We start from the raw sequence: 115,343 nt of genomic DNA, 5'->3' as shown, positions 1-115,343 counted from the left end.
GCTGGGTCGCCAACGAGACGTGCGGGTCGTACGACGCGCCGAGATTCACCCCGTCGATGTCGCCGAGGAGCCGGGGCAGCGAGGCGTGTCGGGCGATCCAGTGGTCCAGCGGCCGGTCCCGGTCCGTGGCGGGCGCCCCGGGGGCGTGGCGGGCACGGACGTAGGCCGCCAGCGCGAGCCCCAGGTCGCCGCTCCAGGTGAGGGCGAGATCGGCCCGCGGGTCGGGGAACAGGGGGCCGGGTGTCTGCCGGTCGGCTCCGTCGATGCCGGCCAGCACCTGGGCGAGGTCGAGCTGTTCGAAGCCGTGCTGGACCCGCAGCAGCGCGGCGAGGCGGGCGGCGAGGGGGCCGCGCGGCGCTTGAGGGGGGCTCGCACTCCAACCGAAGGGCGGGATGTTCCGCCGGTTGTTGACCATCCGCTGCCGGTACAGGACCAGCCCGGGCTCCGCCCGCAGCTTGCGCACGGAGGTGAGGTACTCAAGGCGGGTGCGGCCCGCGGGGCGTTGGTTCTCGCCCTCCTCGGCCAGGTCGAGGAAGGCGTCGAGCGTCGCCGTCTCCAACCGCACCCGCTGCTCGGCGACCACACGCCGGGGCGTGCCGACCAGGACCCGGTAGTCGAGATGGCGAGGGGGCGGCAGATCCGTCCGCAGGTGGACGCGGGTCTCCTGCCGGAAGTAGCCGGCCGCCGTGGCGGGCAGCACCCAGGAGGTCTCCCCGGTGAGATGGCCCCGGTCCACGTCGACCGCCACCCGGAAGGCGCCGGTGCCCCGGCCGTCCACGGTCACGCGGCCGATCGTCACCAGCGTGAAGTCGGCGGACAGGGGCTCGACGAGGAGCGCGGGAAGGTCGCCGCAGGGCAGGCCTTCCCGCAGCGGCGGGTCGCCGGGGTGCGGGGCGAGCGGCTGGATCAGCACCTGGTGGATGTGGACGACGAGCCGAGGCGGCCGGGCCGGGAGCTGCCCGAGGGACGCCGCCGAGAGCCGGGCGAGCGCGGTACTCATCGCGCACCTGCGTCATCGGGCGATTCCCGCGCGCCCGGGGCGAGGCGCAGATAGCCCTCCTGGGCGCGGGCCGGGACCTCGGGCAGCAAGGCTTGCCGGCTCGCCGCCACGACGGGGTCGTCCTGCCAGGTCAGGGGTGCGGTGCGGCGGGTCCACAGCCGTTCGCCGTCCGGCGCGGGAAGGAGCGGCATACGGATGGTGGCCGGATCGACCAGGACGGGGCCCACCCGCACCGAGGGCACCAGGCGTGCCAGGTCCTCCGCGAACCAGTCGCGCAGCAGGTCCACGCTCTTGCGCGGCAGGACCCCGCAGGTGGCGTGCACCTTGGCGGCGGGGTCCATGAGCAGGGTGAGCCGCAGCGCCCGGCCGGGCAGCAGGGACAGCGCGGAGGCGTCGGCCACCGAGGGGGTGCGGACCGGCCGCGCGGCCGTGGTGCGCCGGCCGAGGGCGGCGAAGTCGCCGCGGTGCCTGCCCGAGGGGGTGGCGACCCGGGCCACATCGGCGTGGACGGGATGGATCAGGCCGTAGTCGTCGTCGACGAAGTAGGCCAGCAGGCCGTCGTCGAGACGGGTGAGCGCGCCCAGCCGCACCGGGAAGGGCCGCCCGGCCAACCAGGCCCAGGCCGCGGCGCGTTGGGCGCGGTCGGCCGGGGAGAGGGCCGGGTGGTCGTCTTCCGGTTCGATGTCCAGGACCAGCCGGGCACGGACCACCGCGATCGGCCGTCCCACGAGCTGCGCGCTGTGTTCGCTGCCGGTCGAGCCGCCCGCCCCGACCGTCGTCGCGGTCGTGTCGATGAGGCGAAGCAGCGCGTCCAGCGGGGTGTCGGAGCGCGCGGCACCGGCGGCGCGCTCCCGTCCGTCGCGGTCGATCAGCCCTTGGGCCAGGCCGAGGAGGTGGCGCAGGCGCGGCCGGCCGGCGAAGGCCGCGGCTGCCGGTGCTCCCCAGGGCGCGCGGTCGCCCGGCGGGCCCTCCCAGACGACGGCGCCGGACAGCGCGTCGTGCGCGAGTTGGCCGAGCGGCCGGCCGCCGGGCGCGAAGAACTCCACCGCCCCGTCCGCGTGGTCGGCGAGCAGCCAGCCCGCCACCGGGCTCACCGCGCCGTCCTGCTGATCGACGGCCGCCTCACGCCGGTCGTCGGCGGCGTCCAGGAGGCGGAAGGACAGCGTCGCGGGCCGGTTGATGCGCGGCGGCAGCGCCAGGACGTCCCGGGCGGGGCCGCGCAGCCCCGCCCCGACATGGGCGCGCGGGGTCGCCGGATCCAGCAGGTCGACGGTCCTGCCGTACGCGTCCACGACCCGCAGTCGCCGCAGCCGCACGAATCCGGCCCGCAGCGGATGGGGCGGCCGGGTCGGTGGCGGCGGGACGCCGGGGGTGGGCGCCATGTCGTCGGTGAAGCCCAGCATGCGCTCACGCAGCCGGTCGAAGCCCGCCGACACCAGGTCGGGTAGTCCCTCCGCGGCGGCCAGGCGGCGCAGCCGGTTCTCCAGCGCGTCGTCGACCCTGCTCTCGCCGCGCAGATCGAGACGGTCCTCCTCGGCCAGGAACCGGGCGATGTCGTCGCTCAGGGTGCGGGAGGGCGCCGAGACGAGCGAGGACCTGCCCTGGAGCACGACGGCTTTGGCCCCGGAGAATCCGGCGTGGGGGTGCGGGGCGAAGTCGAGCTCGCCCAACTCCCAGTCCCCGGCGTCCGGATGGGGGTCCCACTCGATCTCCCACTCGCACCACAGCGGCACCCAGGCCTGCCGCCACAGAGTGATCCCCACCGGCGACGCGCCCGTGCCGTCCTTGAGGGACAGATGGGTCAGCGGCGCGGCGCGGCCGGGGAAGGCCAGGGACCAGACCATCATGGCGCCTTCGGCCCGCAGCCGCCGCGCGACCTCCGCGAGCGGCAGCCCATAGGTGTCGAGCCGGCCGAGCAGCTCCGAGTAGTCCGCGTACGGGTCTTCGACCGCCGCCTCGACGAGCAGCGCGTCGGCCTCGGGCGGCAGCGAGCCGTGGTCGAGGGTGCGTGCCAGCAGGTCCCTGCCATCGATGACGCCCGCCAGACGGGTGACGGTGTCCCCGGTCAGCCGGCAGGCCAGCCGCTCGCCGGGCGTACGGGCGCGGTCGTAGCCGTGCCGCAGCGAGCGGCGCAGGCCCCGCACCACCAGCACCGGGTCCTGGGGGTGGAAGCGGCGGGGCAGCGGGCGCGGCACCGGCTCGGTGCGGCGCGGGTCGGCGGGCGGTGCCACATGCTCGGGCCGGGTCCGCAGCAGGTGCAGGTCGGCGAGGGTGTCGCGGCCCGTCGTGAAGGGGCGGACACCGGCCGCCGTGTTGCTGCGGACCTGGTCCAGGGCCGGTGTGGGCGGGGTGGTGGGCCGCAGGGCGGTGAACGGGTCCCCGGTGGCCACGCGTTCCTCGCGGCTTGCCCCGGGCCGTGCGACGAAGCTCCTGGCGTGCGTGTCCTCCTCGATCCGCGCGAGTCCGTCGGGCTCGCCCAGCGCCGTGGCGAGTCCGTGCGCGAAGGCCTGGTAGAGGATCTCGGCGTCCGGTTGCGCCAGCTCACCGGCGAGCAGCGCGGCGAGCGCCTCCGCCGAGGTCGCCCCGATCGCCAGGCGCGGCGCGCCGGGTTCGGGCCGCGGGTCCTCGGCCGTGGCGGGGTCGGCGTGCACTCCGTAGACCACTCCGTGGAAGAAGCACTGCCGCGGCCACCAGGTGCGCGGGTCGCTGGCGGGTGCCTCGGCCCCGAAGAGTGCGGCGAGGGGCGCGGAGGCGGGGGGTGCGGGCGTGGCCGAGGGGCGGCCCAGCTCCGCGGCCCCGGCGGCGGAGCGTTCGGCATCGGCCCCGGCGCGCGCGAGCCGGGCGGGGTCGACCTGCCAGCCGAGCCGGTCGAGGGCGGCGTGGAAGGCGGCGGGGGTGTCGGCGGCCGCGAGCGGGTCGAGTGCGGGGCGGGAGTACCAGCCGAGCACGACGTACGCCAGCGCGGTGCGGTGCTGTGGGGGGACTGTCGACCAGTCGTCGTGGTGGGCGAACCGTTCGGCCACGTTGTCGTAGGAGGCGGCCCAGGACGGGTCTCCGCCGCAGACGGCGGTGAGCTGCTCCGGGCGCAGCAGCGGGGTGCGATAGGCGCGGGCAGCGCCCGGCCGCCACCCGTCGAGGTCGCCGCTGCCGCCCTTCTCCGCTTCCAGGACCCACGCCCGCAGGGTGCGGGGTGTGCCCGTGCAGTGGTCGAGCCGGGCCACCACCCAGCGGTCGGGCAGGGCGGGCCACACCGGCTCCGCCCCCGGTCCGTCGGCCACGGCGTGGGTCAGGGCGTCGGGCAGCGCCCAGTGCAGATGGGCGCCGGGGGGCAGCGGTGCGGCCGGGGTGAAGGGGTCGGGCGCGTGCGGCCCGGGCGCCGAGGGGTCCCGGGACAGTCCGTCGAACAGCCGCAGCCCGACGTCGGCCCTGGTCTCCGTGACCCCTTCGTGCACGACCAGGGCCTGCACGTCGACCGGCACCAGGAGCCGGGGCCCGCGCTGCAAGCCCGCCGCCCAGGAGCGGGAGGCGGCCGAGGTCAGGCCGGTGCGCGCGGTGACCGCGAACGCGGGGTGCAGGGGGAAGGCCTGGCTCATGAGGGCTCCTCGACGGCCTCGTCCGCCGGTACTTCGAACGCCTCGGCGAGGTCGTCCAGCGAGATCGACGGGCTGAACAGCGGGCCCTCTCCGGTGCCGGAGAACTCCTGCTGACAGGGGTCTTGCACGAGTTGCAGCGCCAGGCCCGCCGAGCCGTCGGCGTCGGTGTGGCCGAGGTCGGCGTGGAGTTGGCCCACGTCGACGACCCCGGCACCGGTGGCGCGGAACAGGACGGTGGTGGTGCCCGCGGGCAGCGGCGGGCGGCGCACGACGCTGAACCCGCCGCTGTCGGGTGCCTCGACCCCGAATTGCAGCCCCTGGTGCGGTTCTTCGATCAGGACACGGGTGGGCAGGCCGTCGAAGAGCGCCAACAGCACGGCGGGCGCCAGCCGTTCGATGCGCAACGGCCGCAGCGGCTCCTTTTCGGCGAAGGCCTGGGCGCGCAGCCCCGGCCAGCCGGAGACGGCCCGGGAGCGCAGCAGGAAGCCCGTGACCGTGCCGACCGGTTCCGCGTCGTAGGACAGGCCGGGCTCGGCCGCCTTGATCCACACATTGCGTTCGGCGGCGTCCACGGCCTCGCGGATGCGGGCGTGCCGGGCCACCAGGTGGGCGCGGTCCCGCGTGGTGGAGGCGCCGGCCGAGAGCGCCCCGTCCACGGCCGCGTCCGTCCAGTTGCGGTCGAGGAAGAAGAACCGCGCGGATTCCAGCGGCAGCAGCCGTTCGTCGGTGACGAGGTAGGTGAAGGGGACCCCTTCCAGCAGGCGCAGCCGGGCCAGCCAGTCGAGGACGTCGTCCGGGGGCGGCTGTGCCGCGCTCACCTTGCCTGCGGCAGCGGTGAGCACCTGCTCGACGGCGGCCTCGGAGCGGTAGCGGATGCTCATGGGTAGAGCTCCTCCAGCGTGGTGGGCGCGTGGTGCGGGTCGAACAGCGTGGCGTCCGGGTCGAGTCCCGCCTGCCGGGCGATCGCGCGCACCCGCTCGCGCAAGGCGTCGCGGAGCGGGTCGAGGTGAGCGGGGTTCTGCCGCAGCCCGTCGAAGGACTGCTCCAGCGGCGCGGCGGGCGGTGCGGGTGTGGGGTCGGTGCTCACCGGCAGGTCCCCGAGGATGTGCCGTACGACGTCGCGGGGCAGTCCTGTGCCGGAGGCGATGAGATCGGTCGGGAAGTGCGGCAGCGCCCACACCGCGTCGGACTGCGGGACCGGAGCGCCCAGCGGCTCGCGGCCGTCGACGAGCGTGCCGATCAGGGCCAGCCCCAGCCCTTGGCCGACCGTGAGGCGGGTGAGCCCCAAGTCCCGTACTTCCGGCAGCAGGTCGAGGGCGGCGGCGGTGAGGTCGAGCGCCAGGGTCCGCCGGCGCCAGTCGCGCAGCGAGGCCAAGAAGCGCGGCGAAGACAGCGCGAGCAGCCGGCCGACCTCGTGCGCGGCGGCCAGGGAGAGGTCCTCCAGGCCGTCGGTGGCCACGGCCCGGCCTTGGTCGGCCGTCAGACAAGGGGTGCCGGCGGCGCTGCGCGGCACCTCACGCGGCGTCAGCGGCCCGCGGTACCAGGCGGCGGTCTCCTCGCCGCGCCGGGTGGTGTGCCCGATGACGGTGTGCCCGCTGGGGGCGACGGCCGGGCAGTTGTTCCGCACGGTGCCCAGCGCCCCTACGTGGAGGCCCTGCATGAGGGAGCCGAAGTCGCCGGGCTCCGGTGCGCAGTGAAACCGCCAGTGGGTCAGGACGGGGAAGCTGACGGCCGGGCCACCGGGCGCGGCCTGCGCGCCGCCGGGGCTGCCGTCCGGAGCGCCGGTGGCGGTGGGCAGTTCGGCGAGCCGGCCCTCCAGGGAGACCAGACACGCCCGGTGGGCGAGGCCGGGGCGCGGCAGCCGGGCGCAGACGACCACCGCCAGGAATCCGTCGTCGTCCCCGAGGGAGAGCTCCGAGTCGCCGAGCGACACCTCGCGCACGTGACACAGCAGTTCCAGCTCGTCGGGGCGCGGGAACAGGGCGTGGACGACGTCGCGGGTGGTGTCCAGGCGGTCGCAGGTGCCCGAGGCCGCGGTGATGCCGAGCGTGCCGTGCAGGGCGGCGGGCACCGCGGTGCTCACCGGCTGGGCGGTGACGAGACTGCCCTCGCCCTCGGTGAGCAGGACGAGCGCGAGCCACGGCCGGCGCCGCGGATCGGCCTCGACGGCCAGCCGCTCCCAGGGCAGGGTGCGGCGGCGCAGGGCGACCTGGGCGAAGCGGGTGTCGAAGGCGCCGACCGCCTCCGGCGGCGGGAACACGCTGCGCACCTCGCCGGGAGCCAGGGCGAACTGCGGTGCGGTGACCAGCGTGTGGCGTTCCACCGGGGTGATGGGGCCGCCTCGGTCGACCGTCTGCGTCATGCGCACCCGGTGCGGTCCCGCCGTCACCGGCGGGCGGGCGAAGCCGTGCAGTCGGTACTGGCCCGGGCCCAGCTCGCTCATCGCGCCCCTCCGATCCAGGTCACGGCCGACTGCCCCGGGCCTTCGCCCGCCAGATCGCCCGCGAGGGCGGTCAGGCCGTGCCCGAGGATCGCGCGCGCCACCCGCTCCACGGGCTGCGCGCTGCCCAGCACCCCGGCGGGCCGCCACGGTGGTGCGTATCCGGTCGTGACCGACACGGAGGCTCCGCCCCGTGGCGTCACCGGGTAGAGCAGCAGGCTCTGCCCGCCCTGCTCGACGGCGAGGGGCGGCGTCATCTCGCCGGCGCCGCGCGCCCGTTCGGCGCCGTCGAGCCCCAGCAGCAGCCCGTCGGTCTCCTTGACGGGTGCCGAGGCCGCCAGTACGAGGACGACGCAGCGGGTGGTGGCGGGCAGGTCGGTGGTGAGCAGGCCTTGTGGCCCCAGCAGGTCGGATCCCGTCACCAGGGCGACCCGTGCCGGACGCAGTCCGCGCTTGGCGGCGGGCACCGGAGTGCTGACCCGGGCGCCGGGCACGAGCACGGTGCCCGGCAGCACCTGCGCGCCGCATGTGGCGGGATGCCAGCCGCAGAGTCCGGGGGGCTGTGGCCGGTTCGCCGCCGGTGTCGTGCCCAGGCCGATCAGGGCCAACAGGTGGGTGCCCCGGGGGACCGGCAGTTCCGTCGTGGCCGCCACCTCGGTGTCCAGGAGGGCTCCGCCGGCCCGGTCGAGCGCCACGACCCGCACCCGCTGGTCGCCGGTGAGGGCAAGGCGCGGTCGCTCGGTGCCCACGTCGGCGGCGGCGCGGCGCAGCCGCCACACCTGGACCTGTCCCGCGCCCAGGCGCACCGTGCCGTCCACGATGTCGCGCCGTCCCGTGCGCAGCCAGGGAGCCGAACGGTCCGCGCTCAGCAGGCCGTGCAGCACCTCGCGTTCCTCGCCGCCGCGCGCGAAGCGCCGGCCGCGGTCGCGCGCGCTCACCCCGGTGGTCGCGATGCCGCCCGCGAGCGCGGGCACGGTGTGCAGCAGGGCCGCCGTGGGCAGCGCCTGCTCCCGCGCCTCGGACAGGGTGGGCGCGGCCCGGCGCGGCCACTCCCGCGTCCGCACGGTGGTGCGCCCCGCACGCGGGAGCGGGCCGGCGGGCGGGCGCAGCGAGGCCAGGAGCACCGGCGGAGCGACGTAGGGCGGCTCGGGGTCCGGCTTGGGCGGTTGTCGCCGGGGGACGAGTGGCAGCGGTGGCAGGACCGGAGCCACCAGACCTTCCGTGATCCTGGACAGCCGGGGCGGCGAGACCCGGTCGGCGGGCAGCAGCGTCAGGGCGAAACCGCTGTGCGGGCCCGGCCTGCCGCGCAGGCACCGGCTGAACGCCGCGAGCCCCGTGCCGCGCGTCAGGAACACGGCCGTCCGCTCCAGGGTGTCCGCGCCGGACTGCGCGCGCGACCACCGCACGGCCGCCTCCATGGCGGCGGACCAGGCGCCCGCCGGATCGCGGTCCTCGCTCAGCGGCAGGGGCTTTCGCCGGCCGGGTTCCACCTGGTCGGCGGAGCCGGTGGCCAGTCCGCCGCCGAGGCGGGTGACGGCGGCGAGGACCAGCCCGGTGAACGCCTCGCGCAGCCCGCCCTCGTCCAGCTCGACGTCGTCGAACGCCCGCCACACGCCGTCGGGGACGTTGCCGCGCACGGGCGTGGCCGCCAGCGCCACCGCGTCTGCGGCGGGGGCGCCGCCCGGGTCGAGGCGGACCATCTCCACCCGGTGCTCGGAGACCACGTCCAGGAGCCCCATCGGGCCCAGGTCGAGCGCGGACCCTTTGAGGACCGCGTCCCCGGCCCGGGTGCTGGCCGTGCGCGTGGTGGTGACCAGGGTGAACTCCGGGGTGAGCCGCAGCGGATGGTCGCGGCTGCCGTCGTCGGGCGGACCGCCCGGGCTGCCCGGGTCCAGGACCACGCCGCCGGCTCGTACGGTGAGCGTCATCGTCTCGCCGTGCGGGTCACCGGCGACCAGGTACTTGTCGTGGAACGCGGCCCAGCCCAGCACCGGCGGCCTGCCGGGTGTGTCGACGGCGCCGAAGGCCACCTCGACCTTGGCCACGTCGATGTCCAGGACGGCCACCCCGCGCAGGTCCGGGCCCTGCACGAGGAGGTCCGCCGCGATCGAGAAGCCGATCGTGATCCGGATGTGGACGAACCAGATCCGGATGTCGATCTGGAGGCGGACGCTGACCGCCACGTACACGCCGACGTCGTAGAAGAAGGGGTCCCAGGAGATCAGGGCGTCCAGGCCCGCGACGAAGGACGCCTGCACGAAGCCCCCGTCGAAGGCGGCCTCCACGCGGGCGCCCGCCATGACGCAGCTGGAGGTGAGCGTGAAGTAGGACTCGCCCTTGATCGCGATGGCGTCGCTGACCCGCCAGTGGATGCCCAGGCGGGGCACGTCGGGGTAGTGGGCGGGTTTCGCGAAGCGCGGGTGGTAGCCGCCCAGGGACAGGACGAACTCGCCGGTGCGGAACCAGATCACCATGGCGAATCCGCCGCTGAGCCGGCACGAGCGGCTCAGCAGCCAGGAGTTGTCGGTCAGTTGGGCCTCGACGGACAAGACCGCCTCGCGCGAGGAGAAGCGGGCGCGCAGGGCCAGTTCGATGGAGGCGATGGGTGCCCCGGGGTTGGGCAGGCCCATCCGGGACAGCCCGAGCAGGACCACCTCGACGTCCTGGTCGAAGGCCACGGCCAGCACGGCCACGGACTCCACGACGGTGAAGCTGGTGAAGCGGACCCCGGCGGCCAGCCAGAACGCCCCGCGCCGCGGCGGGAACGTCCGGGCCATCGAGTCCAGGGCCTTCATCGGCTCGCGGACCAGCTCACTGCCCGGGTCCATGGCCGCCACGAGCGGGAACTGCCCGACGTCGGTCACCTTCGCGGGGAGTTCCAGTCCGCGGTTGAGCCCGAGTCCGGCGCCGATGCCGGTGATGAAGAAGGCGGGCGGGCCGCCGATCGGCGCGGCGATCGCGGCGATCCCGAACAGGGAGGTGTAGCGCTCGGCCGAGCCGGCGACCGGATAGGTGCCGTACGCGCCGACCGCGGTGAGCCCGAAGCCCGCCGCCTCGACCTTGAGCATGCCCGCGTACTCCACGCCGCCGTCCCGTTCGCGTTTGCGCAGCCCGCCGGCCACCTTGACGCTCGGGCCGTTGTAGCTGACGGCCAGACCGGCCAGGCCCAGGCTCCAGGTCCTTGGATCGGCCGGGGTGGCCCAGGGGATGTGGAGCGCGAGGTCGTCGACGCCGACGGCGAGACCGCCCAGCGCCACACCTCCGTCGACGAGCACGCCGACCCGCTGCACCCGGTCCTCGGCGTAGGTGACGTCGAGGCCGACCTGCGCCAGGTAGATCGGACCGAGCTGCTTCTCCACCACCAGCCACCACGGGCCCGCCCCCTCGCCCGCGCTCAGCCGCAGCGTCACGGCGCCTTGGCCCTGCTTCCACAGGGCCAGCGCCGGATGGAGGCCGGGCGCGGCCGGGGTGGCGTCGCCGCCCGCGGCATCGGGTTGGAGGACCTTCGCGGCGACCGGGTTGGTGCCGCCCTGTGCGGAGCCGAGCGGGACGGCCAGGCCCTTCAGCGCGAGGCGGGCGCCGGCGTGCCGGAACCCCGTCGTGTCGTGCGCGTACGAGCCGTGCAGCTCCAGTGCCTCGATCCGCAGCCCCTGGTCGAGCAAGGGGCCTTTCGCGCCGCCCGCGGTGAACCCGAGGCCGCGCAGCCGCAGCGCGGGTGCGAACCGCGGCTCGGGACCCGGCAGGGTGTCCGGCAGGCTGCCGAGCCACAGCTCCACGTGCGGGGTGCCCGCACCGGCGGCCGCCGGCCGTGCGGAGTTGGCGGCGGGCGGCTCCCAGGTGGCGTCCGCCGAGAGCGCGATGGCGACCTCCCCCAACTCCAGCAGGGGATAGGGCGTTTGCACGAGTTCGAGGCCCAGCCCGTACCGGCTTCGCCCTTGCCCCTCGGCGGTCCTCAGGAGCCGCAGCCGCACCGGCCCGAGCTGAGGCGTCACCGCCAGCAGGAACCCCGCCAGCGCGCTCAGTACCCGGGGGGTCGGCACGTCGAGAAACCCGTCGGCCAGCCGCCAGGGCGCATCAAGGGGACTGCCGGTGCCGGTCAGGACCTGCGCGGCGTGCAGGATCTCCCCCACCGTGTCCGTGTCGTCGTCACCCACCCGCGTCCTGAGCAGCTCGGCGACCGGGGCCGGAGTGAGCGCCAGATCGGCGGCCAGGGGGACGACGATGCGGCGCATCAACTTGGGTACGGCCGCCGCGACATCGCCGGAGTCGTCGTCGCCTCGCCGGTGCAGGAGCAGCGGGCGGCCCGGCAGCCGCACGACCAGCGCCTCGCGGTCCGCCGCTCCGGCCGGATCGAGCCACAGGCCCGCTTCGACCCGGGCGTCGGCACCGCTCAGGGCCAGGCGCATGAACGGCATGAGGTCGACCGGGCCCGGCAGGAGGGCGTCGGGATCGACGACGGACCACGCCACCTGGCAGGGGCCCAGCCCGGCCGTCGTGGCCGCGAACGACACGGCCACGTCCGTACCGGGCACGGGATGCAGAGCGGCCGCGGTGACGGTCAGGCGCGGTGCGCCGCCGGGCGCCGCGTCGACGTCGACGGTGAGGCGGCCACCGGGGCTGCGCCACAAAACGGGCGGCTGCGCGGCTGGATCTCCGAGCAGGGCGCGTGCGAGCTGCTTCAAGGCGCCCGTCACCGCGGCCGGTTGCCGCCGGAAGCGCGCGCCCAGCTCCTCGGCGGGAGCGGACGCGAACAGTGTCAACTGGTCGATCGAGGCCGACCCGTCGTCTGCGGTCAGTTCCAGCGCCGACAGGAGCGCGGCGAGCGCCGCGCCGATGCGAGCCAGCCGCTGATCGCCCGGATCGCCGGGCCCGGCCAGATCCCGCAGCGCGTCCAGGAGCATCGGCAGCGCGTAGCGGGCCGCCTGTTCACCGAGCTGCGTGAGCGCGCCGAGCCCTGGCGTCAGCGGGTACAGCGGGATGTCGATCCTGGGTGCCCCGGCCCGCGGCGTGAGCAGGGCGGACACCCGCACCTCGGGCCCGGCTCCCACCTCCAGGCCGACGGCGAGCCCGCCGGGCCCGGACCGCTCGGCGGACCATGTCAGCCCGGCGGTGACCACGGGCCCCGGCCGCACCCGCCAGCGCACCGCGGACTTGAGGGCGGAGGGCCCGTCCCCGCCGCCGCCCAGCCGCACGGTGAACTCCAGGTCCGCGCCGTCCTCGACGACCTCCAGGGCGCCACGCCCGGGCAACGGCAGGGTGTTCAACCCGCCCGGTATGCCCATCAGTTGGGCCACGGCATCCAGCAGCCGGGCCACCCGCCCCGGCGCGAGCCGGAAGGGCTCGCCCACCGCACGGTCGGCGCCCAGAACCTCCGAGAGCTGCCGCACCGGTGCGACGAGGAGAGGAAGGGGCGAGCGGATCGACGCCGGGGCCTGGGGGCGCCGCGGATCGGGCTCCAAAAGGCCGAGCAGCTGAAGCAGCGGGTCGAGGACGATGCCGCTGGTACGCAGGGACTGAAGGCCCCAGCGCACGACCTCACCGCCGGTGGTCAGCATCAGCAGCCGGGCGAGCGCCGGCAGGTCGGGTTCCGGGAGAAGGGCGGCCTCGGCGGCTGCGGAGCGCAGCTTCACGGTGAGGACCGGGGTGTGCCGGGGAGCGGCGACGAGGGTGCCGTGCAGGGTGGCGGTGCCGAAGAGCGGCAGCCCGCGTTCCGGCGTCCCGACGGAGAGCAGGCCATCGGGGCCGATGTCGGCGACGAGACCACCGGGAAGGAGCGGCGGTGCGCCGCCGTCCGGCAGTCCGGTAAGGCGCCGCAGCGCGCCGAGCACCACGGGATCCGACCACAGATTCCGCGCCGCTCCCGCGGGATCGGCGACCAGGCGCTCCAGGGCGTCCGGCCGGATCTCCACCCGCTCGCCGGCCGTCAGGACGGCCACGTCGGCGTGGACGAGGAGGTCCACCAGAGCGCGGACGGGCCCGGCGGACGGGCGTGGCGACAGCTGGTCCGCCAACAGTCCCAGCAGTCGACGGGCCGCTGCGTCCAGCGTGCCCGGGGTGATGGCCAGCGGGCCGTACAGTACGCCGTCGAGCGCCGCGTCATGGAGCACGGCCGACACCGAGGAGTCCGCGAGGCGCGGTCCGACGGCGAGCAGCAGTTCCGCGCCCCGCAGCCTGGGGGGTGGCCCCGCTGGTGACCCGAGCTGCGGTGCTCCCTCGACGAGCCAGCCGCCGGGCCGCCGCAGCGTCAGCCGCACCCGAAGCCGGGGCGTGGTCCGCACCGCTTCGTCCCGGGCGGCCGACAGCGCCAAGCGGCCCGCGTCCAGGCGCAGTTCACTGGCGCAGGCGAGGCCTGAGGCGGTGGCCGTCTCGGTGCGCAAGCTCAGGCCGACGCCGAGATGAGTGGCGCGGGCACGGCTGCGCGCGGCCCCGCCGCCGGGCAACCGGCGACGCACCTGCGCGGCCACCTCGGCGACGAGGGCGGTGAGCGCGCCGTGCAGGTCGTCGCGGGTGAACTGCGTGACAACGTTCAACAGGGGAGCGGGCGCCTGCGAGGGCAGCGCCAGCGGCGTGAAGGCCGACACCGGAAACGGCACGGAACGCCGGCCTACGGGCGCGTCACCGCTCACGGCCGCCCAGGTGGCCAGCACTTCGGTCAGCGGCGCCGCACCGGCAGGGATCCCCGCGGGCAACAGGCCCACCAGCGACTGCACCAGCCGGAAGGCGTCGCGTACACCCGGCTGTTCCAGTTTGTCGACGGGGGCGGGCCGTGCGGTGTCGGACAGCGCCCCGCCCAGCGTGACGAGGTGCGCGAGGCCGCCTTCCGCCCAGATCCGGGCGGCGGCCCGGGCCGCCAAGGAGTGCGCCACCAGCACGAGGGGAGCCCCGGCCAGGCGCCGGAGTTCGGCCACGGCGCGGCGCAAGCGCGCCGTTGCCTCCTGCGTCGGTGAAAGCAGCACGAACCACGGGCCGTGCGCGGCCACCGCCCCGAGATCGAAGGACTCGGCGGCCAGGCCGGGTGTCCGCAGATCGATCAGACGCAGCCCGGGCGCCGCCGGCTGGCCGGGCCACGGCCGTACGCCGGGCAGATCGGTGGAGACGTACACCGTGCGGGAGGGGTCCGCGGCGGGCAGGTGGTCGGTCAGCTTGTACGTCTCCGGGGCGTGGAGATGGCCGTGCGGCACCGCGGTGGGGGCGAGCGTCGCGCCGGGGATCACCTGTGCGGAGGCGGGCAGCAGTCCGTCGCTGCCCGCGGCGTGCTCCAGGAGTGACTCCAGGTTGGCCGTGAACTCCGTGCGCCCGTCCAGGAGGTCGGCCAGGGAGCTGTCGAAGCGGGCGGCGCCTGCCAGGACCGCCATCAGCCGGTCGATGCCGGGCAGGGGAGCCGTGCCCTCCAGCGCCGCGTTCAGATCGGCGGGGACGAGCTCGTCAAGCACGCCGCCCAGACCCTGGAGACCGGGCCCGTCCGGATCGAGCCAGAGGAGGAGTTCGGGCCCCAGGGCTGCCGCCGAGGCCGCTTCGCGGGGGCCTGAGGGTGTGGCGCGCACCGAAGCCGGTTGGTTCCGGGCGGTGCCGAGCGGCAGCCGCCAGGGCCGGTCGTGCGTGCCGTCGCCCGCGACCGCCACGTCCCGTACTGGGTCCGGCCCGCCCCGGGCCAGCAGCTCACGCGCCAACGCCATGGCGCCCAGACTGCGATCGGTCGCGCCACCGCCCGCCAGAATCTCCCCGAGCCAGGACCGCAGCGCCGCCACCGGATCGGCGATCAGATCCGCGGGCGGCAGCGGCGGCCAGTCGGCGAGCAGCTCGCCCACGTCGAGCCCCGAGTCCTCCTCGCCGGGCACCCGCAGCCGCCCTGATGCGGGCAGCCACCCCAGCAGGGCGGCGAGCAGCTGCCGCGGATCGAGACCGTCGGGCGGGGACGTACGCAGCAGGGCGAGTCCGGCCAGCCGCGTGAGCGCGGGCCACAGCGGGGATCCGGGAGCGGGCAGTGACGGCTCGACGCCGGTGGCCAGTTCGAGGGGATCGGGAAGTGCCACCTCGTCCTCGCCGACCACGACCGAGGCCCGGGACACCCGCGCCCGGGCCGCCCATCCGGCGCCCTGCCGCCATCCGCCGGCCAGCAGGAAAGAGGCCGCCTTGAGCCGCACGGGCCCCGCCTCGAACAGAAGGTCGTCGCCCCACACCAGCCGCAGCTCGGCGGTGCTCAGCGCGGCCACGGACGGCGGGTCCACCAAGGGCAGCGTCAGCCGCACGGCCTCCAGGACGGCGGACACCCGCACCGTTCCACCCGCGACGGGCAGCGCGGTCGCCTCCATCCGCACTCCGGCCATCAGCCGTGGAACGCCCCCGGCCGCGTCCTGCCACAGCAGCACCGAGATGCGGACGGGCAGCTCCGGCGCGCCCACGGGGATCACCCAGGGATCGGCGTCGCTGCCCTCACCGGGCGGGGCGGGGGCCCGCAGAAGAACGGCCACCTGCCGCGCGACGGCGCCCCAGCGGCCCGGAGCGTCGGCGAGGACCCGCCCGTGATAGCGCAGCAGCGCGATCGCCGGATCGCCGACGAGCTCGGTGAGGGGCGGCAGTTCCACCGGCCAGTCGTCGGCCGGTGCGCGCAGGGCCAGCAGGACCAGCAGCGCCGAGGCGCGCGCGGTCCCGCCGTCCTCGTCGTCGGAGAACAGCCTTTCCAGGGCGTCCGTCAGTGCGTCCACGCCCACTTGAGCGGCCGCCGCGGCCAGCGCTTCCACGCTCGACAGGTCCAGACGCGCGTACGGGTGCCCGTCCAGGACGACGTCGGACGCTTCCAGGACCAGCCGCACCGCACGCTCGGCGCCGGCCGAGAAACCGGCCGCCAGGCTGCCCACCATCACATCGGGCGGGTGGGGGAGGGCAGGGCGGCGCACCAGGGGCCCTTCGGCGCCGGACACCTCCACGTGGACGCGGACGTCGGGCAGCCAGCGCACGTGAGCCTGACCGCCCAGCCGCACGGCCAGCAGATCCGCCGCCGCGTGCACCGACGCCGCTTGCGCCAGGTCGGCTCCGGCGGTCAGCCCCAGCCGGAACTCCAGCCCGTCGTCGCCCGCCTGGGCGACGAGCCGTACACAGACCCGCACGTCGGGCAGAGGGCTGAGGCACAGCAGATAGGGCGAGGCCGTGGTGCCCGCGCCCCGCACCGCGATGTCCGGGGCGAGCCCGATCAGCTCGGCGAGCGTCTCCAGCCACGCCCGGGCCGCGGCGGGCGGCACCGGCCCGCCCGGCTTGGGCAGGAACACCGCGCGCACCCAGTCGGCGAGCACCAGCGGCCCGGAGCCGGGCAGTTCGGCCAGGGGCAGCGGCGGGATGACGGAGGTGTCCCCCAGTCCGAACAGCGTGAGCAGGTGCCACAGCCGGTCGGCGCTGTCGGGGTCGACCGCTCCCCGGGAGCGCAGCAGATGGGTCAGCAGGTCGGTGAGCAGGGAAATGAGCTCGCCCGACTCGCCGGGAAGCGACCCGTCGTCGATGTCCAGGTCACGTGGAGGCCTGCCCGGGACGCGCAGTCCCGTCAGAGCGATCCGCAGCCGCGGACGCCGGTCGGCGGATGTGGGCACGTCGGCTCCCACCCGCAGGCCGTCAAGGCCGACCTCGCTCGGCGCGGGAGGCAGGCCGAGGTTCACCGCGACCCGGATGTCGCCCTCCGCCGTGCCCAGCAGGAACCGCGCACCGGTGGGGCCGGTCCCCAGGACCGGTACGACGAGGGAGGCGGCGCACTGCACCTCGCTGACCCGCAGCGTGGCGCGGGCGGCGAGCGACAGCGCCACCGCGTCGCCGGAGGCGTCCACCACGAGGAACAGGCGACCGGCGCCGGTGTCGCTGCCCGTGGGCAGCGGGATCCAGGTCCTGCCGGGATCCGCACCCTCCGTCTCCAGGGCGGCGTTCTTCGCGTCGCCGAGCAGCTCGGTGGCGAGCTTCAGCGCGGCCGCGCGCCGTACCGGGTCGCCGAGCACGCCGGACAACTGCTGGGCGGGATCCTCGAAGAAGGCCGCGTCGATCTCCAGGCCGGCGTCCGGGCCGCCTTCCGGGTCGCCCTTGAGCACTCCGAGCGCGACGGCGAGGTGGATCAGTTCCGCGGGCAGGCTCGGGAGGGTCATCGTCGCCGCCTCGGAGAGTCGATGGCGTGCTGGGCCTGGGGTACGACGGTGAGGAGACCGGCGGAGGCGTGCACGGCCCCGGGAAGGAGCGGTCGGCAGTGCTGGTCCTCACCGGCCAGCGACGCCACGTACCGGCACACGGCGAGCAAGGCCTGCCAGCCGGCGGCCACGGCGCTCTCGCCCCAGACGTCCACCAGCAGCTCGGGCCCGCGCGCGGTGGTCTCGGCCGCCACGACCAGGCCGGCCGGCGCCTCGCGGGTGCCCACGGCCATGGGGACGACGAGCTCCACCTGTTCCGTGGCGCCGCCGGAGATCTGGTCGCACTGCGTGCGCAGTCCGACCAGGACGATGCCGTCCAGGAGCGCCGTGCGGCTTTCCTGATGGTGGACGGCCAGTTCGCTGTCCAGGGTCTGCCAGACGAACCACCCGTACCGGCTCTCGCCCCGGGCCAGCGCGGCACGGAACAGACACTGGAAGAGGACGTCCCGGATCTCCAGGGCGGGCGCGGGCCACCCGGGCGCCCACCCGCCCGCGGGCCGTGCGCCGCCCGCCTCGCCCCGCAGCCGCTCAAGGTCGTCGCGGCACTCTCCGGACAGCGGGGCCTGCTCCAGGTCGCCGTACGACCAGCTGTCCCACTCGGCCCACTGGGGGCCGGACCGGGCCGCGGCCGGCACATGAGGGAGCGTCATGACGGACCTCTCCGGAAGACCGGAAAAGGCAAGGACCGTGCCGGTGCTCCCTTGGTCCCTCTACCTCTACTAGAGGATCTTGCGGAGCCGCATACGCCAACAGACGTAAAACGCTAGGGGTGCCGGCGGCGCCGGTGTGCGCGGTGGGAGATCAGGACGCCGACGAGCGTCAGGCACAAGAGCGCCGAGACGATGACGGCACCTGCTCCTCGGCCGTCCACGACGCGCCACACCAGGACGGCGGCACTCAGGCAGAGCGCGGGCCAGCACAGCCAGGGCACCCACCGGGAACCGGGCCGGGTCCAGGCGGGCGGCTCGGACCTGTTCTTCCTCACGCTCACGGGGCACCTCCTGTCGATCCGTATGCCCCGGTGGTCCTATGGCATTCGGCCGGTGGCCAACTCCCGGGTGAGGACGTGCTCGACCAGGGTGATCGGGGTTTCCTTGCCGGACTCGCCATTGCGTACGTCGCAGAGCAGGACGGGGGTGTCCGGGTCCGGGTCGAGTGCGCGGGCCGCCGCCCGGCGGTGGTGGGGTGCCCGATCCGCTGTGAAACGACTTCAGGCGTCTGGGTGGAGACGAGGTAGGCCTCGTCTCCACCCAGACGCCTGAAGTGGGTGATGCGTGATGTAAAGGGCAGATGTCAGATGCGACCATGCGTCAGTCGCGTGATCGGTCCGCCCTGGATCTTCGCCGTACGGCGCCCGGCGGTGAAGGAGACACCGACCACGCTGACCAGACCGGCGGCGGCGCCCGCGGCGATGGCCTTGCGGTTCTTCACCAGCGTCCAGCCGGCGACCGCCGTCGAAGCGACCTTGCCGGTGGCCGACACCACGGTCTTGCTGCCGCTCTCGATGCCCGCGGCTGCCGCCTGCTTGGCGCGCTGCGTCGCGAGTCCGAGCGAATGCGCACCAGAACCGGCGGCGTCGGCCGCCTCGCCCGCGGAACCCTTCGCCTTTTCGGCGGCCTCAGCCGATTCCTGCTTCGCCTTCTGTGCGGTGGTGTTCACCTTGCTCGCTCCTGTACTCGCGGTGGACCGCCCCTTGGCGGATGTTGCCTTCGCCGTGTTCTTTGCGCCGTCGGCACTGTCCGTAGAGGTTTTTCTCTCTTCAGCCATGCACTCCGTGTTGCCGCTCAACGGCTCATGAAACTCGAAGCATTCACCTACTCTTCACCGAGAGCAGCAGGAACCCCACGGTGTGGAGAGTGTGATGACGGGTCAGGTCACCGCGGTGAGCCGTAACGAGGTGTATTCGTTCAGCAAGCCCAATCGTGAATCCATCACGCTGCTCACGGGACTTGGCGTGGAGGGAGACGTGCACGCGGGCACGACGATCCGCCACCAGTTCCGTATGACCTACGAGCCGGATCTGCCCAATCTGCGCCAGGTGCACCTGATGCACGAAGAACTCTTCGACGAGCTGGCGGTCAAGGGCTTCCAGGTCGCCGCGGGCCAGCTCGGCGAGAACGTCACCACCCGCGGGGTGGACTTGTTGGGCTTGCCCACCGGGGCCCTGCTCCATGTCGGGGAGCAGGCGGTGCTCGAGGTGACGGGGCTGCGCAATCCGTGTGCGAAGATCAATGGCTTTCGCGAGGGGCTGCTCGGCGAGGTCTTCGTCCTCGATCCCGGGTCCGGCGAGTTCACCTTCAAGAGCGGTGTCATGGCCGTGGTCCACCGCGGAGGGGCCGTCCGCCCCGGCGACGCCATCCGGGTCGAGGCCCCGCACCTGCCCCACCGCCCGCTGGAACGTGTCTGATCCCGTTGTCCGGGCGTGCGGTCACGCCGCGCTCAGGAGCACCGGCGTCCCATCTTCGCCGACCGCCGATTGCCTCCTTTGGTGTCCCACCACTCTTCGAGCAGGCCGCGCACCAGCTGGACCAACTGGCGAAGCCGCTCAGGATCAGGGGCGGACGAGGTGAACACGTCCACGAAGGACTTGTCGCTCCACGGCAGCGTAAACACCCAGCACTCATCGGCGTGCCCTTGACGCCCGACAACGAGCCGGTAGGTCAACGTCACGCTGCGGTCCGGGTGGTGATTTACCGTCAGTTCGGTGACGTGGAACCTGGTCGTGCCGTCATCGGAGGTGTGGGAGCGCGCCAGGGCCTCCTCGGCGGGTGTGTGTGGCACCGCTTGCTCCTCCCGTCTTCGTCTTCCCTCTCTGCGAGAAGCCCAAGGTAGTCGCCGACCTCCTACGACGGTTACTCGTGGCCCGACACTCGGCTTTCGGCACTCCGCGAGACGCTCCGGCGGCCATGCCCCGGCTCGGGCGGGCGCTCTAGTCGTTCACCAGCAGAATCTTGCCGGTGTGCCCGCCCGCCTCCATCCGCCGGTGTGCCTCGGCGGCCTGGGCCAGCGGCAGCCGGTCCTCGACGATCAGCCGGACGGACCCGTTCTCGATCATCGGCCAGACCCTGTCGCGGACGGCGGCGACGATGGCGGCCTTCTGGTCCTTGGAGCGGGTGCGCAGCGTGGTGCCGTGCACGGAGAGGCGCTTGAAGACCAGGTCGGCGAGGTTGAGCTTGCCCTCAAGACCACTTTGCAGGCCGATGACGACCAGACGCCCGTCGACGGCCAACGACTTGACGTTGCGTTCGAGGTAATCGCCGCCGACGACATCGAGGATCACGTCGTAGGGCCCGTGCTCGGTGAAGTCCTCGCTGCGGTGGTCGAGTGCCACGTCGGCGCCCAACTCGCGCGCCCGCACGGCCTTGTCCGGCCCGCCCACCGTGGTGACGACACGGGCCCCGAGCGCCTTGGCGACCTGGATCGCCAGGGAGCCCACGCCCCCGAGCCCGCCGTGCACGAGGAGCGTCTCGCCTTCCTTGAGCCCTGCGGCCAGCACGAGATTGGACCAGACCGTGGCGGTCACCTCGGGCAGGCCCGCCGCCTCGATCAGGCCGATTCCGTCCGGCACGGGCAGCAGTTGGCCGACGGGGACGGCGACCTTCTGTGCGTAGCCGCCGCCGGTCAGCAGGGCGCAGACCTCGTCGCCCACCTGCCATCCGGTGACGCCCTGGCCCAGGGCGCTGACGCGGCCGGAGACTTCGAGGCCGGGGTAGGGCGAGGTGCCCGGAGGCAGCGGGTAGAGCCCCATCCGCTGCATGACGTCCGCCCGGTTCAGGGCGCTGGCCGCCACGTCGACGACTACCTCCCCGGCGGCGGGCCGAGGGTCCTCGACCTCGGTCCATTCCAGGACCTCGGGGCCACCGGGTTCCCTGATCGATACAGCCTTCATGACGCTGACGCTCCGTTCGTCGAGGTGAAGAGGGGGCAGGAGAGCCACCTCTCTGATGTATGCAGCGTATACATTAACTCATGCATGTGTACGCCGCCAACATTCAGTCGGGCAAGACGGCAGGCGCCGCCCGCGGACCGGCCGGAAGCGCACCCGGTGCGGTTGCGCATCGCGGGCGGGCATCGAAGATGGATCGGGGACAGGCCTGCAGACGAACGGCAGTCGCGGCCGCCGAGGCCGCGCGAACTGGGCGCCCGTGCGCCCGTGACAGGGAGCCGACATGACCGATCTTCCTCCTCCGATCACGCCCTACCTCGAACCCGCGGCGAAGGAGCTGTGCGAGGCCACGGATCCGCACCCGCGGATCTACGAGGTCCCGCCGGAGAAGGGCCGGGACATCCTGCTCGGCCTGCAGAGCGACCAGAGCGTGCCCCGCCCCGAGGTGGACGAGGAGTGGGTCGACGTCGACGCGGGGGAGTGGGGCACGGTCCGCACCCGGATCATCCGCCCCAAGGGAGCCACGGGCCCCCTGCCGGTGGTGTTCTACATCCACGGCGCCGGCTGGGTCTTCGGCGACGACAAGACCCACGACCGCCTCTTCCGCGAGCTCGCCGTCGGCGCCGGCGCGGCGGGCGTCTTCCCCGTCTACGACCGCGCGCCCGAGGCCAAGTACCCCACACAGGTCGAGCAGAACTACGCGGTGGGGCAGTGGGTCGTGGAACACGGCGCCGAGCACGGTCTGGACACCTCGCGCATCGCCGTCACCGGCGAGTCGGTCGGCGGGTGCATGTCCGCCGTCTTCGCGCTGATGAACAAGGAGCGCGGCGGGATCGACCTCAAGGCGCAGGTCCTGCTCTACCCGGTGACGAACGCCGACTTCGACACCCCGTCCTACCTCCAGTTCGCCGAGGGCTACTACCTGACCCGCGACGGCATGAAATGGTTCTGGGACGCCTATACGAGCGACTCCGCCCAGCGTGCGGAGGTGCATGCCTCGCCGCTCCAGGCCTCCTTGGACCAGCTGCGCGGGCTGCCCACCACCCTGGTCATCACCGACGAGGCCGACGTCCTGCGCGACGAGGGCGAGCAGTACGCCAACAAGCTGCGCGAGGCCGGCGTGGACGTGACCTCCGTCCGCGTGGCGGGCATGGTCCACGACTTCCTCCTGCTGGACAGCCTGCGCGACACCCGCGCCGCGAACGTCGCCCGCAAGCTCGCCGTCGACGCCCTGCGGACGGCCCTGCACGACGCCTGAGCCTGGCTGCGACCACTCCCTCGCGTACGCGCGCGACGGCCCGGATCCCCCTCGCCCCGTACGTGTAGGAGGGCCGGGATTCCTTCGCCGCGTACGCGGCGAAGTGCCTCCCTGAGCAGTGTTGACGGTGCATACATGGCGGGTTAGATTCATGCACCCCATGTAAGCATCGTCAACATTGGCGCAAGGGAGCTGCTGCGATGTCTTCGCACCGACAAGAAACCGACGGGCGGACACCGGGCCCGCACGAGGCGGACCGGCGGGAAACGGTCGACATCGATCTGGGCGGCCGCACGGTCACGGTCCCCCGAGGCGGCCTGTACGAGCGGTACCGGATGGACACCGACCTCGACGAGGTCGCCCGCGACCCCCGCGTCAGCGGGGTCGAGTTCTTCCGGCGGCTGCCCAAGACCAGGGTCGACTCCGCCATCGGTCCCACCCTCACCCCGAACTTCTACTACCGGATCTCGACCGCCCGGCTGACGATGCCGGCCCCCTCCCGTGCGATCCGCGCCCGGCTGCCCAAGGAGCTGGTACCGCTGGAGATCGCGCCCGGACTCGGGCTGGTCTCGGTGATGTTCTTCCGCTACGACGTGTGCGACATCGACTTCTACACGGAGGCCGCCGTCGGCATCGCCGTCAAGCCGGCCCGGCACGGCGGTCTCGGCTTCTTCGATCTCGTCACCGGCCTGAAGAACGAACACCTCGACTCCTACGTGCTGTCCCTGCCCGTGAGCACGCCGATCGCCCAGGTCCGCGGCCACGACGGCTACGGCTTCCCCAAGTGGGTCACCGCCGTGGACGTCGACATCGACGCCCGCCGGACGACCGCCCGCGTGGCCAACGACACGGGCGGCGACGACCTGACCCTCTCGGCGGCCACCCCGGCCCAGACCCGCCACCCCAGCGGCGCCCGCGTCACCTCGCTCACGTCGTACACGACGATCGACGACGCATGGCACTCCACCCTCAGCCAGACCCACGTCCTGTCGGCCGGTACGGCACGCTTCCCGCGCGGCCTCACCCTCCGGGCCGGCCAGGGCCGCATGGCCGACGACCTGCGCTCCCTCAAGCCGTTGCGGCCGGTGCGGTTCGACGTCGTGACCGAGGGCCAGCTCGCCCTGCACATGCCGGTCCCCACCTCGGTCCAGAGCCGCAGCCAGTGACAAGGAACCCCGCCATGGTCACCGACCACGCCCCGCGCCCCACCACCCGCCGCCCGGCCCTCCCCGCGTCCCTGACCCCGGCCCTGCTCGCCCGGCTGACCGGACGGATCTCGGCGGCCGCGGACGCCGAACGGGTCACCACCAGCGCCCCCTACACCGGCGTCCCACTGGCCGACCTCCCGGTCTCCACACCCGCCGACGTGCGCGACGCGTACACCCGCGCCCGCGCCGCCCAGACGAGCTGGGCCGCCCTGCCGAGCGGGGAGCGCAAGAGGATCCTGCTGCGCTTCCACGACCTCGTCCTCTTGCGCCAGGACGAGGCACTCGACCTGATGCAGGCCGAGAACGGCAAGACCCGCCGCGACGCGTTCCTCGAAGTGACCGACATCGCGATCACCGCCCGCTACTACGCGCGCAACGCCGCCCGGTACCTCAGCCCCCGGCGCCGCCGGGGCGCGATCCCCGTCCTGACCCACACGACCGAACTGCGCCACCCCAAGGGCGTGGTCACCGTCATCTCCCCGTGGAACTACCCGCTGAGCATGGCTGCCGGCGACGCGCTCCCGGCGCTCATGGCCGGCAACGCCGTCGTCCAGAAGCCCGACACCCAGACCGCGCTCACCGCGCTGTGGGCGCTCGACCTGATGCACGAGGCCGGACTGCCGGACGGCGTCTGGCAGATGGTGGTCGGCCGGGGAAGCTCCATCGGCGACACCCTGATGGACAACGCCGACTACATGATGTTCACCGGCTCCACCGCGAGCGGACGGAAGATCGCGCGCGACGCCGGCCGGCGCCTCATCGGCGCGTCCCTCGAACTCGGCGGCAAGAACCCCATGCTCGTCCTGGCCGACGCCGACGTCGAGAAGGCCGCCGCGGGCGCCGTCGCCGCCTGCTTCCCCTCGGCGGGCCAGCTCTGCGTCTCCGTCGAGCGTCTGTACGTGGCCGAGTCCGTCCATGACGCGTTCGTCGCCGCGTTCACCGCCCGCACCGCACGGCTCAAGCTCGGGGCCGCGTACGACTACGGCATCGACGTCGGCAGCCTCACCACCCCCGCCCAGCTGAAGACCGTCAGCGCCCATGTCGAGGACGCCGTCGCCAAAGGGGCCACCGTCCTCGCGGGAGGCAGAGCGCGGCCCGACCTGGGGCCGCTGTTCTACGAACCCACGATCCTCGCCGACGTCACCCCGGACATGACGCTGTACGACCAGGAGACCTTCGGCCCCGTGGTGTCCGTCCATCCCGTCCACGACGTCGAGGAGGCGATCGCGCGCGCCAACGCGACGCCCTATGGCCTCAACGCCAGCGTCTGGTCCCGCGACGGCGCCCGGGCCAGGTCCCTCGCCGCCCGCGTGCGCGCCGGAACCGTCAACGTCAACGAGGCCTTCGCCGCCGCCTGGGGCAGCATCGACGCCCCGATGGGCGGGATGGGCGACTCCGGACTGGGCCGCCGCCACGGCGCCGACGGCATCCTCAAGTACACCGAACCGCAGACCGTCGCCCACCAGCGCCTCCAGGGGTTCACGCCCCCGGCCCGCATGGCCCCCGAAACCTGGGCAGCCCTCTTGACGCGAGCGCTGAAGATCCTGAAGGCGGCCGGAGTGCGCTGAGCGCGGCCCCCGTGGCTGCGTCCCTTTGGGACGCGGCCCGGGTGAGGCGGGACCCGCCGACGACACGCCGCCGCCGGCCTCCGGGGCGATCCCGGAGGCCGGCGGCGGCATGGGCCTGCTACGCGGGCCCGCGCACCGTCTCGGCTTCCCGCGAGGCCGCAAGCCAGGCGCGGTAGCGGCGCAGCGCCCCGCGCTGCTTCCACTGTTCGGCGAGCAGGGTGTAGACGGGGTGGACGCGGGGGCGAGGGGCGCTTCCGCGGGCGACGCGGGCCATCTGATGGCGGACCCGCGCCATGCCCGCAGCCGAGGCGAGGGCCTTGTCGGACCAGGTCACCGGCGTCATCTGCCGGTGGGCCTCGCGGTGGGTCTTCCAGCGGTCGGGCAGGTCGGGGGTGACGGCGAGCGCGGTGCCCATGCCGACCACCGCCACACCGCTGTCGAGGACCCGCTCCGCGGTGGCGCGTCGGGTGATGCCGCCGGTGAGCATCAGGGGCAGAGCACTCGTGCCGACGAGATCCCTGGCCAGGTCGAGGAAGTAGGCCTCACGTGCCTGTGTCCTGGCGTCGGCGGCGCGGCCGGTCATCGCCGGGCTCTCGTAGCTTCCGCCGGAGAGTTCGACCAGGTCCACGCCGAGCGGTTCGAGCATCGCGATGACCTGGCGTGCGTCGTCGGCGTCGAAACCGCCGCGCTGGAAGTCCGCGGAGTTGAGCTTCACCGCGACCGCGAAGGACGGCGAGACGGCGGCGCGGACCGCACGGACGACGTCGAGCAGCATCCGGGCGCGGTTCTCCAGCGACCCGCCCCACTGATCGGTACGCCGGTTGACCAGGGGGGAGAGGAACTGCGACAGCAGGTATCCGTGGGCGGCGTGGATCTCGACCCCGTCGAAGCCCGCCTTCTCGGCGCGATGGGCCGTGACGGCGAACCGGGTGACGGTGGCGTCTATCTGCGCGGGGGTCATGGCCGTCGGACGGCCGAAGCGGCCGCTGTGCCGGCCCAGGTCGACGCCGATGTCGGAGGGACCCCACACCACGCCGGGCATGTCCGAAGCCACCTGCCGTCCGGGGTGGTTGATCTGCATCCAGATCGCGCCGCCGGCGGACTTGCCCGCCTTGGCCCACTCGGTGAACGGGGCCAGCGGCGCGTTCGCGTCCAGCACCACGCCGCCGGGACCCGTCAGCGCCTCGGCGTGGACCATGACGTTTCCGGTGATCAACAGTCCGGTTCCGCCGGCGGCCCAGCGCCGGTAGAGGGTCAGGAGGCGTTGATCTGGCAGCTGGCCGTCCCCCGCCATGTTCTCCTCCATCGCCGCCTTCGCGATCCGGTTGGCCAACACCTGCCCGGAGCGCAGGGGCAGCGGCGAGAACAGCTCGCTGGTCATCCCGTTTCCTCTCTGTCGTCGCAGTCACCTACGATGTGTGCAGCGTCCACATTAAGCGACAATGTAAGCACTGTGAACATAGAGAGGTGTGACCTGTGCCGCAGGCAAGCTCGTACCATCACGGCGATCTGCGCGCCGCCTGTCTGCGTGCCGCACGCGAACTCCTCGAAGCCGACGGCAGCGCCGGCCTTTCCCTGCGCGCGGTCGCCCGGCGCGCGGGAGTGTCGGCCACGGCCCCCTACCGTCACTTCGCCGACCGCGACGCGCTCGTCTCCGCGGTCGCCGCCGAGGGCTACCGCGAGCTCGCCGGACATCTGGCCGACGCTCACCCCGCGCCCTCGACGCCCGACGAACTCGCCGCGGTCGCCGTCGCCTACGTCCGGTTCGCCCTCGAACACCCGGCCCTGTTCCGGGTGATGTTCGCCGAGCCCTGTGACCCGACGAGCGAAGAGCGGGTCGCGGCCACCGAGGCCATCTCGCAGTACGTGCGCGGCATCGTCCGCACGACCTTCCCCGGCGCGGACGCGGACGCCCTGTCGACCACGGTGTGGGCCCTCGTCCACGGGCTCGCGTTCCTGCACCTCGACGGCAAGCTGGACGCCTCCACCCCCGAGGTGGTCGCAGCCCAGGTCCGCGCTGCCGTCGGTGCGCTGTTCGACGCCTCCCCGGCGCTGTCGCGGACTGCGGCCACGCCGACCGGACGGGCGACCGACTAAACGGGGCGTCCCTCCGCCCCGTACGTACCCGTGGGTCTCTCGGTCGTCCTACGTGGACCTCTTGGTCGGTCTAATCGTTCGAAGCGCCTTCGGCCGGGCGGCGCCGGGGCGACGTGGACGGCGGCTCGGGAAGCTCACCGGTGTCGATGATGTGGCGGGCCACGCCGGTGAGCAGGAGGTGGTGATGGCGGGCGTAGCGGCGCATGGCGTGGAAGGCGTCGTCCAGAGAGATGTTGCGGTGGGCGGCGAGGAATCCTTTGGCCTGCTCGATGATGATGCGGCTGTGCAGGGCGGTGTGCAGCTGTTCGTTGACGGTCTCGGTGCGCTGCAGGGTGCGGGCGTGCAGCAGGCCGATGGTGGCCGCGTCGGCGAACGCCTGTGCCATGGAGAGGTCGTCGGCGGGCAGCGGGCTGTCGGTGGCACGCAGGAGCAGCATGCTGCCGAGGGTTTCTTCGCGCAGGCGCAGGGGAACGGCGCTGGCATACGTGTATCCGGCCTCGCGCGCCATGGTGGTGAAGTCGGCCCAGGCGACGGGCGCCTTCGCGAGATTTCCTGGGGTGATGCTGGCGGAGGTGCGGTAGGCGTCCAGGGCTGGACCCTCGCGCAGCGCCAGGTCCAGCACTTTGGTCAGCGACGGGCTCGGGTCGCACGGGGCCGGGCTGTACAACTGCGGCCCGGGGTACGCCAGCAGGACCGCCACGTCCGTAATGGCGAAGATGTCGCAGCAGCGCACGGTCAGCTGCTGCAGAAAGTCGATGATGTCGAAGTCCGCCACGAGGGTGTCGGCGAGTTCGACGAAGGTGTCGGCGATTTTTCGTTCTCGGCTCATGCCTTGACTCCTCGATGCGCAGGCGCCCTCCATGGGTCCACGCCAGGCGGCTTGTTCACGACGGCAGTTCCTGTGCAAGGACCTCACGGGCGGTGTCGGTCAGGGGCCGGCCGGAGGCGTAGGCCCGCGCCCGCAACCGCACCAGCGCCTCCTCCATCGGCACTCCGAGCCGGCAGCTGAGCACCCCGGTGGCCTGGTGGACCTCGGCCCAGTGCAGGTCGACCGCGCCGGCCTTGCCCGGCTCGTTGGGCGAGACCACGGCCCCCGAGCGCCAGGCCAGCAGGCGGCTGGTCAGCGCGTCGGCCACCCGCAGCCCGTCCGCCGCCTGCGGCCCCGTCAAAAATCCCGGCTCCTTGCGATAGCCGGTCAGCCCGCCGAACCGCGCAGCCCCCGACCTAACCGGCCAGACGAACACCGCCCGCACGCCCAAGGCCCGGGCCTCGGAGGCGAACTGGGGCCAGCGCTCACCCGCTTCCAGATCCGCGACCTGGTGGGGGACTTCGGTGAAGTCCGCATCGATTCCCGGCCCCTGCCCCAGGGTGAACTGCGCGTCCTCCAGGCGTGCGCTGACGTCGTCGCTGAACCACACCAGCTCCGCCCCCCACCGCAGCGAGACCGCGATGCCCTCCAGCCCCAGCGCATGCGCGCACCGCACCGCCCACGCACGTCGCTCACCTGCATCGACGGCTTGCTCCAAACCGTCGAGCAGTTCCTCCACAGACACCCGTACCCCATCACTGAGCCGGGCGCGCCGCAGGGCGCCCCGCCCCGGAAAGACGGCCACTCTCTGTACCCGGGATGTTACAGCCCAGGGCTCGGCGAGGACCTCCCTTCGCGGGTCAAGAGTGACGACTGCCTTGACAGGGGTGGTCGTTGCTCTCAGGGGGCGGTCGGCGGCGGCATCAGCGCCCCCTGCCTGGAACGGGTCCGGACGGGCGAGGGCCGAAGACGTTCCCGTCACCGCTGGGCGCAGCTTTCCACCACTTGACGCAGCAGGCGGCCCACCTCGGAGTGCACGACGTGGTGATGACCTCCCATCGGGACGTCGTCGGACCGGAAGAGGGAAGAGGCGTCGACGTTCGTGTAGGGCCTGTCGCTCAGATCCTGCTCCTGCACTTCGTCCAAGGTGATGTTGGGGGGACCGTTGACGCCCTGGAGGCCGTCGAAGCCCAGGGCCCCCCACTTGCGGCTCATGGTGGCCAGCTCCGCCGAGTCGCCGATCATCTGGGCCGACAGCGGGTACATCACGCCCAGGTGACTGTCGAGATGGGAAAAGGTGCAGATCAACGGCCCGCTGACCAGCCGCCGCTGATCCCACAACGCGCCGTGGCCGGTGACCTGTTGGGGCAGGCTGTCGGCGAAGACGAAGTGCGACATCTCCGCCTGGAGCAGCGTCAGAGAAGAGAGCAGCGCGGAGTCCGATCCTTGCGATTCCAGGCCGCGCAGCGCGAAGCCCGCCAGGCGGCCTCCCAGCCCGTGGCCCACCAGATGGATCCGCGTGTCGGAGGCGTCCGCCAGCGCCGCCAGGCACGGGCCCAGACCCGCCTGCCCCACCACGCCCGCCCGGCGGCGCAGTACGTGCCGTACCACCTGACGGAACAGCTCATGCGCGCCGCGCCACAAGTCCGCGAAATCCTGTTGCCTGCGATCCAGTCCCACGGGCCCACCCGCGGCGACCGTGCCCGCCTTGTTCACCCGGTCGCTGAGCGCCTTGGCCGGCCGGGGCCCCGCCACCCGGATCTCGGGGAGGCTGCCCTCTTCGGACACCGGGCTGTCCGGGTCGCCGGTGCCGGGTTCGTGCCGGGCCGGCGCGCCCTGATCCTCGTCCGCGGAGGCGGCCACATCGCGCAGCGCGGACGCGAATTCGGCGCACATCGACATCGTGTCCTCGAAAAGCATCAGCGGGTCGGTCTGAGGCATCACCGCGGCTTCCATGTCCGTCGCGAATTCGGTCAGGGCATCCTGCAGCGGGATCTCCGCGACCCGGCGCAGCGCCGACCCGAGGTCGTCGAACGCCCTGTCGTGCGGGGGCTGCTTCGTCAGCAACTCGGAAATCTCGGCCAACGGGCGGGCGCTGTCGGGAAGATGCCGCGCGAGATCCTCGGCCAGCGCCGGGCTGATCCCGGGGTACACCTCGCGCTCACGCTTCATCTCGCCTTCCGCGACACCCGGAATGCCCTCGTCCCGGAAACACAGCGACGGCCACCGCACTTTCAAATAGCCCACCGAGGCTGAGGTGTCCGACCAGGCGTCGGCGAGCATTCCGGCAAACGCGGCATCGGCGGCGTCGGCTACGGCGTCATCGTTCTGGGCTCCGTGCACCAGGACGTACAGGTCCCGGATCCCGCTGTCGCGCACAGCGGCGTGCACGCGCTGTACCTCTGCTTGCTCGAACTCTGCCCGTCGGCCGAAACGCAGGGCACCGACATCGTGAAACGCATTCCGTCGAGACACAATCCACCTCCGAAAAGAGTCCGCGCACGCGGCTGTTCCATGGGGCGGAGCGGGCCTCCCGGCATGAGGCACCCCCGTCCAGGGGTGCGGCCCGCCCGGCGAAGAACTCCCCGTGCCCGCTCGGGCACGAGGCACTCCCGATGCGTCTCGGATGTACGCCGTTTCTACGCCGCTGATGCTCATGAGAAGCAGACGGTTTCCGGAGACGGATAGCCCTGCCGGATCACTCGCTCTTCCTTGCGCCTGAGGCCACTCACCCCCCGGGTCTTGATGTCCGTGCCCGTGCTCGCGGTGACCCGCCGGGGCCCAGACCGACCGACCGCGCGGTGTCCAGGCTGTCCACCTTGGACGTCGACGGTGGCTGCATCGCCGACGGGAAGCGGGAGGGGGTGTCAGCGCGGGACTCGGCCCGGCCGTGGCGTCACCGTGCGGTGAATTCGAGGATTTCCCCGGCCACGGCGGCGGGGTTCTCCTTGGCGAGCCAATGCCCCGACTTCGGGATCTCGACGGCACGTGTGACGTTGCGCAGCATCGGCGACAGGCTCGGGCGGGCGGCGGCCAGCGATCCGCTCGCCGTGAGGAGGGGGGCGGGGGTGTCCGTGGGCGCGGCGGCATTGTCGCGTTCGTCCTGGTCCAGGCTCCGGTAGAGCTCGAACCCCGCGTGCCGCACGCCCGTAGGTGCGTACGTACTCGTCGGTCTCCGCTTCGGTGAACGGCGGCCGGGCCCGCGCGCCGCCGAAGGCTGTTCCGCCGTGGGCGACGTGGGTGGAGAAGGCCGTGACGTACTCGCGCATGTCCCTGCGGTCGTCGACGAGTTGTTCGGGGATCGCCTGCTGGCTGTTGAAGGCCATGTGTCAGGAGAACGTCAGGTACCGCGCGGCGGGCAGCTGCCGCCCAGGGAGCGGACAGTCCATGTGCACATAGGAGTTGACCTGCCGGGGAACTGCGAGACGTGCTGTGCCCCGACCCCGACCCCGACCCCGGCCCCGGCCCCGAGGTCGTGTGCCACCAGGTCGAAGCTCTTGAGCCCGATGCGATCACGCAGCAGCCCGTGGACGTAACGGGCGAGCGTCTTCGTGTCGAAGCCCGCCGGACTTCCCTCGCTGTCACGGAGGCCGGGAAGATCGAGCGCCTACACGGTGTGATGCCTGGCGAGCGCGGGCATGACCTTCCGCCACTCGTGCCAGCTCTGCGGCCAGCCGTGCAGCAAGGTGTCCTAGATTCGGGCTCTGCCGTTCATTGTTATTCCATGCTCTGTTGAGAACGGGACCGGTGCCTTGCCAGGATTCGATTTCCGTTGGAGCGACGGGAGATTCTGGCAACTGGGCGGGTCGCAGCTGACTTTCTAGTGCCACCCGTCGAGGGAGACCTCCGGGTCTCCCGTGAGGTACCGGTGGAGGGCGACAGAAGTAGTGTCGACGAAATTATCGGGCACCGCGCTGGCCTCGACCCACCGGACCTGGGAGTGCTTGCGAGGTTCGCGGTTCTCAGGTTCGCCGGACCATTCCTGGGCGGCGAAGACGACCGTGAGGAAACCGTTGGGTGCTTCGATGCCCCAGGCGCCGTGGATGATGTGGGCGACTCTGAGGGACTCGGGCTTCACGGTAAGGCCGGTCTCCTCGTAGAGCTCGCGGACCGCGGTTTCCGTGATGGGTTCGCCCGGCTCGCTCTTACCGACGGGGAGGTCCCACAGGCCCTGTGCGAACTTTGCGTTCTCGCTGCGCTGGAGGAGGACGACGCGGTTGGTGGCCGTGTCGTGGACGATGACGGCGGCGACCAGCAGGGTCATTGATTCGAGCGCCGGCTTGAGGGCTTGAGAGCGATCCTCGGTTTGCTGGGCCACAGTGTTCCCTTCGTCGGACGGGTTATCGGGCATGTTAGGCGTGAGCTTCGCGGGCGCGGCGGGCCAGATCGGCGGCGCCTGGCACTTTGCGCCGCCGGTAGACCTCGAGGATGGAGCGGATCGAGGTGATCGCCTTGCGTGTGCGATCGGAGCTCATGTGTTCCATGAGAACTAGGGCTTGGGTCCAAGCGGCGACGGCTTCGTCGGCACGGGCCTGTGCGGCGAGGCTGTCGCCGAGGTCGGCGTGGGTGAGGGCGTGGACGCGCTTGTACTTCTCCGGGTCCCAGCGGGTGAGGGCGTCGCGGTGCTGCTGCTCGGTACCGATGTGATCGGCGAGGTCGGTCAGGGTGCGGGCGGTGTGGCTGGCCACGGTGCCGGCGGCCGGGCCGCTCACACGGGAGTAGCTGGGCTGGGGGCCGTCGTCGCGGAGGAGGGCGTCCTCGGCGGCGAGCAGGGCGCGCGCGGCCTGGGGGTTCTCGTTCACGGCGGCGTAGGCACTCGGTCTGCGACCCGATGAGGGCCTGGACATCGTCCGTTGCCTCAATCGCCACACTCCACTCGATCCCGCCCCTGGAGAGCTCCACACACCGCTGGAGCGCCACGCGGAGCTGGTAGAGGTATCCGACGCTGACGCCGATGCTTCGAAGGGATTCTCCGGGCTGGTCATGCACCCACCGCCTCCCTCTGATTACCGAGTGCAGCGATCATTCCGTGGCCGCGCCGCAGGTAAAACACGGACTGCCGAACTTTCCGAACAGTTACGAGTGCTGGCCAGCTGCCCGTAGTAGCCGCGCTGACCGCTACGGCAGCCCGCGAATCAGCGTGAGGCGGGTGGCTTGAGCATGTACATCTTGAGGACGCTGGCGCAGGTGCGGAGCGGCTCCTACGGAGCGAGGGCGTCGGCAACGGCTTGGGCGAGTTCGTCGATCGTCCGCACCACGCACCTGGGCGGCGTGATTCAGATCCGAGGCTCGGCGTCGCGGTCGTGATCGGCATCCGCCTGGCAGGGTGAGGGCGGAGCGCCGCCCGGTGCGGCCTACTCGTAGGCCCAGGCCCGGCCGGTCTGGCGATACTCCTCCACCGGGATCGGGTCGACGTCGGTCCTCATGCGGGCGGTGTACAGCAGGCCGTCGAGATGGTCGATCTCGTGGTGGATGAGGCGGGCGAGACCGCGCTCGTACACGGCGGTGACGGTCTCGCCGGTCAGGGCCATGGTCTCGACGGTGATCTTCAGGGGGCGGGGGACGAGGCCGCGGACGTCGAAGAAGCTCAGGCAGCCCTCGTACTGCTCGTCCAGCTCTGCGGAGCGGTCGGTGATCCGCGGGTTGAGCAGGATCACGGCGGGTGCGACGCCGGGCGGCTGGACGACGGCGGCGGCGCGGCCGATGCCGATCTGCGGGGCGGCGATGCCCATGCCCTTGGCGAAGGGGTGGACCTGGCCGATCCGTTCCATCGAGGCGAACAGTTCGTCGGTGATGTACTCGGCTTCGTCGCGCTCGGCGGGCAGGACGAAAGGGCGGGTCGGGTCGGCCAGGATGCCGGCGCCGTGCTGGACGACTCCGAGGTCTCGCATCTGCTGGCTGGGTCGCACGTCAATCACCTGAAGTCCCCTTGTTCCGTGTTGTGTTCGGGCCGTGCCCGGAACCTCCACTCAAGACGGTACCGAGCGTGGAGGGCGCCTCGTAGACCTCCTCGGTCGCCACCCATTCGTCGTCGGTGCCGCCGAGTCCCTGGCCCTTGATGAGCTTGCCGCCGATGCGGAAGCGCCGCAGTCCCCAGTAGGACTCCTGCGGCGGTCGTCGGCATCCCACCAAGAGCTCGGCGAGCTCGCTGGCTCTCATTCCACTGACGGCCGCAGTCGGCAGCAGGCAGGCCGACCGCATGCGCGCCACCAGAGGGCTCGCGTCCAACTCGCCTAGTGGCGCTGTCCAGGGGACGCTTCCCAGGGCATCGGCCATCGGGATGTGCACCGCGTCACGGCCGAACCGCGCCTCGACGCCGACCCAACGGCTACCTATGGAAGCGTGACCACGTCGACGACTGGCTCAGCATTGCCCCCGCCGTCTGGATCGACGACGACTTCACCAGCCTCGACCACGCTTGGGCGGCGGAGCGCACCGCCAAGGGAACGGCGACCATCCTCATTCAGCCCGACCCACACCTCGGTCTACAGCCCGAACACCTGACCGAGGTTGCGGCGTGGGCCTCGCAGTTGCCCTCAATCCAGGCCCCCTGATGACCGAGCAGCTGTTGGGCTCCGCCGCCGTCCGCCTCGACGGCCTGCGTGCCTGGGACGAGGATCTCGTCATCGACCTGGTCCTGTCCGACGAGCAGCGCCGCCACCGCCTGACCCTCCATCACGGCGCGTTCACCCACCGCGCCACCGATCAGGCCAAGCACCCGCACGACCTCCCCGGCCTGACCCTCACCAATTGCCAGCTTCTGGAAGTGCTGTCCTGCAAGGGCCTGGAGGGTGTCGCGACCGTGGGCGCCCCGGTCTTGCTGGTCACCCTGTTCTCGTACGTCACCGAACCGGACAAGTCCTTCGGGGTGGTCAGCCCCTAGAAGACTTGGCGTGCGCTACAGCCCGGGCACCGGTGGCCGCGGGCGCAGCCGCCCGGCTCACGGTGTCGGGTGGGACAGTTCGATGTCGAGGGCGTCGGTGCCCGGGCCCGTCACGCGCAACGCGGTGGCGACCGGGGGGTAACCGCTGGCGATGACGGAGTACTCGCCGGCGTCCAGGTCCGTGAAGGCGTATGCCCCGTCCGAGCCGGTGGTGGCCGTCGCGGCGACGTTGCCGGCCGCGTCGACGAGCGTGACGCGGGCGTCCGGCACCAGGCGTAGATCGGCGGAGCGCACCGCGCCCTGGAGCAGGGCGCCCGCGGCGAGCGCGATCTCCACGCGGCCGGGCTCGCCGTGGCTGACCGTGACGGGCACGGCGGCCGGCCGGTGCCCCTCGGCCTTGACGGCGACGGTGTACTCACCGGCGGGCAACTCCGCGAAGGTGAATTCCCCGTCCCCGCCGGTCGGTCCGGTGCCGAGCACATCACCGCGCACATCGGTCACGATGACCATCGCGGCGGCGACCGGCAGGCCGTCGGCGCCGGTGACGCTCCCGCTCAGGCCGCGCGGACCGGAGAGCAGGATGTCGTACGCGAGCGGCTCCTCGCCGACGGTCACGGTGGCCGCCTGCGGCTGGTGCCCGTCGGCTGCGGCGATCAGGACGTAGGTGCCCGGGCCGGGTGCCGGCAGGTCGTAGCCTCCGTCGGTGCGGGCCATGGTGCGGCCCAGTTGACGTCCCGTCAGGGAGATCAGGGTGACGGTGGCGTGGGCGCCGCCGGTGGAGGTGCGGATGCGCCCGTGGAGGGTGGGGCCGCCGTGTACGGGCGCTCGCGGGGCTTCCGGGGCGTGGCCGGCGGGCGCCTCGTGGGCCTCTGAGGCCGGGGAGGACGCGGACGCCGGGGGCGTGTCCCGCTTGGCAGCCGTTGTCGGAGCCGCGGCCGGAGCCGGGGCTTGCTGCGGGCGGCGGAAGCCGATCAGGGTGGCCGTGGCGATCAGGGCCACCAGCATGCCGGCCGCGCCGATGGTCATGCAGACGTGGACGGCGTCGGTGAAGCTCGCGCCGATCGCGCCGAGCGCGGGTCCGGTCGCCTCGGGGGAGAGCCCGAGGTGTCCCGCTGCCCCCACGCCGCCCTGCGCGAGGGCCTCGCCCACCCGCTGCTGGTCGGCGGCGGCCAGCCCGGACTCCGCGAGGTGCCCGGGCAGCGCGGAGGTGAGCCGGCTGGTGAGAACGGCGCCGAGCACGGCGGGCCCGAGCGCGCCGCCGAGCTGGCGCAGGGTGTTGTTGCCCGCACCCGCCATGCCCGCCAGGTGGTGCGGGACACTGCCGACGGCGACCGCGCTGATCGGCGTCATCACGAAGCCCATGCCGAAGCCGAACAGGGCGAGCGGCCCGGCCATCGCGCCGAACCCGGAGTCGGTCTCAAGACCCGTCAGCCACAGCATGGCGCCGCCGGTGCCGAGCAGGCCGACGGACAGGAGGACGCCGGGTGCCACCTTGCCCATCAGCCGGCCGACGAGCGGGCCGGTGACGATGGAAACGCCGTTGAAGACCAGCATCCGCCAGGCGATGTCGAGGACCGAGAGCTGCTGGACGCTGCCGAAGAACAGGCTCAGCGTGAAGACGGAACCGATCATCCCGAACATGACGATGGCGTTGACGACGCCGGCGCCGGTGAAGGGACGTACCGCGAAGAGCTTGAGGGAGAGCATCGGCGACGGGGAGCGCAGTTCGGCGACGATGAAGGCGATGAGGCCGAGCGCGGCGGCGGCGAACGCGACGATGACCTTCGTCTGGGCCCAGCCGTGCACCCCGCCGCCCTCGATCACGCCGTAGATCAGGCCGACGATGAACACGATCGCGGCGATCTGGCCGGGGACGTCGATGGCACGGCCGTGCGCGGACCGTGAGTCCTCCAGCATCCGTACGGCGACCAGGCCGGTGACGGCGGTGATGACGGCCGCGGGCAGGAAGATCCAGCGCCAGGTGGTGTGCTCCAGGATGACGCCGCTGATCAGCGGGCCCAGGGCCATGCCGATGCTCAGGGAGGCGGCCCAGGCGGCGATGGCCTTGGCGCGGGCCCGGAAGTCCGGGTAGGCGTGGCTGATCAGGGCGAGCGTGGAGGAGGCCAGTGCCGCGGCTCCCGCGCCGGCCACGGCCTGGCCCACCCAGACCTGCTCGACGCTGTGGGCGGTCAGCGAGGTCACGGAACCGGCGGCGAACAGCAGCATGCCCGCGAGGTAGGCCTTCTTGCGGCCGTACAGGTCGCCGATCAGGCCGAAGGTGAGGATGAGCGCGGCCATCGGCAGGATGAAGGCGTCGGAGACCCACTGCAGGTCGGACGTGGAGGCGCCCAGGCCTTGCTGGATGCGGGAAAGGGACACCGAGACGCTGCCGATGGGCACGTACGCGGCGAACATCCCGAGGCACGCCAGCACGGTGGTCAGCGCCGGGCGCGCGACGGCACGGTGGTGGGGGGTGGATATCGCGGACATGGTGAGACGGCCCTCCTGATCGAACGCGCCGGTCAAGTTATCAGTTGCCTGTCAAAGTCCCAAATGGCTGAGAGTGAGGGCGGGCGCGCGGGAGTAACGGCCGGGCTGCGGACACGGCTGAGGAAAGGGGGTCGGGACGTGGCCCGGCCGGCGCGGGAGGGTGCGCCCCGCACGGGCGCGGGAACTGGACGATCACCGGGCCCGGCGCGGCAGTGGAGACGGACCCCGGAGCGCGGACGGGACGGGGCGGGTCCCCGTGCGAAGGCGTTCTACGTCGTGAGCCCGGGCGCGAGGCCGCTCGCGGGCCCGGCCGAGCCCGCTCGCGAGCCCAGGCGCCGGGTCGACGAGCCGACGCTCTGACGCGCCGACGCCCCGCGAAGGACTCTCAGCCGGTCTTCGGCGGATCGGGCCACATGCGGGCCACGGGTGAGTCGGGGCCGTCGAGGGCGATGGCGATGCGGCGCATGCCGAGCGTCAGACGGTCCAGTTCCTCGGGCCCGCCGACCACTTCGCAGAGCCGCTCCACCACCGCTTCGACGAGCTTGCGCCCCTGGGCCATGCCCAGCAGCCCGGTCTCGGTCGGCTCCACCAGCACCACCCGCTTGTGCACGGGGTGCGGATGCCGCTCGATCCAGCCGAGCTGCTCCAGATGCGCCAGCGCCGCCGTCACGCTCTGCGGCGTGATGTTCTGCCCCCGGGCCAGGTCCGCCCCGGAGAGCGGACCGTGCTGGTCGAGCGTCATCACGAGGCCGAGCTGCGTCATCGTGACGCCCAGGGAGCGAAGCTGCTCGTTCAGCGCCCGGTGCACGGAGTTGTTCGCCCGCCACATCGAGTGGCTGAACGTCTGGTTCCACGGCTTCTCGGAGGTGGTCCCCTCCGGGCGACGGCTCGGCATCTTCAACTCCCTGCGGGCAAACGGCCCTCATCCTAACGGTGGGAGGGACGGTCCCGGCCCGGCCGCGATCCGGGCGGGTCCTAGCGGGGGGTGACGGAGCCGTCGTAGACGTTGCCGGGTGTGGCGACCGCCGTGATGGCCCGGGCGAGGACGGTGGAGGGCTCCTGGCCCTTGCTCGTGATGTCCGTGTTGATCATGATCACGAGGGTGGCCTTCTTCGCGGGCAGGTAGATCGTCACGGTCTCGTACCCCGGGATGGAGCCGTTGTGCCCGATCCATCCGTTGGTCTTGAAGATGCCCAGACCGTAACTGAGGCCGGGGATGCCGGTCGGCAGCGTCGTGAGCCGCTGTACCTGGATCTTGGGGCTCAGCAGCTCCCCGGTGGCCACGACCTTCGCCCAGCGGTGCAGGTCGTGCAGGTCCGAGATCATCGCGCCGGCCGCCCAGGCCCAGCTGGGGTTCCAGTGCGTCGCGTCGTCGGCGACCTCACCGCTGAGCGTCTGGTCGGTGTAGCCGCGCGGGTGCGGGTGGGGGAATGCGTTGCCGTGCGGGAAGAGCGTGCGCTCCAAGTGCGCGGGGCGCAGCACCCGGTGGTGGATGAAGTCGGCCAGCCGGTGCCCGCTCACCTTCTCGATCACCAGGCCGAGCAGGACGAGATTGGAGTTGGAGTACTGGAACTTCTTGCCGGGCGCGGAGGTGTTCTTGTGCTTGAAGCCGTAGGCGAGGGACTGCCGCGGGGTGAAGGTGCGCTGCGGATCGCTCAGCAGGTCGCGGACGAAGCCGGGGTCGGCGGTGTAGGGGAACAAGCCGCTGCGCATCTCCGCGAGATGACGCAACGTGATCTTCTTGCCCTTGGGGACGCCCTTGACGTACGCGGAGATCGGATCGTCAAGACCGATGCGGCCGTCCTGCACCAGCTTGAGCAGCGCGGTGACGGTGAAGGTCTTGGTCTCGCTGCCGATGCGGACGAAGGAGTCGACGGACATCGGTTCGCCGGTGTGGGTGTCGGCCACGCCCTTGGCCCGGACGTAGCATCCCTTGCCCGGCATCCACAGCCCGACGACGACGCCGGGGATCCCGGCCTTCGGGGCGACGTCGTCGATGGTCTTGTCCAGCCGGGCGGTGAGCTTGCGCCCGAGACCGTCCGCCGCGCACTCGTCATGGCGGGGGTGGGCGCTGCCGGTCATGTCCACGGCGGCGGCGGGAGCGGCTGCGGCAGGCGCCCACACGGCCAGGGCGAGCAGCGCGGCGCACAGCAGCCGGCGGGAGGGGGAAGGTCTCATGCGGGATACCTCATCCAGTCGGGGGACGGCCGGGATCGGCCGGGGAAGGCCGGGGAAGGCCGGGGGAAGGCCGGGGGGAGGCCGGGGGGAGGCCGGGGCCGGTCGGCAAGAAGACGACCACCGCAACCCCCGCCACCTCCTCCGCCACCGACCCACGCCGAGGAATCCACTCGTTCGCCACCCCACAAACGGCCCGGACAGCCCTCGTGGCCGAGCCTGTCGTGCGCACCGTGGCCAGGACCTGGTGGTGTTGGATGGCCGCCTGCGGTGACGTCCGATGACAGAGGGGAACGAGCGGTATGGCCATGGTGGGCGGCGTGGGTGCGCGCGGCACGCAGCACTGTGAGACGACGGCTTTGGGTGTGTTGTTGCGGCATGAGGGGCTCGACTTGTCCGAGCCCATGTTGTTCGGGCTCGGCTCCGGGCTGTCCTTCGTCTACTGGGACAGCAAGGCCATGGGTTTTCCGTTCCTGGGAGGGCGGGTGAAGCCGTTCGAGCTCACCAGGAACCTCGCCGCCGTACTGGGGCTCGAGCTGGCGGTCGAGGAGACCACCTCCGCGCGCAAGGCGTGGCAGAACGTGACGGCACCCATCGACGCCGGTCGGCCCGTCGGCCTTCAGCTCGACAGCTACCACCTGGACCACTTCACCACCAAGGTGCACTTCGGCGGGCACGTCGTGGCCATGTACGGCTACGACGAGCAGAACGCCTACCTGGTGGACACCGACCAGCAGGGCGGCGCCGTCACGACCAGCCTCGACGGCCTCGCCAGAGCCAGGGCCGAGCGCGGCCCCATGACCGCCAGGCACCGCTCCTTCACCCTCACCGTGCCCGGCGGCCCGAGGCCGTCGCAGGACCAGATCGTCACCGCGATCACGACCTGTGCCCACGCCTTCCTCACTCCGCCCATCGCGAACCTCGGTCACCGGGGCATCGAGAAGACCGCCCAGCAGGTGCCCAAGTGGTTGCAGCGCAGTGACGATCCACGGGAGGATCTGCCACGGGCCGCCCTCCTGATGGAGCGCGCCGGCACCGGTGGCGCCCTGTTCCGCAATCTCTACCGGGACTTCCTCGCCGAGTGCGCCCAGGTGATCGACAGCGGTCATCTGCGTACGGGCCACGGCCTGTACGCCGAGGCGGCCACCCTCTGGTCCCAGGTGGCCGCTCTCATCGCGGCGGCAGGCGCATCCGGCGACGCGACGAACCTCGCACAGGCCGGCGTCCTCCTCCACGACCTCGCGCGCGTCGAACGCGAAGCGATGCAGGCACTGAGGATGTTGTAGCTGCTGGAGGGCTCGGTCCGGAGTGTTGTCGGGTCGTCCCGCGTTGTCTGTCCGCACGGCCGGTGCCCGGCATCCGCGGTCAGCGATCGCGTGTGAGGGCCGCGGCCAGTTGGGTGCGGGAGCGGATGCCGAGCTTGCGGTAGATGCGGCTCAGCACGGTTTCCACGGTCTTGACCGAGATGAACATCTGCTGGGCGGCTTCCTGGTTCGTGGCGCCGGTGCACACGAGTTCGGCCAGCCGTAGCTCGTGTTCGGTCAGACGCCGGGTGGCCGGCGCCTCTGAGTCGCCGCCGGGCGCGGCGGCATGACCTGCCAGGTGGGCCAGGTGGTCGTTCGCGAGCGTCGACCAGGGCCGTGCTTCGGCGTCGTCGAAGAGCGTACGGGCCCGTTCCCACGCGGTGCGCGCGGCGGCGGCACGTCTGCGGCGGCGTTCGACCCGGCCGCGCAGCAACTGGGTGCGGCCCTCCTCGACCGGAAGGCCGAGCCCGGCGAAGGCGTGCGCCGCGTCCGCCAGGAGTTCCGCCGCCTCTTCGACGGCGTCGGCGCCGTCGAGGTAGCGGCACAGGCCCCGGGCCCGGGTCAGCGCGGCACGCAGAGCGGCGTGCGCGGGATGCGGCCCCACCCGCTCCTGCATGTGTTCCAGCAGGTCGCGGGCCTCGTCCGTACGCCCGCAGAGCGCGTACGCCTCCACCGCGTCCCCCTGCCAGCGCAGTACGGACGGATCGGCCGTCCCGGTGCGCGACTCCAACTCCGCGACCTGCGCCAGGGTCGCGGCGGCCTTCTCGACGCGACCGGTGTGCAAGAGCGCGGCACCCAGGGCCCACAGTGCGCGCGTGGTGTGCAGCGCGTCCTGCTCTTCGCGCGAGGCGCGCACGCCATGAGCCGCGCAGCGCAGCGCCTGGGCGAAACTGCCGCCGCCGGCCTCGGCCATGGCGGCCGTGTACCAAGCGGGGCCGGGCGACAGACCCGCTGCCGCCGTGAGGTCGACGGCGCGGGCCGACCAGTGCAGCGCCTGGCCGCACGCACCACGCCCCGCCTCGACCTCGGCGAGGCTGCGCCACAGGTCCACCAAGTCCTCCGGCTCACCGCACTCCTGGGCCGCGGGCAGCAGGTTCAGCAGGAGGGCGCGCGCTTCGGGCAGGCGGGCGTCGAACACCGCGTGGCGGGCGGCGAGGTACTGCGGGCTGTTGCGGATTCCCAGCCGCGCAGGCGGCACGGCCAGCGACAACGCCCGCTCCAGGGTGTCCGTGGCGGTGTCGAGGCGGCCCAGGACGCGCTGCATCCGCGCGGTCATCGTCAGTGCGGCCGCCTCCAGAGGGACATCGCGAGCCGTTTCGGCCAGCCCGGTGGCGGCCTGCGCGTGGCGCAGGGCACGGGCGCCGTCCTCGCCGGAGAGGTTCGCCTGCACCGCGGCACGCAGCTCCACGGCGGCAAGCAGCGCCGGATCCTCGGCGGCGGTCCTGCGGGCGGTGGCGAGCAACGGGCGCGTACCGGCGGTGTCCTGGCCGTGCGCGTCCACGACGGACAGCAGGGCGTGCACCTGCTGCTCCGGAGTGCCGTGCTCCGCCACGATCCGGTCCGCCGCCAGACGCGACAGCGCGGCAGAGCCACCGGCCGCCGCCTCCTGCGCGGCTTCGGCGAGCCGGTCGAGACGCAACTGGTGCCGGTCGGCGGGAGTGAGCCGGGCGGCGAGGAACAACAGCTCGGCCGCGCGCAGGCGTTCGCCGGCCGCGCTGGCCACGCCCGCCGCGTGCGCGGTGTCTTCGGCGACGGCCGGGTCCGGCCACTCCTGGGCGAGAGCGGTGTGCAGGGCACGGGCTACGGGTCCACGGCAGTAGGCGGCCAAGGCGCGGTGGATCGCGCTCCGCCGCTCCCGGGACACCGTGGCGGCCGCGGCATCGGCCAGCGCCGGCGCGGCAAAGCGGTGGGGGAGAGGCACACCGGCCGGGAGAAGCCGCGTGGCACCGTCCGTGGTGACCAGCCCGGCGTCCAGCGCATGGGCGAGGTGGTCCTCGGCGCCACGGCACCCGCTCTGCCGCAGCAGGTCGGCGTCACACCCGCCCGCGAGCGCCGCGACCTGAAGCGTGGCGCGGACGTCGGCGGGGACGGTGGCGAGCCAGGCGGCGGCGAGGTCGCGCACCTGCCGTGGTGGCTCGGGCGGCCCGGTACGCCCTTGCGTCGCGCCGGCCTTTGTGGCGCCGCAGTGGGCGCCCAACCAGGCATCGAGCAGACCTCGGTGGCCGCCGCAGTACCGGTGCACGGGCGCGGCCCACCGAGCGGGCAACCCGCGGCGCGCGCACGCGGCCGCCGTCTCGGCGAGGTCGGATGCGGGTACGTCCAGCACCGCCGGATGCCCGCCGAGAAGCGCGGCCGCGGCCGCGGGATGGCCACTGGTGCGTTCGGCTGCCACCGCGGCAAGCCGGTCGGGGGCGAAGGTACGGATGGCATAGCCGATGAGGTCCGCGCTGGCGGGGTCCAGCCACTGCGCGCCGTCGATCACGAGCAGGACCGGAGGCCCTTCGGCGAGCAGCCGCGTCAGGGCCAGCCGCAGCCGCAGGGGATCGTCGGCGGGACCTGTGGGCAAGGCGGCGAGCCACGCGGGGTCCTCCGCGAGGGCGGTCGTTCCGACGGCTGATGATGCCGCTGCGGCCTGTGCGGCCTGTGCGGCCTTGGCGGTCACGGCGGTCACGGCGGTCTCCGCGATCCGCATGCTCTCTACGGTCCGCGTGCATTCCACGGTCACGGCCGTCTCCCCGGTTACGGCGGCCTCCGCGGGCACGGCGGTCTCCGCGGCGTTCGCGGGTCCCGCAGGCAGGAGAACGGCGGCCCCGCGCTCCGGGACCGCAGGAAACTCCGCGTACTCCGCAGCGCGGGCAGCAGCTCCAGAACGAGTACCAGCGACCCCCGCACCACCGGCGCCATGGCCGACCCCTCGCACACCGCAACGCACCGCGTCACCGTCCCCCGGCGTCCGCACCGCGCTGAGCAGCTGAACCAGCGCGCCATAGCGAACCCCGGCATCACCTTCCTGCGCACGCACCCGCAGACAGCGCCGCGCCACTCCGGCGCCCTTTACCGCTGACGCCTGCACGCTTGGCGCCTGCTGGGCCAACGCGTCCAGCAGGGTGCTCTTGCCCGCACCCCACGGACCACTGACCGCCAGCCGCCCGTGGCGTTCGAGCAGCGCGGCGGCGTCGCGTACCACGGCGGCCCAGCCGTCCTCCGCCGGATCCGCCTGGCCGTCCGCACCCGTTCGTCCTCGCACAGCGGGCACCGTAAGCGCCCGCCGACCTCGCCACAACGCCTGAGCGCACCCCGCGTACCGGACGAGGGATTTCCCTGACACGCCCCTCACCCCGGAGGACCTGCGGTGCCGGCCCCCGCTGCCTCGGGGGTCTGGGGACGCGCACGACGGGGGCCTTCCCGGATACCGCCCACGCCCCGTCGCCAGCACGCTGTGGCCCGTCCGGGGCGGCAAACCCACCGGTCTCCCCACACCCCCCGCCCCGGACAACACCACGCATCGCTGCTGATGCCCGTCCCCGGCACACCCCCCGAAAGGACGCCCCCATGCGACACCGCTCTCAACGCCCCCTTCTCACCGGCCTCTTGGCCGCCGCCGCCCTCACCGGGCTGGCGGCCCTGCCGACCCTGCCCGCCCACGCGGACACCCCGGCCGATCCGTCCCCGGAGACGACGGCCGAACCGCGACTGCCGGAAGGACTCCGCGCCGCCCTGGCGCGCGACCTCGGGGTGAGCCGCGCGGGCGTGACCGAGCGCCTCGCCGACGAAAGGCGTGCCCAGCGCGTGGCCACGGCGGTCCGCGCCACGGTCGGCGACCGGGCCACCTCCCTCTGGTTCGACGCGGCCGACGGCCGCCTCCATGCCGCCGTCACCACACCCCGGGCCGCCGAAACCGCGCGGAAGGCAGGAGCGGTCGCCCACGAAGCACGCGCTACGAGCGCTGAGTTGGAGGCGGCGGCGCGGAAGGCCGGCGCGTGGAGCCGAGGGGTGCCCGGCGTGCGCTCGTGGGGGCCCGACGCCCGCGCCGGACACGTCGAAGTGGTCGTCGACCCGGAGGCGTCGACCGGGGCCACCAAAACCCTGCGGGCCAAGCTCGCCTCCCTCGGCGGTCTCATACGGGTCGTCGAGTCCCGCGACGTGCCCCGTCAGCAGGGCGGCACCGTGGTGGGCGGCGAGAAGTGGACGCCCGGCAGCGAGTCACCCTGCTCGATCGGCTTCCCCGTGACCCGCACCAGCGGTGCCGCCAAGGCGTTCCTCACCGCCGGGCACTGCACGAACGACGTCAGTCAGCCCGCGTACGGCAAGGACGGCACGCGCGTCGGCACCTCGAACAAGAACGGCACCGGGTCGGTCAACGCCCGCGAGGGCGACATGGGCATCGTCGACGTCGACCAGACGGGCTGGACGCTCGCGCCCACCGTGGCGGGCTGGGGTCAGGGCGACGTCACCGTGACGGGCTCCGCAGACGCGGTCGTCGGGACCGCCGTGTGCCACTCGGGCCAGACGACCGGATACCGGTGCGGTGAGGTCACCAAGGTCAACCAGAGCGTCGACTACGGCAACGTCGTGATCGACGGACTGTCCTACTCCAGCGCCTGCTCGGCAGGCGGCGACTCGGGCGGCAGCTACGTCACCCCGGCCGGGGGCCGGGCCGTCGGTCTGCACTCCGGTGGCGGCAGCGCGACGTGCAGCGGCGGAAGCGGCGAGAAGTACACGATCTTCCAGCCGGTCAACGAAGCGCTCACCAAGTTCGGCGCGCAGCTGGTGACATCGGACCCGCAGCCCGGTGCGGTGACGGTGGCGGCGGTCTCCGCGCAGACCACCGCCACCGGCAGCCGGGTGGAGCTGGGCAACAGCGCCGAGGGCGGCACGGCCCCCTACACGTGGGCCGCCACCGGCTTGCCCGCGGGCCTGTCCATCGACGCGTCCACCGGCACCATCACGGGCAGCCCGACGGCCGCAGGCACCCACCAGGTGACGCTCACCGCGACGGACGCCGCCGGAAAGAAGGGATCCACGTCCTTCACGTGGACCGTGACGGCCCCCGGCACCGGCGCGCCCAAGCTCGCCGATCCCGGCAGTCAGAACGGTTACGTGGGCAAGCCGCTGAGCGTGCCGCTCAAGGCCACCGGCGGCACGGCCCCGTACACCTTCTCCGCGACGAACCTCCCGGCCGGGCTGACCGTCAATTCGAGCACGGGCGTGATCGCGGGCACCCCCACGAGCTGGGGATTTCGCAACGCGACGCTGAGCGTCACGGACGCGACGGGCAAGAAGACCTCCGTCACCGTGACCTTCACGATCTGGTCCTGACCCGATGAACCGCCGCCCCGGCCGCATCACCCGGGGCGGCGGCCGTCCTTGGAGGTTCGTGGCAGGGCTGGTTCCTCATCCGGGTGAGAGAGCGCGTGCCGCGGCGTGGCGGCCGGGCCGGCCGTGCACGCTACGAAGGCCGGCAGCCTGCCCCTGCGAACGGAGTCCCGTGCGTCCCTGCCCCTCCCACACCACGATCGGCGTCCGCTCCAGCCCGGGCTGGGCCGAGCATCGCGTGCGCGGTGTGCGCCGCTTCCGGGCCGGGCCCCGTGGTGCGTTGGTGTGCGCCACGTTGCTGGCAGTGTCCCTGGTCGGTGCTCCTGCCTCGGCGGCCCAGGCGGCGGCGCCCGCCACGTGCATGAACGGGCAGCGGGACTCGCGGGGACGCTCCTCCGTCGACAGCGGCGAGATCGCGTGGGAGGAGGCGAGCCGGTTCGACGACGCGCGTGGTCACGCGCACAAGGTGTGGTCCCGGGCGGGCCTCGATCGGGTGAAGTTTCCCGCGGACGACGCCGCCCGCATCGCCGACCTGGAATGGTCGGACGTCGCCACGACACGGCCACCGTGGAAGGGCGTTCTGGGGCGCTGGAAGGGGATGCGGGGAACCGACTCCCTGAAACTCAACAAGGCCTACCTGGGAACCGGAAAGCGCTACGGAGACACCGCATCCCGGCGCATGATCGCCGCCCACGAGCTGGGTCACGCGCTGGGGTTCTGCCACAAGAACCCCGCCGCCTACCGCTCGTTGATGGCTCCGAACAGCTTCGACATGCCGTCCAACGGTGCCCCCACGTCGCGCGACCGCAAGAACTACCACGCACTGTGGGGCTGAAAGGCAGACCAATGATCTCTTGTCGCCGGGGACTGGCGCTCGCCGCGGCCGGACTGACGGTGGTGGGCGGTACCTTCTGGGGCGTCTACCGGCTCACTGACGGAGCGCGGACCTCCACTGCGGGCGAGGCGGTGACGCTGTACGACGTGCGGGATGCCCGGCAGGTCGCCGGCACCGCGGACGACGTCTTCGCCGGCGAGATCGTGGACCGTGCCGGAGAGCGCGACATCGCGGGCATCTTCTCCGACCTGTACGAAGTGCGCGTCGACCGCAGCTTCAAGGGCGACCTGGCCGGCACGGTCACCGTCAGCCACGAGCAGGGTGCCGTGCCGCTGATCGCGGGGGAGTCCTACGTGTTCGCCACGGGACGCGTGCCGGACACGCGAACGCACGCCGTCCTGCTGGAAACCAGCCCGACCCCGTTCACCAGCCTCACCGCCCCGATCGGACCCGCCGCCGCGGGCATCACGACAGCGGGCCGGACGGTGGCCGAGTACTGGTCCTGGGCCGTGGACCACGAGATGGACGTCACCTCCGACGCGGCGACGAGCGGGGACGCGCCCGCGAGACGGGCGTGATGACCTGGGGTCGGCAGCAGCACACCCCTTCTCGACGCCTGGGACATCGTGGGCGGACACGTCGAAACTGAGGAGTCCCTGATGGGGGCTCTCGCCCGCGAAGTCGAGGAAGAGACAGGCTGGCGTCTGCGCCGCGTGCACCGACTGCTGGGCGTCACCTCTTGGACCGGCGATGACGGCAGCGGGCTGCGCCATGAAGCCGACTACCTGGTAGATGTCGAAGGAGATCTCAGCAATCCCGCACTCGAGTGGACCAAGCACACCGCCTACGACTGGTTCGGCCCCGGGAACCTTCACCTGCTGAAGGAAAACTGCTCGCCGACGCAATTCCTGATCCACGACCTGATCGCCAAGGTCGTGGCCCACTAGGCGCTGTTTCTCGGATCATGTGCGGAGCCAGATGATGAGTGCTGCGAGGGTGACAGTGCCGAGGTAGATGTAAGCCCGTTTCTCGTAGCGGGTGGCGACCGCTCGGAAGCCTTTCAGGCGGTTGATGGCACGTTCGACGGTGTTGCGTTTTTTGTACTGCTCGCCGTCGAAGCCGGTGGGCCGACCGCCGCGGGAGCCGCGGTTGAGCCGGTGTCTGAGCTGGTCCCGCCGCTCGGGAATGGTGTGGGCGATCCCGCGTCGTCGCAGGTAGCGGCGGTTGCTGCGGGACGTGTAAGCCTTGTCGGCCAGGACATGGTCGGGGCGGGAGCGTGGTCGTCCGACCCCGATGCGTGGAACGGCTATCTGCCGCAGAACCGGCTCGAGTTGCGGGCCGTCACCATAGTGGCCCGGAGTCAGCAGGAGCGCGAGGGGCCGACAGTGTCCGTCGGCGGCGAGATGGATTTTGGTGGTCAGTCCGCCGCGGGAGCGTCCCAGGCACTCGCCGAGGCGACCACCTCCTCCAGCCGGACGGCCAGTCTCCGCAGAACCGGATCGGTCTGCTTCGTCGCTGCGCGGGCCCCCTTTTGAGGAACCTTGGGCGGTGGCGCTTTGCGGGCGCCGGCGGCGTGCTGGTGGGCCCGCACTGCGGTGGAGTCCACCGACACGTCCCAGTCGACCCGGCCCGCCGAATCCTCGGCGGCCTGGATCTTCGACAGCAGCATCTTCCAGGTGCCGTCCGCTGACCAGCGGCGATGACGCTTATAGACGGTCTCCCAGGGCCCGAAACGCTCGGGCAGGTCCCGCCACTGCACGCCCGTCCGCACTCGGTACAACACCCCGTTGATCACCCGACGGTGGTCGCTCCACCGGCCTCCACGCGTCCCGCCCCGCGGCAGAAACGACTCCAGCCGATCCCACTCCGCATTCGTTAAATCCCCACGACCCATGACTCCAGACTGACCACAACAACCCTGTCATGTCAGGAGATCCGAGAAACAGCGCCTAGTACTCCAGCCGGACTTCGCTGTCTGACCTGTGGCGTTGGCCGGGCGGCTGGAGTGTAGCGGGCCGGACCATGGTCAGGGACGGTCTCACGGGGGCCGCCCCTCGAACGTGCGACCCCGCCGCCGGTAATGGCAGCGTCGGGGGCACGGTCTTCTTGTGATGACCGAGCGTGCTGCCGCGCAGTGGGGCCGGGAACTCGACGACCTTCTGATCACCGTCGGCCGTCGTTTCGGCCGGGTGGAGCTGCGGCGCCGGATGCGTGACTACGTCCGCGGGCTGCTCGCCCCGGTCGCCCGGAAGAACAGCTGGCAGCTGGCCGAGCAGGCCGGCCATGCCACCCCCGACGGTCTGCAGCACCTGCTGGCCGGCGCGAAGTGGCAGCCCGACGACGTCCGCGATGACCTGCAGCAATATGTCGCCGACCAGCTCGGCGAGGACGACGGTGTCCTCGTCATCGACGACACCGGCTTCATCAAAAAGGGCACCACCTCTGCCGGGGTGCAGCGTCAGTACTCCGGCACCGCCGGCCGCACCGAGAATTGCCAGATCGGTGTGTTCGCCGCCTACGCCTCCCGCGCGGACGGGTGCTGGTGGACCGGGAGTTGTACCTCCCCAAGTCCTGGACCGAGGACCAGGAACGCTGCCACGCGGCCAAGATCCCCGATGGCCGGGGGTTCGCCACGAAGGGGCAACTGGCGCGGCACATAGTACTGAGGGCCCTGGCCTCATCCCTGCCCATCACTGGGTCACTGCGGATTCCGCTTACGGGCAGGAAGACCGCTTCCGCCGGCTGCTGGAACAGTCCGGCGTCGGCTACGTGCTGGCCGTGCCCAAGTCCCAGTTCGCCGTCGGCTGCCCGCGCATCGACCACCTGTTCGCGCAGGCCCCGGCCGAGGCATGGCAGAAGCTCTCCTGCGGCGAAGGGGCGAAGGGACCGCGCATCTACCACTGGGCCGCCGTGCGGCTGCCGGCCGTCGAAGAGTTCGACTACCAGGGCGACGTCCCGTTCCGGATGCGGTGGGCGCTGGCCCGCCGCAGCCTGTCCCGCCCGGATGACATCGCCTACTACCTCGCCTACAGCCCCCTGCAGGTCACCGTCCAGGAACTGGTGCGGATCGCCGGGGCGCGGTGGGCCATCGAGGAGTGTTTCCAGGCGGCGAAGAACGAATGCGGGCTGGACCAGTACGAAGTCCGCCGTTACGTGGGCTGGTACCGGCACATCACGCTGGCCATGCTCGCCCACGCCTTCCTGGCCGTCACCGCCCACCGGGCAAGCGAAAAGGGGGCGCCACCGGTGAAAGCGCCGGGGCCATCGCGCTCACAGTGGCGGAGGTTCGGCGACTCCTGGCAGCTTGTTGTCCCCGGCCCCCGCACCTGCGCGGACAGCGAGGCAGACACCACGCGATGAACTGGTCCAACTGGCGCCGACGGCGCCAGGCAGTCGCCCGACGCTGCCATTACCGGCGGCGGGGTCGCACGTTCGAGGGGCGGCCCCCGTGAGACCGTCCCTGACCATGGTCCGGCCCGCTACACTCCAGCCGCCCGGCCAACGCCACAGGTCAGACAGCGAAGTCCTGCTGGAGTACTAGAGGACATGACGCCAGCGGGGCCCGGACTGCTCATCAGCTGCCGTGTCGATGCCTTGTGCCCGCGGTGAGCCTGGACGAGCAAGGGCAGGTCCTCAGTGGGGGCGCTTGGCCATGATGACGACAGCTGGTCCGCTCTGCTCGTCGGCGGGGAGCCGCAGCTCGGCGACGGGGCGTAGTCCGGCCTGCTCGATCAGGGCCACGAGGTGCTCCGGCTGCCATTTGTGTGTCGTCCAGTGAACGGGCACGCCTCCGTAGGCCTCGGTGCGCACCGCGTCTTCGTCGCCCACATGCGTCGCGGTGATGAAGTGTCCGCCCGGCTTCAGGGCGCGCGCGTACCGGGAGAGGACCTGAGGCAGCACTTCACGGGGCAGGTTGAACAGTGACCACCACCCGAGTACGCCGCCGAGGGATGCTTCACCGAGGTCGAGGTCGGTGTGCGAGGCGACGCCGAAGCGACAGTGCGGGTAGAGGCGCCACGCGTTCTCGATCATGCGGGGTGAGAGATCGACTCCGGATACGTCGAGTCCGCGTTCGGTGAGGTAGGCGGTGACCGTGCCCGGTCCGCAGCCGGCGTCGAGAACGGGCCCGAGGCCGCCCACACTGTCGGCGAAGGCGTCGATGGACGCCTTGAGCCACGGATGGCTCCGGATGTCGCCGACGCCCGTGGTCATCACCATGTGCACGTAGTTGTCGGCAACCCTGTCATAGGACTCGCGCACCACGTCGAGATCGGACGGTCGGTCAACATGATGTGCAGGCATCAGGCAACCATAGGGGCGCGCGGAAACTTTGACAGCACCGCGATCCGGTCACCGGGGCGGGGTTTGGCGGGATGGAGAGGATCGGTCATCCGGTGATCGCAGAAGGCGATGGCCCGACGCCCCAGGGGTTGTTCCGGCTCGTGGCGGCGTGATCGTGTCCAGACTTTTCCGATCTGAACTACCTTCGGTACTGGAAGTACCGTACGATTTCTCGTACATGGTACGACTGGAGCCTGCCGAAAAAGTGTGCGTCCGTGACAGTCTCTAGCCAGTTGTCTGTCGTCCGCGGGCGGGCAAGGAGGAACGACCGAATCCGAACGCGGAATGTCCAACGGGGTGTCTAGGAACGACCTATTCCGTTTTTGGAATGTCCAACGGGGTGTTGTCTCACGATTGATTACGTGACGTTGAATGGCTCCGAGCGTCGGCCTGACCAGCCCGCTCTCCTGGAGTCAGCCGTGCGGGAGGCCACAGGGCCCCACGCGGCGACTGATCCCGCTCGTCTTGGCGCGCCGCCCGGTGGGCGCGATCCGGAGCGTGGCGCGGGCACAAGTCGGAGCACCGCAGGCCTGACTACCATCCGCTGCACTCACTGTGTGAGGAGTTCCCCCATGCAAGCGTTAGGTGTACTCGTCGTCGATCACCATCCCGTGGTCAGGTACGCGCTCTCGTCCCTGCTCGACGCGAGAGTGGCGTGGACCGCGGAGGCCGCCACGAGCGACGAGGCATGGAGCGCCGTCAAAACCACCTGCCCCGGCGTCGTCGTACTCGAACTGGAACTGGACGGAGCGACCAGCGGTGCCGATCTGTGCCAACGGGTGAAGGCGATGGAGGACGCGCCCCGGGTCGTCGTCTTCACCGCAGACACCTCGCCCGGGGCCGTCGTGTCCGCCATATCGGCGGGGGCCGACAGCTTCCTGCACAAGAGCGTGGGCAGCTCGGAACTCGTGGACGCGGTGGTGCGCACCTACAACGGCCAACGGATGTGGATACTGGGCCAGAACGAACGCGAACACATAGACGTCCGCAGCGTCACCGCCGACGGGCTGCCCGCCATCACCCGCAGGGAAGAGCAGGTCCTGAGCCTCGTACTGCGCCGCTACACCAACGAGGAGATCGCCAGCGAACTCTCCCTCGCCTCCCAGACGATAAAGAATCAAGTCAGCAGCGCCCTGCGGAAACTGGGCGTCAGCGGACGCCGTGAACTGTTCCGCAAATACTCCTCCCAGGCCGGCGTGACCACCGGAGCCAGGGGTTGACCCCTCCGGCCGCCGCCCGTGCATGTCACCGCGGCCCGCCCGGAGGACCCTGGACGAACGCCCGCGCACCCGCCCGCGCGCCCGGAGAGTCGAGGATCCCGGCCAGCAGCTCGCGGTGGGACCGGTATTCGTCGGCCAGCTCCCCGTCGCGGACCTGAGCGAGGATGCCCTTGCTCGCGAGGACGGCGTGCTCCGCGTGAGAGGCGATCTTCTCCCCGAGCTCGCAGGCGGCCGCCACCGCCGTCCCCGGCGCCACGACGCGGTTGACCAGACCCAGTGCCAAGGCGCGCGGAGCATCGATCGGTTCGCCGGTCAAAGCCATCTCCATCGCCACGGCCGGCGCGATCGCGCGCGGCAGCCGCAGCAGTCCGCCGGCCGCGGCCACCAGGCCGCGGCGCACCTCGGGCAGCCCGAAGGTCGCGTCGTCCGCCGCCACGACCATGTCGCAGGCCAGCACCATCTCGAAGCCGCCGCCGACCGCCGCGCCCTCCACGGCGGCGATCAGCGGTTTGTCCGGCGGCCGTTCCGTCAGGCCGCCGAAGCCGTGACCCGGCAGCGAGGCGCGCTCCCCGCGGGCGAAGGCCCCGAGGTCCATGCCGGAGCAGAATGCCGGCGGCGTGCCGGTCAGGACACCGACCCGCAGCTCCGCACGGGCATCCAGCTCCGTGAAGGCGGCGGCCAGCCGTTCGGCCATGGCACGGGTCAGCGCGTTGCGGACGCGCGGCCGGTTGAGTCGGATCACGAGCACGGGCCCGCGGCGCTCGACGAGCACATCGGTGCTGCTCCGGCCGTCCGCGTCGGCCGAACGGTCCTGCCTTAACTCTCCGGTCATGGCTTCTGTCCACCCTGGATCGGCGCACTCTACGGGCTCGGGCCCATCAGCGTAGTGAGGACCGCACCGGCCACCTACGCCCCGGAAGTACTCGTCCTGTGCCCGTTTGAGTACCCCCAATGCCTGTACGGGCAGGCGCGGGCACGCGTGCAATCGCTGTCAGGGAGGGGAGTCGCCCGCCCGGCGGTACCGAAGAGAAAGAGGTGTGCCATGGACGCGCTGACGGAGGCCGTGCTGGCCGATGCGCCGGTCAGGGAGTGGGAGGGCCTGGCGCCGCCCCGCACCTACGTGGCGGCGCACCTGCGGGCCGCGGACGCGGACCGCTTCACCCCCGGAGAGGAACGCGACGTCCGCACCACCCTGCACGTCGACACCGTGCCGATGCCCGAACTGGCCCCGGACGAGGTGCTGGTGGCGGTGATGGCCAGCTCCATCAACTACAACACCGTCTGGTCGGCGACGTTCGAGCCGGTGTCCACCTTCTCGTTCCTGCGACGCCTCGGCCGCCAGGGCGGATACGCCCGCCGCCACGACCAGCCCTACCACGTCCTGGGATCGGACGCGGCCGGAGTCGTGGTGCGTGCGGGGGCCGGGGTGCGCCGCTGGGCGGCCGGCGACCACGTCGTCGTCAGCTGTGTCCAGGTCGACGACCAGGAACCGGCCACGCACGCCGACGGCATGCTGGGCGCCGAGCAGCGCATCTGGGGCTACGAGACGAACTTCGGGGGCCTGGCCCACTACGCCGTGGTGCGCGCCAGCCAACTCCTGCCCAAGCCGACCCACTTGACCTGGGAGGAAGCCGCGTCCGTCCTGCTCACCGCGGCGACGTCGTACCGGATGCTGGTCAGCGACAAGGGCGCGCGCATCAAGCAGGGCGACATCGTGCTGATCTGGGGCGCCGCGGGCGGACTGGGCGCCTATGCCCTGCAGATGGTGAAGAACGCCGGAGGGATCGCCGTGGGCGTGGTGGGCTCGCCGCGCAAGGCCGAGGCGCTGCGCCGGCTCGGCTGCGACGTCGTCATCAACCGCGCCGACCTCGGCCTGGGCACCCGCTCGGACCTCACGCCGGAGCAGACCATCGAGCTGGGCAAACGGCTGGGGCGGGCCATCAGGGACGAGCTGGGCGAGGATCCGCACGTCGTCTTCGACTATGTCGGCAAAGCGACCTTCGGCCTGTCCGTCTTCGTCGTTCGGCGCGGCGGCACCGTGGTGACCTGCGGTTCGAGCACCGGCTACGACCACCGGTTCGACAACCGCTACCTGTGGATGAACCTCAAGCGCATCGTGGGCAGCCACGCGGCCAACTTGCAGGAGCAGTGGGAGTGCAACCGCCTCTTCCAGCTGGGCCGGCTCACCCCCGTGCTGTCCGACGTCTACCCTCTGGAGCGGGTCGGGGAGGCCGCCGCCCTGGTCCAGCGCAACGAACACCTCGGCAAGATCGGTGTGCTGTGCCTGGCGCCCAAGCCGGGCCTGGGCGTCACCGACCCCGAACGACGCCTGGCCCTCGACCCGGAGGGCCGCAACCCCTTCGCCGCCGAGCGGCGCACGCCCGCCTGAGCGCCACGCGGTGCAGGGGAGCGCACCCGGTGCGCTCCCCTGCACCGCGCGAGGCCGGGAGCGGCTGGTGGGCCGCTCCCGGCCTCGGTCACGTCCGGCGCCGGACGCTCACTGCTTGCGGTAGACGGACACCGCGTCCCTGCTGTCGTAGTGGAAGGGCTCCTTGCGCCAGCCTCCCCAGCGGTCCTCCAGCTCCAGGCCGCCCAGCCGGGCCATCAGGTCCTGCTCCGAGGGCCACACGAAGCGCATCGTCGCCGCGATGATGCGGTTGCCCTTCTCGCTCATGATCACGTCCGTGCGCTTGACCATCTGCGTCGTGGGGTCGACGTGGTTCATCTCGAACCAGGCCAGCCGCGGATGCCCGGCAAGCCGGCCGGAGATACGGAACGGCTCGGTCATCCCGTAGTCGTTCTGCCGGCCGCGCTGGTAGTTGGTCATGTCCGGCACGATGTTCTGCACGACGAGCCGCCCGCCGGGCTTGAGCCGCTTGGCGCTGTTGGCCAGGCAGCGCGCCTGCTCGTCCTGGTCGGGCAGGACGAACAGCGTGGCGAGCGCGATGAAGATGACGTCGTAGTCCTCCTGGACGTCGACATCGGCGAAGTTGCCCTCGAAGACCTCGATCTGGTCCCCGCCCGGCTTCTCCTTGAGCTTGGCCAGCATCTTCGGGGACGCGTCGACGCCGGCCACCCGTACGCCGCGCTGCGCCAGCGGCAGCGCCACGCGCCCCGTCCCGATGCCCAGCTCCAGGGCGGTGCCGCCCTTGGCGAGGCCCGCGAGGAAGTCCGCGGCCTCCTCGGCGTCGTCCCGGCTGTCGTCCGGGGTCCAGCTGTCCCAGATGTCGGCGTAGCGGTCCCACTCCTCCGCCGCCTCTTCCTGCCACTGCTTGCTGGTCTTGCGATCGGTGTGCGCACTGGACATGTCGTCATTCACCTTCCGTCAGGTGGAGAAGATCGCGGTGCCGTTCCGTGGTGCTGGTGGTCATCCCATGGCCTTGGCGAAGCCGGACTCGGGCAGCCGGCCCGACTTCACGTCGCTCAGCGCGCCGTCGAGCGCGCCGGCGATCTCCGCCACGTCGTCCTCGGTGATGACCAGCGGCGGCATGAGCATGAGATTGGGTACGACGCGCAGGCTGGAGCTGAGCACCCCGCGGCTCTCCAGGGCCATGCGCAGCTGGTTGACCTTGCCCGGGGACCACGCGGGGCCGCCGGGCTCGCCGAACTCCAGGCCGCAGAACAGGCCCAGGGCGCGGAAGGCCCGCAGCTCGGGGTGCTGGGCCTGGAGCTTGCCCAGGGCGGACAGGAGGTCCGTCTCGCGCCGGCGCACGTTCTCCAGGACGCCGTCCTCGGTGAGCGCCCCGATCACCGCGAGCGCCGCCGCCGCGGCCACCGCGTGACCGTCGTTGGTCGAGCCGACGCTGAGCGCGGTGTCGCCCGTGGTGCGCTCGTGCAGCTGCTCGTAGAGCCGGTCGTGGATGGCGACGGCCGACATCGGCACGTATCCCGAGGTGATGCCCTTGCCCAGGGTGATGATGTCGGGGGTGACGTCGGGCAGTTGGCCGGCGCGGGTGAAGTCGCCGACGCGGCCCATGCCGGTGACGACCTCGTCGAAGACCAGGTGGATGTCGTGCTCGCGGCAGAACCGGCCCAGGGAGCCGAGGTACTCGGGGGACAGGATGTGCCCGCCCTCGCCGACCACGGGTTCCACGATCACCGCGGTCACCCGCTCGGGACCGAACTCGGTGATCAGCCGTTCCATGTCGCTGACGCCCGCTGTCGCGCCCGCCGAGAACGGGCCCGGCGCGTGGTGCACCTCGGGGAGCATGGGGCCGGTCTGGTGGTGCAGGTAGGGCACTCCGGTCACCATGCCGGCGCCCGGCCCCTGCCCGTGGAAGCCGTCCCACATGGCGAACACGGCCATGCGCTCGGGCTGTCCGGCCCGCAGCCGCAGGAAGCGCGACAGTTGCAGGGCCATCTCCACGGCCTGGGCGCCGTTGCTGGCGAACCGTACGTGGTTGATGCCCTCGGGCAGATGGGTGACCAGGGCCTCGGCGCAGTCCACGGTGACCTGCGCGGGGCGTCCGTAGCCATAGCTGTTGGCGAACGGCAGCCGGTCCACCTGCTGCTTGATGGCTTCCTTGACACGGGTGTTGCCGTAGCCGAGCGTCACGTTCCACAGCCCGGAGCGGCCGTCCAGGTACCAGCGTCCACCGGAGTCACGGACGCGCACGCCGTCGCTCTCGGCGAGCAGGTCGTCGCGGGACAGCGCCTTGAGGTACGGGCGCGGCACGCCGCTGTTCCACAGGGCGTAGTCAGCGGGGTCAATCACGATAGGTCCCTTTCTCTACTCTGCTGGATGTGTGCTGGGTGTGTGCTGGGTGTGTGCTGGTCGGGGGCTGAAGGCGCGCGCCGGCCGGGGCCGGGGCCGGGGATCAGGCCGGGCCGAGCTCCAGCAGCCGGGCCGCGTTGCCGTACAGCCAGCGGTCCGTGAGCTCGTCGCCGAGGCCCAAAGCGGCCACCTGCCGGGCGAGTGCGGCGACCGGATCGGCGTTGACCCAGGTCGCCGAGCCGAACAGGACCCGGTCGCGCAGCGCGGTGGTGCCGTACAGGAGCAGGGACTCCCAGCCCGATCCGGGGCGGGCCATCCACTGCGGCCGGTGGGAGGAGATGTCGAGGTAGACGTGGCGGTGCCGCTGGGCTATGGAGATCAGTTCAAGGACCCAGGGCCAGGCGGCGTGCCCCGCGACGATCGGCAGTCCCGGGTGGCGCAGGGCGATCCAGTCGACGTTGCGCGGATGGCACAACTCGGCCGCGTGCCGCGCGAAGTGGTGCCCGGTGTGCAGCCACAACGACATGCCCAGCTCTTGCGCCCTGCGGTAGACCGGGTCGTAGGCGGGATCGCGCGGGTCGACGCCCTGCCAGAACGGGGTCACCGCGAAGCCGCGCATGCCGAGCCGATGGCACCGCTCCAGCTCGGCGACGGCCCGGCCGGGATCGGTCAGATCGATGCCCGCCCAGGCCTGGAGCCGCTCGGGCGCCTTGGCGGCGACGGCGGCGACCCGGCTGTTGACGTCGTCGCCGTCGGCGGTGGCGCCGCCGCAGCTCATCAGGATCTGGTGGACGACGCCGTTGTCGTCCATGGTCTTCACCAGGGTGTCGGCGTCCACGCGGTCGGGCCGGCCGGACACCAGGAGGTCGACGGCGCCGTCTTGGTCCCCGGCGTCGAGACGGGCCCGGAAGTCCGGGTAGGGGGCGCCGAAGACCGCGGTGGCGTGACGGCCGAAGGCCCGCAGGTAGGTGGGTGCCACCGCGCCGAGCCCGCGGAAGTACGTCCGCCAGCATTCGCGGTCCAGGGCCAGCGCGCAGACGTCGACGACGCGGTGCGCGGGGGCGGCCGGCTCAGCCGATGCGGTCACGGCCGACCTCGATCCCGGCGGCCACGCGGTCCCAGGTGTCGGGGGTGACGCCCTGGGCGCGCAGCGTCTCCTTGCGGACCTTGCCGGTGTCCGTGACGGGGAGTTCGGACACGACCCGCAGATAGCGCGGCACCATGAAGTGCGCCATGCGCGGGCGCAGGTAGCCGATGAACTCCTCCGGTGCGAAACGGGCCCCGGGCCGCAGCACGAGGGCGGCGAGTATCTCGTCCTCGGCGAAGTCGCTGGGCACCGCGACGGCGGCGGCCAGCGCCACGGCGGGATGGCTGAGCAACTCGCCCTCCACCTCCGCCGAGGACACGTTCTCGCCCCGGCGCCGGATGGCGTCCTTGATGCGGTCCACGAAGAAGTAGTCGCCGCCGGGCTCGCGCACCACGGCGTCCCCGGTGTGGAACCAGCCGTGCCGCCACGCCGCCGCGGTGGCCTCCGGCATGGCGTGATAGCCGTGGAACAGCGACCACGGCCGGTCGGCGCGCAGCACCAGCTCGCCCGCCGTGCCGTCCGGTACGTCGATGCCGTGGGCATCGACCACCCGGCACTGCACCCCGGGCCGCGGCCGCCCGCAGCTGCCCGTGCGCCGCGGGTTGAGCGAGGACACCAGCGGCGCCGACGTCTCGGACATGTTGAACCCGGTGTAGACGTCCACGCCGAAGCGTCGGCCGAACTCCAGGGCCTGGCGCGTCAGCGGTATCACGCACGCGGCCCGCAGCGGGTGCCGGTCCTCGTCGGGCCGGGGGGCCAGGCCGAGCAGGAAGTCGACCATGGCGCCCAGCAGGGTGCACATGGTCACCCCGTGGCGGCGCACCACGTCCCAGAACTCGCTGGTGCGGAAGTCCTCGGTGACGACGATCGAGCCCCCGAACAGGAGCATGCAGTAGGCGACTTCGGTGCCGCCGCCGTGGCACAGCGGCAGGTTGAGCAGATACCGGTCGTCCTCGCCGATGTCGTCCTCGAGGAGCGCGGTCACCGTCGAGTAGTGGTGGACGTAGGAGACCAGGACGCCCTTGGAGGGTCCGGTGGTACCCGAGGTGTAGATCACCGCCATGGTGTCCCAGGGCGCGACCGGCCGCTCGGGCGGCACAAAGTCCTGCGGCCGGCCCCGCAGCGCCGCGGGGCCGTGCACGCGCGGGGCGCCGGGCAGGGCGTCGGGCCACGGGTCGTCCGGTCCGCCGCCGAGGACCACGACCTCCTGCAGACGGCTGCCGCCCAGGTGCTGGAGCCGCTCGACGAGCAGCGCGTGCGCCACCAGGACGCGGGCCCCGGAGTTGTCCAGGACGTGCCCCAACAGCGCGCCCCGGTAGGCGGTGTTGACCGGAACGTGGACGGCGCCCAGCAGATTGACCCCGTACCAGACACGCAGCGCGTCCCGGCCGTTGGGCAGCCAGCACAGCACGGTGTCGCCCTGCCGCACGCCCAGCCGGAACAGGGCGTCGGCGGTGGCCCGGGCGTCGTCGTGGGCCTGCCCGTACGTCCAGGTGGTGCCGTCGTCGAAGACGGCGTAGACCCGGTCGGGGTGGGCCCGGGCGCGGGCGGCGAGCAGCGCACCGGTGACGCAGTGCGCGGCGTCCGGCACGCGGGCGTCGCCCGGCGCGAGGATCTCGACCAGGGGGGCGGTCGCCGTGTCGTCATCGGTCGTGTCGCGGTCCGCGGCGGCGGGGGCCGGGGAGGTGGCGGGGCCGCTCATTCGGGGATCCCGGGCACGTCGACCATGTGACCGCCGGCGGCGTCGTAGTGGCGCAGCGTCCGCAGGTACTGCTCCCAGTTGGTCAGGGTCTGGGCGTTGCGGCTGACGGGGCGTACCGGGATCAGCGGGCCGATGCTGACGGCCGGCGGGCGGGTGAGGGCCCACAGCACGACGTCGGCGATGTCGGAGGGGTCCAGCAGGTCCGTGGCGCCCACGCCCAGCGACTCGGGGTCCTGGGCCAGGTCCGTGCGCACCCAGCCGGGCAGTACGGCGATGGCGCGCACGCCCAAGTGCCGGTTCTCCAGGTCCACCTGGGCGGTGAGGGCGTTCAGGGCGCGCTTGGTGATGGAGTAGGGGGCCGACCAGTCGGCCTGCAGCAGGCTGCCCTCCGAGCTGATGTTGACGATCCAGCCGTGGCCGCGCTCGCGCATGCCGGGCAGCACCGAACGGGCCAGCAGGAAGGGGACGTCCAGGTTGAGGTGGAAGGCCTGCCGCCAGTGGCGGGGGTTGGTGTCGTGGATGGGGCCGGTGCGGGCCAGGGCGGCGTTGTTCACCAGGATGTCGATGGGGCCAAGGGCCCGCTCGGCGGCGGCCACCGTCTCCTTGGGCGCGCCGTCGGCCGCCAGGTCGGCGATGAGCGTGACGGCGGGCACCTCGTGTGCGGCCACGTCGCGCTCGACGGCGGCCAGCTGGTCCTTGCGACGGGCCACCAGGGCCACGGAGGCGCCGGCGGCCGCCAGCGCGCGGGCGATGCTCGCCCCGATGCCGGACGAGGCGCCGGCGACCAGCGCCACCTCGCCCTTGAGGGGCCTGTCCTCGCTCACCTGGGGTCCCCTTCCGGTACGGCGGGGCGGGGGCGTGGCTCGCAGGGCGTCACGGCCGGGTTCCTTCCTCTAGGGGGTGCTGGGGTGGGGCCAGGTGCGGCAGCCCGGCCAGGCAGTGGCCGCCGCCGTCGACGCGCAGCCGGGTGCCGGTGAGACCGGCCGCGGCGGGGCTGATGAGGTAGCAGACGAGCGCGGCGACCTCGGTCGCCTCGCTCATCCGGCCGGTGGGCACGAGCCGGTTGGTGGCCTCCAGGAACGCGGGGTTGGTGACGTCGGTCATCGGGGTGCGGACGAAACCCGGCAGCACGCTGTTGGCGCGCACCTTGTGGCGGGCCGCCGAGGTGGCGAAGTGGGTGGTGAACTGTGCGGTCGCCGCCTTGCTCAGGCCGTAGCTGGCCAGGTTGGCCACCGGCGCGCTCACCGCGGCGAGCGAGGAGACGACGGCCACCGACCCGCCCCGGCCGGCCGCCGCCCAGTGCTTGAGCAGCGCGTCACACATGCCCGCGTACGACAACGAGTTCAGGGCGAGCAGCGTATGGCGGTTGGCGGCGTTGTCGCCGGTGGCGTCGAAGCTGACGGCGCCCGCGCCGTAGGCGAGCGCGTCGATGCCCGCGGTGCGTTCCCAGGCCTCGTGCACGAGGCCCGCGGCCCGGGCCGGGTCGGACAGGTCGGCGGTCAGCACCCAGGCCCTGCGGCCCAGTTCGCGGACCTGGGCGGCGAGCTTTTCCAGCTCCGGGCGGCGGCGCGCGGCCAGGACGACGTCGGCGCCGCGCGCCGCGCACTCCCGGGCGATGCTCGCTCCGATGCCGCTGCTGGCGCCGGTGACCAGGACCACGCGTCCGGTCAGCCGGAACGGGTCGGCCACCGCGGTGGTCTCTGCTGCGCCTCCGGGCGCCTCCGGGCGCGGTGGGCGGGCCGCGGGCATGGGCACGATGCTCGCGTCGAGTCCGCCGTCCAGCGGCAGCGTCTCGCCCGCGACGTTGCCGAAGCCGCGGGAGACCAGCAGGCGCAGCGCCGCCGCCAGTTCGGCCGGCGCGACCGGACGGCGGATGACCAGGTGGCGCAGCAGCTCGCCCGCCGCCGCGTCGGTCAGCTCGTGGCCCAGGAACGGGGTGTAGCCCACGCGGACGGTGTTGGCGAGCACGCCCCGGCTCGCGCAGTACTTGGCCAGGTGCTGCCACCAGGCGTGGTCGGCGGCCCGCTGGGCGGCGGCCTCGGGCCGCGCGTCGGCGTGGACGTGCGGGCCCGCGTCGGTGACCAGGACGGCGCGGCCCTGGCCGCGCCGGGCCATGGCCCGCAGGACCCGCTCCACCTGGGCGCGGCGCATCGGCGGCGCGGGGCGGGCCCCCAGGGCTTCGTTGCCGAGGGCCATGACGCAGTACACGTCCGGGGCCTGGGGCGGGTCGGTGTCGGTGTCCGTGTCGGTGGCGGGGGTGACGTGGAAGCCGTGGCGCTGCCACAGCTCGGCGATCGCCCGCGTGGGGGCGGTGCCGGGCGGGGACTCCAGCAGGACGCGGCGGCCGACGGGCGCCAGCGACTCCGTCTCCAGCAGCGCGCCGGCCCCGGGCCGGGTGGGCTCAGTCATCGGCACCTCCCAGCAGAATGGCGCTGGCCACCGAGCCGATCGTGTAGTTGAGACTCAGGGCCAGGTCGATGCGCGCGGCGCGCCCCGTGGTGCCGGGCACCGGGTCGAAGGTGCACACGTCGGCGGGCTTTTCGCAGTTGGCGGTCGGGGCGATGTGGCCGTGGCCCATCATCTGGAGCGTCGCCGCCACGCCGATGACTCCCAGGGGCGCCCCGCTGTGGCCGAAGACGGCCTCCTGGACGGTGACGGGCAGCCGGGCCGCCCGCTCACCGAAGATCGCGGGCATGATGTTGCCTTCCATGAGGTTGAACGCCCGGTCGCCGGTCGCGGCGCCGTTGACGTAGTCGATCTCGTCGGGCGACGCGATCCCCGCCATGCAGGAGCGCGCGGCGCGCACCGCCCCGGTGCCCGCGATGTCCAGGGCGAGGTTGGGTTGGGCGTTGCGGGTGGTGGTCTGGCCCAGGAGACGTCCGTAGCTCCGGGCGCCCCTGCGTTGCGCGTGCTCGCGGCTCTCCAGGATCAGCGTGGCGGCGCCGTTGCCGTAGTTGAGGCCGGCGGCCCGCTGGTCGTAGGGGCGCATGGGCTCGTCGACGAGGGTGGCGGTCTGCGGTTCGGTGCCGGTCACCGACCGCGCCTCGAGCTCCGCGTACTGGCGCAGCCTGCTCTCGCGCCAGTAGTCCGCGCCGGTGACCACCGCCACGTCCGTCTCGCCCGCCGTGATCATGCGGGCGGCGTTGCCGAGCAGGACGGAGGACGAGGCGCACCCGCAGGAGAGCGTGTAGCTGGGGCCGGTGGCGCCGACCAGGCCCGCCTGGGTGGTCTCCACGTCCGACATCACCGCGTTGAGGACGTTGCGAAACAGCACCGAGCGTGCCTCGCGCGGGCTGATGGTGCGGGTGTCGGCCAGGAGCACCGGCAGATAGGTGTCCACGATGGCGTCGGCGGTGGCGTTGCGGCCCGCGAGCACGGCGGCCTCGCTCAGCGCGCCCGCACGCCAGTCGAGCCCGGCGTCCTCGCAGGCCTCCAGGAGAGCGAGCAGCCCGTACAGATGGATGTCGGAGTACTTCTCGACGAAGCGGGGCGGGATCTCCGGCAGCCGGTCGGCGACGGCGGCCGGGTCGAGGGGGACGGTGCCGAAATAGGTGCCGTCATCCTGCGCCAGGAAGGAGTCGCCGTGTGCGACGGCGCTCCAGAACTGCTCGGGTGTGGCCGTCGGCGCCGTGCGCCCCGGCAGGCAAAAGCCCATGCCGGTGACGAGTGCGTCCCGGGGGCCCGTGGTCGTGGTCACCGCATCGGCCCTTCTCAGATCCGGTACAGGAGGCTGCCCCAGCACCAGACGCCGCCGCCGATGGAGGGGGAGAGCACCAGGTCGCCGGGCTTGACGACGCCGCGCTCGCGCAGTTCCGAGACGGTGGTGGGGATGGAGGCGCTGGAGACGTTGCCGCGGAAGGCGAGGTTGGTCAGGACGCGCGCCGGGTCCGCCCCCAGGTCGTGCTGGATACCCTTGGCCAGCGGCTCGGTCCCCGAGTGGGGGATGAGCCAGTCGATGTCAGAGATGGTCAGCTTGTTGCGGCCGAGGATCTCCTCCACGGTGGCGCCGATGTGGGCCAGGGCGACGTCGTTGAGGTCCGGGTGGCTCTTGACCCACCCCTTGTCGCCGCTGGCCGCCGACATGGCGGCGAGGCTGCCGTCGGTGTGGAACACGGAGTCGATGAGGCCGGGGGAGGCGCCGGGGGTGGCTTCCAGGACGCAGGCGCCGGCGCCGTCCGAGACGAGCATCGAGCCCTTGGAGCCCGGCCGCACCCGCCGCGTGACCCGCTCGGTGGTGGCCACCAGGGCCTTGCGGTAGCCGGTCGGGGAGGTCAGGAAGGAGGCCGCGGTGTGCACCGCCTGGATGAACCCGGCGCACGAGCCGCACACTTCGAAGGCCATGGAGCCCTTCATGCCGAGTTCCGCCGCGGTGAGCGCGCCGACCTCGTGGACGTAGTTGCGGTCCGTCCAGTGGCTGACGATCACCACGTCGATGTCGTCCGCGTCGACCCCGGCCTGCTCCAGCGCCTGCCGGGAGGCCTGCGCGGCCATGAACACGGGGGTCTCTTCGTCGGTGGCCCGGTAGTGGGTGTGGACGCCGACCCCGCCGATGACCCGGTCCTCCACGTGGCTCGTCGTGGCGTCCTCGACGCCCTGGTTGTGTATTTCCTCCGAGCCGAAATAGTGACCGAATCCGGTGAAACGTATTCCAGCGTCTTCCCAGATGCCGTGCTGGCCTGTGGTCATGGACGAAAAACTAGTGGCGCCGGCATTCGGCTGCATCTGGCCTCCAGTACTCGATGATTCATGCCGCGGGTACTCGAAGTACCCCGCGAAAAGCCGCTGTTCATCCGTCGGACGGCGTCACGGAACCCAGCCGGGCGGACCGCCGCCGTCGACCCGAATGACCGATCCGGTGACATAGGGGTTTTCCGCGGCGAAGCACACCGCGTCGGCGATCTCCTCTTCGGCGCCCCAGCGGCCCAGCGGGACAAAGCGTTTGAGCCCGTCCATATAGCGGGCGTGGCGGGGAAAGGCCGTGCTCTTCTCGCGCAGCGCCTCGCCGTCCATGACGCCCGGTGCGACGGCGGCCACCCTGATCCCGTAGGGGCCCAGCTCATAGGACCAGGTCCGGGTCAGCGCCTCCACGCCCGCCTTGGCGGCGGTGTACGCGGACTGCCCGTAGGCGCCCGCGGCCAGGCCGGAGGAGACGTTGACGATGGCGCCGGGCACGCCGTGGCGCACCATGCTGGCGGCGGCCTCGCGCCCGACGAGGAAGACCCCCGTCAGGCACAGCCGCAGCGTCTGCTCCCAGTCGTCGAGCGGATGGGTCAGCAGCTCACCGGCGCTGTCCTCGCGCGGTGTGCGCAGCAGCAGGCGGGAGAGGTTGCGGCCGGCGTTGTTCACGCACAGGTGCAGCGGCTCCTCGCGGGTCAGGTCGGCGAACACCTCGCGCACCGAGTCCTCCGACGTGACGTCGGCCCGCACCGCGCGCAGGTCCAGGCCCTCGGCCGCGGCCATGGCCCGCACCTTCTCCAGGCGTCCGGGGTCGAGGCCGAGGACCGTGGTGCGCCATCCGCGCTCCGCCAGCATCCGGGCGACGGCCAGGCCAAGGCCCCGGGTTCCCCCGGTCACCAGCGCGTTCCTGGAATCGGACAAGACCGTTCACCTCTCGCTCTCGATCGGCGGATGGGCCGCGGCGGTACGGCGGATCACCGGTACCGGAAAACCATGGCGCCCCAGCTGAGGCCGCGCCCGATGCTGACGCCCAGCAGGAGTTCGCCGGGTTTCACGGTGCCGTCGGCGACGTATTCGGAAAGCGCGCTGGGCATTCCCACACTCGACGTGTTGCCCCGGCGCGGCAGATTCAGGAGCATTCGCTCGCGCGGAATGCCGAGGCGGTCCGCCATCGGGTACAGGAGATTGGTGTTGGCCTGATGGGGAATGCACCAGGAGATTTGTTCCGGTGTCAGGCCGTTGCGTTTGAGGACCGTCTCGCCCGCGTCGACGAGCATGTCGGGAGTGGCCTCGGAGAGCACCCCGCCGCGCATCACCATCTTGTCGTTGTCGTCGATGTCGAAGGCGTCGTAGTAGCGGCCGTCGGCGCGCAGGACGACGTCGATCATGCCGCTGTGGGTGGGCAGTCCGTCGGCGCCGCCGCCCGAGGACGCGCCGCGCCGCCACACCGCGGCCGCCGCGCCCGCGCCGAACAGCGCGGAGTTCTTGAACCCGAAGTTGAGGATGGCGTGCGGGCTCTCCGCGCACACGACGAGGGCGGTGCGGGCGCCGGTGGTGGCCAGCAGCCCGCGGGCCACCACGCTCGCGTACAGGAAGCCGGCACAGGCCACCGCGGTCACGTCGAAGCAGAACGCGTCGCGGGCGCCCAACTGGCGTTGCAGGGGCAGCGAGATGTCCATGTAGTTGTTGCCGAGGGAGGAGGGGTTGGCGCGCGGCCGGGCGGTCGCGCTGGTGCCGACGATGACGTCCACGTCGGAGATGTCCAGGCCCGCGTCGTCCAGTGCGCGCCGGGCCGCCTTGACGCCCATCTCGGCGAACCGTTCCTCGGGGCCGGCCCAGTGGCGGCTCTGCACGCCGGTGTTGGTGCGGATCCAGGCGTCGTCCACGTCGAGGTCGGGCAGGCGGGCGAAGTGGTCGTTGGTGACCGGCTCGCCCGGGAAGTAGTGGCCGACACCGCTGAGCACGACCGGCAGGCCACCGCCTGCGGGCGGTGACTGGGTTTCGGACATGGGGGTCCTTTCCTCGGCTTCCCGTCGTTGTGCGCTGTCTGTGCGTCTGTGTCTGTGTCTGTCGGGCGCGTCACAGCTGGTAGAGCAGGGCGCCGGAGAACCAGCCCGCGCCGGCCGCGGGCGACAGGATCACGTCGCCCTTGCGCAGCTCGCCGGACTCGGTGTACTCGGACAGGGCGCTGGGGATCGTGGCGCTGGTCGTCTGGCCGCGGGTGCGCAGGTTGGTCAGGACCCGTTCGGGGGCGACGCCGATGCGCCGTACCAGCTCCTCGCTGATGCGCGTCGAGCCCGGATGCGGCACCACCCGGTCCACGTCGGCGATGGTCATGCCGTTGCGCCGCAGCACCAGGTCGGTGGCCTCGCCCGCGGTCGCGGCGGCCACCTGGGCGATGGTGGGCAGGCTCACCGTCCAGCCCTGGCTGCCGCGGGCCTTGGAGACGCCCGCGTGCTCGCCGTAGCTGAGCACGACGGAGTCCCGCAGCCGGGAGTCGTCGGGGGAACCCACCTCCAGGACCGCCGCGCCGGCTCCGTCGCCGCCCACGTAGGAGCCGCGCCTTCCGGGCTTGAGCCGTTGGGAGAACTGGTCGGAGCAGACCACCAGGGCGCGCCGCCACTGGTGGCTGGTCAGCATCGCCGCGGCCGTCTGCACGGAGTGCACGAAGCCGACGCAGGCGGCGCACACGTCGAAGGCCAAGGCCCGCCCGGCGCCCAGCCGCATCGCGATCCGGGGCGCGTCCTCGGGCGCGTAGCGGCGCTGCGACCAGGAGGAGAAGACCACCAGGTCGAGGTCGCCGGCCTCCAGGCCCGCGTTGCGCAGCGCGTGCCGTCCGGCCTCGACGGCCATGTACGGCACGCTTTCGGTGGCGTCGGACAGATGCCGCCGCTCCACGCCCAGGTCCGGGCCGAGGACGGCAGCCTCCATCTCCGGCGCCTCGGGCAGGTCGGCCGGGATCTCCTCGCAGTGCCGCGGGAAGTAGTGGCCGAAGCCCCGGAAGGACAGGCCGCGGCCCACCCAGATTCCACCGCTCACACCGTGCTCCTCACCTGTCGGGGTCCTGGGAACCTGTCGGGGTCCTGCGGATCGCGTCACCGGTAGAAGCCCTGCGGATCGAGACCGCGCAGCCAGGCGATCTCCGCCGCGGTGACCTCGGGTTCCGCGGTGCAGCCGGTGCTGCTCACCGGCCAGCGGGTCAGCGTCGCCACGGCCTCCTGGGGGGAGGCCGGGCCGTCGTCGAGCGGCAGCCAGGTGGCCAGGCGGAAGGGCCCTCGGGTGTCCTGCTCGCGCCGGAAGCGCCCGAAGTGGCTGACCACTTCGCGGACGCGGGCGCCGGGGCTGGTGACGTAGGCGACCCGTTCGACGAACTTGCGCGGTGATGCCGTGGACAGCACCAGGCAGTCGGTGCCCGTCGCGATGTCGTTGGCGCCGCCGGAGCCGGTCAGCCAGCGTCCGTCGGCCAGCAGGCTGGTGTTGACGTTGCCGTCCGCGTCGACCTCACCGGCGGCCAGGACGCCCAGGCAGCGCGCGTTCGCCGACACCATGCCGCCGAGGATCTCGGGGATGCCCGCGAGCTGCTGGGAGCGCGTGGCGTGCAGCTGGCTGAAGAGGAACACGTCGCCGGGCTCGGGGTCCATGCCGTAGAAGCCGAGTTCGGCGCAGACCGGGACTCGCACGCCTTGTTCGCGCAGCAGCGCGGCGGCCAGCCAGGCGGCCAGGTGTGAGACGCCGATGCCCGCGAGCAGGGTGTCATAGCCGTCGTGCGTGACCCGGTCGGCGATGGCGCGGGCGCCCAGGACGATGGTCCGCTCCTGGCGCGTCACGGGCTCGGCGGCGGGTGTGCCCGCCGAGGACCGGAGCGGGGGAGCGGCGGGCTCGCGCACGGTGAGCGGGCCTGCGGCAAGGGCCAGTTCGGTCCGGCGCGCCTCGCCCAGTTTGGCCACGTACTGGGCGTGCCCGGCCGGCTCCTCCACCCACTCGCGGTACCACTCCTTGGCGCCGTCCTCGGTGGCCAGGCGCTCGACCAGCTCGGTGAGGAAGGCGTAGTCGTCGCGGTATCCCTGCACGTCGCCGCGCGCGTCGCCGGTGGCCAGTCCGCGCAGCGACTGGGGGTGCGCGCCCAGCGGCGCCTCGCACAGGGCCAGCACGCGCCGCCCGGGGATCACGACGCGCTCGGGGTGCGCGTCGGTGAAGTCGTCGGGCACGATGCGTTCCACCGAGGCGAGCACGCCCTGTTCGGCGGCGTAGGCGCCCCAGGCGCCCTCGCCGGCGGGCGGTACGAGGACGATGTTGCCGCGCCGGTCCGCGCAGGCGCCGTGCACCAGGGTGAGGTCGGGACGCAGCCGCCGTACGAGGCCGAACGGGCGCTCCTCGGCCGCCTGGCCGCTCACCCGCAGGAACTTCGGGCCCTGCGCCCGCTCGTCCGCCGGCTCCTGCCGCGCCCCTGGGCTCTCGGCGGTGAGGCCGCGCTCCAGGTCGCTGCCGATGAGCGAGGACGTCACGGCATAGGGCAGTCCGGTGGCGCCGGCCATCAGGCGCTGGGTGAAGCTGAGCAGGGACCACAGCTCGCAGGTGAAGGGGGTGTCGCGGGCCAGGTCGCGGTAGAGCGGGTTGGGGCGCGGTGTGGGGTAGGTGTCGCCCAGGAAGCAGGTGATCAGATGCTTGACCGCGCCCGACATGGTCAGCGCGTGCATGGCCGTGTGCGTGGCCGAGGTGCTGACGGTGAACCGGCCGCGGCCGGCGAACTGCCGCGCCAGCGCGTAGACCATGGCGTTGGGCCGCGCCATCGTCATGGCCAGGTGCAGATGCATGCCCGGCGTCACGTACCGGGACACCAGGGAGTCGACGTCGGGGACGACGACGGGGCGGGGCGCGGCGGGGCTGTGCGGGCTCATGGTCTCCCTCGGGGGTCGGGTCCGCGCGGGCCGGGCGCCGGTCATGCGGCGCCCAGTGCCAGCACCGAGGTCTGGCTGCCGATGGCGAAGGCCAGCGACACCGCGAGTTCGGTGCGGGTCGCGCGGGCGCCTTCGCCGACGTGGTCGTGGTCGCACTCCGGGTCGGGTACGGCGCCCGCGTAGTTGGCGGTCGAGCACAGGCACTGGTGGTGCAGGGCCAGCGACGTGGCGGCCGCGTTGATCAGGGCTGCGGCTCCCAGGAGATGGCCGTAGACCGGCTTGACGGAGCTGAGGGGCGGCCAGGCCGAGCGCGGGCGGCCCTCGTACAGGGCGCCGAGCATCCGGCTCTCCGCCACGTCGTTCTTCGGCGTGGCGGTGCCGTGCGCGCAGAACCAGTCGACGTCGCGCGCGGTGCGCCCGGCGTCCTCGAGCGCCCCGGCGACGGCGGACGCGGTGAGCTGGCCGCTCATGTCCATGCCGAAGGGGTGGGTGGCCTCGTTGAGCGCCCGGTGGGCCAGGAAGCGGGCGTAGCCGCCCGCGCCGCGTGCCCGGGCGTGGCCGGCACGCTCCAGGCACAGGGCGACGGCGCCCTCGCCGAAGGCGAAGCCCTCGCGGTCGCGGGTGTAGGGCCGGATCGCGCGGCGGGGGTCGGCCGACTCGGTCGACAGGACGCGGTCGCCCATCGCCTGGAAGGACTGGAACACCAGTGGGGTGAGGGGGAACTCGTAGCCCACCACGATCACGGCGTCGGCGCTGCCGGCGCGGATCAGGTCGGCGGCGAGCCCGATGGCGTGGTGCCCGCCCACGCAGGCGGAGCTCAGGGTGGTGACCAGGCCGCGCACGTCGCCGTAGATGGCCGACAGCGTCGCCGGGGCGCCGGGCATGCCGCGCAGCATGGCGCCGCTGTCACCGAAGTGGCCCGTGGCGTCCGCCTCTTGGTCTCCGTGGCCCTGGTGGGCCCGGCGAAGGCCGTCGTCCTCGGTCAGGGCCTGGCTGACCCACTCCAGCGGGCCGCGTGAGGACGAGGCGATGAGGGACAGGCGCCGCGGGTCGATCTCGCCGGCCCCGAGCCCCGCGTCGCGGCGGGCCTCCTCGACGGCCGACATGGTCACCAGGGCGTCGCGCGTGTAGCGGGCGGCGAACTTCTCGCTCAGGTCGGGCAAGAACTTGCGGTGGTCGAAGTCGCGCAGTTCGCCGGCCGCCTGCACCCCGGTCGTGCCCGGCACGCAGCGCGTGAGCCGGCCGAGTCGGGAATTGCCGTCGCGCACGTCCTGCCAGAATTCATTGACATGGGTCGCGCCGGGGAGCATGACGCCGATGCCGGTGACGAGTACGGAGTCCCCGTGGTCTTTCCGTGCAGCGGATTCAGCCTGTGCAGCCATGCGGGAAAGCTATCCGGCGGTCATGGGTGCGGCATCGGTCCACCGGTACCCGGGAGAATTCCCCGCTGGTACTTGAAGTACCAATTATTGATTTCAGTACCACTGATACCGGTGACGGGGAAAACGGGGTACCGAAGGCCGGTTCCGCCCGCTTGCGCCGCGCCCTAGCGTCGGCAGCCACCCCGGCACGGCACGGCGCGCCAGCCTGCGCCCGCGGCCGTCCGGCGGCCCGTCGACAGCGGCACGCACTCCAGGGAGTCTCATGGCGCATCAGCAGCAGGATCCCGGTCGCGACACACTGATCACGGGCATGGGATTCGCCCTGCCCGGCCCCGGAGGGCTGTGCGCGACCTCCGCGGAATTCCTGGACATCGTCGCCACCGGTGCCTGTCACGTGGAGAATGACGGCGTCTTCTTCGGTCAAGTGCGCACCGATATCGCGGATGTGAAGGCGCGTTATCCCGAACTTCCCACAAAGGCACTGAAGCTCTATTCACCGGTGCAGCTGCTGGGTCTGATCTCGATGGCCGAGGCGTGCGAGGACGCCGCACTGGACCGGCAGGCCGGCGCCCTGTCGCAGGCGGCGATCCTCGCGGCCCGCGACGGCGGCGACTGCTGGTCGGCGCAGTACGCCGACATCCTCAACACCGACCGCGCCCGGGCCACCAAGGACGAGATCAACGAACTGGGCACCCGCCTCGCCCTCACCGGCATCCCCATGGACGTGGCCAACGTCCAGGTGTCGGCGGTGGCCGGGACCGGACCCAACTTCACCGTCTCCAACGGCTGTACGTCCTCCGCCGTGCTCCTGGGCCTGGCACACCGGATGATCGCGAGCGGGGAGGTGGAGGTCGCGGTGGTCACCGGCGCCGACGTGTTCGGCCTGGACTTCCTGCGCCACTACGCCGGCCTGCTCGACCGGTATGCCGAACTGAGCGCCGAAGAGGGCATCACCGTCGACGCGATGGAGGACGCCGCGCTTGCCATGGGCGCCCAGATGCGGCCCTACGACAAGAGCTCCCCGGGCTCCAACATGGGCAGCGGCTCCATCACGCTGCTGGTGGAGAGCCGCGCGCACGCCGAGCGGCGCGGCGCGCGCCCCTACTCCCGGATGCTGGCGCAGAGCACCCGGCGCAGCCCGCAGCGCAGCGCCTTCGCCATCGACCGGGCGGGCACCGGCATGGTGCAGGCCTCCCGGGACGCCATGGCGGGCCGCGTCGAGGCCGCGCAGATCGACTACGTCAACGGCGGCGCCGAGGGCGACCGGGTCTTCCACGAGACGGAGTCGAACATCGTGCACAGCCTCTTCGGGGACCGGGCGAGCGCGCTGCCCGTCACCGTGCAGGAGGCCTGCTTCGGGCACAACGGCGGGCCGCTGGGCAATCTCGGCGTGGCGGCCACCTCCCTGATGATCCAGCGCGACCAGGTCTTCCCGACGGCCGGCTGCGTCGACCCGGACGATGCCTGCCGCTTCGACCCGGTGCCGGGCACCACCGCCCGGCCGCTGCGCATCGATCACGCGCTGTCCTTCAACTACACCGTCGGCATGGTCAGCAGCGCGATCCTGCTGGGGAAGGCGTGAGGTCGAAGGACATGGACAACGACACGGCACGTGCGGCCGTACTGGTGGGCGTGGCCGGCTGGGTGCCGCCCGGCACCGTCACCAACGCCGACCTGGAAGCCCGCCTGGACACCACCGACGCCTGGATCCGCAGCCGCACCGGCATCGCCCGGCGGCACACCGTCGCGCCGGGCACGGCCACCCGGGAACTGGCCGTCGAGGCCGGGCGGCTGGCCCTGAAGTCGGCGGGCCGCGACAGCGTGGACGCGGTCGTCCTGGCCACCGCGACCCCCGACCGCCTCTGCCCGGCCACCGCCCCCGAGGTCGCGGCGGCGCTGGGGCTCGGCCCGGTCGCCGCGCACGACATCTCCGCCGTGTGCGCCGGATTCCTCTACGCGCTGGCGGCCGGGGTGGGCGCGATCGCGGCGGGCTTCGCCGACCACGTCCTGGTCATCGGGGCCGAGACGTTCTCGGCCATCGTCGATCCGCAGGACCGCAACACGGCCGTCATCTTCGGCGACGCGGCCGGCGCGGTGGTGCTGCGCGCCGGGGGGTCCGAGGAGCCGGGCGCCATCGGTCCGATCCGGCTCGGCAGCGACGGCACACACAGCGACCTCATCCAGATCCCGGCCGGCGGCGCCCGCCAGCGCGCCGCCCGTACCGTGCCCGGCCCGGGCGACCACCACCTGCAGATGCAGGGCCGCAAGGTCTACCGGCACGCCAAGGAACGCATGGCGCAAGCGGCCCGCGAGGTCCTGGACCGCTCCGGCTGGACGGTCGGGGACGTCGACCGCCTGGCGACGCATCAGGCCAACGCACGCATCAGCGAGGCCGTCGCCGACGAACTGGGCGTGGCGCGCGAGCGTGTCCTGTCCAACATCGAGCAGGTCGGCAACACCTCGGCCGCGTCCCTGCCGCTGCTGCTCGCCGACTCCGCCTCTGGGGGCGCACTGCGTCCCGGTGACCGGGTGCTGCTGGCGGCGTTCGGCGCCGGGCTCGCCTGGGGAGCGGCCTCGCTGACCTGGCCGGACGTGACGGCCCTGGCCGTGCACTCGTATCGCGGCTGAGGTCGCGGCTGAGGCTCCCGCAGCAGACCTGAGACCTGAGACCTCAGGCCTCGGGCCTGATGCCTCGGGCCTCAAGGAACAGACATCAGGCCGGCGCGGGTCAACCGCCCGTGCCCGTCCCACCGACACAGTGCCCGGAGGAAACGGTGTACGAAACGGTCAAGTCCCTGCTCACCAATGAATTCAAGATCTCCGAGGATCAGATCGCCCCGGACTCCACCCTGGAGGACCTCGGTCTGGACTCCCTGGCCTCGGTCGAGTTCGCCCTCGCCCTGGAGAAGGGATTCGGCGTGGAGATCACCGACGACGAAGTGGTCGAGCTGGAGCGGCTCGACAAGATCGTCGAACTCGTCGAGCTGCGCGCGCGAGCATCCTGAGCCGTGCCCAGAGCCTTGAAGAGCGCGGCGCGCACGGGCCTGGGCACGGCCGGCGGACAGCCGGGGCCCGTCGCGGGCCCCGGCTGTCGTGCGTCGTCAGGGACGGTCCACGGCCTCGGGGTGGCCGTGGGCGGACTCCCGTGCTTCCTGCTTCACCAGGTCCACCTCGGTCTCGGGGGCGTCCCCGCCGCCCGCGGTGGCCGGGGAGATCCGCCCCGCCGAGGGCGGGATGAACAGGAAGACGGCGATCGCCACCAGGACGAGGAGGATGCCGGTGCACAGCGACGTGACCCCGAAGGCGTCGGCGAACGCGAGGTCGGCGCGCCGCTTCAACTCCTCCCCGGCGGCGCCGGGCAGGGCGCCGGCCACGCCCACGGCGTCGGCGAGGCCTTCGCGCGCGGCGTCCATGGACCGGGGGTCCACTCCGGCGACCGGATCGTCCATCTCCTTGCGGAACAGTGCGGACGCCACACTGCCCATGATCGCTACGCTGAGTCCGTTGCCCAGTTCGTAGGAGGTCTCCTCGATGCCCGCGGCGCCGCCCGCGGTGTCCGCGTCGGCCGTTGACATGATGGAGTCCGATGCGGCCGTCATGGCACAGCCCGCGCCGGCGCCGATGCCCGCCAGGGCGATGGCGAAGACCCAGTACTCGGTGTCGGGCTCGACGTTCATCAGGACGAAGAACGCGGCGCCGATCAGGCCCATGCCGATCATCATGGCGTACCGCGTCCCGTACCTCGGCACGATGACGGACATGACGGGCGCCCCGATCATGGTGGCCAGGAGCAGCGGCAGCAGCCGCAGGCCCGATTCCATCGGCGACGCGCCGCCGATGAACTGCCAGTGCTGCGTGAGCAGCAGCATTAGCCCGCCCATGCCGAACATGGCAAGGACCACGGACACCACCGCGACGGAGAACGCGCGGTTGCGGAACAGCTTCGGGTCGAAGAGCGGGTCACGGATGCGCAGCACCCGCACCACCAGGGCGGTCAGCAGCACCAGGCCGAGCACACCCGTGACGATCGTCTGTGCCTCCAGGCCCTTCGCGCCGCCGTGCTGGATCGAGTAGACGAGGGAGATCAGACCGGTGACGGACAGCAGGGCTCCGACGGTGTCCCAGCGCGGCGGATTCGGGTGCCGGGACTCCGGCACCAGGGCCAGCGCCGCGATGAGGGCGAAGACCATGATCGGTACGTTGATCAGGAAGACCGAGCCCCACCAGAAGTGCTCGATCATGACGCCGCCGACCACCGGCCCGACCGCGGCGCCGGCGGCGGACATGGTGGCCCACACGGCCAGTGCGACCGTTCGCTCTTTGCGGTCGGTGAACACGTTCCGGATGATCGAGAGCGTCGACGGCATGATGATCGCGGCGCCGATGCCGAGCAGTGCGCGCGCCGTGATCAGCATCGCGGGCCCGTCGGCCCAGGCCGCGGTGGCCGACGCGGCGCCGAAGACGATGAAGCCCAGGCACAAAAATCGCTTGCGGCCCAGGCGGTCGCCGAGTGTGCCGCAGCTGATGAGCAGGCCGGCGACGATGAGCGAGTAGACGTCGACGATCCACAGTAACTGCACCGACGAGGGCTTCAGTTCGGTGCTGAGCGTGGGCAGGGCCACGTTCAGGACCGTCAGGTCGAGGGCGACGACCAGCAGGCTCAGGGACAGGACCGCGAGGACCGCCCATCGGTTCTTGGCCCCGGGGACGGCGCCTCCGTCACCGCCCCCACCTCCTCCGCGGCCCGCGCTTTGCCCTTCGTGCACCACGCCGTCCATGACTGTCCTCCTTCGGGATTCCGCCAACAGGTCCCGTACGTCATACCAGCTATCGTACGTCGTACGAGACTGCGTTAGCATAGGGCCGTGAATGAAACTTCTGGACGAGAAACCACACCGAAAGGCCAACCCGGCTCGATCTGGCTGCGCGAGATGAAGCAGCGACCGGCGAGGCAGCCGCTGAGCCGGGAACAGATCGTGCAGGCTGCGGTGCGTCTTCTGGACGAAGGAGGTGTCCGCAACCTGCGCATGCGTCAGCTCGCGGATTCGCTGAACTCGGCGCCGATGTCCCTGTACTGGCACGTGCCGACAAAAGACGACCTGCTGGAATTGGCCATCGACGCGGTGTTCCCCGATCCGCCGCCCCGGTCGGGGGCGGGGGACTGGCGCGACGACATCAAGGCGGGCGCGGCAGATCTGTTCGAGGTGCTGCTGCGGCACTCCTGGATGATCGAGCTGATGGGTGGTCACCCCCCGGTGGGGCCCCGCGCCCTGGCGCACACCAGCGCCATCATCGAGATCCTGGAGCAGGCCCACTTCTCCCCGAGGCAGCTGGACTCCGCACTCTCGGCGATCTACTACTACACCGTGGGTGCCGCCCTGTCCGAGGCGTCCTGGCAGGCCATGGCCCGCCAGAGCGCCGAGAGCGAGGAGGACTGGGTGAACCGCCTCGGCCCCTACCTCGGCATGGCGACCCAGGACCATCCGGCGTCCCTGGCCGACTACGTCAAGCGCAGCGCTTCCAGCAGTACGGGCCAGCGGTTCCACGACGGCCTGGCGTGCATGGTGTCCGGCATGGAGCAGATGCGTTCTCAGAATTCCTGAAGCCCGACACTCCTGACGCCCCCCCGGCACCCCCCATGCTCCTGGCGTGCAAGGACGGCCCATCCGGCCGCCCGCCGCGCGTCCGCCGCAAAAGCGCCGATCCGGGTAGGGGCGTCAGCCGTCTCCGGACTGCCGGCCGAAGAGAGCCGGGCGCAAACGGTGCCGTGTCCCCTCGGTGCCGATCACGCCGCGCCGATCCGGGTCCATGGACCGTGGCGGGCGGGTCTTTGGTCACCGACGCTCGGGTCGTCCGGCGGCTGGTGGGAGCCGGTGGGTGGCGAAGACTGGGGGCCTGGCTCAACTTACGGTCCCGTAGGTTGTGGAGCGCGAGGAGCGTGGTGGGGCATGGCGATGGACGCGACGAACGGGGAACTGCCCGAGGTCATCCAGGGCGGGATGGGCGTGGGCGTCTCCGGCTGGCGGCTGGCCCGTGCCGTCAGCCGCGCGGGCCAGCTGGGGGTGGTGTCGGGCACGGCTCTCGACGCTCTCCTGGTACGCCGCCTGCAGACCGGCGACCCTGGCGGCGACGTGCGCCGCGCTCTGGCGGCCTTCCCGGTGCCGGAGTTGGCGACGGCGGTGGTGGACCGGTTCTTCGTCGAGGGCGGTGTCGAGGCGGGCCGGCGCTTTCGCGCGCAGCCGATGCTGCGGATCGAGCGCGGGGAACTGGCCGAACTGCTCACGGTGCTGGGCAACTTCGTCGAGGTGTGGCTGGCCAAGGAGGGACACCGGGCGCCGGTCGGGATCAACTACCTCGAAAAGATCCAGCTGGGCCTGGCCCCGGGCCTGTTCGGGGCGATGCTCGCGGGCGTGGACTGCGTCCTGGTGGGTGCGGGCGTGCCGGGCTATGTCCCCGAGCTGGCGCGGCGCCTGGCGCGGATGCAGCCGGTGAGCGTGCGCATCCGGTTCGAGGGGACCCAGGAGGACTACGACCATTCCTTCGACCCGGCCGTTGTGCTGGGCCGCAAGGGCCTCGGGCCACAGAAGAACTGCCGATGCGGGGGCGGGGGAGGTGGCAAGGGGAGCGGATGCGCCGGGAAGCGACCGGGGGAGAGCAAGCAGCAGAGTCGGCGGCAGGTGCAGGACGGACGGAGTGAGCGGCCGGTGCAGGACGGACGGGGTAAGCGGCACGTCCAGGACGTACAGATCGAAGTGCTGCCCCCCACCGCGCTGCCGTCCCCCTTCTCGGATTCCCCGGCCGTCCCGGCGGCGGGCGGTGCCGGAGCGCCGCGGTTGCGGCGACCGCAGGTTCTGGCCATCGTCTCGCTGCCGCTGCTGGCCTCGTACCTGGCCCGTGACGAGGCCACCACGCCCGACGGGTTCGTGATCGAGACCCATGGGGCGGGAGGCCACAGCGCCCCACCGCGCGGCGCTCTGCGACTCGACGCGGACGGCGAGCCCGTATACGGGCCGCGTGACCACCCCGACCTGGCGAAGATGGCCAAGCTCGGGATCCCGTTCTGGCTGGCGGGCGGAGCCGCCCACCCCGAACGGCTCGCGGCCGCCCGGGCCCTGGGCGCGGCCGGGGTCCAGATCGGCAGTGCCTTCGCGCTCTGCGAGGAGTCCGGCATGCGGCCCGGCCTGCGCCAGGCGCTGCGGACCCGCGCCCACGCCGGCGAGCTGACGGTGCGCAACGATCCGCTGGCCTCACCCACCGCCTTCCCCTTCAAGATCGCCGAGGTGCCGGGCACCCTGTCCGACCCCGCCGTGCGCACGGCCCGCCGCCGCGTCTGCGATTTGGGCTACCTGCGCGCCCCCTACCGCGGCGCCGACGGCACCATCGGCTACCGGTGTTCCGCCGAGCCCGAGGCCGCCTACCGCCGCAAGGGCGGCGCGGCCACCGACACCGAGGGCCGCCTGTGCCTGTGCAACGGGCTGTTGGCCACGGTCGGACTCGGCCAGCGCCACGCTCGCGGGGACGACGAGCCGCCGGTGCTGACCCTGGGTCAGGACCTCGACTTCCTGGCGGACTTGAGTTCCGAGGGAGGCCCCTACCGGGCGACCGAGGTCGTGGCGTGGATGACGGGCAGGCGGCCTGCCCCGACCGCAGGCTGACGTCGCCCCCTCCGGCCGTCGCCCGGTTCGACGGCCGCCGCGCGAGGGGGAACCCACGCTGGGGAATCCACCGATGGGGAACCCAACTGCCCCCCGCTGTGGGGTCGCTGTGCCAGAGGTCTTGACAACTCGATTGGTCTGGACCAAATATGCCCACAGCGGCGGCTCCGTCGTTCACTTTCGTCCCTCACCTCTTCTGGAGGCATTCCGTGGACCGTGTTCGTCAGGGCAGACCTGGCCTTCGCCGCAGAATCGGCGCGGCGATAGCCGTCGGTGCGGCAGCCGTACTCACCGTCACCGCTCTCGGCGCGCCCGCGCAGTCGGCGGACGTCAACGCGGCTCCTGCCGCAGCGGTCGGCGCCAAGGCGGCTGACGTGAACGTCGCCAAGAACGCCGGGTTCGAGTCGGACCTGAGCAACTGGACCTGCGCCGCCAACAGCGGCGCCGCCGTGACCTCCCCCGTGCACGGCGGCGCGAAGGCGCTCAAGGCCACCCCCTCGGGCCAGGGCACCGCCGAGTGTTCCCAGATCGTCTCGGTCAAGCCCAACTCGACGTACAAGCTGAGCAGTTGGGTGCAAGGCAGCTACATCTACCTCGGTGCCCGTGGCACCGGGACCACCGACGTGTCGACCTGGACGCCGGGCACCTCCTCCTGGCAGCAGCTCTCCACCAGCTTCACCACGGGTGCGAACACCACGTCGGTCACCGTGTACACGCACGGCTGGTACGGACAGAGCGCCTACTACGTCGATGACGTGAGCGTCCTTGGACCCGACGGAGGCGGCGGCACCGACCCGGTGGAGATCCCGGCCGTGCCCACCGGTCTCGCGGCGGGGACGACGACGTCCACCTCGGTGGACCTGTCCTGGACCCCGGTGTCCACGGCCACCGGCTACACCGTCTACCGCGACGGCGCCAAGGTGGCCTCGGTCGGCGGCTCCTCCACGACCGTCACCGGTCTCGCGGCGGACACCGCCTACAGCTTCCAGGTGAGCGCCTCCAACGCGGCGGGGGAGTCCGCGAAGTCGAGCGCGGTGTCCGCACGCACCGCCAAGGGCGGCGGCGGAGACGGCGGCACCGTGCCCAAGCACGCGCTGACCGGCTACTGGCAGAACTTCGACAACGGCGCGACCGTGCAGAAGCTGCGGGACGTGTCGTCGCAGTACGACATCATCGCCGTCTCCTTCGCCGACGCCACCGCCACGCCGGGCCAGATCACCTTCAACCTGGACCCCGCCGTCGGCTACGCCTCCACCGCCGACTTCAAGGCGGACATCGCCGCGAAGCACGCCGCGGGCAAGTCCGTGATCCTCTCCATCGGCGGAGAGAAGGGCACCATCTCGGTCAACAGCGACGCCTCCGCGACGGCCTTCGCGAACAGCGCCTACGCGCTGATGCAGGAGTACGGGTTCGACGGCGTCGACATCGACCTGGAGAACGGCCTCAACCCCACCTACATGACCAAGGCGCTGCGCCAGCTCTCCGCGAAGGCGGGCTCGAAGATGGTGCTCACCATGGCACCGCAGACCATCGACATGCAGTCCACGTCCGGCGGGTACTTCCAGACCGCGCTGAACGTGAAGGACATCCTCACGGTCGTCAACATGCAGTACTACAACAGCGGTTCGATGCTGGGCTGTGACGGCAAGGTCTACAGCCAGGGCTCGGTGGACTTCCTCACCGCGCTCGCCTGCATCCAGTTGGAGGGCGGCCTCGACCCGTCGCAGGTCGGCATCGGCGTCCCGGCGTCGACGCGCGGCGCGGGCAGCGGTTACGTGGCCCCCTCGGTCGTGAACAACGCCCTCGACTGCCTGACCCGCGGCACCGGCTGCGGCTCCTTCAAGCCGTCGAAGACCTACCCGGCGCTGCGCGGCGCCATGACGTGGTCCACCAACTGGGACGCGACGGCGGGCAACGCGTGGTCCAACGCGGTCGGCCCCAAGGTGCACAGCCTTCCGTAACGAACGGGCACCCCGGGCGGGGCGGGCGGACCCACCATGGTCCGCCCGCCCCGCCCGGGTGCGGTCTAGGACGGGCCGTCGAGCGGCCGCAGGAAGCGGCGTTCGTACCGCTTGATGCAGCGGGTGTCCCGAGCCAGCTGGAACGCCTCCTGGCACTCCGGATCGGACATGCTGTCCGTGCGGTACTGCTCGTAGGCGGCCAGGCTGGGAAACGAGAACAGGGCGTAGGCGATGTCGCTGTCGCCCTCACTCGGCAGGAAATAGCCGTGGTGCGTCCCGCCGAAACGGCCGACGAGCCGGACCCAGCGCCGACCGTACTCCTCGAAGTCCGCAAGCTTGTCGGCGTCGATCTCGTACTTCAGATGAACGGTGATCATGCCTGCATGATGCCGTGCCACGGCGCGGGACGCGGCCCTGGGCGTGCACGGCGTCGATCGGCCGACCGGACACGTGCTGGTCGACACACGCACCGGACAAGTCCTAGTCGACATACGATTCGAGCGTGCCGTCGCGGCGTACATCGAGTGTGGCGCAGTGGAAGGAGCCGCCGAAGGGCGCGTAGTGCAGCAGGTCGCACGGCACCGGCTCGAACCCCCAGCCTTCGAGTGCGCGCATCATGCCCGTGTGGTGCCGCTCCACGATCACCCGCTTCTCGTCGACCATCAGCACGTTCATGCTGAGCCACTTCCCGCACATCGAGGTGAGCTTGAGCAACCGCTCGTCGATCGGTTCGGGCTCGGGGGCGACCAGGACCTCCCATGAGCTCAGGACGTCGGGCAGATGGTGCACGTCGATGTACTCGGGATTGACCAGCACCTTGCCCGGCGCCAGCGGCAGGAACGTCGTGTCGATGTGCATCGGCATGCGACAGCGGCTCTCGATCTCGTGGATGCGATAGCCGGGGCCGAGATGACGGCGCAGCCATTCGATGCCCATACGGTTGGTGACGTTGCTCCGGGTGACGAACAGGTCGCGTCCCGCGCGCATGAAATCCGCCGCGTCGAACACCGGCTCGAACTCGGTGAGGATGTAGCGCATGGGCTCTCCGTCTGCGGGGACGGAGAAATCCTTGTCGAACAATGCGTCGGTGAGCTGGGGTTTCGGCGCCGCCGTCCAGCGTGCTCCGCGCCGGAAGTAGTCCTTGAGGATCTCGCGGTAGGAGTGGGTCTCGAAGTACCGGCACGGCCATGCCATCGGGGTCTCGATGATCTCGTCGCCGATCACGAGCATGCTGTCGCGCGGGCAGGCGTTGCAAAAGCCGTGCGACGACCAGTCGGGGGTGCCGAAACTCGCCTTGTGGTCGACCGCGTCCGGGCGTCTCACCGTGATGCCCAGTGATTCCAGGAGCCCGACGAACTGCTCGACTTCTTCCTGTGCCTTCTCCGTCAGGAATTTGGGGTACGCGAAGCCGGAGGCAAGGCCCTGCAAACGCGCCGCCCACGTCGGAATGTTGCAGGCCACGACGGGATGGTTGGAAGGGATTGTCGCACCGTCGATACGCCCGACGATGATCTCTTCGAGCGGGTCCCACTCGTTGTGCGAACTGACCGGCGAGACGCGAGGTTCCACGGCGTCGTCCGTCATGACCGTCGGCCCTCACGCCGCCCTGCACTTCGACGGGCCGCGGCCCGCGTACCGGCAGCTTGGCCGACTGCCTCCGTCGGGATTCCGGGTTTCCGGGCTACCGCCATGCGAACCGCCTCCGCTCACAAAGGTCTGTACGAAGCCGGTAACCCCCTTTACCAAGTTTACTCAAGGCGCCACGTCCCCAGCTGTCGCCGACTCCCGCCACCGTCGCGCCCCCACGAACCAGCGACCCCGGCCTCGGCCGCCCCCTGGCGGGGCGGGGACCGGCCCCGGTCGGAGGGTGTGTCAGAGCACGACGAGACGGTCCACCAGCAGGTGCACCCTCTGCTCGGTGTCCGCCGGGGGCAGTCGGCCGGCTCGGGTCAGGGTGGCCAGTCCGTGCAGGGATGCCCAGAACGTCTCGGTGAACAGCCCCGGGCCGACGCCGTCCCCGGCGACTTCGCCGAGGCTCTCCAAGAGCGCGGCGAAGGCGTCCTTGAGGGGTTCCGGAGTGTCCTCCTGCGCGTAGGGGAGGCCGCCGTCGAGCTGGAAGAGGGCGTCGTAGGTCGCCGGGTTGCGTGCGGCGAAGTCGAGATAGGCACGGGCGAGGGCGGCAACCCGGGCGCGAGGGCCGTCCGCGACGGCTGTCGCGGCCCGTATCTCCGCGGCCATCTGGGCCGCGCCCTCCAGGGCGACGGCGCCGATGATCTCGCGTTTGCCGCGGAAGTGGCTGTAGAGGACGGGCTGGCTGTACTCGATACGCTCCGCGAGCCGGCGAGTGGTGACCGCACCCCAGCCCTGCTGCTCGGCGAGTTCGCGGGCCGTCGCCACGATGAGGCGCTCGCGCTCCGCCCGTTCGCGCTCCTTGCGTTCCTGAACCGACATGCTCCGATCCTAGCACTGCTAGACAATCGAGCGGCAGTAGAGCTAGCGTTGCTTCAACACCTAGCAATGCTAGATCCAGGAGGAGTCGTCATGCTCAACGCACTCGAAGTCGTCACCACCGTGGTCGTCGGCGTGATGGTGGGGGTGGAGTTCGCCGTCGCCTTCGTCATGAACCCGATCCTCAACGCCCTTCCCGAGGACAGCAGCCAACTCGGGCACGCTCACGGGGGCCGGATGCTCGGAGCCGTGATGCCGGTCTGGTACATAGGCTCGCTCGCCCTGGTCGCGATCTGGGCCGTCGCCGGATGGCATCACGCCGGCACCGGACTCGTCGTCGCCGCGGGGGTACTGCTGATCATCAGCGTGGTCATGTCCATCGTGCTGCTCGTCCCGATCAACAACCGGAACAAGACGTGGACCCCCGACAACCGGCCCGCCGACTGGAAGCAGCAGAAGGACCGCTGGCTCCGCTACCACTACGCCCGCGTCGCCGTCATCATCGCCGCCTTCACCTTGCTGGTCGCCGCCCTCGCCTGATGGCAACACCGTCCAGAGGCGCGCTGGTTCGCCCGTATGGCTCGATGGCTTTCGCCCCGTCGGACTGAGTCCGACGGGCTTCGCCAGCGGCGAGCGGCCAGCCGACAGCCCGCTCATCAGCCGTCAGCCGCCCCGCGGCCGCACTTCTTTCACTGCCGCCCCGTAGAAGACCAGAATCCGGGTACACGGGGCGGCATGGCATCAACGACTGAACGCCGCACCCCCCTCCGGGTCCTTCGGCAGCTGCGCCGCACCCGCGGTTTCTATGCGGCAGGTGTTCTACTGTGGGCCGGTGCTGCGGCCTGGACAGGTTGGGCCCACCCCGGGAGCCGGCAGATGTGGATCTCGCTCTTCCTCGTGGCGGTATTCGCGGTCCTGCTCGGCACCGCATGCGTGTGGCTGCGCCGCCTCCAGATCGCCCCGGGTCGTCGACCGGCGGTCCCTGCCGGCTCTCGAGGGGCCGTTGCTCCAGGTCATGTGAATACCTAGACATCGGGCGCGCTCGTCGCTGCTGGGAGGGGTCTGCGCCGTCGAGTATCGGTGGCCCGAGGCGGCCCACGGCCGGCGACCGGCTCCTGAACCGCCGCGATCACGCCGAGACGAACGGCTGCGTCAGCTGACGAACGGCTCCGTCAGATGCGGTGTGGCCAGGTGGAGCGTAGTGGCGGTTTCGCGGCGGAGCATGCGTTCCCGCGAATGCCTGGCGACCTCCGGGTCGGCCTCGTGCGCGTAGGCGAGGTCGGGGTGGAGCAGCTGGAGCGCGTGCACCAAGAGGTCGCCGGTGACGAGCGCCAACTCGCGCCCGTCGGCGACCAGTACGCTCTGATGTCCCGGCGTGTGCCCGGGTGTGGCGACTGCCCGCCCGGCGCGCAGCGGCGTGTCCCCGTCGAGGAGCCGGAGTTGGCCGGCGGCGGCGAGCGGGTCGGTGAGGCACTGGCGAAGCTGTGGGTTGAGCGTGTCGATGGCGTCGAACTCGGCCCGCTGGAGCAGGTATTCGGCGTTGGGGAAATAAGGACGGCGGTCGCCGGCCGCGCCGCCGCTCGAAGCGGCGCCGTCTGCTGGACCACCCGCCGTCACCGACACCGACGGCACGGCCGCTTCGGTCACGACCGCCCACCCGACATGGTCGGTGTGCAGATGGGTGAGGACCACGGTGTCGACGTCGGCCGGGTCGATGCCCGCGGCGGCGAGCGAATGGGGCAGCACGCCGGGCACGGGTGCCCACGAGCGGGCAGGTCCGTCCGCCGGACCGATCCCGGCGTCCACGACGGTGAGGCCCTGCTCGCCGCGGATCGCATACGCGCGGAACTGGAGCCGCCAGCGGCCTTCCGCGTCGACCGCACCGGGGTCGTAGCGGTCGACCTCGTCCCACTGCGCGGCCGTGGCCTCGGGAAAGGCTTCCGCCCGCGGGGCGAAGAACGGGCCCTCACCGTCGGCGAGGGCGATGATCTCGGTCGAGCCGATCCGGAGGCGGGGCACGCTGAGCGACATGACGGCGATCCTGCCATGCGGCTCACGCGAGCGGGAGATCACCGAGATCACCCCAGGTCGTGACGGTCTCGATGCGGACCGAGCGATCTCCCAGACGAAACAGCGTTCAGCGGCTACGGAGTTGCCGCCCCTGCCACTGCCAATGCCCCTGCCCGCTGTGCGCCGTCCGCGGACAAGCCGTCGGACCGGCGGAGGCTCAGCAGGCCTGTCAGTGGCCGGTGGCAGGATCAGCGGCATGGCTTTCGTACGTACTACTCCGCCGCGGCCCGTGGACGTGACCGCGGTCTTTCCTGAACTGGCCCCGTTGGCGCGCCCCGCGATGCGGCTGCACCCGCATCCGGGGGCGCCTTCGATCAGGGACAGCTCTGTGGGTGGACCGTTGCTGTGGCCCGCGGAGGAGCCCTGGCCGCACTGTGAAGAGGCGCACGTGGACACCGGGTTCCGCCGCCCGGTGGCGCAAGAGCGGCTCGACAGGCGAAGGCTGGCCCGGCAGCACCATGATCCCCACGGGCCTGCGTTCACACCCGGGGAAGAGGCAGCCAAAGAGCGGATCGCCGCGAAGGACAGGGAGCTCCTCGACGCGGGCTCCCCGTTGCCCGCGGACCGCCCGGTCCCCATGCTGCCCGTGGCCCAGCTGTACCTGCGCGACATACCCCTGTTGCGGCCGCCGGGGCAGGCGGATCTGCTCCAGGTCCTTTGGTGCCCCTATGAGCACGAGCCGGACTACAAGCCCGCGACTGCACTGTTCTGGCGATCAGCCGCCGAGGTCGTCGACGTCCTCGTCACACCGCCGGAACCGTACGAGGCGGACTACCCGGGCTATGTGCCCGAGCCGTGTCTCCTGGCCCCGGAAGCAATCACCGAGTACCCCAACAGCCTCGATCTGAGCCCGGAGTTGCGGCTGGCGGTGCAGGACTGGAGCCGCTGGCAGGCAGCCGACGTCGGCGTGGACAGCTCGTACGCGGAGTATCCGGAGGACTTCTACCGGGATTATCTCGGTGAGGCTCCGGGCTGGAAGGTCGGCGGCTGGCCGCCCTGGGGCCGCACCGACCCGTACCGCCGCCACTGCACTGTCTGTGAGGCGCAGATGATGCCGCTCCTGACCATCGCCTCTTTCGAGTGGGATGGTGGCGAGGGAAGCTGCTGGGCGCCGTCCGAAGACCAAGCCGCCGCTTCCGCCACGCATTACGCCGGCCAGAGCCCGGCACAACCGACGAGAGTCGAAGTGGGCAGCACGGACAACATGCAGCTATACGTCTGCCCAAAGTCCCCCAACCACCCCCACACAGACCTGATCCAATAACCCAGCAAGCGCCTCCTGCGGCACGACGTCAGCACCACGCCGACCATGCCAAGCCACCTGCCCAGGAAAGGCTTCCTGTGCAGGTGGCTTGGCGGGGGTCAGTTCGGAGCTGACGTCGGGCTGGTGGCGGTGAGGTCGTTGTCCGAGCGCATCCATACCGTGCGCTGCGAGAAAGGCATCGCCACGTCTGCCGCATCGAGTGCTTCCTTGACGCGTCGGCGCAGTTCACGCGTGACGGCCCACTGCTGGAGGGGCACGGTCTTGACCGCCACCCGGACCACGACTCCGTCCGCGTCAAGGGACTGCACGCCCCACACGGCGGGGTCCTCCAGCAGCACCGAGGCGAACCGGGAGTCCTGGCGCATGTCGTGACCGGCCTGCTCCAAGGCGCTGTAGACGGTGTCGAGGTTGGACTCATAGGCCACCGAGACGTCCAGGACGGCGCGGGCCCACTCCTGGCTGTCGTTGCGCACGCGCAGGATCTCGCCGTTACGGATGTGCCACAGGCCACCGTTGAGATCACGTACCTGGGTGAGTCGCAGTCCTACGTGCTCCACCTCGCCGATGGCTTCACCCAGGTCCACGGAGTCGCCGACGCCGTACTGGTCCTCGAGCATGATGAGCATGCCGGAGAGGTAATCCGCCACCAGGTTCTGCGCACCGAAGCCGATGGCCAAGCCCACCACGCCGGCGCTGGCCAGCAGCGGGCCCAGGGCGATCCCGATCTGGTCCAGGACCATGGCCACCGCGACGGCGGCCACGACGACGGTGACGATGCTGCTGAGCACCGAACCGACGGTACGAGCGCGCTGCTCACGCCGCTCCTTGGCCCGGCCGCGGTCGCGGTGCAGCACGGCGGGGCCGCGGCCGGTGCGGCGCGGTCCGCGCTGCTCCTCGGACGGCTGCAGGATGCGCTGCACGACACGGGTGATGGCCTTCTTGGCCAGCCCCTTCACGATCATCGCTCCCAGGATGATGAGCGCGATGCGCAGCGGAACACCTATCAGGAGATCGACGTGGTCCCCCAGCCAGTCCGGGGCTGCTATCACCTGTTCGCCGACGTGGCCGTCAGGGACGTACGACGCCGACGCGCCGGAAGATGACACGGGATTTCGCTCCACTCAGTCGAACCGAACACCTATTGCAGCGGGGACCGTAACCACGGATGCCGAATAGGGTCAAAAGGTGTGGAGAGTGTGTGTGGAGAGAGCGGTATCAGGGTGGGTAGCACGGGTAAGACGCAGGGTCCGGGGTAGACGGGCGGCGTACTGAGGGGGCCGAGGTGCGCGTGATGCGATGCCGCACCGGCGCCCCGGATCGGGGAGCGCGGACGAGCTCAGCGGGCGTGGGGGCGGTATTCGAGCAGGTCGCCGGGCTGGCAGTCGAGCACCTCGCAGATGCGGGTCAGGGTGGTGAAGCGGATGGCCCGCGCCCGGCCGTTCTTCAGGATCGAGAGGTTCACGTGGGTGACGCCCACCCGGTCCGCCAGCTCCGTCAGGGTCATGTCGCGCGCTTGGAGCAGCCGGTCGAGATGGACCGCGATGGCGTGCTCTTCGTCGGACATCAGACCGTGCCCTCCAGGTCTTCGCGCATGGTGCAGCCGATCCGCATGATCCGGGCGAACGAGAGGATGCCGATGCCGGTGAGGATGGCCATGAAGGGGACATCCCACAGAAGCAGTCCCCACAGCGCCTGCAGGCCGCTCTCGTCGCTCAAGGCGGAGACCACCACCCTCTCCACCACGGACGTGACCATCGCGGAGAGCACACTGCCGACCAGCAGCCACCATCCCAGTCCCCGCAGCCGCCCGGCGGTCTGCGCGGTGTACAGCCCCTCGCGCTCAGCACCCTTGATCAGTCGTATGACGAGCAACAACGCTCCGATCGTGAAAGCGAGGGGAACCAGCCGGGACGTGGTGTCGAGAAGGTTCAGGACCACTCCGGCGTCCTGCGTGCAGTACTTCGGATGGGCATCCAGGATGACCTCGGCCCCCGGTGCGGGCTTGAAACCCGAGCTCGATTCCGCACCGCTGTCCGCGCTTGTCGTCGCAGCCGTGTCGGTGGCGCATACGGACGCGTCGCCGATGCCGAGCACGGACACGTTGTCCGCGAAGAGCATGCCGATGACCCCCAGCGCCAAGAGCGCCACCATGAGTTTCACCAGCATCCGGGCGGTCGTCGACATCGGTTCCAGTGGATTGAGCGTCTTCGCCATCACGGCCCCCCGAGTGGTGCTCTATATCGTTTATCGATAACAACGATAAACGATATAGAGCACCACCCGAGCTGGCAACCCCCTGTCGGCGCGTGCGGAGGGCCGATGCCAGCCCCGAGGCCCCCCACGACCGCTGTGATGACCTTGGTGGTCCGCCTCCGGTATGAATCAAGCAGGCGAAGCACCACGACGAGATGAGGACGGCTCCAGCCTTCTGGCCCTCTGGAACTCCTCGCCCTCCCCAGACCTGGACGGGCGCCGGACCCACTCCAGCGGCTACTGATACTGGCCCGTGTGCACGAGGTGCTGGCGGTGGTCGTGAGCGGTGGCCGACCGGACATGCACGGATGCTGCTAGATGGTCTTCTCCGGCCGTACAGCCCATCGGCTTGCGGTGATGGCGGCGCCCAGGAAGAAGAGAACCATCCCGAACTTTTTGTCTTCCTCGGCGATGCGCTTGTCGGCCCATGCCTGGAAGCGGTCGTCGTTGGAGGAGTGGTCGCCTTGGTGGGCGAGGACGTCGTCCCAGTCGCCTTGGTAGGCGAGGAGGGGCTCCCGGTCGCCCGCGGAGGCGTTGACGGCGGCTTGGTCTGCGGTGGCGCTGTCGATACTGGCGGGAATGTAGATGACCGCGCCGATGGCGGCTATGAGGAGCCCGACGAGCGTGAGGCCGAGGCGGGTGCGGCGTCGGGCTGGGCTCATACGTACTCCTTGGCGCAGGCTGGTAGAGGTGTGACTCGCGGCCCGGCCAGATGGTTGTGGGCGCTCAGTCAGGCGCGTCGGTCAGTGCGGATGTCAGCCGCTGCCCTTGGTCAGTACTTGTTGCCGAGTGCTTCGAGATTCTTGCCGAGCGGATAGTCGGGATCCACGCCAGTGCGGTTACGGTCGCCGGTAGCGCCCGCAGGCGTCATGGCCCACGGAGCCTTGCCTTGGTACAGCGGTGTCAGGTGGCCGTCCGCTGTGCGGCTGCTGCCGTGGGCGGGCGTCAAGCCGCTGTCACGCGGCCGGAGAACATCGCTCGTGGGCGCGGCACCGGTGCCGCCGGACCAGTGCTCGTCGCTGGCGGTGGCGGTGGCTCTGGCGGAGGTGCCGGCGCTTGCGGGAGTGGCTACGAGCGCGATCGCGGCACCTGCGGCGAGCGCGGCGATGACGGCCAGGAGCGTCTTGGAACGCATGGTTTCCCCCGGTGGTGTCGAGTGCGTTTCTTGCCACGGTGCCCGGACGAGTGGGGGAGGGGGAAGGGGTGCCCAGACTCCTGCACAAGCGGGGGCCTGCGGTCAGCACGGGATCCGGTTCATGATCGCAGGGTTTCGCGACGTGACCGGCGCCAACGGCAAGATTGCAAACGGCAACACTGTTGCCCTCAAGGGGTGTTGGGGACGTCATCTCCCTGGTGCCGAGATCCCCTTGGGGGCACACTCCGCACTACCCACGACGACGGGCAGGGCCCATGATGACGACATGGCTGCCGGCGAAGACCTGCTCTGGGACGCGGACGACAAGAGCATGCAGATGGTTCCGCGGCTTTGGCGCATGGGGGTGACGGCCGGCTGCCTCGGCTTCCTGGGCCTGCTGCTGGGGACAGAATCGGACGCCACATGGGTCGTCTACGCAGGTGCTCTCTACCTACTGGGGGAGATCGCCTTCTGGGCGTGGGACCGCCGGCGTCTGGTCGAGGCGCGCATCGTCCCGAGCAACGGCAACGGCAACGGTAACGGTAACGGCGACGGCGATGGCGACGGCGGCGGCTCCGTCAGGCTCCGCCTCCGCCGCGTCGGCGGACGGGTCACCGAACACGACCCCCGTCACGTAACCCGCGTCATGCTCATTCACGACAACGTGCACGACCTGGCAAGGCTCCGCCTGAGCCTGCGCGGCAGGAAACTCCTCTTCGGGCGCCCAGGCCACCCGCCGGCGCTCACCACTTGGCGACACACGTGCCCGAAGGCCCAAGTCAGCGACAGGGCCGCGAATTGGGGCATGCCAGGAGTCCCCGACTAGCGCGCTTTGCGTGTGGCCGGAACAAGCCCCACCTGCCCCCGGACATCCCCACCGCAGGTACAACCCCCGCTCGCCTGCCGGGACTTCGAGATCTCGCGGAAGGTCTGGTTCGTTGGCGCCGCCCCTGTTAGCCTCCGCACCCACTCATCATACATTCACGCATCGCGTGTATGAATGGAGGCGCCATGCGGGGACATGTACGGGGACACATGCGGGGACAGAGGGCCGTGGTGCTGGGCGGAAGCGTGGCGGGGCTGTGCGCCGCGGGAGTGCTCGCCCGGCATTTCACCGAGGTGATCGTCCTGGAGCGGGACCGGCTGCCGCCCGGCGCGCAGCATCGGCGGGGCGTGCCGCAGAGCAAGCACCCGCACTTCTTGCTCAACTCCGGGCGCCGCGCGATCGGCGACATCTTCCCGGGGTTCGAGGAGCGGCTGATCGCCGCCGGCGGGATGCACCTGATGCCGTCGATGGACGCGGCGTACTGCGAGAGTGACGGCTGGGCCCCGCGTAAGACCGGATCGATGACGATGGTCTACAGCTCCCGGGTCCTCATCGAGCGGGTCCTGCGGGATCACGTGCGCGCGCTGTCGGCCATCGAGATCCGCGAAGGCGTGACGGTCACCGGGCTGCGTACCCGCGGAGGCGGTACCGCGCACGGGCGCGTCGAAGGAGTGGAGTACCGCAGTGGCGAGGAGTCGGTCCAGCTCTCCGCCGACCTGGTCGTCGACGCCTTGGGGCGCGGCTCGGCCGTCGCCGAGTGGCTGTGCGCGGCGGGGTGGCCGACGCCGCCGGAGAAGACCCTGGACGCCAAGGTCACCTACACCTCGCGGTGGTACGACCTGCCGCCCGCCGACCGGCGCCCGCTCTCGTGGTGGTGGAAGCACCTGGTCGTCACCCCGGTACAGGACACGCCGGGCCCTCGTGACCAACCCGAGGAGCACGCCTTCCTCAGCAACTTCTTCCCGATCGAGCAGGACCGCGCCATCGTGTGCATGGGGTCGTGGGGCATCCGCATGCCGCGCGAGATCGCCTCCTTCGAATCGGCCGTGGACCGCGTACGGGCCACGGCCTTCGGACAGGCGACGCGGGCCTGTACGCCGACCTCCGAGGTGCACCTGCCCCGTGCGACCGGCAACAAATGGCGCCGCTTCGACCTCCTTGGGCAACCCCCGCTCGGTCTGGTCTGCATCGGTGACTCGATCTGCGCGTTCAACCCCTTCTACGCCCAGGGGATGAGCTCGGCGGCCCGCTCCGCCCTCCTCCTCGCCGACCTGCTGCAAGAACGCGACGACCTGGACATCGCCTTCTTCCGTACGTTCCTGGACCGGCAGAAGAAGTCCCTCGACGTGCCGTGGATGCTGGCGATGGCCCGTGACCAGGCTTATGACTTCGCGACCGGCAGCGAGGTCGTCGCCGCCTGGCGCCGGAAGCTGGCCGCGCGGTTCAGCTGGCCGGTCTTCAACGCCATCACCGCCACGAGCCGCGAGGACGCCTACGTCGAGCGGACCTTCGCCCAGGTCTTCAACCTCGACAAGTCCCTGCGGCAGATGGCCACCGATCCGCGGTTCTGGTTCGGCATCGTGCGCTACAAGGTGCGCCAGCGGCTGGGACGCACGGTCGTACCCGGCGGTTTCGACGACCAGAAGGACCCGCCCGGCACCGACTTCAGCGACCCCACTCCTGCCGGTGCCAGGCCGCCGGCCGCGACCGGCCTCGTCGACCACTGACCATTGACCCGAGGAGCACACCATGGGCTACTCATGCGACGCAGCGGCCGAGCGCCTGGCGGAACGGCTGGGCCACTCCTGTCACCACGCCGAACCCATCGTGGACGTCCGCAACCCCTTCGGCCTCGAGAACGCCACCATGCCGTTCCTCGAACTGCTCGTCATCGGCGGCGCGGTGTTCGCTCTGATCCACGCCTGGCGCCGGTGGCGGCGCGACGGCGACCCGGTCAACATCTCGCTGTGGTTCGCCTCGATCGTCTACCTGGCGGTGATCGAGCCACCCCTCTACTTCCCGGACTGGTTCGGCCTCCAGGAGCACGTCGGGCTCATCTTCTCCCACAACGTGTTCACCGTGCAGTTCATGTACGACCGGCTGCCGCTGTACATCGTGGCCTTCTATCCGGCGCTGTCCCAGCTCGCCTACGAGGTGATCCGCGCCCTCGGCGTCTTCGTGCGGCGCGGGCCCCTGGCCGGTTCCTTGGCGGTCGCGTTCACCTGCCAGGCGTTCTACGAGATCTTCGATCAGCTCGGGCCCCAACTGCGATGGTGGGCTTGGAACACCGACAACGAGATGATCAATGCGCCCGCGCTGGCCTCCGTCCCGATGAACAGCATGTTCCTGTTCGCATCGGTCTCCTTCGGTGCGCTGACCTACCTCGTCACCCTGCTGACCGGCACGAAGAGGGGACGGGGCCCGCTCACCGGCCGTCAGATCAGCCTGCGCACCCTGGCGGCCGGCGCCCTGACCCCTCTGGCGATGGCGGTGGCGGGCCTGCCCAGCAACCTCTTTCGCGGCGGGGACCACCTCGGCATACAGCAGGCCATCCTCACCACCGAACTGGCCCTGGTATGGATCGCGGGCCTGATCCTCCTCGCGGACGCATGGCGCGCGGCGTCGCGGGCCGACCAACCCCCGGTACCGTCACCGCAGTTCGCGCGGATCTATCCGGCGCTGTATCTCGGCGTCCACATGGTCCTGTGGCTGATCGCCCTGCCGGCCTACTTCGCGGCGGACGACGGCATCACCGAGCAGGGCACCCCGGTCGGCAGCCTCTGGTACGCCGCCCTGTGCGCCCTCGCCGCGGCCGGGCTCATCGCGGCCGTGCTGCGCGCGACCACGTCCAAAAAGATCCGTGAGCCTGTGCGATCCTAGGGCCATGGGGCACCACGGCTGGGGAGGCAGACCTCCCGCATCGGACGCGGAGGCCCGCCAGCGCATCGTTGACGCGACCGCTCGCTGCATCGACCGACATGGCGTGACGAAGACGACCCTGTCCGACGTCGCCGGCGAACTCGGCGTCACCCGCCAGACGGTCTACCGCCACTTCGGGCGCATCAGCGACATCATCGGCGAAGTGGCGGCCCAGGGCGCCGAGTCGTTCGTCGACTCGATGATCGCGCATCTTCAGGGCATCACCGACCCGGCCGAAGCCGTGGTCGAAGGGATGGTCTTTTGCGTACGGACCATCCCCGCCGAGCCCCGCCTGAGCCTGCTGCTGCAATTCGAGGACACCACCGCCTTCGGCCGCGGCACCACCACCGAAGAGACCATCGCCTACGGCGCGAAGATGCTGCGGCGCTTTCCCGTCGACTGGACCACCGCCGGCATCGAGCAAGAAGACCTCCCGGGCCTCGCCGAGATCATCATGCGCCTGTTGGCGTCCCTGCTGCAGCACCCCGGCCAGCCGCCGCACGACGAAGAAGGGCTGCGCACCTTCCTCACCCGCTGGCTGGCCCCGGCCCTTCGCCAGCCCCCGCAGGCCGGCACTCGGATCACGCCTGCTTGAGGATGTCCGTCGCCGACTGCGTGCGCGGGAGCGGCTTCTGAGTCGGACCTGATCTGCCCGTAGGCGGGCTGGCGGGCCCACGTCCCATCGGTGCCCCTCTGGCCCTCGATGGCGTCATCCACCTTTCCTCGACGCCGACTGCATCAGTCCTGAGGCGTAAACCCGTGGGCTGACGCGACCGCGGGAGGTTGGTCGGCGGGCCGATGCCGCAGGGCAGAGCCACGTGACAGCGTCGCTCATGTGCCCAAGCACCATGCACCGCGGCACGACTGACGACCCGTCAACAGGGAGGCCCCATGACCACTCAGCCGTTCACCACAGGAAAGGACATGACAGGAAGAGGCATGGCAGGAGAGGGCGTGAGAGGAAAGGGCGTGACAGAAAAGGGCATGACGCGCCGCAGCCTGATGGGAGCCGCCCTGGCCGCCGGGGCCGCGCTGCCGCTCGCCGCCGTGGCCGGCCCCGCATGGGCCGCCCCGGTCGCGGATGTCCCCGCCGCGAGACGGCTGATCCTGCCCGCGCCCACCGGTCCGCACCCGGTGGGCACGGTCCCGCTGCGCCTGGTCGACCGATCACGTCCGGACGCGATTGCGGGCCCCGGGCACTTCCGCGAGGTGATGGCCACGGTCTGGTATCCCGCCCGGGACGTGCGGCGCTACCCCGTGGCGCCCTGGATGCCGACCGGCGCCTTTCGTGTGTTCGTGGCCGACGCGGGGCTGAGCGAGCTGGCTTCCATGGGGCCGCTCACGGCCGGCCGCGTGGGCGCGCCGGTGCGGCGAACCGTGCGGGGGCTGCCCGTCGTCGTGTTCTCGCACGGTGCGCACAGCCACCAGGGCGACCACACGATCATGGTCCAGGAACTCGCCAGCCACGGATACGCGGTGGTGACGGTGGCGCACCAGTACGACACGTACACCGAGTTCCCCGACGGCCGCATCGCTGTTCCGCTTGACGATGCCCAAGCGCCGACGATGCCCGGAGACTTCGCCGCTGACCTGCGCTTCGTCGTCGACTGTGTCGAGCGGCTCGCCGCCGGGCGCAATCCCGATGCCGACCGCAAGGAACTGCCGGCGGGGCTGCTCGGCTCCCTCGACGCACGGCGCGTGGGAGCGTTCGGCTGGTCGAAGGGCGGGACGGCGACCGCCTGCGCCATGCTCGCCGACGAGCGCATCCGGGCCGGGCTGAGCCTGGACGGCCCGATGCAGATGAACCCGCCTCTGGCCGGTGACCTGGACCGGCCGTTCATGCTGATGTCGGCCGAGTTCACGCGGGCCACGGATCCCGCGGTCGCCGCCTTCTGGTCGCTCCTGCGGGGCTGGCGGCTGAACCTTCGGGCGCAGGGCGCCGCCCACGTCTCGTACGGCGACAACGAGGCGCTGTTCCCGCAGGTGGCGAAGGTGTTGGGGTGGAGCGATTCCCAGCTCCAGGACGTGATCGGCACGCTCGATCCCGATCAGGCGGTGAGGATCCAGCAGGCCTATCCGCTCGCCTTCTTCAACCAGCACCTGCGCCACCGCCGGGAACACCTCCTCGATGGCCCGTCCCCGGCTTTCCCAGCGGTGACCTTCCTCCCGTGAACAACCCCGGGGCCTGGCACGTGCCGTTCGACGGCAGTCACCGCCCCGGGAGTTCCCTTGGACCGGGAGAACGCGCAAGAGAGGGACGCTTCACCCTTGAGGGGGGCGCTCCCCGGCACGCGAGGCGCCCGCCGCTGTGTAACCCCTGCGCCGGTCTGGTGTCCGGGTGGCTCCGCGGACGACGATGCTGTCATGACGATCGACAGCTCGTGGTTGCGGATCGAGAACTGGTTGTGTGAGTACGCGCCGGCCGCCTGCGCCTCTTTGCCGCCTGCCACGGACTCTGATGCGGTACGCGCGGCGGAACGCCGTTGCGGGTTCGCGTTTCCTGCGGACTTGGTGGCGTTGCTGTGCCGCCATGACGGCTCAGGGCAGTGCCTGCTGCCCGGCAACTACCGGCTGTCCGGAGCAGATGAGATCGCGGACGACTATCTGGCGTGGATCGGGTCAGGGCGGCGGGACGTGCCCGATGGACTGCGTTATTGGCGTTCCTCCTGGTTGCCTCTGGCCGGAGATGGCGCTGGGGGTTCCCTTTTTTTGGAGGTGGCACCAGGTGACCGGCACGGTCACATCGGTACGCATGCCCACGGTGACGGGGCACGGTTCGACGACAGGCCCCACTACACGTCGCTGCAAGCCCTGCTCAGTTGGGCCGCGCAGGCCCTGTCCGACGGTTCTGCAACGGATGTCCTGGACTACGTGCTCATCATGGACGAACAGGGGCTTCCGTACTGGGAGGACGCGGATGCCGAACACGACGGCGTCACAGTGGTCTGGGACATGGCCGCCTTGGAGAACCGCTACGGAGAGCTCTGACCTCTCGCGAGCCGTGAACACGGGGAGTACCCCGATATTGCCTCCAACTGCGGTCGGGCTCTGGCATTTCACCGACCACGGCACAGCCATCAGGCGACCGTGTGCCGTCGCGTGCCCATGGCCGTCACGGAGCCGGGGGGCGGCCTGGCCCGGCGCGGATCCTTGCCCCGCGGGCTGATCGCGGGCGAGAGCGGGTTCCCTGTCTGTCAGATGTCGAGAGAGCCGAGATGGCGGCGGAGGACGGCGCGGGCTGCTGCGGTTGTTTCCCCGTGTGTCTGCCGGGCTGCTTGGTAGTCGGGGGTGGGGACGCCGGCGCCGGCGGCCAGGACCTCGCGGATGGTGCGCAGCGAGGCGTACGACGCGTCGATGGCGGCCGCCACCTCGTCGGTCGCCGTGAGGATCAGCCGTTCCCGTGCTTCGTCACAGCCCGATGCCTGGTACACCTGCCGGATCCTGGCGGCCCGCGCCTGAGGGCTGGGGTGCTCCTCGTCGGCGGCCAGGCGCATCGCTTCGTGTGCCCGGCGGAAGGACACCAGGCATTCCGCGTACAAGTTCCGGTGGTCCTGCAACCTGTTGTCGCGCAGGGTGCGCCGCCAGCGCATGTGCTCGCCGGCCAAGGTGGCGCCCACCCCGAGCACGGCCCCCAGTCCCGTCCCGATCAGACTCGACCACTCCACGCAGGCCGATATTGCCATGCGAGGCGAGGGCATAGAAGGCCGTCGGCCCTCTTCGTTTCGCGAGGTCTCGCCGGAACTTGCAGGTTCTCGCAGGTGGCTCGGTGGTCGGTCAGGGGAGGTGAGGGAGGGGGCGTCGGGCGACCTCGTGGGCGTCGTCCGGCGGGACGCCCAGCATGCGCAGGACCATCTCGGCAAGGCTCACCGCGGCGTCGTCGCCGTCCACGTCGGGGCGGGCGAATCTCAGTTCCATGAGGGACAGCAGGGTGCCGCCCAGGGCCGACAGGGCGACCGTGGGGTCGACGGCGGTGAAGCGGCCGGAGGCCATGCCCACCTCGACGTCCCGCAGGGCCCGCCGGGCCAGGCCGTTGTCCGAGTGGATGTGGCCAAGACCCCGGCGGCGCAGCACCTGCATCAGCTCCGGGTGTGACTGGGCCATGCGCGCACTGAGCCGGAAGCCCGTCGCGACGAGCTCCGCGGGGTCCTCGATGTCGGCCAGGCGCTCGTCGAAGGTCTGGCCGAACTCCTCCAGCGCGTCTTGCACCGCCGCCTCGAACAGCTCCGTCTTCGACGCGAAGTGGTTGTAGAAGGAGCCGAAGCCGACGTCGGCGCGCTCGGCGATCGCCTGGATGCTGACGCCGGTGTCCCCGGTCTCGGCGAGGATCTGCCGGGCCGCGCGGACGAGCGCCGCACGCGTCTCGGCGCGACGCCGCTCGAATCGGTTGCTGGGCGGGGCTGACGTAGGCATACGCGGAGTCTAGTCGTGCGGGCGATGAGGATCGCAGTCCTGATGAATCCATCAGATCTTTGCGTCGGTGTCTTGACGATGTAAATCTCAGACTTGATGATTCCATCATCATGCTGATGCCGTTTGGAGGGCGCCATGTCCGAAACCCGCGTCAACGCGCCCGGAAGCCCGGACGCCAGGACGGCCCACCAGGACCTCCACAGCGCCCAGGGCGCCCTGCGCGGCGAACACCCCGGGCGCTCCCGCAACCCGGTGATCAAGGTGGCCGACCTGGCCTGGCTGGAGTTCGAGAAGCCCGATCTGGAGCGGGCCGAAGTCTTCGCCCGGGACTTCGGCTTCGGCATCGCCGCCCGGAGCGAAAGCGCGCTGTGGCTGCGCGGAACCTTCGCCGGCTCGCCGTGCATGGTGATCCGGCGCGGCCGGACCTCCCGTTTCATCGGCCCGGCCTTCCGCGCCGCCGAGCGCGCCGACCTGGACCGGCTGGCCCGCGCCACGGGCACGTCGGTACGCGAGGCGGACGTGCCCGGCGGCGGCACGGCGGTCGACCTGCTCGACCCCTCCGGCTTCCCGGTCCGGGTGGTGCACTGCGCGCAAGAACTGCCCGCGCTACCCGACCAGCAGCCGCTGCTGCTCAACTTCGGGACCACCCACCCCCGTACGAACGCCCCCCAGCGCCCGCCGCGTGAGCCCTCCCGCATCCAGCGTCTGGGCCATGTGGTCCTGGAGACACGGGTGTTCGGCCGGGCCCTGGACTGGTACCTGGACACCCTCGGGATGATCGTGTCCGACTTCCTGTTCCTGGACGGCCAGCGCGGCCGGGGCCCGACGATGGCGTTCCTCCGCTGCGACCAGGGCAGCCGGGCCGTCGACCACCACACGCTGGCCATGCACCTGGGCCCGGGCAACGGCTACGTCCACTCCGCCTACCAGGTGACCGACCTCGACTCGATCGCCGCCGGCGGGGAGTACCTGGCCGAGCGCGGCTACCGGCGCAGCTGGGGAATCGGCCGTCACATCCAGGGCAGCCAGCTCTTCGACTACTGGCGCGACCCCGACCACCTCATGCTGGAGCACTTCGCCGACGGCGACCTGTTCTCCTGCGATCTGGAGCCCGGCTGGGCCCCCATGTCGACCACCGGCCTCGCCCAGTGGGGGCCTCCCGCCACCCGGGACTTCCTCGGCGCAAGTCCCTCCCCGCAGCGGCTGCGGGACGTCATCGAAGCCCTGCGCGGCGACAACGAGATGGATCCGGCACGCCTGCTGGGCCTGCTCAAGGCCGCCAACTCCTGACCCCTGTCTCGCACGCCCACCCCCTCACAAAGGCACTGACATGAGCACGAACGTCCTGCGCACCGCCGACGGCTGGTGGGTCCTTGACGGCGAGCGCGCCGTCCCCATCGCCACCGAGGCCATCACCACCGCCGAGCTGATCGCCGACCGGGCAGCCGTGGGCGAGGCCGCCCTCTCCGGGGAGGCGGGCATACCCGTCACCGAGCTGACCGCACTCTCGCCGGTCACCACCCCCTGCCGGGTGGTCGCCCAGATGGTCAACTACCGCAGCCATGCCCGCGACTCCGGCTTCACCGGCGACATCCCGCCCGCCTTCTTCCGCAAGGCGTCCGGCTCGGTGAGCGGCCCCGCCGAGGCGATCGTCCGCCCGGCGCACGTGAAGCTCCTCGACTACGAGATCGAACTCGGGCTCGTCATGGGCGCACCCCTGCCCATCGGCACCGTGGTCGAGGAGCGCGACCTGCCCTCGTACGTCGCCGGAGTGGTGCTCACCAACGACGTCAGCGCCCGTGACGTCCAGCTGACCAAGACGCAGTTCTACGAGAGCAAGTCGTACCCGACCTTCACGCCGACCGGCCCCTGCCTGGCGCTGCTGGAGCCCGAGGACTTCACCCATCTCCTCGATCTGCGGCTCAAGCTGTCGGTCAACGGCGAGCTGCGTCAGGACCGCACCCTCGCCGACATGATCGTCCGCCCGGCGCAGGCGCTGACCTTGCTGGCCCGCTTCCAGACCCTCGACCCCGGCGACCTGCTGCTCACCGGGACCCCCGGCGGCACGGCCCTGAAGGCCCCGCCCAAGGCGGTCGAGAAACTCGGCGCGCTGCTGCCGCCCGCCCTGAAGTGGAAGACGTTCTTCAAGAGCCAGGCCCGTAACTCCCGATACCTGCACACCGGCGACCTGATCACGGCGACGATCGCGACCGCGGACGGGCGGATCGACCTCGGCGAACAGCGCACGCCCGTCACGGACGCGAAGTAGCAGAGGAACTGAGATGAGCCGCACATGAACGCCGACCAGGCCACGCCCCGGAACACCGCGCCCGGACCGCCACCGGCAGACCCGGCGCCCGTCGTCATCATCGGCGCCGGGCCGGTGGGCGTGACCACCGCCCTCCTCCTGGCCCGGCGCGGCATCCGCACCCTCGTCCTGGAACGCCACCGGGACATCTACCCCCTCCCGCGCGCCGTCGCCACCGACGACGAGGTACGCCGCATCCTCCAGGCCGCAGGCGTGGGCGAGGAGTTCGCCGCGCTCGCCCGCCCCGCCAACGGACTGCGCCTGCTGGACGCCCGCCACCGGGTCATGGCCGAGTTCCGGCGCTCCGAGCACGGCCGGCACGGCTACCCGCAGACCAGCATGTTCGACCAGCCCGAGCTGGAACGCCTGCTGCGCGAGGCCCTCGCACGCCGCCCGGAGTGCCGGCTGCGGGCCGGCGTCGAGGTCACCGGCGTCGACCCGGAGCCGGGCGGCCCCGTACGCGTGACCTACCGCGACGACGACGGTGAGCACCAGCTGCGGGCCGAGGCGGTCCTCGGCTGCGACGGCGCGGGCAGTCTCACCCGCGACGCCATCGGCGCCACCTGGCAAGACCTGCACTTCGAGGAACGCTGGACCGTCATCGACGTGCGCACGCAAGCCCCCGTCCGCTCTTGGGACGGCGTCGACCAGGTCTGCGACCCGCACCGGCCGGCGACGTTCATGCGGGTCGGAGAGGACCGCTACCGCTGGGAGTTCCGGCTGCACGACCGCCGGGCCCCGGTCCGCGAGCTGATCGCCCCCTGGCTGCCGCCCTCGTACGACGGGAAGGTCGACGTCGTACGAGAGACGCAGTACACCTTCCGGGCGCGGATCGCCGACCGGTGGCGCCGCGGACGGGTCTTCCTCCTGGGCGACGCCGCCCACCTCACCCCGCCGTTCATCGGGCAAGGACTGTGCTCGGGCCTGCGCGACGCCCACAACCTCACCTGGAAGCTCGCCCGAGTCCTCCAACAGGGCGGCGACGAGCGGCTCCTGGACACCTACGAGAGCGAGCGCAAACCGCACACCCGGCATCTCATCCGACTCGCCGTCGCCACGGGCTGGGCCATGACCGGCGGCCAGGACGGCGCCGCCGCGCTGCGCCGAAGACTGCTGGCCGCCGCCTGCCGCGTACCCGGTCTGGCCGCGGCGGCGGGCCCAGACCTCAGCCCACCCCTGAGCGCCGGCCCTCTCGTGCGGCGCGGCACCCGCAAGAGCCTTGTGGGCACGCACTGCCCTCAACCATGGGTAGGACGAGACGGCCGACGCACCCGCCTCGACGAGGTCCTCGGCGACACCTTCACCGTCCTGACCGCCACCGACCCCTGGCCTTCACTCAGCGCCCTGACTCACGGGCTCGGCGCCCCGGCGATCCCCGTCACGGACCTCGGTGACGACGGCACCCTCTCCGGTTGGCTGCGCGCCGGCCGTGCGGACGCCGTCCTGCTGCGCCCCGACCGCGTCGTCATGGACGTCGTCCCCGCCGGGGCACACACCTTCACGAACACCGCCGCTTGGGCCCCTCTCCTGCACACCACGCGCCACCCCAGCCCTGCCCGCTGCACGGCCACGGGTCGGGAAGGCCTCGGCTAGGTTGATCGCATGGCGCGGGAGCGTTCGGTTTCTGGGGGACGGGGCACCGGTAGGTGCATCCGCGTTGTCCGGGCGTGGGTTGATGGCTGGTGGGAGGGGTGGCGGTGGCGATGCGGGTGATTCCGTTGACCGGCGGGCCGGTGGAGTTGCGCGGCGCGCTGGACGTGGACACCACGTCGACAGGGGTGATGCCGCGTCGCTTGCCCGCCTGGACCAGGGAGCAATACCAGGATCCGTCGGTGGAGGGGGTGAGCGTGATGCCGTCGGGTGTGCGGCTGGTGTTCCGCACCGATGCCCGGGAGCTGGAGCTGGAGGTGCTCACCTTCACGGGACAGCTCGACACCGACCCTGAGCCCCGCCCGACCGGGGTCCTGGAACTGCTCGTGGACGGCACGCTGGTGGAGCGTCGGCAGACGCCGGTGGGCCACGTGATGCGGATGACGGGCCCGGGCGGCGTACAGCGTCTGATACCGGGGGAGCCGGGGACGGTACGGTTCACCGGCCTGCCGGCCGGCATGAAGGACGTGGAGCTGTGGCTGCCGCAGCAGACTCCCACGGAGCTGGTGGCCCTGCGCGCCGACGGTGAGGTGTTGCCGCCGCGTGCGGACGGCCGGCGCCGCTGGGTGCACCACGGCAGTTCCATCAGCCACTGCCTGGAGGCTGACGGCCCGACCGGTACGTGGCCGGCGGTGGCCGCCGCCCTCGGTGGGGTGGAGGTGGTCAATCTCAGCCTGGCGGGCAACGCGCTGCTGGACCCCTACGTCGCCCGGACCATCCGTGACCTGCCCGCCGATCTGATCAGTCTGAAAGTGGGCATCAACATCGTCAGCCTCGCCGTCTTCCGGCTGCGGACGTTCGGCCCGGCGGTGCACGGCTTCTTGGACACGATCAGGGACGGGCACCCGGACACCCCGCTGCTGGTCGTGTCCCCGGTCAGCTGTCCGGCACTGGAACAGACCCCTGGGCCGACCAAGTTGAGCCCGGACGGGAAGATCGTGGCCACGGGGGACCCGGCCGAGGTGGCCATGGGCGCGTTGACGCTGGAGGTGGTGCGAGACGAGCTCGCTCGGATCGTACGGGCCCGGCAGGCACGCGATGCCAACCTGCACTATCTCGACGGCCGCGACATGCTCGGCCCGGACGAGACTGAGGACCTGGCCGACGGTCTGCACCCCAACGCCCCCGCCTACCGGCGGATGGGCAAGCGCTTCGCGGCCCACGCCTTCGCAGACGAGGGCCCTTTCCGCTGAACGAGGCGCCCTCGGCGCAATTCTGCCGTGCCCTGCGTCTTCTCTGCGGCGAGCCTCCGGGGCTCTCGCAGACGTTCAACCGTCATGTGAGAGCCCCGGGGTCGTCAGGCGGCAGGCAGACTTACCGTCCCGTAGATCGGGTAGTGATCGGACTTCCCGGCATCGGGGGTGACAGTGCACGACGTGAACTGCGCGGAGTCCGGCGCGAAAATGTAGTCGATCTTGATCTTTCGGCCATCGAGCGGCTTCGTCACCTCGCCGTTCCTCGGGCTCCCGGGCAGGCTCCCTTCGTCACACTCACGGTGCGCCGCGTAGGTGTCGGTCAAGACCGTGTTGGGGCCGTCGGATGCGGTGTAGTCCGGCGGCACGGAGTTGAAGTCACCGCCGAAAACGACCCGGTAACCCTTTTTCTCATAGGCCGCCACGATGGTCTCCATCTCCTTCGCCTGCTTGGTGCGCTCGTACCCGAGCGGGTCGCCGAAGCTGGCCCCGCCCGCGCTGAAGTGGGCATTGCACACCATGACGGCCCGTGAAGGCAGAGCAGCACAAAGGGCCGAACGCTCCTCGAACTCCGAGGTGTCCGGCGAGGGGAGGGCGTGACTCTCGTACCAAGTGTTCTCGTCCGGCACCGCGATGGCCACGCCGTAAGCTCCCCGGTCCGCGTTGTCGGGTGCGGGTCCCATGGCGCACTGTTTTTGGACCGTGGGACCACCTTTCTGGTGGTGGAGGGGAGCGAACCGCACATCCCATCCGCGCCCGGTGCCACCTTCTGCTACAGGTTTTTCGAGCATCCACTCGACGCGCTTGGCGTGCTTCTCGCAGAACTCCTGGAAGAAGATGACATCAGGATCCTTGAGCCGACTCTCGATCTGCTCGGTGAGTTCGGCGTAACCGGCGCGTTCATCGCTCCATCCGCAAGCGGTGTTGTTGTTCGCGCACACGTTCCACGACATCACGTCGAGAGTCGAGGCGGCCGCTGCGCCGGGATTCGGCAGCGGGCCGGCGCCGGCACGGGCGACGGGTTCCAGGACGAACTTCTCCCAGGAGCCGACCGAGCCGGCCCGCGCCCGCAGCAGGCCGTCGCCGGTTTCGCTCAGGTCGGCCGACACGTACTTCGGTGTGGCCGTCGCGTCGTCCGTCTCGCTCACCTTCAACGCAAGGACCCTTGACCCCGCAGGTGATCCCGCCGGCGCTCCGGTGGCGTAGAACACCGGAGTGAACTGCTGCCACTGCCCGAGCCCGGCGCCCCGAGCCCGGAGCATCCCCTTCTGCTCCCCGCCGTAATTGAACTCCGCCGTCAGGAAGAATCCGGTGATCTCCGATCTGAAGCCGATCGTCTGCGCTTTCTGATTGGTGTGCAGCGTGAGCCGCTCCCAGGAGCCGACCGAATCGGCGCGGGCCTGCAGCCGCCACTGCAACTGCGTATCAGTTTCGTTGAGCGCGACGGAGACGTACTTCCCGCTCTGCAGCGACTTCAGGGCCCACTTCTGACCGGCCGATTTAGCGATCGCCTCGGCGTCCTGTGAGACCTCTGCCGCGCCTGCCGATGGCGCGGCAAACACTTGTACTCCGACTAGTACGGCACAAAATGCCGCGAGCAGTCGCAAAAATCGACGCATTCAACCTCTCCCCTATGTGAACACGCGTGCCTATGGCTGGAGCACTCTAAGTGATCGGCTGCCGCCGATGGATGCGAGGTCAGCAGGGAGCGCTCTGCAGGGCGAAGTTGCCCGTCCGGCGTGTGGTGGTGGGGAAGGGCCCCGGCTCCCGGGTCTGCCTGCGGCCTGGTTCGCTCTGTTTCCGGCCGCCGGAGCGGGGCGGTTGTGGCCGCGAATGATGGTCTCTAGGGGTATCTCTCGCTGTTGCGGGTCAAGACCCAGACGTAGTACCAGGGGCTGTCGCGCAGTGTCCGCGGGCTGTTGTCGGCGGCGCTTTGGACGATGCCCCAGATGCCACCCGCTCCGGCGGCCCCGAGGGCGGTGACGGCCGTCTGGAAGGCCGGCCCGTACACGGCGACCAGGCTTGCCCCGATGGTGCCGAGCACGGCGCCCGACACGGCGACGGCCCGCTTGCGCCGCACGGCTGCCATCTGGGACCGCATCCCCCGCACCTCGTCCTCGATGCGGTGTGCGATTTTGATCATCTCGCGTTCGGAGTCGACGGCGTTCAGCGCGGTGTCGATGCCCAGGAGTTCTTGACGTAGAAAGCTCTGGAACGCGGTGTAGGAGGCGAATTCCTGCACGGTGATCTCGCTGAAGTCGGCCATGGTGACGCCGTCGAGAAAGGGAAGGTCCATGGTGAGCACCGGACGGCCCACCTGGCTCTTGAGCGGGTGCGCCCGAACCGCTTCGCTCTCGCCGACGGCCCGTCCCGACTCCAGCAGAAAGTCCAGGGCGCTGGGTACGTTCGCCGAGCGTCCCGCGATGGGGGAGATGGGCTGGCTGCTGAAAGTCGTCTGCCGGGATGTGACGTAGCTGGGCAGATACCAGGCCAGCCCCGCCTTCAGCAGGGGTTCGGCACCGGTCAGCCACGCCCCCAACTCGGCGAGGTCGGGGCAGAGCATGGTGAGGAACTCATCCTCGTCGACCCACTCGGAGCTACCCGTGCCCGGACTGTGACGGGCCGAGCCGACGGGGCCAAGAGGCCGACTGTTGCTCCTGCGGGACAGTCTGCGCACGCGGTGCGCGGGGCCCAGGCGGTGGTGGGAGAGCAAGAGGGTGTCGGAGACGAGGGTGGCCCGCTTGGTGATGTGGTCGAAATTGGAGCTCTCCACGCCGATTCCGACATGGAACGGGGAGCGGGCCAGGCGCTTTTCGTCGCACAGTTCGCGGCTCCGGCGACGGAACAGGTGCTGTCCGTAGGCCAAGGCGACCTGTTCGGGGGAGGCGCGGGTCTCCCGGGGCATGCGGTCGAAGAACGACCGCATGCGTGCGGCGATCACAGGGTTGCCCGGTACCGGGCGGTTTCTCCTGAACACCAGCCACACCCTACGAGGACGGGTAGGAGCTCGGTGGTGTACCCGCTTTCCGCTTGCTCTGCCTAGGGGTCCTAGGTTAAAACTAGGGGTCCTAGTTTGAAGGAGGGGCGATGGTGCGGGCCGGATTGACGGCGCAGCTGGTGACGGTGGCGGGCGCCGAGTTGGCGGACGCGGTCGGGTTCGACCGGGTGAGCATGGCGCGGGTTGCCCAGCGGCTGGGCGTGAAGGACGCGAGCCTGTACGCCCATGTCCGCAACCTGGAGGACTTGCGGGGACGGATCGCGCTCCTGGCGGCGGACGAGAAGACGATCGGTATCGCGGAGGCGATGGCCGGCTTGTCGGGCAGGGACGCTCTGCTGGCCTACGCGAACGCCTGGCGCACTTACGCGCAGCGGCATCCGGGCCGCTACACGGCCACGCAGGCCCCGCTCCAGATCGACCCCGAGCTGGCCGCGACGGCGAACGGGCCGCGGCGCGCGGTCGAGCTGACCTACGGCCTGCTGCGCGGCTACGGACTGGCCGAGCCGGACCTGACCGACGCGGTGCGGCTGCTGCGCAGCACGTTCCACGGGTTCGTCGCCCTGGAGGCCGCGGGTGGATTCGGGCACGCACGTGCGCCGCAGGACTCCTGGACCCGCGCCCTGGACGCCCTGCACACCCTTCTCAAGCACTGGCCCCCGGCCCCGGCCCCGTCCCTTTCCCAGTCCCAGTCCCCGTCCCCAGAAGGAGCCCGACATGAGCACCCCGACCGTCGGCAGCCTGCCCGTGAACGGCGCCACCCTGCACTATGAAGTGCGCGGCCAAGGCCCGCTCGTACTGCTGATCCCCGGAGGAACGGGCGGCGCGTCCTCCCTCGACGCCCTCGCAGCCGACCTGGCCACCGAGTACACCGTGGCGACCTACGACCCGCGCGGCATGTCCCGCAGCACGCTGGAGGATCCCGAGGCCGAGCAGTACGTGGCCGAGCACGCCGATGACGCGCTGCGGATGCTGGATCTGCTCTCACCTGAGGAGCCCGCCCGGGTGTTCGGCGCCAGCTCGGGCGCGATCGTCGCCGTGCACCTGCTCACCACCTGTCCCGAACGTGTGGCGCGCGTCGTGGCGCACGAACCGCCGTTGGTGGAGGTCCTGCCGGACGCCACCGAACATCGCGCGCTCCTGACACGGGTGACGGAGACGCTGCGTACGCAGGGGCTCATGCCGGCGATGGCTGCCTTCGCCGCGGGGCTGCAAAAGGAGGGCGCTCCCTCCCTCCAGCCGCCGGCCGAGGTCAAGCTGCCGCCCCAGGCGGCGGCGCGGGCCGAGCAGACGATGGCCGACCTGCCGTACTTCATCGGGCGCATCGTGCCCAGCTTCATGTCCTACCGGCCCGACCTCCACCGGCTCCGGGCGCTGTCCGACCACCTGGTTTTGGCCTGCGGCGAGAACTCCCGCGGTGAGCTGCCTTACCGCCCGGCCGCGTTCCTGGCCGAGCACCTGGGCATCGAACTGCGGCACTTCCCCGGCGGTCACACCGGACTGACCTCCCACCCCGCCGAGTTCGGCGAACTCCTGCACAAGGCGCTGCGAGCCTGAAATCCCCACGCCGCGGCCAACGAGCCCAGCCCTTGAGCGGAATTCACCGCCCCCGCCCTCTGCTGCTGCCCACCGCCGCGTATGCGGCGCCTCTGCTGCCGCCTGTGCCCCTCTGATTGGGGCGCATCCTGCCGGGTGTTGGGGCTAGCCAGGCACTGCGGGCATGGGGCTCGGTCCGGTGGTGTCTGGGGCGGGATGGGGTGGCACTGGATAGGGTCGGTGCATGTCCAGTCCTGGAGATGTGCCGCCCGAGATGTTGGACCGGTTGCGGTCGATGGTCGGGCGGTTGCCCCAGTCGTACGAGGAACCGGCTTGGATCGGGGTGCGTTGGCGCATTCGGACGCGGACGTTCGCCCATCTCTACACCCCGGACCCGGACCGCCATCCGCTCTATGCCAGGTATGTGAGCGCAGGTCAGGAACCGGTCGTGCTGACGTTTCGGGTGCCGACCGACGATCTGCTGGGCCTGACGGCCGGCGGGTTTCCCTACCTGCGGGCCGGCTGGGGCCATAACGTGGTCGCCGCCGTGCTCGGCGAGCACACCGACTGGACCGAGCTGGCCGAACTGGTCACCGACAGCTACCGCGAGATGGCCCCGAAGTTCCTGGCCGCTCAAGTCGCTCTTCCGCCGGCGGCCAGTTGACCGACACCGGGCCCGCTCTTTCGACCGCGTCACCCCCGAGCCGGCTCCCGCCGAGATCGCAAAGAGCCCCAGCTGGACGGGGGAGACCAGCTGGGGCCGTAAGGGGTGGCCGGCGGAGGGCGGTCGCCTCGCGGCGAAGGGCTCCATGGGGCTTCAGCCGAACGATCGTCCCCATGGGCCAGAGGTGAGGCCCGGGGACCTTGTCCCCTCCGCAGCCACACTCACAAGAACGATGGGCCCTACATGAATGTTCCGGGTCGGCGGCGTCTTCGATGTGAAGTGCGGCACACGCACGGAGGTGTGGGCAGATGGACGTCCGCGGGTCGAGCTGGATACTGGTGCGGTGCTGTTGACGTGGATTGCTGAGGTGGCGGTCGAGCCGCTGGTTCTGGAGCCGACTGACCGGCGGGTGGAGTGGGAGACCAACTCCTGGTCGCTGGGAATGGCGGACGAAGACAGGGGTTCGTTGTCCGTTGCCGAGGTGGTGGCTGCCTTCGAGGGGACTGCTGCCGCCCTCCAGGAACGCATTCGCGATCTGGGTTACTCCGGGGTGGCGACGTTCTACGTGTGGCATGACAGGCAGGCAGGGCAGCTCCGGTGCTCGACTGGTTCTGTGCCCCCGGATGCGTTGCCGTTCAGCGGTGCGTATGTGTCTTGCGACGACCTCGGTCCGGTCGTCCAGGAATTCCTGGCCGAGAGCGAGCCCGGCTTCATCGCCTGGTCGGACCTGGATGACGGGCGGAACCTCCCGGAGCAGACCGCGACCGAGCCGGAGGTCAGGCCCTTCGTCGTCTGGGTCAGCAGTGTCGGAGCCCCACGCGCCCTGGGGAGCCAGGGTGGGTCCAAGAGTGATGGCCGGTGCGGCGGCCACCACCCTTGAACCCGACGGGCGACGGGCGGGTGGGTCAGGCGGCCGTTCCGTCGCCGACCACGCGGGCGAAGCCGAGTTTGTCGACGGCCTGGTAGTAGGTCCAGGCGGTGCCGTCGCAGGTGGTCTTCGTCGCACCGCTGTATCTGGCGCACACGCGTTTGAGGTCTTCGTAGAAGGCGCTGTCGATGCGGGCCTTGTTGGCGTTGAAGGTGCCCGCCTCCTTGTAGTTGCGGTAGCCGAAGTCGTGGCGGGCACAGGCCGTCTTGAAGGGGAAGCCCAGGGGGTTGTCGGGCGAGCTGGAACAGTAGTCGGTGGACCAGTTGAACTGGTACGCGCTCCAGGCCCCCTGGTTGCTGTTGGCCGACGCCCAGGTGTTGTAGCTGCTGGCGCTGGTCTGGGTCCACTGGCTGAGGACCTGCGCCTTGTCGGCGGGCACGGCGGACGCGGGGGCGGCGGCTACGCCTAATCCCAGGGCGAGGGAAGCGGTGGTCACGGCGAGGGTGGTCAGTCGAGCGCGCAAGGAGGCCTCCTGTGAGGGGGGTGACACGTTCGTCTCAACAAGCGCTTTCATGCCCACAGTTGGCGCTTCAATAAACGAGACGTCAGGATGAACTCCCGTTGACCGGACGGGAGTTATTCCGCTCCCTCCAGTCCTCGTCCCCTCTGTCACCGCCACCGCCACTGCCATCGGGTGGTCGGCTCGGGATCACGCAGTGCGGGTCGGCAGTCACCGGCCGAATGTGCGGCGTTGGGGGCGGATCGTCACCTTGCCGTGGGCCTTCTGGCCGGTCAGCTCGACCCGCAGGGTGGTGGGTGTGCCCGGGGGTGTCCGCGGGGCGCGGTGGCGGAGTTTGCAGTGCAGCAGGGTCAGGCCGTCGATGTCGACTTCGATGCCCGGCCGCGTGATCAGCGTCAGGGATTTTCCGGCCATGGCCACGTCGATCCGTAGCGTGTCCTGGGTGATCACGGCTTCGGTGAGGTCGAGTGTCACGTCACACCAAGTCACCGCGAGCTCCAGTCGCCGCGGCAGCACCCAGCGGCCCGTTCGCTTGACCGAGCCGCTGAACGCCTGCTGGATCCGGACGACATCCTTGACCTCTGCGGTCCCTGCCGCTCCTGGGGCCTCTGTCGCGGTGCCGTCAGCAGCGGCCGTACCGGCCGGCAAGTCCGCGGTGAGCGTGGCCAGTTCGTTCAAGGTCCGTGCCGACAGGGCGGTTTCGAGGCGTTCGTCGAGTTCCTCCGCGGTCAGCAGGCCGTCGCCCGCCGCGATGCGCAGCACGTCCACCACGCGGTCCCGGTCGGCGTGAGAGGCCCGCAATTCGGGCGACGGGCCGCCGCCGGAGTGCTTCCCGGTGGGTGAAGTCTCTCCCGGCATGCTTGCGTCCCTTGTCGAAGGTCTCCGCGCGACACGGGCGGCGGCGCGAGTGGAAGACCAACGTTATATCGCGCTACAGGCCCGCCTCGTCACCCTTCGGCCACGGCCGGGCGGACCGAAGCCCCGGCCCTGGCCCTCGGTCACGCGCCGGGGCGTCCCTTCGGCTCCTCGGTCGGCTCACGGTCGGCGATCAGCGCGGTCACCTCGGCCGCGGTCGGGTATACGTACAGTTCACGCAGTGACACCGGGGGCAGCCCGGCCCTGCGCAGCGCTCCGGACAGCCGTACCGCGAGCAGCGAGTTGCCGCCGAAGGCGAAGAAGTCGTCGTCCGGGCCGACGTCCTGGCCGAGAATCTCGCGCCACACCCGAAGCACCCGGTCATCCGTCGGCTGTCCGGCCTCGGCCTCGGCGGCCGGGGAGGTCCGGGCGGCCGGAGTGGCCGGCACCAGCCCGCTCACGTCGACCTTGCCGTTGACGGTCAGCGGCAGCTCGGAGAGCAGCGTGAACGTGGTCGGCACCATGTAGTCGGGCAGGTAGCGCGCTGCCCGACGCCGGATGTCCTCCACGGACACGCCGTCGTGCTTCGGCACCAGGTAGGCATCCAGGCGTACGTCGGCCGCGTCACCGGCGTCGCCGCCGAGCACGACGGTTGCCGCGGTGACGTCCTGATCCTCCAGCAGGACCGAGCGGATCTCGCCGAGTTCGATGCGGAAGCCGCGTACCTTGACCTGGCCGTCGATCCGGCCGAGGTGGTCCAGGCGCCCGTCCGGGCGCAGCCTGCCCAGGTCCCCGCTGCGGTAGACACGCTCCCCGGTGACCGGGTCGGCCACGAAGCGTTCGGCGGTCAGCTCCTTCTGGTTGAGGTAATGGTCGGCGACGCCCGCGCCACCCACGTAGATCTCGCCGGGCACCCCGAAGGGCTGCACGCGGCCCGCGGCGTCCCGTACGGACACGGACCAGCCGGGCAGCGGCCGGCCGACCGAACGGGATCCGGCGCCGACGTCCTGGGGTGTGACGGTCTGGCTGGTGACGTGCACGGTGGTCTCGGTGATGCCGAACATGTTGACCACCCGGCACCGGGTGTGGGGGTGCCCGCGGAACCAGTCCTGAAGGATCCGTACGTCAAGTGGCTCACCACCGAAGACCACCAGACGCACCGCGAGGTCGGCGGCGCTTTGCAGGTCGATCTCCTTGAGCATGGCGAACGCGGACGGGGTCTGGTTCAAGACGGTGACCCGGTGCCGCACCAGGAGGTCGTGGAACTCCTCGGGGTTCCTGGAGACGAAGTACGGCACCACGACCAGGTGCCCTCCGGTCAGCAGCGCGCCCCAGATCTCCCACACCGAGAAGTCGAACGCGCTGGAGTGGAACAGCGTCCAGGTGTCCGAAGGGCCGAGTCGCAGATCGCTGGTGGTCGCCGCGAGCAGCGCGCCGACGTTGCGGTGGGGTACCGCGACCCCCTTGGGCCGCCCGGTGGAGCCGGAGGTGTAGATCACGTAGGCGATGTCGTCCGCGCTCACGCCCGGGTCCGTGATCGGCTCACCGTGGGTGCCGGAGACCTCGCTCGGGTGCAGTACGGTCACCCCGTCGACCACGGGGAAGTCCGCCGCACGGGACAGCACCACGCGGGCGCCGGAGTCGGTCACCGTATGGATGAGCCGTTCCGCCGGATAGGTGAGGTCCATCGGGACATAGGCGGCCCCGGCCTTGAGTACCCCGAGCAGCGCGATCACCAGGTCGGCGTCACGGTCGAGGCACACACCGACCCGGCTCCCCGGCGCGATGCCGTGGGCGCGCAGCGTGCCGGCCACCGCGTCGGACCGGGCGTCCACCTCGGCATAGCTCAGGGTGCGTTCACCGTCGGACAGGGCGGGGGCGTCCGGTTGGCCCGCCGCCACCTTGCGGAACAGTTCGTGGACGGGTGCGACCACCGCGTCGCCCACGGCCGGAGTGCGCCCGGCGGCGATGATGGCGGCGGCCTCTTCGGGGTCCACCAGGTCGATGTCACCGACCGGGGTCCCTGCCGGAGCGAGTGCCAGCGCCTCGACGAGGCGGGCGATGTGCCCGGCGAACTGCCGGGCGACAACCGGGTCCAGCACCCCGGTGTCGTAGTGCAGCACACCGCTCGCGGTGCCGTCCGCGTCGTACTGCCATGCCAGCGTCACCGGGAAGACCGGCGCGAGTGCGGGTCGGTAGAGGTCACCGCGGCGGCCCGGGTACAGCAGGCACCCGACCGCCGGCATGGCGGACGGCGGCTCGCCGCCCGTGGCGCCGATGTGTGCCGCGCCGTCGAGCAGGTCGCTGACGTGTGTGGCGTCCCCGACGGGGAGCGAGACCGTCCGTGGGGTGTCGGCGGCCTCTGGACCACCGGTGATCAGTGCGAAGTCGGCGCGCTCCGTGCCGCCGTAGCGGGCCAGCGCGATGGCGGTGGCCGCCACCAGGACAGCCGGTGTCGCCTCGCCGCTGACCGCCGGGGCGGTCAGCGTGAGGGTGTCGGTCCGGCCCGCTCCGGTCGGATCGCCGAGGCCCCACGGCAGTTCGGGCGGGCCGTTGTGCCGGGGGGCGGAGGCGGCCGTCTGTGCGGGCAGGGTTACGGTCTGTGCCGGGTCGGCCAGGGCGGTGGCCAACTGGTCCAGGGCGCGTCGGTCCACGGCCCGGCGGTGTGCCACAAGGACCAGGTCGGCCGTGCCGTCCGTGTAGCCGAACACCACGGCCCGCGCGATGACCGGGGCGCCGTTGACCGCGCGGCCGGCCTCTCGGGTGCGGCGCTTGTGCGCGACACCGTCATCCGCGTCCACGTGCAGCGTCTCGTCGAACAACTGCACCGCGCGCAGCACTGGATGACGTTCCGTCAGCGTGGTCAGGTTCGCACGCACCGCCGCCGCGTCGGTCCCGGCGGGCAGCCGTCTGATGAGGCTGTGGCAGGCGCGGGCCGGGGCGGCGTCGAACTCGGCGCGGGCGAAGAGCTGACCGCTCGGGTGATCGGCCGCGGAGACCTCCGCGGCCGCTTCGTCGGAGACGGACACACGCACTCCTTTGGGTGAGGCCGGGAGAAGGGTCAGCGGGCGGTGAAGCCGGCATCCACGGGGACCACCGTTCCGGTGACCTTGAGGGAGTCGTCACCGGCGAGCCAGATCGCGGCGCCGGCGACGTCGGCCGGGTCGACCAGTGAGTCGGTGGCCACCGACTCCAGGTAGACGGCTTCCTGTTCCTCGTAGCTGATGCCGAGGGCGTCGGCGACGACCGCGGTCATCTGGCCGTCCACGGTGGGGTCGTCCCGCACCGGGCCCGGGCACAGCGCGTTGACCCGGATGTTCAGCGGTGCGTAATCCAGTGCGGCGGCCTTGGTCAGGCCGACCAGCCCGTGCTTGGAGGCGACGTATCCGGCGAAGTGCCGGTAGCCGACGAGACCGGCCGTCGAGGCGACGTTGACGATGCTGCCCGACCTCTGGGCGATCATGACCGGGGCGACCGCGGCGATCAGGTGCCAGGGCCCGGAGAGGTTGACGTCCAGTACGACCTGCCACTCCTCCTCGGTGAAGTCGTGGGTGGCTTTGCCCGAGGGCGCCCCCACACCCGCGTTGCTGATCAGGGCGTCGATGCGTCCGAAGCGGTCCACCGCGGCCGTGACGGCCGCCGTCACGGCGTTCCGCGAGCGCACGTCGGCCGGGGCGACGAGCACGGCCGCGCCGTTCTTGCGGCACAGCTGCGCGGTCTGCTCCAACTGGTCCGCGGAGCCCAGGGCGTAGGGGATTTCCGGCAGATCGCCTGCGATGTCGATGAGGACGACGTCCGCGCCTTCCTCGGCGGCCCGCACGGCGCATGCCCGGCCGATTCCCCGGGCCGCGCCCGTGATCACGACGGTTTTGTCATGCAGTCCCATGGGTGAGCCCCCTCCCGGACGTGGCGCGGCCGGCGGCGATGGTCTCGGAGATCAGCGCGAGCAACGGCACGGGGTCATCCGCCGGGTACATGTGTCCTCCTGGCATCGCGGTGAGGGAGAAGTCCGCGGTGGTCACGTCCTGCCACTTGGCCACCTCGGCGCGGGAGACGAAGGTGTCGTCGGTGGCGTACACCCCGGTCATCGGGACGTCGAGGGGGGCGCCGTCGCGCGGCCGGTAGCCCTCGTCCATCGCGTAGTCGGCCCGCAGCGTCGGTATCAGCAGCTCGCGTATCTCCGGTACGTCGAAGGCGTCGTACCGGCGCCCGGTGGTCTCCTCGACGTGCGTGAGGAACGCGTCGTCGCTCAGGTGGGACACGTCGCTGACCGGACCGGCGGACGGTGGGCGCGCCGCGCTGATGAACAGGTGCAGCACCTCGTGACGTCCGGTCTCGACGATGCGCCGAGTGAGTTCGTAGGCGAGCACCGCGCCCAGGAAGCAGTGCCCGAAGAGGGCGACGGGGCCCTCTTCGGCCGCATCGAGCGCGGCGGGGAGCAATCCGTCCGCGGCCACGTGCACGTCGCGGTAGGGCGTCGCGTCCAGTTGCCGTTCGCGGCCGGGCAGTTGGAGCGGTGTGGCCACCACCCCCGTCAGGCCCATCTTGTTCCACGGGCGGAAGAAGTTGGCTCCGCCTCCGGCGAACGGAAAGCACAGCAACGGCACGCTGTCGCGCTCCGAAGTCGTCGGCTTGGTCACGGTATTGCCTCCTGGCAAGACTCCCGGGCGACTTGGACGGGCCGTCCGGGGCGGATGGATGGGGGGTGCCGGTGGCCGTGGCTTGGGCGTCGGCAGTCTCGGAACCGCTCAGGTATAGGGGTAGAAGCCGC

Annotated in this window: 94 protein-coding genes and 3 pseudogenes (2 of these 97 running past the window's edge); 38 read left to right on the top strand and 59 right to left on the bottom strand. The window is 71.5% G+C overall.

What is annotated here, in order from left to right; all coding sequences use genetic code 11:
* The 8 genes from QBL25_RS02655 to QBL25_RS02620 all read right to left on the bottom strand — a co-directional run.
* Positions 1-1,000, bottom strand: partial view of a peptidoglycan recognition family protein gene (locus QBL25_RS02655; RefSeq protein ID WP_409055319.1) — the beginning only. It extends 1,580 nt beyond the left edge of the window; only the first 1,000 of its 2,580 coding nucleotides appear in the window; the start codon lies at positions 998-1,000; the stop codon falls past the left edge of the window.
* Positions 997-4,593, bottom strand: coding sequence for a hypothetical protein (locus tag QBL25_RS02650; RefSeq protein ID WP_409055318.1), 3,597 nt, complete (start codon positions 4,591-4,593; stop codon positions 997-999). Before QBL25_RS02650 ends, QBL25_RS02655 begins: the two co-directional genes overlap by 4 nt.
* Positions 4,590-5,474 carry a hypothetical protein gene (locus QBL25_RS02645; RefSeq protein ID WP_409055317.1) on the bottom strand — a complete coding sequence of 295 codons (885 nt, stop codon included), beginning with the start codon at positions 5,472-5,474 and terminating at the stop codon, positions 4,590-4,592. Before QBL25_RS02645 ends, QBL25_RS02650 begins: the two co-directional genes overlap by 4 nt.
* Positions 5,471-7,036: a hypothetical protein gene (locus tag QBL25_RS02640; RefSeq protein WP_409055316.1), complete on the bottom strand. Its 1,566-nt coding sequence runs from the start codon at positions 7,034-7,036 to the stop codon at positions 5,471-5,473. The genes QBL25_RS02645 and QBL25_RS02640 overlap by 4 nt, the downstream gene beginning before the upstream one ends.
* Positions 7,033-17,154: a DUF6603 domain-containing protein gene (locus QBL25_RS02635; protein WP_409055315.1), complete on the bottom strand. Its 10,122-nt coding sequence runs from the start codon at positions 17,152-17,154 to the stop codon at positions 7,033-7,035. Before QBL25_RS02635 ends, QBL25_RS02640 begins: the two co-directional genes overlap by 4 nt.
* Positions 17,151-17,843, bottom strand: coding sequence for a hypothetical protein (locus QBL25_RS02630; protein WP_409055314.1), 693 nt, complete (start codon positions 17,841-17,843; stop codon positions 17,151-17,153). The genes QBL25_RS02635 and QBL25_RS02630 overlap by 4 nt, the downstream gene beginning before the upstream one ends.
* Before the next feature lie 113 nt (positions 17,844-17,956).
* Complete coding sequence (locus QBL25_RS02625) at positions 17,957-18,184, bottom strand: hypothetical protein (RefSeq protein WP_409055313.1); 228 nt, start codon at positions 18,182-18,184, stop codon at positions 17,957-17,959.
* Positions 18,185-18,486: 302 nt separating this feature from the next.
* A complete protein-coding gene (locus QBL25_RS02620; protein ID WP_409055312.1) occupies positions 18,487-18,852 on the bottom strand; it encodes a hypothetical protein in 366 nt (121 codons plus the stop codon).
* Between the two features lie 202 nt (positions 18,853-19,054).
* Between QBL25_RS02620 and QBL25_RS02615 the strand changes: the two genes are divergently transcribed.
* Positions 19,055-19,600: an MOSC domain-containing protein gene (locus QBL25_RS02615; protein ID WP_409055311.1), complete on the top strand. Its 546-nt coding sequence runs from the start codon at positions 19,055-19,057 to the stop codon at positions 19,598-19,600.
* A gap of 32 nt (positions 19,601-19,632) precedes the next feature.
* Here the strand turns inward: QBL25_RS02615 and QBL25_RS02610 are convergent, their stop codons facing one another.
* Both QBL25_RS02610 and QBL25_RS02605 read right to left on the bottom strand, forming a co-directional pair.
* On the bottom strand, positions 19,633-19,974 hold the full coding sequence (locus QBL25_RS02610; RefSeq protein WP_409055310.1) for a hypothetical protein: 342 nt from the start codon (positions 19,972-19,974) through the stop codon (positions 19,633-19,635).
* A 148-nt stretch (positions 19,975-20,122) separates the two neighbouring features.
* Positions 20,123-21,082 (bottom strand): NAD(P)H-quinone oxidoreductase, encoded by a 960-nt coding sequence (locus tag QBL25_RS02605; protein ID WP_409055309.1) that lies wholly within the window; start codon positions 21,080-21,082, stop codon positions 20,123-20,125.
* 280 nt (positions 21,083-21,362) lie between these two features.
* Between QBL25_RS02605 and QBL25_RS02600 the strand changes: the two genes are divergently transcribed.
* The 3 genes from QBL25_RS02600 (at position 21,363) to QBL25_RS02590 (ending at position 25,113) form a co-directional block, all read left to right on the top strand.
* Positions 21,363-22,337 (top strand): alpha/beta hydrolase, encoded by a 975-nt coding sequence (locus QBL25_RS02600; protein WP_409055308.1) that lies wholly within the window; start codon positions 21,363-21,365, stop codon positions 22,335-22,337.
* Between the two features lie 200 nt (positions 22,338-22,537).
* Positions 22,538-23,503: an acetoacetate decarboxylase family protein gene (locus QBL25_RS02595; protein WP_409055307.1), complete on the top strand. Its 966-nt coding sequence runs from the start codon at positions 22,538-22,540 to the stop codon at positions 23,501-23,503.
* A gap of 14 nt (positions 23,504-23,517) precedes the next feature.
* Positions 23,518-25,113 carry a succinic semialdehyde dehydrogenase gene (locus QBL25_RS02590; RefSeq protein ID WP_409055306.1) on the top strand — a complete coding sequence of 532 codons (1,596 nt, stop codon included), beginning with the start codon at positions 23,518-23,520 and terminating at the stop codon, positions 25,111-25,113.
* 118 nt (positions 25,114-25,231) lie between these two features.
* On the opposite strand, the gene QBL25_RS02585 is transcribed toward QBL25_RS02590, so the two are convergent.
* Positions 25,232-26,494, bottom strand: coding sequence for an NADH:flavin oxidoreductase/NADH oxidase family protein (locus tag QBL25_RS02585; protein WP_409055305.1), 1,263 nt, complete (start codon positions 26,492-26,494; stop codon positions 25,232-25,234).
* Between the two features lie 95 nt (positions 26,495-26,589).
* Here QBL25_RS02585 and QBL25_RS02580 point away from each other — a divergent pair, with 95 nt between their 5' ends.
* Positions 26,590-27,210 (top strand): TetR/AcrR family transcriptional regulator, encoded by a 621-nt coding sequence (locus QBL25_RS02580; protein WP_409055304.1) that lies wholly within the window; start codon positions 26,590-26,592, stop codon positions 27,208-27,210.
* Positions 27,211-27,280: 70 nt separating this feature from the next.
* On the opposite strand, the gene QBL25_RS02575 is transcribed toward QBL25_RS02580, so the two are convergent.
* The 8 genes and pseudogenes from QBL25_RS02575 to QBL25_RS02540 form a co-directional block, all read right to left on the bottom strand.
* Entirely contained in the window at positions 27,281-28,039 is a 759-nt protein-coding gene (locus QBL25_RS02575) for an ANTAR domain-containing protein (protein ID WP_409055303.1), read from the bottom strand.
* A 55-nt stretch (positions 28,040-28,094) separates the two neighbouring features.
* The gene (locus QBL25_RS02570; protein WP_409055302.1) at positions 28,095-28,763 is read right to left on the bottom strand and encodes an ANTAR domain-containing protein; all 669 of its coding nucleotides are present in this window, start codon (positions 28,761-28,763) and stop codon (positions 28,095-28,097) included.
* Positions 28,764-28,996: 233 nt separating this feature from the next.
* Positions 28,997-30,409 (bottom strand): hypothetical protein, encoded by a 1,413-nt coding sequence (locus QBL25_RS02565; RefSeq protein WP_409055301.1) that lies wholly within the window; start codon positions 30,407-30,409, stop codon positions 28,997-28,999.
* Positions 30,410-30,914: 505 nt separating this feature from the next.
* On the bottom strand, positions 30,915-31,163 hold the full coding sequence (locus tag QBL25_RS02560) for an alpha/beta fold hydrolase (RefSeq protein ID WP_409055300.1): 249 nt from the start codon (positions 31,161-31,163) through the stop codon (positions 30,915-30,917).
* Between the two features lie 675 nt (positions 31,164-31,838).
* Entirely contained in the window at positions 31,839-32,369 is a 531-nt protein-coding gene (locus tag QBL25_RS02555; protein WP_409055299.1) for an NUDIX domain-containing protein, read from the bottom strand.
* Position 32,370: 1 nt separating this feature from the next.
* Positions 32,371-32,832 (bottom strand): annotated as a pseudogene (locus tag QBL25_RS02550) (tetratricopeptide repeat protein); the annotation flags it as partial.
* Between the two features lie 540 nt (positions 32,833-33,372).
* The gene (locus QBL25_RS02545; RefSeq protein ID WP_409055298.1) at positions 33,373-33,936 is read right to left on the bottom strand and encodes a peptide deformylase; all 564 of its coding nucleotides are present in this window, start codon (positions 33,934-33,936) and stop codon (positions 33,373-33,375) included.
* Entirely contained in the window at positions 33,929-34,177 is a 249-nt protein-coding gene (locus tag QBL25_RS02540) for a hypothetical protein (protein ID WP_409055297.1), read from the bottom strand. The genes QBL25_RS02545 and QBL25_RS02540 overlap by 8 nt, the downstream gene beginning before the upstream one ends.
* A gap of 161 nt (positions 34,178-34,338) precedes the next feature.
* Here QBL25_RS02540 and QBL25_RS02535 point away from each other — a divergent pair.
* Both QBL25_RS02535 and QBL25_RS02530 read left to right on the top strand, forming a co-directional pair.
* Positions 34,339-34,572: pseudogene (locus QBL25_RS02535) on the top strand (hypothetical protein); the annotation flags it as partial.
* Entirely contained in the window at positions 34,536-34,901 is a 366-nt protein-coding gene (locus QBL25_RS02530; RefSeq protein WP_409055296.1) for an alkyl sulfatase C-terminal domain-containing protein, read from the top strand. The pseudogene QBL25_RS02535 and the gene QBL25_RS02530, both read left to right, overlap by 37 nt.
* Positions 34,902-34,958: 57 nt before the next feature.
* Here QBL25_RS02530 and QBL25_RS02525 read toward each other — a convergent pair whose 3' ends face one another.
* The 3 genes from QBL25_RS02525 to QBL25_RS02515 all read right to left on the bottom strand — a co-directional run bounded on the left by QBL25_RS02525 (position 34,959) and on the right by QBL25_RS02515 (position 39,569).
* Complete coding sequence (locus QBL25_RS02525; protein WP_409055295.1) at positions 34,959-37,391, bottom strand: MFS transporter; 2,433 nt, start codon at positions 37,389-37,391, stop codon at positions 34,959-34,961.
* A 385-nt stretch (positions 37,392-37,776) separates the two neighbouring features.
* A complete protein-coding gene (locus QBL25_RS02520; RefSeq protein ID WP_409055294.1) occupies positions 37,777-38,286 on the bottom strand; it encodes a MarR family winged helix-turn-helix transcriptional regulator in 510 nt (169 codons plus the stop codon).
* 80 nt (positions 38,287-38,366) lie between these two features.
* A complete protein-coding gene (locus QBL25_RS02515; protein WP_409055293.1) occupies positions 38,367-39,569 on the bottom strand; it encodes a serine hydrolase domain-containing protein in 1,203 nt (400 codons plus the stop codon).
* Between the two features lie 299 nt (positions 39,570-39,868).
* Here QBL25_RS02515 and QBL25_RS02510 point away from each other — a divergent pair, with 299 nt between their 5' ends.
* Positions 39,869-40,852 (top strand): BtrH N-terminal domain-containing protein, encoded by a 984-nt coding sequence (locus QBL25_RS02510; protein WP_409055292.1) that lies wholly within the window; start codon positions 39,869-39,871, stop codon positions 40,850-40,852.
* 79 nt (positions 40,853-40,931) lie between these two features.
* Here QBL25_RS02510 and QBL25_RS02505 read toward each other — a convergent pair whose 3' ends face one another.
* Positions 40,932-44,057, bottom strand: coding sequence for a LuxR C-terminal-related transcriptional regulator (locus QBL25_RS02505; RefSeq protein ID WP_409062524.1), 3,126 nt, complete (start codon positions 44,055-44,057; stop codon positions 40,932-40,934).
* A 365-nt stretch (positions 44,058-44,422) separates the two neighbouring features.
* Between QBL25_RS02505 and QBL25_RS02500 the strand changes: the two genes are divergently transcribed.
* From QBL25_RS02500 to QBL25_RS02485, 4 genes are all read left to right on the top strand, one after another.
* A complete protein-coding gene (locus tag QBL25_RS02500) occupies positions 44,423-46,189 on the top strand; it encodes a putative Ig domain-containing protein (RefSeq protein ID WP_409055291.1) in 1,767 nt (588 codons plus the stop codon).
* A gap of 301 nt (positions 46,190-46,490) precedes the next feature.
* Positions 46,491-47,021 carry a hypothetical protein gene (locus QBL25_RS02495; RefSeq protein ID WP_409055290.1) on the top strand — a complete coding sequence of 177 codons (531 nt, stop codon included), beginning with the start codon at positions 46,491-46,493 and terminating at the stop codon, positions 47,019-47,021.
* A gap of 11 nt (positions 47,022-47,032) precedes the next feature.
* Positions 47,033-47,599 carry a hypothetical protein gene (locus QBL25_RS02490; RefSeq protein ID WP_409055289.1) on the top strand — a complete coding sequence of 189 codons (567 nt, stop codon included), beginning with the start codon at positions 47,033-47,035 and terminating at the stop codon, positions 47,597-47,599.
* Positions 47,600-47,644: 45 nt separating this feature from the next.
* Positions 47,645-47,968: an NUDIX hydrolase gene (locus tag QBL25_RS02485; protein WP_409062523.1), complete on the top strand. Its 324-nt coding sequence runs from the start codon at positions 47,645-47,647 to the stop codon at positions 47,966-47,968.
* A gap of 15 nt (positions 47,969-47,983) precedes the next feature.
* Here the strand turns inward: QBL25_RS02485 and QBL25_RS02480 are convergent.
* A protein-coding gene (locus QBL25_RS02480; RefSeq protein ID WP_409055288.1) for an IS5 family transposase occupies positions 47,984-48,915 on the bottom strand; the annotation gives its coding sequence in 2 pieces (ribosomal slippage) (positions 47,984-48,514 and positions 48,517-48,915; 930 coding nt in all).
* 217 nt (positions 48,916-49,132) lie between these two features.
* Here QBL25_RS02480 and QBL25_RS02475 point away from each other — a divergent pair.
* A pseudogene (locus QBL25_RS02475) lies at positions 49,133-49,650 on the top strand (IS701 family transposase); the annotation flags it as partial.
* Positions 49,593-50,381 (top strand): transposase, encoded by a 789-nt coding sequence (locus QBL25_RS02470; protein ID WP_409062522.1) that lies wholly within the window; start codon positions 49,593-49,595, stop codon positions 50,379-50,381. The pseudogene QBL25_RS02475 and the gene QBL25_RS02470, both read left to right, overlap by 58 nt.
* Before the next feature lie 273 nt (positions 50,382-50,654).
* On the opposite strand, the gene QBL25_RS02465 is transcribed toward QBL25_RS02470, so the two are convergent.
* A complete protein-coding gene (locus QBL25_RS02465; RefSeq protein ID WP_409055287.1) occupies positions 50,655-51,323 on the bottom strand; it encodes a class I SAM-dependent methyltransferase in 669 nt (222 codons plus the stop codon).
* Between the two features lie 611 nt (positions 51,324-51,934).
* Here QBL25_RS02465 and QBL25_RS02460 point away from each other — a divergent pair.
* Positions 51,935-52,582 (top strand): response regulator transcription factor, encoded by a 648-nt coding sequence (locus QBL25_RS02460; RefSeq protein ID WP_409055286.1) that lies wholly within the window; start codon positions 51,935-51,937, stop codon positions 52,580-52,582.
* A 25-nt stretch (positions 52,583-52,607) separates the two neighbouring features.
* Here QBL25_RS02460 and QBL25_RS02455 read toward each other — a convergent pair whose 3' ends face one another.
* Positions 52,608-53,414: a crotonase/enoyl-CoA hydratase family protein gene (locus QBL25_RS02455; protein ID WP_409055285.1), complete on the bottom strand. Its 807-nt coding sequence runs from the start codon at positions 53,412-53,414 to the stop codon at positions 52,608-52,610.
* 210 nt (positions 53,415-53,624) lie between these two features.
* On the opposite strand from QBL25_RS02455, the gene ccrA reads away from it, so the two are divergent.
* Positions 53,625-54,971, top strand: coding sequence for a crotonyl-CoA carboxylase/reductase (gene ccrA, locus QBL25_RS02450; protein ID WP_409055284.1), 1,347 nt, complete (start codon positions 53,625-53,627; stop codon positions 54,969-54,971).
* 108 nt (positions 54,972-55,079) lie between these two features.
* Here ccrA and QBL25_RS02445 read toward each other — a convergent pair whose 3' ends face one another.
* The 13 genes from QBL25_RS02445 to QBL25_RS02385 form a co-directional block, all read right to left on the bottom strand.
* Positions 55,080-55,889, bottom strand: a complete 810-nt coding sequence (locus QBL25_RS02445; RefSeq protein WP_409055283.1) for a class I SAM-dependent DNA methyltransferase — start codon at positions 55,887-55,889, stop codon at positions 55,080-55,082.
* 60 nt (positions 55,890-55,949) lie between these two features.
* Complete coding sequence (locus tag QBL25_RS02440; RefSeq protein ID WP_409055282.1) at positions 55,950-57,296, bottom strand: aspartate aminotransferase family protein; 1,347 nt, start codon at positions 57,294-57,296, stop codon at positions 55,950-55,952.
* A 103-nt stretch (positions 57,297-57,399) separates the two neighbouring features.
* The gene (locus QBL25_RS02435; protein ID WP_409055281.1) at positions 57,400-58,383 is read right to left on the bottom strand and encodes an amidohydrolase family protein; all 984 of its coding nucleotides are present in this window, start codon (positions 58,381-58,383) and stop codon (positions 57,400-57,402) included.
* Positions 58,367-60,085 (bottom strand): AMP-binding protein, encoded by a 1,719-nt coding sequence (locus QBL25_RS02430; RefSeq protein WP_409055280.1) that lies wholly within the window; start codon positions 60,083-60,085, stop codon positions 58,367-58,369. The genes QBL25_RS02435 and QBL25_RS02430 overlap by 17 nt, the downstream gene beginning before the upstream one ends.
* Complete coding sequence (locus QBL25_RS02425; RefSeq protein ID WP_409055279.1) at positions 60,082-60,909, bottom strand: SDR family oxidoreductase; 828 nt, start codon at positions 60,907-60,909, stop codon at positions 60,082-60,084. Before QBL25_RS02425 ends, QBL25_RS02430 begins: the two co-directional genes overlap by 4 nt.
* Positions 60,910-60,958: 49 nt before the next feature.
* On the bottom strand, positions 60,959-62,494 hold the full coding sequence (locus QBL25_RS02420) for an SDR family NAD(P)-dependent oxidoreductase (RefSeq protein WP_409055278.1): 1,536 nt from the start codon (positions 62,492-62,494) through the stop codon (positions 60,959-60,961).
* Positions 62,487-63,740, bottom strand: a complete 1,254-nt coding sequence (locus tag QBL25_RS02415) for a beta-ketoacyl synthase N-terminal-like domain-containing protein (RefSeq protein WP_409055277.1) — start codon at positions 63,738-63,740, stop codon at positions 62,487-62,489. Before QBL25_RS02415 ends, QBL25_RS02420 begins: the two co-directional genes overlap by 8 nt.
* 56 nt (positions 63,741-63,796) lie before the next feature.
* Positions 63,797-64,771, bottom strand: coding sequence for a ketoacyl-ACP synthase III (locus QBL25_RS02410; RefSeq protein ID WP_409055276.1), 975 nt, complete (start codon positions 64,769-64,771; stop codon positions 63,797-63,799).
* A gap of 117 nt (positions 64,772-64,888) precedes the next feature.
* Complete coding sequence (locus QBL25_RS02405) at positions 64,889-65,683, bottom strand: SDR family NAD(P)-dependent oxidoreductase (protein WP_409055275.1); 795 nt, start codon at positions 65,681-65,683, stop codon at positions 64,889-64,891.
* A 53-nt stretch (positions 65,684-65,736) separates the two neighbouring features.
* Positions 65,737-66,771, bottom strand: a complete 1,035-nt coding sequence (locus QBL25_RS02400) for a ketoacyl-ACP synthase III (RefSeq protein ID WP_409055274.1) — start codon at positions 66,769-66,771, stop codon at positions 65,737-65,739.
* Positions 66,772-66,841: 70 nt separating this feature from the next.
* Entirely contained in the window at positions 66,842-67,801 is a 960-nt protein-coding gene (locus QBL25_RS02395; protein WP_409055273.1) for a ketoacyl-ACP synthase III, read from the bottom strand.
* Positions 67,802-67,857: 56 nt separating this feature from the next.
* Positions 67,858-69,660 (bottom strand): CoA-transferase, encoded by a 1,803-nt coding sequence (locus QBL25_RS02390; RefSeq protein ID WP_409055272.1) that lies wholly within the window; start codon positions 69,658-69,660, stop codon positions 67,858-67,860.
* A 41-nt stretch (positions 69,661-69,701) separates the two neighbouring features.
* The gene (locus tag QBL25_RS02385) at positions 69,702-71,042 is read right to left on the bottom strand and encodes a beta-ketoacyl-[acyl-carrier-protein] synthase family protein (RefSeq protein ID WP_409055271.1); all 1,341 of its coding nucleotides are present in this window, start codon (positions 71,040-71,042) and stop codon (positions 69,702-69,704) included.
* A gap of 262 nt (positions 71,043-71,304) precedes the next feature.
* Between QBL25_RS02385 and QBL25_RS02380 the strand changes: the two genes are divergently transcribed.
* The 3 genes from QBL25_RS02380 to QBL25_RS02370 all read left to right on the top strand — a co-directional run bounded on the left by QBL25_RS02380 (position 71,305) and on the right by QBL25_RS02370 (position 74,047).
* Positions 71,305-72,624 (top strand): beta-ketoacyl synthase N-terminal-like domain-containing protein, encoded by a 1,320-nt coding sequence (locus QBL25_RS02380; protein ID WP_409055270.1) that lies wholly within the window; start codon positions 71,305-71,307, stop codon positions 72,622-72,624.
* Positions 72,625-72,635: 11 nt separating this feature from the next.
* Complete coding sequence (locus tag QBL25_RS02375; RefSeq protein ID WP_409055269.1) at positions 72,636-73,670, top strand: beta-ketoacyl-ACP synthase III; 1,035 nt, start codon at positions 72,636-72,638, stop codon at positions 73,668-73,670.
* A gap of 146 nt (positions 73,671-73,816) precedes the next feature.
* Positions 73,817-74,047 (top strand): acyl carrier protein, encoded by a 231-nt coding sequence (locus QBL25_RS02370; protein WP_409055268.1) that lies wholly within the window; start codon positions 73,817-73,819, stop codon positions 74,045-74,047.
* A gap of 96 nt (positions 74,048-74,143) precedes the next feature.
* Here QBL25_RS02370 and QBL25_RS02365 read toward each other — a convergent pair whose 3' ends face one another.
* The gene (locus QBL25_RS02365) at positions 74,144-75,820 is read right to left on the bottom strand and encodes an MFS transporter (RefSeq protein WP_409055267.1); all 1,677 of its coding nucleotides are present in this window, start codon (positions 75,818-75,820) and stop codon (positions 74,144-74,146) included.
* 87 nt (positions 75,821-75,907) lie between these two features.
* Here QBL25_RS02365 and QBL25_RS02360 point away from each other — a divergent pair, with 87 nt between their 5' ends.
* From QBL25_RS02360 to QBL25_RS02350, 3 genes are all read left to right on the top strand, one after another.
* The gene (locus QBL25_RS02360) at positions 75,908-76,645 is read left to right on the top strand and encodes a TetR/AcrR family transcriptional regulator (protein WP_409055266.1); all 738 of its coding nucleotides are present in this window, start codon (positions 75,908-75,910) and stop codon (positions 76,643-76,645) included.
* 345 nt (positions 76,646-76,990) lie between these two features.
* Entirely contained in the window at positions 76,991-78,697 is a 1,707-nt protein-coding gene (locus QBL25_RS02355; protein ID WP_409055265.1) for a nitronate monooxygenase, read from the top strand.
* A gap of 209 nt (positions 78,698-78,906) precedes the next feature.
* A complete protein-coding gene (locus QBL25_RS02350) occupies positions 78,907-80,658 on the top strand; it encodes a chitinase (protein WP_409055264.1) in 1,752 nt (583 codons plus the stop codon).
* Positions 80,659-80,723: 65 nt separating this feature from the next.
* Here the strand turns inward: QBL25_RS02350 and QBL25_RS02345 are convergent, their stop codons facing one another.
* The 3 genes from QBL25_RS02345 to QBL25_RS02335 all read right to left on the bottom strand — a co-directional run bounded on the left by QBL25_RS02345 (position 80,724) and on the right by QBL25_RS02335 (position 83,109).
* Complete coding sequence (locus QBL25_RS02345) at positions 80,724-81,035, bottom strand: NIPSNAP family protein (RefSeq protein WP_409055263.1); 312 nt, start codon at positions 81,033-81,035, stop codon at positions 80,724-80,726.
* A 103-nt stretch (positions 81,036-81,138) separates the two neighbouring features.
* Positions 81,139-82,242, bottom strand: a complete 1,104-nt coding sequence (locus QBL25_RS02340) for an amidinotransferase (protein WP_409055262.1) — start codon at positions 82,240-82,242, stop codon at positions 81,139-81,141.
* 288 nt (positions 82,243-82,530) lie between these two features.
* A complete protein-coding gene (locus QBL25_RS02335; RefSeq protein ID WP_409055261.1) occupies positions 82,531-83,109 on the bottom strand; it encodes a TetR/AcrR family transcriptional regulator in 579 nt (192 codons plus the stop codon).
* 90 nt (positions 83,110-83,199) lie between these two features.
* Here QBL25_RS02335 and QBL25_RS02330 point away from each other — a divergent pair, with 90 nt between their 5' ends.
* On the top strand, positions 83,200-83,646 hold the full coding sequence (locus QBL25_RS02330; RefSeq protein ID WP_409055260.1) for an anthrone oxygenase family protein: 447 nt from the start codon (positions 83,200-83,202) through the stop codon (positions 83,644-83,646).
* Positions 83,647-84,258: 612 nt separating this feature from the next.
* On the opposite strand, the gene QBL25_RS02325 is transcribed toward QBL25_RS02330, so the two are convergent.
* Positions 84,259-85,137 (bottom strand): MBL fold metallo-hydrolase, encoded by an 879-nt coding sequence (locus QBL25_RS02325; protein WP_409055259.1) that lies wholly within the window; start codon positions 85,135-85,137, stop codon positions 84,259-84,261.
* A 235-nt stretch (positions 85,138-85,372) separates the two neighbouring features.
* Between QBL25_RS02325 and QBL25_RS02320 the strand changes: the two genes are divergently transcribed.
* Positions 85,373-86,440, top strand: coding sequence for a hypothetical protein (locus QBL25_RS02320; RefSeq protein WP_409062521.1), 1,068 nt, complete (start codon positions 85,373-85,375; stop codon positions 86,438-86,440).
* Positions 86,441-86,538: 98 nt separating this feature from the next.
* Here QBL25_RS02320 and QBL25_RS02315 read toward each other — a convergent pair whose 3' ends face one another.
* The 5 genes from QBL25_RS02315 to QBL25_RS02295 all read right to left on the bottom strand — a co-directional run bounded on the left by QBL25_RS02315 (position 86,539) and on the right by QBL25_RS02295 (position 89,828).
* Positions 86,539-87,546, bottom strand: coding sequence for a mechanosensitive ion channel family protein (locus QBL25_RS02315; protein ID WP_409055258.1), 1,008 nt, complete (start codon positions 87,544-87,546; stop codon positions 86,539-86,541).
* A gap of 230 nt (positions 87,547-87,776) precedes the next feature.
* Positions 87,777-88,004, bottom strand: a complete 228-nt coding sequence (locus QBL25_RS02310) for a helix-turn-helix domain-containing protein (RefSeq protein WP_409055257.1) — start codon at positions 88,002-88,004, stop codon at positions 87,777-87,779.
* Positions 88,004-88,624: a DUF2975 domain-containing protein gene (locus QBL25_RS02305; RefSeq protein WP_409055256.1), complete on the bottom strand. Its 621-nt coding sequence runs from the start codon at positions 88,622-88,624 to the stop codon at positions 88,004-88,006. The genes QBL25_RS02310 and QBL25_RS02305 overlap by 1 nt, the downstream gene beginning before the upstream one ends.
* A gap of 383 nt (positions 88,625-89,007) precedes the next feature.
* On the bottom strand, positions 89,008-89,355 hold the full coding sequence (locus QBL25_RS02300; RefSeq protein WP_409055255.1) for a hypothetical protein: 348 nt from the start codon (positions 89,353-89,355) through the stop codon (positions 89,008-89,010).
* Between the two features lie 110 nt (positions 89,356-89,465).
* Positions 89,466-89,828 (bottom strand): hypothetical protein, encoded by a 363-nt coding sequence (locus QBL25_RS02295; RefSeq protein ID WP_409055254.1) that lies wholly within the window; start codon positions 89,826-89,828, stop codon positions 89,466-89,468.
* 121 nt (positions 89,829-89,949) lie between these two features.
* Between QBL25_RS02295 and QBL25_RS02290 the strand changes: the two genes are divergently transcribed.
* The 6 genes from QBL25_RS02290 to QBL25_RS02265 all read left to right on the top strand — a co-directional run bounded on the left by QBL25_RS02290 (position 89,950) and on the right by QBL25_RS02265 (position 96,561).
* Complete coding sequence (locus QBL25_RS02290; RefSeq protein WP_409055253.1) at positions 89,950-90,654, top strand: hypothetical protein; 705 nt, start codon at positions 89,950-89,952, stop codon at positions 90,652-90,654.
* Positions 90,655-90,863: 209 nt separating this feature from the next.
* Positions 90,864-92,381: an FAD-dependent oxidoreductase gene (locus QBL25_RS02285; protein WP_409055252.1), complete on the top strand. Its 1,518-nt coding sequence runs from the start codon at positions 90,864-90,866 to the stop codon at positions 92,379-92,381.
* A gap of 22 nt (positions 92,382-92,403) precedes the next feature.
* Positions 92,404-93,534, top strand: a complete 1,131-nt coding sequence (locus tag QBL25_RS02280; RefSeq protein WP_409055251.1) for a hypothetical protein — start codon at positions 92,404-92,406, stop codon at positions 93,532-93,534.
* Between the two features lie 4 nt (positions 93,535-93,538).
* A complete protein-coding gene (locus QBL25_RS02275) occupies positions 93,539-94,168 on the top strand; it encodes a TetR/AcrR family transcriptional regulator (protein ID WP_409055250.1) in 630 nt (209 codons plus the stop codon).
* 374 nt (positions 94,169-94,542) lie between these two features.
* The gene (locus QBL25_RS02270; RefSeq protein ID WP_409055249.1) at positions 94,543-95,745 is read left to right on the top strand and encodes an alpha/beta hydrolase family protein; all 1,203 of its coding nucleotides are present in this window, start codon (positions 94,543-94,545) and stop codon (positions 95,743-95,745) included.
* Between the two features lie 192 nt (positions 95,746-95,937).
* On the top strand, positions 95,938-96,561 hold the full coding sequence (locus QBL25_RS02265) for an SMI1/KNR4 family protein (RefSeq protein ID WP_409055248.1): 624 nt from the start codon (positions 95,938-95,940) through the stop codon (positions 96,559-96,561).
* A 206-nt stretch (positions 96,562-96,767) separates the two neighbouring features.
* On the opposite strand, the gene QBL25_RS02260 is transcribed toward QBL25_RS02265, so the two are convergent.
* Both QBL25_RS02260 and QBL25_RS02255 read right to left on the bottom strand, forming a co-directional pair.
* Entirely contained in the window at positions 96,768-97,256 is a 489-nt protein-coding gene (locus QBL25_RS02260; protein ID WP_409055247.1) for a hypothetical protein, read from the bottom strand.
* Between the two features lie 91 nt (positions 97,257-97,347).
* On the bottom strand, positions 97,348-97,983 hold the full coding sequence (locus tag QBL25_RS02255; RefSeq protein ID WP_409055246.1) for a TetR/AcrR family transcriptional regulator: 636 nt from the start codon (positions 97,981-97,983) through the stop codon (positions 97,348-97,350).
* A gap of 135 nt (positions 97,984-98,118) precedes the next feature.
* On the opposite strand from QBL25_RS02255, the gene QBL25_RS02250 reads away from it, so the two are divergent.
* The 4 genes from QBL25_RS02250 to QBL25_RS02235 all read left to right on the top strand — a co-directional run bounded on the left by QBL25_RS02250 (position 98,119) and on the right by QBL25_RS02235 (position 103,134).
* A complete protein-coding gene (locus QBL25_RS02250) occupies positions 98,119-99,273 on the top strand; it encodes a VOC family protein (RefSeq protein ID WP_409055245.1) in 1,155 nt (384 codons plus the stop codon).
* Positions 99,274-99,313: 40 nt separating this feature from the next.
* Complete coding sequence (locus tag QBL25_RS02245) at positions 99,314-100,252, top strand: fumarylacetoacetate hydrolase family protein (RefSeq protein ID WP_409055244.1); 939 nt, start codon at positions 99,314-99,316, stop codon at positions 100,250-100,252.
* 24 nt (positions 100,253-100,276) lie between these two features.
* Positions 100,277-101,884, top strand: a complete 1,608-nt coding sequence (locus tag QBL25_RS02240; protein ID WP_409055243.1) for a bifunctional 3-(3-hydroxy-phenyl)propionate/3-hydroxycinnamic acid hydroxylase — start codon at positions 100,277-100,279, stop codon at positions 101,882-101,884.
* A 110-nt stretch (positions 101,885-101,994) separates the two neighbouring features.
* Positions 101,995-103,134 carry a GDSL-type esterase/lipase family protein gene (locus QBL25_RS02235; RefSeq protein WP_409062520.1) on the top strand — a complete coding sequence of 380 codons (1,140 nt, stop codon included), beginning with the start codon at positions 101,995-101,997 and terminating at the stop codon, positions 103,132-103,134.
* A gap of 104 nt (positions 103,135-103,238) precedes the next feature.
* On the opposite strand, the gene QBL25_RS02230 is transcribed toward QBL25_RS02235, so the two are convergent.
* Both QBL25_RS02230 and QBL25_RS02225 read right to left on the bottom strand, forming a co-directional pair.
* Entirely contained in the window at positions 103,239-104,696 is a 1,458-nt protein-coding gene (locus QBL25_RS02230) for an endonuclease/exonuclease/phosphatase family protein (protein WP_409055242.1), read from the bottom strand.
* 281 nt (positions 104,697-104,977) lie between these two features.
* Positions 104,978-106,111 (bottom strand): hypothetical protein, encoded by a 1,134-nt coding sequence (locus QBL25_RS02225; protein WP_409055241.1) that lies wholly within the window; start codon positions 106,109-106,111, stop codon positions 104,978-104,980.
* A gap of 110 nt (positions 106,112-106,221) precedes the next feature.
* On the opposite strand from QBL25_RS02225, the gene QBL25_RS02220 reads away from it, so the two are divergent.
* The 4 genes from QBL25_RS02220 to QBL25_RS02205 all read left to right on the top strand — a co-directional run bounded on the left by QBL25_RS02220 (position 106,222) and on the right by QBL25_RS02205 (position 109,209).
* Entirely contained in the window at positions 106,222-106,902 is a 681-nt protein-coding gene (locus QBL25_RS02220; RefSeq protein ID WP_409055240.1) for a TetR/AcrR family transcriptional regulator, read from the top strand.
* Positions 106,847-107,686 carry an alpha/beta fold hydrolase gene (locus QBL25_RS02215; protein ID WP_409055239.1) on the top strand — a complete coding sequence of 280 codons (840 nt, stop codon included), beginning with the start codon at positions 106,847-106,849 and terminating at the stop codon, positions 107,684-107,686. The genes QBL25_RS02220 and QBL25_RS02215 overlap by 56 nt, the downstream gene beginning before the upstream one ends.
* Positions 107,687-107,909: 223 nt before the next feature.
* On the top strand, positions 107,910-108,329 hold the full coding sequence (locus QBL25_RS02210; RefSeq protein ID WP_409055238.1) for an MmcQ/YjbR family DNA-binding protein: 420 nt from the start codon (positions 107,910-107,912) through the stop codon (positions 108,327-108,329).
* 247 nt (positions 108,330-108,576) lie between these two features.
* On the top strand, positions 108,577-109,209 hold the full coding sequence (locus tag QBL25_RS02205) for a hypothetical protein (protein WP_409055237.1): 633 nt from the start codon (positions 108,577-108,579) through the stop codon (positions 109,207-109,209).
* A gap of 25 nt (positions 109,210-109,234) precedes the next feature.
* Here the strand turns inward: QBL25_RS02205 and QBL25_RS02200 are convergent, their stop codons facing one another.
* The 6 genes from QBL25_RS02200 to QBL25_RS02175 form a co-directional block, all read right to left on the bottom strand.
* A complete protein-coding gene (locus QBL25_RS02200; protein ID WP_409055236.1) occupies positions 109,235-109,720 on the bottom strand; it encodes a phospholipase in 486 nt (161 codons plus the stop codon).
* Between the two features lie 207 nt (positions 109,721-109,927).
* A complete protein-coding gene (locus QBL25_RS02195) occupies positions 109,928-110,575 on the bottom strand; it encodes a DUF1707 domain-containing protein (RefSeq protein ID WP_409055235.1) in 648 nt (215 codons plus the stop codon).
* 140 nt (positions 110,576-110,715) lie between these two features.
* Positions 110,716-113,601 carry a non-ribosomal peptide synthetase gene (locus QBL25_RS02190; RefSeq protein ID WP_409055234.1) on the bottom strand — a complete coding sequence of 962 codons (2,886 nt, stop codon included), beginning with the start codon at positions 113,599-113,601 and terminating at the stop codon, positions 110,716-110,718.
* Between the two features lie 32 nt (positions 113,602-113,633).
* Positions 113,634-114,458 (bottom strand): SDR family NAD(P)-dependent oxidoreductase, encoded by an 825-nt coding sequence (locus QBL25_RS02185; protein WP_409055233.1) that lies wholly within the window; start codon positions 114,456-114,458, stop codon positions 113,634-113,636.
* A complete protein-coding gene (locus QBL25_RS02180; protein WP_409055232.1) occupies positions 114,445-115,212 on the bottom strand; it encodes a thioesterase II family protein in 768 nt (255 codons plus the stop codon). The genes QBL25_RS02185 and QBL25_RS02180 overlap by 14 nt, the downstream gene beginning before the upstream one ends.
* 108 nt (positions 115,213-115,320) lie before the next feature.
* Positions 115,321-115,343, bottom strand: the 3' end of a protein-coding gene (locus tag QBL25_RS02175) for a 3-hydroxybutyryl-CoA dehydrogenase (protein WP_409062519.1). Its footprint extends 841 nt past the window's final position; the window shows 23 of its 864 coding nt (coding positions 842-864); its start codon lies off the right edge, out of view; it ends in the stop codon at positions 115,321-115,323.

Source organism: Streptomyces sp. SYP-A7185 (genome assembly GCF_046103685.1).
Taxonomy (GTDB): Bacteria; Actinomycetota; Actinomycetes; order Streptomycetales; family Streptomycetaceae; genus Streptomyces.
Note: the sequence above shows the minus strand (reverse complement) of the source record. Positions and strands in the feature narration are given on the sequence as shown.

Excerpts from the sequence above, each read along its gene's own strand:
- QBL25_RS02290 (WP_409055253.1), top strand. The coding sequence starts at position 89,950 with ATGATCGCAGGGTTTCGCGACGTGACCGGCGCCAACGGCAAGATTGCA.
- QBL25_RS02250 (WP_409055245.1), top strand. The coding sequence starts at position 98,119 with ATGTCCGAAACCCGCGTCAACGCGCCCGGAAGCCCGGACGCCAGGACG.
- QBL25_RS02335 (WP_409055261.1), bottom strand. The coding sequence starts at position 83,109 with ATGTCGGTTCAGGAACGCAAGGAGCGCGAACGGGCGGAGCGCGAGCGC.
- QBL25_RS02515 (WP_409055293.1), bottom strand. The coding sequence starts at position 39,569 with ATGAGACCTTCCCCCTCCCGCCGGCTGCTGTGCGCCGCGCTGCTCGCC.
- QBL25_RS02465 (WP_409055287.1), bottom strand. The coding sequence starts at position 51,323 with ATGCCTGCACATCATGTTGACCGACCGTCCGATCTCGACGTGGTGCGC.
- QBL25_RS02305 (WP_409055256.1), bottom strand. The coding sequence starts at position 88,624 with ATGTCGACGACCGCCCGGATGCTGGTGAAACTCATGGTGGCGCTCTTG.
- QBL25_RS02410 (WP_409055276.1), bottom strand. The coding sequence starts at position 64,771 with ATGACCACAGGCCAGCACGGCATCTGGGAAGACGCTGGAATACGTTTC.
- QBL25_RS02615 (WP_409055311.1), top strand. The coding sequence starts at position 19,055 with ATGACGGGTCAGGTCACCGCGGTGAGCCGTAACGAGGTGTATTCGTTC.
- QBL25_RS02575 (WP_409055303.1), bottom strand. The coding sequence starts at position 28,039 with ATGAGCCGAGAACGAAAAATCGCCGACACCTTCGTCGAACTCGCCGAC.
- QBL25_RS02595 (WP_409055307.1), top strand. The coding sequence starts at position 22,538 with ATGTCTTCGCACCGACAAGAAACCGACGGGCGGACACCGGGCCCGCAC.
- QBL25_RS02650 (WP_409055318.1), bottom strand. The coding sequence starts at position 4,593 with ATGAGCCAGGCCTTCCCCCTGCACCCCGCGTTCGCGGTCACCGCGCGC.
- QBL25_RS02645 (WP_409055317.1), bottom strand. The coding sequence starts at position 5,474 with ATGAGCATCCGCTACCGCTCCGAGGCCGCCGTCGAGCAGGTGCTCACC.
- QBL25_RS02345 (WP_409055263.1), bottom strand. The coding sequence starts at position 81,035 with ATGATCACCGTTCATCTGAAGTACGAGATCGACGCCGACAAGCTTGCG.
- QBL25_RS02640 (WP_409055316.1), bottom strand. The coding sequence starts at position 7,036 with ATGAGCGAGCTGGGCCCGGGCCAGTACCGACTGCACGGCTTCGCCCGC.
- QBL25_RS02240 (WP_409055243.1), top strand. The coding sequence starts at position 100,277 with ATGAACGCCGACCAGGCCACGCCCCGGAACACCGCGCCCGGACCGCCA.
- QBL25_RS02390 (WP_409055272.1), bottom strand. The coding sequence starts at position 69,660 with ATGAGCCCGCACAGCCCCGCCGCGCCCCGCCCCGTCGTCGTCCCCGAC.
- QBL25_RS02325 (WP_409055259.1), bottom strand. The coding sequence starts at position 85,137 with ATGTCGCTCAGCGTGCCCCGCCTCCGGATCGGCTCGACCGAGATCATC.
- QBL25_RS02320 (WP_409062521.1), top strand. The coding sequence starts at position 85,373 with ATGGCTTTCGTACGTACTACTCCGCCGCGGCCCGTGGACGTGACCGCG.
- QBL25_RS02260 (WP_409055247.1), bottom strand. The coding sequence starts at position 97,256 with ATGGCAATATCGGCCTGCGTGGAGTGGTCGAGTCTGATCGGGACGGGA.
- QBL25_RS02205 (WP_409055237.1), top strand. The coding sequence starts at position 108,577 with ATGTTCCGGGTCGGCGGCGTCTTCGATGTGAAGTGCGGCACACGCACG.
- QBL25_RS02185 (WP_409055233.1), bottom strand. The coding sequence starts at position 114,458 with ATGGGACTGCATGACAAAACCGTCGTGATCACGGGCGCGGCCCGGGGA.
- QBL25_RS02520 (WP_409055294.1), bottom strand. The coding sequence starts at position 38,286 with ATGCCGAGCCGTCGCCCGGAGGGGACCACCTCCGAGAAGCCGTGGAAC.
- QBL25_RS02455 (WP_409055285.1), bottom strand. The coding sequence starts at position 53,414 with ATGACCGGAGAGTTAAGGCAGGACCGTTCGGCCGACGCGGACGGCCGG.
- QBL25_RS02430 (WP_409055280.1), bottom strand. The coding sequence starts at position 60,085 with ATGAGCGGCCCCGCCACCTCCCCGGCCCCCGCCGCCGCGGACCGCGAC.
- QBL25_RS02555 (WP_409055299.1), bottom strand. The coding sequence starts at position 32,369 with ATGCCCGATAACCCGTCCGACGAAGGGAACACTGTGGCCCAGCAAACC.
- QBL25_RS02295 (WP_409055254.1), bottom strand. The coding sequence starts at position 89,828 with ATGCGTTCCAAGACGCTCCTGGCCGTCATCGCCGCGCTCGCCGCAGGT.
- QBL25_RS02310 (WP_409055257.1), bottom strand. The coding sequence starts at position 88,004 with ATGTCCGACGAAGAGCACGCCATCGCGGTCCATCTCGACCGGCTGCTC.
- ccrA (WP_409055284.1), top strand. The coding sequence starts at position 53,625 with ATGGACGCGCTGACGGAGGCCGTGCTGGCCGATGCGCCGGTCAGGGAG.
- QBL25_RS02590 (WP_409055306.1), top strand. The coding sequence starts at position 23,518 with ATGGTCACCGACCACGCCCCGCGCCCCACCACCCGCCGCCCGGCCCTC.
- QBL25_RS02385 (WP_409055271.1), bottom strand. The coding sequence starts at position 71,042 with ATGGCTGCACAGGCTGAATCCGCTGCACGGAAAGACCACGGGGACTCC.
- QBL25_RS02600 (WP_409055308.1), top strand. The coding sequence starts at position 21,363 with ATGACCGATCTTCCTCCTCCGATCACGCCCTACCTCGAACCCGCGGCG.
- QBL25_RS02540 (WP_409055297.1), bottom strand. The coding sequence starts at position 34,177 with ATGAGAGCCAGCGAGCTCGCCGAGCTCTTGGTGGGATGCCGACGACCG.
- QBL25_RS02245 (WP_409055244.1), top strand. The coding sequence starts at position 99,314 with ATGAGCACGAACGTCCTGCGCACCGCCGACGGCTGGTGGGTCCTTGAC.
- QBL25_RS02300 (WP_409055255.1), bottom strand. The coding sequence starts at position 89,355 with ATGAGCCCAGCCCGACGCCGCACCCGCCTCGGCCTCACGCTCGTCGGG.
- QBL25_RS02235 (WP_409062520.1), top strand. The coding sequence starts at position 101,995 with ATGCGGGTGATTCCGTTGACCGGCGGGCCGGTGGAGTTGCGCGGCGCG.
- QBL25_RS02420 (WP_409055278.1), bottom strand. The coding sequence starts at position 62,494 with ATGACTGAGCCCACCCGGCCCGGGGCCGGCGCGCTGCTGGAGACGGAG.
- QBL25_RS02255 (WP_409055246.1), bottom strand. The coding sequence starts at position 97,983 with ATGCCTACGTCAGCCCCGCCCAGCAACCGATTCGAGCGGCGTCGCGCC.
- QBL25_RS02605 (WP_409055309.1), bottom strand. The coding sequence starts at position 21,082 with ATGAAGGCTGTATCGATCAGGGAACCCGGTGGCCCCGAGGTCCTGGAA.
- QBL25_RS02375 (WP_409055269.1), top strand. The coding sequence starts at position 72,636 with ATGGACAACGACACGGCACGTGCGGCCGTACTGGTGGGCGTGGCCGGC.
- QBL25_RS02525 (WP_409055295.1), bottom strand. The coding sequence starts at position 37,391 with ATGTCCGCGATATCCACCCCCCACCACCGTGCCGTCGCGCGCCCGGCG.
- QBL25_RS02400 (WP_409055274.1), bottom strand. The coding sequence starts at position 66,771 with ATGTCCGAAACCCAGTCACCGCCCGCAGGCGGTGGCCTGCCGGTCGTG.
- QBL25_RS02415 (WP_409055277.1), bottom strand. The coding sequence starts at position 63,740 with ATGGGCTTTTGCCTGCCGGGGCGCACGGCGCCGACGGCCACACCCGAG.
- QBL25_RS02490 (WP_409055289.1), top strand. The coding sequence starts at position 47,033 with ATGATCTCTTGTCGCCGGGGACTGGCGCTCGCCGCGGCCGGACTGACG.
- QBL25_RS02280 (WP_409055251.1), top strand. The coding sequence starts at position 92,404 with ATGGGCTACTCATGCGACGCAGCGGCCGAGCGCCTGGCGGAACGGCTG.
- QBL25_RS02285 (WP_409055252.1), top strand. The coding sequence starts at position 90,864 with ATGCGGGGACAGAGGGCCGTGGTGCTGGGCGGAAGCGTGGCGGGGCTG.
- QBL25_RS02355 (WP_409055265.1), top strand. The coding sequence starts at position 76,991 with ATGGCGATGGACGCGACGAACGGGGAACTGCCCGAGGTCATCCAGGGC.
- QBL25_RS02500 (WP_409055291.1), top strand. The coding sequence starts at position 44,423 with ATGCGACACCGCTCTCAACGCCCCCTTCTCACCGGCCTCTTGGCCGCC.
- QBL25_RS02195 (WP_409055235.1), bottom strand. The coding sequence starts at position 110,575 with ATGCCGGGAGAGACTTCACCCACCGGGAAGCACTCCGGCGGCGGCCCG.
- QBL25_RS02635 (WP_409055315.1), bottom strand. The coding sequence starts at position 17,154 with ATGACCCTCCCGAGCCTGCCCGCGGAACTGATCCACCTCGCCGTCGCG.
- QBL25_RS02330 (WP_409055260.1), top strand. The coding sequence starts at position 83,200 with ATGCTCAACGCACTCGAAGTCGTCACCACCGTGGTCGTCGGCGTGATG.
- QBL25_RS02210 (WP_409055238.1), top strand. The coding sequence starts at position 107,910 with ATGTCCAGTCCTGGAGATGTGCCGCCCGAGATGTTGGACCGGTTGCGG.
- QBL25_RS02215 (WP_409055239.1), top strand. The coding sequence starts at position 106,847 with ATGAGCACCCCGACCGTCGGCAGCCTGCCCGTGAACGGCGCCACCCTG.
- QBL25_RS02585 (WP_409055305.1), bottom strand. The coding sequence starts at position 26,494 with ATGACCAGCGAGCTGTTCTCGCCGCTGCCCCTGCGCTCCGGGCAGGTG.
- QBL25_RS02365 (WP_409055267.1), bottom strand. The coding sequence starts at position 75,820 with ATGGACGGCGTGGTGCACGAAGGGCAAAGCGCGGGCCGCGGAGGAGGT.
- QBL25_RS02630 (WP_409055314.1), bottom strand. The coding sequence starts at position 17,843 with ATGACGCTCCCTCATGTGCCGGCCGCGGCCCGGTCCGGCCCCCAGTGG.
- QBL25_RS02275 (WP_409055250.1), top strand. The coding sequence starts at position 93,539 with ATGGGGCACCACGGCTGGGGAGGCAGACCTCCCGCATCGGACGCGGAG.
- QBL25_RS02265 (WP_409055248.1), top strand. The coding sequence starts at position 95,938 with ATGACGATCGACAGCTCGTGGTTGCGGATCGAGAACTGGTTGTGTGAG.
- QBL25_RS02445 (WP_409055283.1), bottom strand. The coding sequence starts at position 55,889 with ATGTCCAGTGCGCACACCGATCGCAAGACCAGCAAGCAGTGGCAGGAA.
- QBL25_RS02220 (WP_409055240.1), top strand. The coding sequence starts at position 106,222 with ATGGTGCGGGCCGGATTGACGGCGCAGCTGGTGACGGTGGCGGGCGCC.
- QBL25_RS02460 (WP_409055286.1), top strand. The coding sequence starts at position 51,935 with ATGCAAGCGTTAGGTGTACTCGTCGTCGATCACCATCCCGTGGTCAGG.
- QBL25_RS02380 (WP_409055270.1), top strand. The coding sequence starts at position 71,305 with ATGGCGCATCAGCAGCAGGATCCCGGTCGCGACACACTGATCACGGGC.
- QBL25_RS02340 (WP_409055262.1), bottom strand. The coding sequence starts at position 82,242 with ATGACGGACGACGCCGTGGAACCTCGCGTCTCGCCGGTCAGTTCGCAC.
- QBL25_RS02510 (WP_409055292.1), top strand. The coding sequence starts at position 39,869 with ATGGCCATGGTGGGCGGCGTGGGTGCGCGCGGCACGCAGCACTGTGAG.